The organism is Micromonospora sp. WMMD987 (assembly GCF_029581435.1).
GTDB classification, from domain to species: Bacteria; Actinomycetota; Actinomycetes; order Mycobacteriales; family Micromonosporaceae; genus Micromonospora; species Micromonospora rifamycinica.
Window position 1 is genome coordinate 4,257,570 of record NZ_CP120861.1, and the last position, 110,815, is coordinate 4,368,384.

Sequence of the window (110,815 nt, forward strand, 5' to 3'; positions counted from 1 at the left end):
ACCGCCCGGACGGGATGGTGGTGGGAACACCGGCCTACCTGGCCCCGGAGCAGTTCGACCGGCAGCCGGCCACCCCCGCCGCCGACATGTACGCCGTGGGGGTGCTGCTCTACTACTGCCTCACCGGACGGTTGCCGTACGCGGCGGGGACCACCGCCACCGAGTTGCTCGGGGCCCGCTGGCGGATCACCCCGGAGCCGTTGCCGCCGATCGCGGGGCTGCCGGCGGAGGTGGCCGACCTGTGCCAGCGCTGCCTCGACGACGACCCCGGCCGGCGGCCCAGCAGCCTGATGGCGGCGCTGGAGCTGGCGGAGGTGGTGGACGCCCGGGTCTACGTGCCGATGCTGGCCTCGGTGCCCCGGCCCCGGGCCGCGCCGGTGTCGCCGTGGACCGAGCGGGCCGCCGCCGAGGCGACCGAGGCGGTGGCGATGCACGACTGGACCCGTACCGGGCCGGGCTGACCGGGGGCGTCGGCGCGCACCGGCCCGACCCGGCGTTTCACCCGTTCGTGGCCGGGAATCCGGCCGGCGAGCGAGGGAGGAACGCGATGCCGGATCCGAGTTCCTGGTTGCACCAGGCCAGCGCGACCGCCACGGGCGGACACGTACGCACCGACGACGGCGGGCTCTCCACCGCGTTGGCGTCGCCGCTCGCGCCGCACTGCAGCGGGTTGACCCCGGAGCAACTGCTCGCCGCCGCCTTCGCCTCCTGCCTGCACCACGCGGCGGTCGAGGCGGCCGGGGAGATCACCGACGAGGCGCACACGGTGCAGGTGACCGCCGAGGCGACACTGGGGCGCGACGACGACGGCCGGTACCGGGCCGACGTGCACGCCAGCATCTCGTCGGTGGGGTTGAGCCGGGACCAGCTGGCCGAGCTGGTCGCCCATGCCGACCGGCTGTGGCCGTTCTCCAGCGACGACAACAGCCGGCACCGGCTGACGGTGAGCGCGGCCGAGAACGGCCGGCACTGAGCACCCGCCGCCCGGCCGGGACGGCCGGCCTGAGCACCCGCCGCCCGGCCGGGACGGCCGGCCTGAGCACCCGCCGTCCGGCCGGGACGGCCGGCCTGAGCACCCGCCGCCCGGCCGGGACGGTCCTCGACGGCACGGCCGGAGATCCCTGCGAGCTCTACGTCTTTTGTTCGCCTTCGCACCAGATATCCGCCGACCGGTGGTGAACTGGGGCACACGACACCGGTACCGACGGTGATCCGGGGGCGAAACCTCTCTAACCTCGGCGGGTGCACCCCGACCACACCACCGCGCCGCAGCCGCCCCGCCAGCACCCGGCCGGTCGTCCACACGAGACGACCCCGGGGGAACGACGGGTCGGCCGGCACCGGGCACCGGAGCCGCCCCGGCGCGGCGCGTTAGCCTCCGGTCCCGCCCGGCTCGCCCTTGCCGGTGGGGTCACCTGCTGCCTGGGGCTGGTCGCGTTCGCCGGGGTCCAGCGCGTCGACCGGCAGGAGCAACCCGTGCAGGAGGTGCTGGTCGACCGGGCCGCCGACGAGCAGCGGGCCTCCCGCTCACGGGAACGGACCGCCTCGCCACTGGCCGTCCCGGTCACCCCGACCCCGGCCGGTAGCCGCACCCCGGCCGCCCGGAAAGCCGCCCCGACGCCGAAGAAGCCGGTCCGGCCCCGCCCGGTCGCCGGGCTCACCCAGCTCCAGACGGACAACGCCAAGGTGATCGTCGACGTGGGCGTCGACCTGGGGGTGCCCCGCCGCGGCCTGATCGTCGCCGTCGCGACCGCCATGCAGGAGAGCAACCTGCGCAACCTCGCCAGTGACGTGCTGCCCGAGTCGTACGACCACCCGCACCAGGGCAGCGGATCGGACCACGACTCGCTCGGCCTGTTCCAGCAGCGCCCGAGCAGCGGCTGGGGCACCGTCGCCCAGTTGATGCGCCCCGCCTACGCGGCACGGGCCTTCTACTCGGCACTGGTCAGGATCCCCGGCTGGCCGGAACTCAGCGTCACCGCCGCCGCGCAGGCCGTCCAGGTCTCCGCCCACCCGGGCGCGTACGCGCGGCACGAGGAGCGCGCCACCACCGTGGTCGACGCGCTGACCTGAGCCGCCACGGCCGACCCACCCGGCCGGGCCGGGACCGGCCGGAAACCAGCGACCGGGCGACGCGGCGAGCCGTGGCCGGGCCGTCACGGGCGGCGGAACCGGGCGGTTCCGGCGACACGACGCCCGGCGCGTTCAGGCCACCCGGGTGCCCGGCTCCGGCCGGTCGACGGTCACCTCGTCGGTGCCGGTGGCCGGCCGGGTCGCCGGCACACCCCCGGCCGCCGCGGTGGGGGTGTCGACCGGCACCGGCTCGACGGTCAGCCCGCTCAGGAGATCGTCCGTCCGGTCCGCCCGGTGCCGGCGGGCGCGCAACGACGCCTCGAACTCCCGCCGGGCCTCGACCGCCTCGGCGTACACCCGTTCACGGAGGTGCCGGGCCTCCTCCCGGGCCGCCTCCAGCTCGCCGCGCGCCCGCGCCAGCAGGTCCGCCGCCGCACGACCGTCCGCCGGGCCGGCCACCGCCGCGTCGGCCCGCCGGCGGTCGACCATGGCCAGGAGCAGGGTGGCCTCCTGGCGGAGCTGGTCGCGGTCCCGCCCCGCGCCGGCGAGCACCTCCGCCCGCGCGGCGAGCCGGGTCAACCGGACTGCCAGCTCGTCCAGGCAGAAATCGACCTGCCGCTGGTCGTAACCGGAATCAACGACGGAGAACCTCATGCGTGTCGCCCCCCAGGAAGCTGGTACGTCTGTCCCCGCTCGATCCTCGCGGCAGCCGGCCCCCACCGAGGGAGTTCGAGAAAAATTCTCGGCAACTGAGGGTGACCGCCCCGGGCGAGACCCGGGGCGGTCCACGCGGTCAGGAACGCTTCGGCAGCACCACGACCCGGCCGAAGAACTCGTCGATCCGGCGCACCACGTCGTTGAAGTCGTCCAGGTCGATCGGCTTGGTGACGTAGGCGTTGGCCTGGAGGCTGTAGCTGCCCACGATGTCGGTGTCCGCGTTCGAGGTGGTCAGCACGACGATCGGGATGGTGCGCAGGTCCTCGTCCCGCTTGACCTCGCCCAGCACCTGGCGGCCGTCCATCCGTGGCATGTTCAGGTCGAGCAGGATGACGTCCGGGCGGCGGGCGTCGACGTGCCGGCCCTCCCGCCGCAGGAACTCCATCGCCTCCTGGCCGTCACCGACCACGTCGATGACCTTCGCGATCTCGGAGTCCGCCAGGGCTTCCTCGATCATCAGCACGTCACCCGGGTCGTCGTCGACCACCAGGATGCGGACGGGGTTCGTGGCGCCTCGGTCCATGGGTCCAACCTGTCTGTTGCGGCGATCGGGGGACGACGGTCTCGGTACCCCGCTGGCGGGCTGATCGAACGCGGCCGTCCGCGAGACGGCGGCGGCTCGTCACCCGCTGGCGGGGAAACTTAACCCATCACCGGGCGGACGACCATCGCGGGTCGACGGTATCCGGCTGGTAGCGCAACACGTCGGCCAGGCCGGTGATCCGCAGGACCCGGTCCACCCGGCCGGTCGCCCCGGACAGCCGCAACCAGCCGCCCCGGGCGACGGCCAGGTTGTCGCCGCGCACGAAGGCCGCGATGCCGGTGGAGTCACAGAAGGTCAGCTCGGTGAGGTCGAGCAGCAGGTGGCGCTCACCGGCGGCGGTCAGCCGGTCGATCTCGGCGTTGAGCGTCCCGGCCGCACCGAGGTCCAGCTCGCCGGCGAGCCGCAGGCACACACCGCTCCCCTCCCGCTCGGCGTGTGTGACGGTGAAGGTCAACGTCGTCCCTCTCGCTCACACCACAGGCAGACCCTTGCAGTGCAGCAAGTATACGTGGCGGGCTACGGGGGGCCTACGGCGACGCGTCAGCGCGGGACGGTGCCGGAGGCGACCGCCGTCGCCACACCGAGCGCCACGAACCGCCCCGCCCGGGGGAAGTCACGCAGGGCATGCCGGAGGTGGCCCAGCGTCGACGCGACCGCGGCCGCCGGCACCCCCCGACTGGTCAGCAGGGTCACCCACCAGTCCACGTAGTCGGTGAACAGCACCGGGTCGTCGACGTAGACGGCGGCAGCCAGGAAGTCCACCGCGTACCCGAGGTCACTGATCGTGGCGTCCCACTGGGCCGAGGTGTAGTCCACCACCGACGGCACCCGGGCGCGCAGGTCCGCCAGCGCCGAGTCGATCAGCTCGCCACGGCGCTTCACCAGGCTGGCGTACTCGTCGTCGGCCAGGTGGGACAGGTCCGCCGGGACCACCCGACGCAACGCCCGCTCGTCGGCGACCAGGTCGGCCGCGCCCGGCGCGTCCGGCGCCCAGGCGACCCCGAGCCGGCGGGCCCACCGACCGTCCACACCGAAGCCCCGCCCCCCGACCACCACCGGCACGTCCGAACGCTGGCACGCCTCGATCATCCGGTGCGCGTACGGCAGGCGCATCGGCAGGGCGCAGGCCAACGCCACCGCGTACGCGTCGTGCCGGTGCAGGTAGGACACCAGGTGGGCGGCCGGGACACTGGCCCCCAGGAAGGTCACCTGCCAGCCGCGCAACCGCAGCACCTCGGCGACCAGGCGGGGCGGCAGGGCGTGCCACTCGCCGTCCATGCAGGCCACCACGATCCGCCCCCGGGTGGGACGGGGATCGGCGTACGCGGTGACCGCGGCCACCACCCGCTCGCTGATGTGGGTCGCGGCGTGCTCCTGCGCCACGCTCCACTCGTTGCGGGCCCACCGCTCCCCCACCTCGCTCTGCGCCGGGGCCACCAGCTCGAGCAGCACCCGTTCCGCCGGGACACCGGCGTCGAGCAGCCCGGTCGCCACCTCGATCGCGCCGAACTCGTCGGCCTCCGCGAGGCGGGCCAGGAAGTCGGCCAGGGCGTGCGACGGGTCCGCAGTCGGCGCGTGGGACGGGTCGGCCGGGGCGGTCACGACGGTCCGGTCCTGTCGGTGGCCGGCTCCCCGCCGTCCTCGGCCGGCTCGGTCAGGGCCGGGACGGAGTGCAGGTGCCGCTGTGGACGGCCAGCCGGGCCGGTGGCCCGCAACGCGAGCACCGCGATGTCGTCGTGGTCGCCGTGCGCCAGCCAGTCGCCGGTGACCTGTTCGATCCGTTCGGCGAGCGCCGGGGCGGGCATCCGGTGACAGCCGGTGACCGCGCGCACCAACCGGTCCTGTCCGAACTGCTCGTCGCCGCGCCGACCGCCCCGCGCCTCGGTCACCCCGTCGCTGTAGAGCAGGCAGGTCTCCCCCGCCGCCAGTCGCACCGTGACCTCCCCGATCCGGGGATCGGGGACCACGCCGATCAGCATGCCGCTCAGCGGCACCGGCTCGACCTCCCCGGAGTTGCGCAGTACCAGCGGTGGCAGATGCCCACCGCCGGCCATGGTCAGCGACAGGCCCCCGTCGCGCTGCGGACGCACCACCCCGAGCACGATGGTCGCGAACCGACCCTGTCCATGCGCCTGGGTGGTCTCCAGCAGAGCGTCGTTGAGCAGCCGCAACAGCCGACCGGGGCGGGACTCGATGCGGTACAGGGCCTGCAGGCACTGGCGCAGCTGCCCGGTGAACACGGCGGCCTCCACCCCCTTGCCGGAGACGTCGCCGAGGAAGAACACCGAACCGCCGTCGGCCAGTCGGTGCGCGCCGTAGAAGTCCCCGCCGATCCGCAGGCTCGCCTGGGCCGGTCGGTACGCCGTCCCCCACTGCACGCCGTCCGCGTCGGCCGGCTCGACCGGCACCAGACTGGCCTGGAGGGTGTCGGCCACCTCGGTCTGGTTGCGGTAGAGGACCGCGGTGGTGAGGGCGGCACCGGCCCGCGCCGCGAAGGCCCGGACGAGGGCCACGTCGGCGTCGTCGTACCCACGGTTCCGTCGGGCCACCAGCAGCACCCCGGCCGGGGTGTCCCGGCCGGGCAGCGGGACCGCCCAGGCGGTCGACTCCCCGGCCGACACCCCCGGCAGCCAGCCGGCGTCGGCAGCCTGCTCGACCAGCCAGTCCACCGCGTGCGGTTCCACCCCGGACAGGCCCTCGGTGATCGCCGAGGGCAGCGCGGTGGCGGGCAGCACGCCGCTGTCCACCCTGGGCGAGTCGTCGTCGGCCCGGGTCGCCCGCCACCACCGGGCCCGCCCGGCCCGGGGGGCCAGCACCAGCACCGCCACCTCCGCCAGGGTGGGGACGCTCAGCCGCACCACCGCGGCGGCGGCCCGGTCGGGGTGCAGCGGGTTGCCCAGCTTCTCGCCGACCACCGCGAGGAAGGCGGACCGGGCCCGCTCGGCGAGCAGCGCGTCCGCGCGGGAGACGCTGTCGGTGACGTCCTCGACATAGAGGCAGCTACGGGATCCGGACAACGGCACCCGACGGATCCGCAGCCGCCGGCCCCGGTGGGCGACATCGCCCGGTTCGGCGTCGACCCCGGTCAGCACGGCCACCCCGGCGGCGGCCAGGTGGTGGCCGGGGGTCACCTCGGGCAGCAGCCGCTCGGCGACCGGACTGACGTGTCGGACCACGCCGTCGGCGTCGCAGACGATCAGGCCCTCACGGAAGTGCTCGACCACCTCGGACCAGGCGGGACCGGGCTCAGCGCGGTCCGGGGACAACGGCGGCAGCCCGCCGACGGTGCCGCCGGGCCGTGCCGCGGCCCGTCCGGTGCTCGACGTGGAGATCCGTCCGTCGCCCGGGTCGAAACCCCTGACGTCGGCAGCATTCACCAGCTGAGCCCCACTCCCCTTGTCGCCGTCCGCCCACCGCGGAGGTAGCACGTGTGTTCCGATTCCGTTCCCCCAGCCTACGCCGGAACGCGGGTACCGCCACCGCACGGCGGTCCCGCCCACGGATCACGCCTCCTGCGGACCCCCGGGGAGATTGTTACGATCCGGCAAAGTCCGGCCCGAGAGTCGGGTCCGGGGAAGGACGTACTGCGGTGACCCATGGAAGGAATCCCCAGGCTGCCCCGCTGACCATCTCGACCGACCAGTCGGACCCCCGGTCGCCGGTCATCGCGGTCGCCGGTGAGCTGACCTTCACCACCGCCGGGCCGCTGCGGACCGCGGTGGACCGGGCGTTGGACGGCCGGCCGGAGGTCCTCGTCCTGGACTTCACCGGACTGGTCTTCATCGACAGCACCGGACTGTCGGTCATCGTCCACGCCTGGCGCGAGGGCCAGCCGGCCGGGACGCTGATCCGGCTGCGGGGCACCCCCCGGTTCCTGACCACCATCCTCGACATGACCGGCGTCTCCGGGCTGCTGGCACGACCGTCACCGGCCCGGCCCGGCGTCGCGGCCCCGCAGCGCCCGACCGGCTCCGCCTGACCGCGGATCACCCGGGCGGTGGCCCCGCCCGGGTGATCCGCGCGGCACTGTGTACCCGGGCGTTTCCCGATCACCGGTTGCTGGGAACATGGAGGCATGCGTCCACCGCTGCTGTCGATCGAGGTGACCCGCCTCGATGCCGGCCACGCCCGGCTACGGCTGACCGGTGACCTCGACTTCGACACCGCGCCGGAGCTGGTCGACGCGGCGGCCGGGGTCCGTGCCGAAGGCTGCCCCGAGCTGACGATCGACCTCGACGGGGTCGGCCTGTGCGACTCGTCGGGCCTGAGCGCCTTCGTGGTGCTGAGCCAGGGCGGTGCCGGCACGGTCCGGTTGACCGGGGTCAACCACCGGCTCCGGCAGCTCCTCGACCGCACCGGCCTGACCGAGTTGCTGACCGTGGAGCAGCCCACGGTGCGCGCCGTCGAGAACGAGCGCGAGGTGGGCTGAGCCACCCCGCGCGTCCCGGGACCGGCTCAGGGTGCGGCTGCGGTGGGATACCGAGGGTGGTCACGCGGCCACCGCGGGTTGCCGTCGCGGTCCGGCCGACCGCAGGGCGGCGGGGGACGGCGGCTCCACGTCCTCCGGGGCACCGGAATCGGGGAGGTGGAACAGATACCGGACGAATCCCCCACCCGACTCGTTCTCCTCCGCGCCGGGCCACTGCCCGGCGCAGTCCATGCCCACCACCTCACGCCCCGAGCCGTCGGCCTCCTCCACCAGCGCCCAGAGACTCACCGGGTAGCAGCGGGTCACCTCGGGGCCGATCTGCCACCGCGAGTACCAGCCGGGACGAGCCGGGACGATCTCGACGATCCTCTTCATGACGACCTACCCTTCCGCGTGCCTCGGAAGACCTCCGGTCGACTCGATGATCTGCCCTCCACGGGTGAGCGCTCCTCACCCCCGGCGAGTGAAACGGGGGCACCGCGTACCCCCACCCCGCCGGCGCCGGGGGACGGCCCGCCCGGAGCCGCCCGGCCGGGCCTCCACCACCGGTTCCGGGCTACCGTGCCGGCATGGACCCTGCCGGCGCCCCACCCGCCGACGCCCCCGGCCGGACCGCCGCCGGGGAGGGCGACGACGACCGGTTGGAGCTGGTCGTCGACCCGGCCCGCCGGACCGGGCGCATCCTGCTCGCCGGGGGCGTCGCCCAGTCGTACGTCGACGTCACCGATCCGCGTCACCTGCACTTCGAGTACGTCCGTCGGATGGCCACCCTGGTCGATCTGGCGGCCCCCGCCGGCCGGCCGCTGGACGTGCTGCACCTGGGCGGCGGGGCGCTGACCCTGCCCCGGTACGTCGCGGCGACCCGCCCCGGATCGGCGCAGCGGGTCGTCGAACGGAACCCGGCCGTGGTCGCGCTGGTCGACCGGGAACTTCCCGCGCCACCACCCGGGGTGCGGGTCGAGATCGCCGACGCCCGGGAGGCGGTCGGCCGCACCCCCGACGGGGCGTACGACCTGGTGTTGGCCGACGTCTACCGGGGTGCCCGGATGCCGGCGCACGTGGCCGGCGTGGAGTTCGTCACCGAGGTGGCCCGGGTGCTGCGGCCGGGCGGCGGCTACCTGGTCAACGTCACCGACCTGCCGCCGCTGGTGTTCACCCGGGTCCAGGTGGCCACCCTGCGCGCGGTCCTGGCCGACGTCTGCCTGGTCGCCGACCGACGGATGCTGCGCGGCCGGCGGTACGGCAACGTGGTGCTGGCCGGCGGCAGCACGCCGGGACGGCTACCGGTGCGGCGGCTGGCCACCCGGGTCGCCGCCGACCGGGTGCCCGGCGCGGTGCTGCACGGGGCCACGCTGGATAGCTTCGTCGGCGGTGCCCGACCGGCCCGGAACGCCGACCTCACCGACTGACCGGCGGTCGCGGCAGCACATCGGGGCGCAGGCGGCCCGGATCCGACAGCCGACAGCCGACAGCCGACAGCGGATACCGATCATTTCCGGTCAGCGGTTGCGCACCGGCACCTCGGGTGAGGAACTCTCCAGCGGCACGGCGTTGGCCGGGACCAGGCCGAGTTGCGTCGCCGGCCGGGTCAGCGCGGCGTCCAGCACCCAGTCCGCGCTCACCCGCGCCCGGTTGCCGGGCATCGCCAACAGGTGGTAGCCGCGGGTCACCGCCTTGGCGGGCAGGCCGGACAGCGACACCTTCAGCGGGTTCGCCGCCGCGTCCCGGCCACCCAGGTCCACCACCCAGCCCAGGTCGTGGTGCTTGTACGGGCGGCGTCGACCCTGCCCGTAGGACGCGGCGATGTTCTGCGCCACGAGTTTGCCCTGCCGCTGCGCGTGCTGGGCGGTCATCGCACAGATCCCGCCCGGGCGGGTCAGGTCCGGCACGGCGGCGGCGTCCCCGCAGGCGTAGACCTCGGGGAACCCGGGGACGTTGAGGTACTCGTCGACCACCAGCCGGCCCTTCTCGGTGCGCAGGCCCAGCTCGGCCACGAACGGATCGGGGCGTACCCCGACACACCAGGCCAGCGTGCAGGTCGGCACGTACTCGCCGTCGGTGAGCCGCACCCCGTCGGCGGTGGCCTCGGCGACCGAGGTGCCCATCCGCACGTCGACCCCCCGGCGGCGCAGCACCCGGTCGGCGGTCCGCGACATCCGCTCGTCGAGTTCCGGCAGCACCCGGGGGGCCACGTCGAGCAGCATCCACCGGGGCCGGACCGTCAGCCGGGGCCGCTGCGCCCGCAGCGCGTCGGTGAAGAGCTGCCCGTGGGCGGCGACCTCGGTGCCGGTGTAGCCCGCGCCCACCACCACGAAGGTGGCGCGGGCCTGCTGCTCGGCGGGGTCCTCGGCCTGCTCGGCCAGCTCGATCTGGCGGACCACGTGGTCGTGCAGGTAGACCGCCTCGGGTAGGCCCCGGAAACCATGGGCGTACTCGGTCACCCCGGGGATGGGGAGCAGCTTGTTGACGCTGCCGACCGAGAGCACCAGCCGGTCGTACGCCAGTTGGCCCCGCTCCCCCTCCGGGTTGGTGAAGCCGACCCAGCGGTTGGCCAGGTCGACCCGGTCGGCCTCGCCGACGACCACCCGCACCCCGGGCAGGGTGCCGGTCAACGGCACCGAGATCCGGCTGGGCTCGACCACCCCGGCGGCCACCTCGGGCAGCAGCGGCAGGTAGAGGAAGTAGTCGGTCGAGTTGAGCAGCACGATCTCGGCCCGCCCACCGGCCAGCCGGCGCAACGTCTTCGCCGCGTGGTAACCGGCGAAACCGGCGCCCACGATCACCACACGAGGTTTCGTCATGTCCGCTCCCTTCCCGACGGCCAGCGCGACAAACGTGTCGCCACGCCCTCGTCCGCCGCCGGGCCGGAGCGGGGCGGCGGACGAGGGCGTGGCGGGCCATTTGATACATCAGTGACAAGCTCCCGACTGTCGTCACATCGCGTAGACGACACCGTTGCTTCGGGCACGCCGTCCACTCACGCTGAGTTCCTGTTCGACCACCACCGATCGGAGGAACAGATGAGAGTTCGCCGTGTCGTCGCCGTCGCACTGGCCGCCCTGGTGGCGGCCGTGGGGCTCGCGCCGACCACACCCGCCGCGGCGGCCACCGCGGACCGCTGGGGCTTCGCCTACGTCGACAACCCCGCCGTCACCAGCTGGACCGTGCTGGACACCACCCGGCAGTGGGGAACCTGGAAGACCGCCTTCCCGGCCGCCTGGGCCACCGGCGTCAAACTCGCGCCGGGCCGGTTCCAGGTGCGCTTCCCGCAGATCGGCGCCGGTGCGCGCGGGGTGCCGCACGTGACGCCGGTGGACCGGGCCGGGCACTACTGCACGGTGGTCCGCTGGTTCCAGTCGGGCGCCGACGAGATCGTCGACGTGCAGTGCTTCGCGCCGGGCGGCACCCGCGACGACAGCCGGTTCACCGTGCTGTGGACCGCCAGCTCCGGGGTGCTGCCGGCCGGCACCGCGCACGCCTACGTCCAGGGCGGCGTCAGCGGGCTGGTCCAGTCGTACGTGTCGACCGGTGCCGCCGCCGCGCTGGCCCCGCTGGGGGTCGGCCAGTGGTCGGTGAAGCTGCCCGGGGTCGGACTGGCCGGGGTGCTGGCCGGCAACGTGCAGGCCACCGCGATCCAGCCGAACGCCGGCCAACGCCGGTGCACGGTCGCCCGGTGGGGTGCCTCCGGCACCGACGTGCTGGTCTACGTGTTCTGCTTCGACCAGACCGGGGCTCCGGTGAACACCGACTTCACCCTCTCGTACCACCGGGGGCGGTCGGTGGTCGGGTCGCTGGCCCCGCCGACGTTCTTCGGTCACCTGGCCAGCGCGGCGGGCGGCCCCACCAACGACAACTCGCAGCTCGGCGTGGGCGTCAACACCATCGCGCCGCTCGCGCCCGCCGGCCGCTACCTGGTCACCTTCCCGCAGCTGGGCCAGAAGGAGACGCACGCCCAGGTCACCGCGCAGGGCCCCGGACCGAACTACTGCAACCTGACCCAACCCTGGTCGTACGCGGTGAACGCCCCGGTGGACGTGATCTGCTTCGACAACACCGGCAACCCCGCCCCCTACCAGGCGCTGGTCGCCTTCACCTCCCGGATCTGAACACGGGTGTCGACGCCCGCCGGGGTGACCGGCGGGCGTCGACGCGCCACGGCGGCGGGGCGGGCACGGCGGCGGGGCGGGGCGGGCGCGGCGGCGTCAGACGGGACGGGGGAACGGCTCCGCGGTGGGCAGCGCCACCTGGAGGTAGGTGACGCCACGCAGGTCCAGCCAGGCCCGGTCGGGCGCGCGGACCAGTCGCACCATCACCTCGGCGCAGGACGGGCAGCGCCCCACCAGACCGGGGGCGTGGGTGTAGACGCGCAGGTCGGCCATCGGGCCGGTCGCGCCGCACGACGCGCACCGCCCGGTCGCCGCGCTCAGGTCCACCGCGAACAGCTCGCGCAGCGGCCCGTCGAGCATGTTGCCGTCCAGGTAGGACATCTCGGTCATGGGGTTCTCCTTGCCGGTCAGCCGGTCGGTCCGAACCGCTCGGTGCGCACCCGCCGGGTCGGGTGGCCCAGCCCCACCAACAGGTCCGCGACGGTCTCCACGAAACCCGTCGGCCCGCAGACGTAGCAGAGCGGTTCCAGCTCCGCCGGCCACCCGTGGGTGTTCACGTCGGCCAGGCCGATCCGGTGCGGCTCGCCCCGCCACCCGTCGGGAGCCTGTCGGGTGTAGACGTGGGTCACGTCCAGCCCCGGGTCGTCGCGGTTGCGGGTCCGCAGCTCGTCGGCGTAGATGACATCCGTCGGCGTACGGACCGAGTAGATCAGCCGGAACGGCGCCCGGTTACCGGCGGCCCGGCGGGCGCGCACCATCGCCATCAGCGGCACCACCCCGGAACCGCCGGCGACCAGCAGCACCGGCGCGGTCTGTTCGGGCCGCCAGACGAACCAGCCGCCGACCGGACCGCGCACCTCCACCGGATCCCCCTCGGCCCAGGCGTCGGTCAGGTACGGCGACACCTCGCCGTCGGGCACCCGCTGCACCGTCAGCGCGATGCGGTCGCCGTCGGCCGGCCCGGCCAGCGAGTACGACCGGGCCGCCTGGTAGCCGTCGGGGGCGGTGAGCCGGACGTCGACGTGCTGCCCCGGCAGGTGCCCCGGCCAGCCGGGCACCGACAGGATGAGGGTCTGCGCGGTGGGGGTCTCGACCCGGCGCTCCACCAGCCGGGCCACCCGCCAGCCCAACGGCTTCGCCACCCGGCCACCCGTGGCGGCCGCGGTCACCTCAGTCGCCCTGGTAGCGCTGCTCGCGCCACGGGTCGCCGTAGTCGTGGTAGCCGGCGGTCTCCCAGAAACCGGGCTCGTCCTCGACGGTCAGCCGCAGGCCGCGTACCCACTTGGCCGACTTCCAGAAGTAGAGGTGCGGCACCAGCAGCCGGGCCGGGCCGCCGTGCTCGGCGGGCAGCGGCTCGCCGTCGTAGCCGTGCACCACCCAGGCCTGCCCGTCACGCAGGTCGTCCAGCGGCAGGTTGGTGGTGTAGCCGCCGTACGAATGCGCCTGGGCGTAGTCGGCGGCGGTGTCCACCCCGTCGAGCAGCACGTCCAACGAGACGCCCTGCCACCTGGTGCCGAACTTGGACCACCGGGTGACGCAGTGGATGTCCACCGTCGGGGTCTCCTGCGGGAGGTCCATCAGCTCCGCCCAGGACCAGCGGAACTCGTCGCCGGTCTCGGTGGCGAGGACGAACTCCCAGCGGTCCAGGGGAACCCTGGGGGTCGGCCCGGCGGACAGCACCGGGAAGTCCTCGGTCAGGTACTGCCCCGGCGGCAGGTCCGGGCCGGTCGACCGACGTCGGCCCTGGAAGCCTGGTGACACGATTCCCACCCGTCAGTCGTACCACCTCGGGGACGGGGGCGGGAGGGTTACCGCGGACCGGAACGCCCACGGCGGCGGTCCCGTCGCGGACCGCCGCCGCAAGCGTACCGTCAGTGCTTCCCGGTGACCGCCTCGGCGTCGCCGGGTTCCCGGTCGCGGGTGGCCCGCAGGCTGGTGAGGGTGACCACCACCAGCACCCCGATGATGACGCCGAGCGACGCGAGCGTCGGGATCTCCGGCACCCCCGACCAGATCCCGTGCGCCCAGTGCAGGCCGAGCTTCACGCCGATGAAGGCCAGGATGATCGCCAGGCCGTAGCTGAGGTGTACCAGGCGGCTCAGCGCGGCGTGCAGCACGAAGTACAACGCCCGTAGCCCGAGCAGCGCGAACGCGTTGGTGGCGAAGACCAGGTACGGGTCCTCGGTGATGCCGTAGACGGCGGGCACCGAGTCGACCGCGAAGACGATGTCGGTGGCGAGCACCGCGACCACCACCAGGGCGAACGGGGTCAGCGCCCGCCGGCCCTGCTGCCGGACCGTCATCCGGGTGCCGTGGTACTCGTCGACCACCGGCATGAACCGGCGCAGCAGCCGCACCGACCGCATCTTGTTGATGTCGATCTCCTGCTCGTGCCCGGAGAGGGCGTCGCGCAGCAGCTTGACCGCGGTGGCGATCAGGATGACGGCGAAGAGCAGGAAGGCGAAGTCGAGGGTCTGCAACGCCGCCGCCCCGATGGCGATGAAGACCGCGCGCAGCACCAGCGCCCCGGCGATGCCGTAGAGCAGCACCCGCTGGGCGAGCACCGCGGGCACCGCGAAGGCGGCCAGCAGCAGCATGAACACGAAGAGGTTGTCGACGGAGAGTGACTTCTCGACCAGGTAACCGGTCAGGTACTCGACACCCTGCTGGGAGCCGTACCGGGACCAGACCCAGCCGCCGAAGGCCAACGGCAGCGCGATGTAGAACGCCGACCAGCCCAGCGCCTCCCGGATCGACACCTCGTGCGGCCGGCGGGTGACCAGGAAGTCGAGCACCAGCAGGGCGAGCACCCCGACGATGGTCACCGCCCAGAGGGTCGGGGTACCCACCGACGACAACTCACCGGCAGCAAGATATGACAGATCGGTCATGGAGCCTCCTCGAACACCGTGCCATGTTCGAGGTCTCCTTCACCCACGATCCGCCGTGGGCAACCACCCGAGGCGGACCCGGGGCCCGCCGTACTGACCGGAATGGTTCGTGGGAAGTACTCCCCTCGTGCGGTCCAGGTTAGGCCAGGTCGGGAGCACCCGCCAAGTCAGGGCACCCGACTCGACGACATGGTTGCCCTGATCAACGGCTGTGCCGGCACCTCCGCCACCCGGTCCTCCCGGAGTGCTGCGGCACCCGGGCCGACCGCCGCCACCGTGTCGACGGGAGCCGGCCGGCCGCGACGACGGCGGGGGCCCGATCGGTCAGCCGCGACAGCGGCGGGAGCCCGATCGGCCGGCCGCGACAGCGGCAGAATCCCGACCGGTCAGCCGCGCCAGCGGCAGAATCCCGATCGGTCAGCCGCGAACCTCGCGGGTCGACCGCGACGGCGCTGGGAGCCGACGGGTCAGGCGCGACGGGACACGGTCACACCCGGGGTGAGCGCCGGCTCCACCAGATCCCGGTAGTCACGCGGCAACCGGGTCACCAGATCGTCGAACTCACCGCCGCTGACCGCCTCCCGGACCGTGACGAGGACCGCGCGCACCGCCTCCCGGGCGGCCGGCTCGGTCAGGTCACCCCGCTCCGCCACCCGGGCGACGAACTCGGCGGCACCGAACCGCTCGGCCGCCTCGGTGCCGGGACCCGGCCGCAGGGCCAGGCGCAGCGGCACCGGTAGCTGCGTCGCCAGGTCGAGCACGTCGCCACCGGTCAGCCGCTCGGCGAGGGTCGCCAGGGTCGCGTGCGTCACCATCACGGCCCGATCCGGGCCGGTGCGGACCCGCCGCGCCACCTGGTCGACGAAGGTGTCGTAGTCCATCGCGGGCTCCCTTCGAGCCTGGGCCGGTCGATCAGCCACCGGTCGCGCCGGGGCCGGTCGGTTACCCACCGGCACGACCCGGAAACGACGCACCGGTGGCTGACCGACCGGCACGGTCCGGAGACGACGCGCCCGACGGGTGGGGATTTTCCGCCGCCGATGACGCGTGACCGGCCACCGGACGGGTAACCGCCCGCCGGCCACGACGCCCCGACCACGCCCACTCGATCCCGGCTACGGATCAGGGGCGACCGGGGCGGCCCGGCCATCAGCCGCCCCGGGAGCGGTGCCGACCACGCGGAGCGAGGAGCGAGGAGGCTCACCTGATGACCAGTCGGAGCGACGTCCTGCGGTACCTGTCCGGCCTGGACTACCCCGCGGAGAAGGACGCCGTGGTGCGCCAGGCCGAACGGGAGGGCGCACCGCCGGACGTGCTGGGGGCGTTGCGGGCGTTGCCACCGGTGGACTACGCCAATGACGCCGAGGTGGCCCGCTCCGCCGCCGTCGACGCCGCCCCGGGGATCAGCGCGCCCCAACGGGCACACCAGGCGAGGAACAAGCGCCCCCGTCGGGTCTCCCAGCACCTCCGCAGCATCTGACCCCCGAACCCACCCTCCCCGTTGATCAACATGCTCCCCCTTCCCGTTGATCGAGAGGTTCCCGTCACCCACCGCGAGAGATCTGACGCGGACCTCTCGACCAACGGGGCATGCGGGGACGCGGGGGACGCGCGCGGAGAGTGCACAGCGGGCAGGGGCCGGGAAGGCGGGCGCCCCGGGTCGCGAACCGCGACCTGGGGCGCACGCGTGCCTGTTCACCGGCCAGCTGCCGGGTGGCCACCCGAACCGGGTGGGCATCGCTGCCACGATCAGCTTATGACACACCATCATCCGTCCGGCTGATTTCCGGCAATACTGTGGGCGAGCACACCACCCGCGCCACCTGCTCAGTCGTGCAGGTCACCCCGCCGGCCCCGGGCCTTCAACCGGACGCCGGGCATCGCCGGGGCGGGCAGCGGCGGGGCCGCGTCGTCGGCGACCGTGCCGAAGCGACGCCCGGCCATCCAGTCCTCCCGGGCGTTGGCCACCTCCTCGTGCGAGCGGCCGACGAAGTTCCACCACATGACGAGCGGCTCGTCGAACGGCTCACCGCCGAGCAGCATCAGCCGGCTGCCCGGGTCGGCGGCCACGGTCAGCCGGTCCCGCCCCGCCCCCAGGTAGAGCAGCGCACCGGGCTCCAGGGCCAGCCCGTCCACCCGGGCCCGGCCGGACACCGCCAACAGGGCGTACTCGAAACCGGACCGCAGCCGCAGTGTCGCCGGCGCCGGGCCGCGCGCCTCCAGCTGCGCGCCGAGCAGCGGGGTGTGCACCACCGCCGGGGACCTCTCACCGGCCAGCTCACCGACGAGCAGGGTGTGGTCCCAGTCGCCGTCGCGCCACCGGGGCAGGTCGGAATGGTGGGCGAAGTCGGCCGCGCCGGCCCGCGCCGGGTCGGGCAGCGCCACCCACAGTTGCACGCCGTGCATCACCGGCGGTCGGGTGACGGGTGAGCGTTCGGAATGGGCGATGCCGTGTCCGGAGGTCATCACGTTGAGCTGGCCGGGCCGGATCGGCTGGATGTTGCCGAGACTGTCCCGGTGCACGACCTCGCCGTCGAGCAGCCAGGTCACCGTCTGAAGGCCGGTGTGTGGATGCGGCGGCACCTCCATTCCCGGCCGCCGCGCGACGTCGTCCGGGCCGAAGTGGTCCACGAAGCACCACGCCCCGACCATCCGACGCACCCGCTGCGGCAGCAGCCGGCGCACCGTGGTGTAACGCCCCAGTGGCACGTCGTGGCCGGGCAGCAGCACGCTGCCCGGATCCTCGGGGACGACGCCGGGTGGTCGGGTCTGCGCCGGCAACGATTCGGTACGGTCCACCAGCCGACTCTATGCCCGCTCCCGCCGCGGCACCTCAGTCCTCGACGACGGTGACCGTGTTGGCACCGGCCACGAGGTCGAGGTAGAGCCGATCGGGCGACCGGTCCCAGTCCGCCGAGCCGACCGTGGCCCCCCGGGCCAACCCGTCCCGCCGGTCGCCGTACCAGACGACGCTGCCGGCGCCGGCGCTGGCCCGGATCCGGACCGGTGGGCCGTCGAGTGCCCGGACCACGAACTGGTTGACGCCGCCGGTCATCCGTACGGTGCGGGTACCCTTCGTCGGCGGTAGCCGCAGGTCGACCCGGGCCGCCCCGCCGATCAGCTCCACCCCGGACAGCCGTGCCGCGGACAGGTCGAGGACATGGTCGCTGACCCCGCCGATCAGCCGTAGCCGCCAGGTCACCCGCGAGTTGAGCACCACGTCGACGACACCCCGGCCGGGCTCGTCCCGCCGGGTCACCCGCAGTTGCACCCGGTCACCGGACACCTCGGGCCGGGGGGTCAGGCCCGCGTCGGCCGGGCTGCTGATCCGGTACAGGTCGGCACCGAGGTCGTCGGCGCGCAGCCGGAACGAGGTCACCCCGTCCATCAGCTCGAAGGTCGCCCGGCGCAACCCGCCGACCGGCGCGGTCGCGGCCCGCCCGCCGGCGGTCTCGGCGGCACCGGCGCCACCGGGTCCGACGCCCACCGTCACCGGCGGCGCGTCACTTCCCCCGGAGAAGACCACCCCCAGCCGGTCCGGGTTCGCCATGGTCACCACCACCGCGACCGCACCGAGCGCGACCACCAGCGCCGCGGCGGCGGCCAGCCACCGCGCCCCACGGGGCCACGGCGACCGGGGTGGCCGGTCGCCTGCCGGGTCGCCGGTCACCTCGGCCCCGACCGGGTCGCCGGTCACCTCGATCACCGGCTCGAAGACCGGTCGTTGTCCGCCCGCCGTCGGACGGTAACCCTGATCCGGCTCCGCCATCGTGCCTCCCCTGTCCGGTCCCCCACCCAGCACTACGTACGGGCAGCCGGAACGGATCACTCCACCCATGCCCGGCTCGGCCGCCGGCCCCGCTCAGTCGGTGTCCCGCCCCCAGACCCCGCCCCGGTAGACGGTCCCCCGGTACGGAGTACCCCCGTCCCGGTCCGACCGCTCCACGGGATCGACACCGGGCAGGGGTTCGGCGGCCGGGGCGTCGGCACGGGCGGCGCGGGCGGAGCGGGCGGCACGGATCCGGCTGACCACGAACCAGCCGGCGACGGCGACGCAGACCACGATCACGACCCGCTGGAACGACCCGACGTACTCCTCGACGACGTGCCAGTTGTCACCGAGGAGATAACCGGCCAGCACGAAGGTGGTGTTCCAGATGAGGCTGCCCAGCGTGGTGTAGAGCAGGAACGTCGGAACCGGCATCCGCTCCACCCCGGCCGGGACGGAGATGAGGCTGCGGAAGATCGGGATCATCCGTCCGAAGAACACCGCCTTGACCCCGTGCTTGAGGAACCACGCCTCGGTACGGTCCACGTCGCTCAGCTTCACCAGCGGCAGCCGGGCCGCCACCGCCCGCATCCGGTCGCGGCCCAGCGCCGCGCCGATGCCGTACAGCACCCAGGCACCGACCACGGACCCGAGGGTGGTCCAGAGGATCGCCCCGACCAGGCTGATCCGCCCCTGGGCGGCGGCGAAGCCGGCCAGCGGCAGGATCACCTCGCTCGGAATCGGCGGGAAGAGGTTCTCCAACGCCACCGCCAGCCCCGCGCCCGGCCCACCGAGCCGCTCCACCAGACCGGTGACGTAACCCACCGGCCCCTCGGACGACGGCTCGGCGGCGGACACGACCGTACGGGGACCGAGCGCCAGCGAGCGTGTGATCATCCGACAACGTTACGAGCCGGTCGACGAATCGACCACGGGACCGACCGGCCGCCCCGCGCCGGTTAGCGTGGACCCGTGCACGGACAGGTGACCCAGCTGTGGCGGTACCCGGTCAAGTCGATGCTGGGCGAACGGCTCACCGACACCACGGTGGACGGTCGCGGCGTGGCCGGTGACCGTCGGCTCGCCCTGCTGGACCGGGAGACCGGACGGGTCGGCAGCGCGAAGCGACCCCGGCCGTGGTCGGCACTGCTCGGTGTCCGGGCGACCGGCGACGCCCCCGGGCGGGTCCGCCTCACCCTCCCCGACGGTAGCGTCCACACCTGTCCCGACGCCCGTCTGGACGCCGCGCTGTCCCGGCTGCTCGGCCGGGCGGTCACGCTCACCGCCACCGTGCCCGCCGACGCCCTGCTGGACCGGGCCGACCCGGACGCGGTGCTGGCCGACGGACCCGACGCCGACGTCCCGGTGACCGGCAACCCGCTGGGCGGCGCCGCCCCGGCCGGCAGCCTGGTCGACTTCGCGCCGCTGCACCTGGTCACCACGGCCAGCCTGGACGCGCTCGGTCTGCCCCCGACGGCGGTGCCCCGCTACCGGCCCAACCTGGTCGTGTCCACCGACGCGACGGGTTTCGTGGAGAACGGGTGGGCGGGTCGGGAGCTGCGGATCGGCGCGGAGGTGGTGCTGCGGGTGCTGGCGCCGACGCCCCGGTGCGCGGTGCCCACCCTGGCGCACGGCGCGCTCCCCCGTGATCCGGAGGCGCTCCGGCGGCCCCTCCGACGCAACCGGGTGGTCCCGTTGCCCGGGATGGGGGCGCAGCCCTGCGTCGGGGCGTACGCGGTGGTGGTGCGGGGTGGCCGGGTCGCCACCGGGGACCGGGTCGAGCCGGTCTGACCGCCGGCCGGCGGCCCCGCCACGCCGGGCCCACCCGGCGCGACCGGAGGGCCGTCAGGGCTTGCGGGCGACGCCGCAGTACATGCTCACCTCGGCCGCCGTGGGACGGGGCTGCGGTTCGGCCGCGGCCCGCCACTCGGCCACCGAGACGAGGCCGGGCTCCACCAGGTCCAGGCCGTCGAAGAAGCGGGCGACGTCGTCCCGGCCACGAAGATTGATCATGCCGGGCGCGTTGCCGACCCGGGTCGCCTCCCGGGCCTCCTCGGCCACCTCGGGGGCGAGGTGGTCGAAGGTGGCGTGCGACGCGGCCAGGTAGCTGCCCGGCGGCAGCTCGGCGAGCAACCGGCGGACCACACCGTAGGGGTCGTCCGGGTCCGGCACGAAGTGCAGGATGGCCACCAGCATCAGGGCGACCGGCTGCCCCAGGTCGAGGGTGCGCCGCAGTTCGGGGTGGCGCAGGATCTTCTCTGGATCCCGCAGGTCGGCGTCGATGTAGGCGGTGGCGCCCTCCGCCGAACTGGTCAGCAACGCGCGGGCGTGGGCCAGCACGATCGGGTCGTTGTCGACGTAGACCACCCGGGACCGCGGTGCGACGGCCTGTGCCACCTCGTGGGTGTTGTTCGCCGTCGGGATGCCGGTGCCGATGTCCAGGAACTGCCGGACGCCCGCTTCCCGGGCGAGGTGGGCGACCGCACGTTGCAGGAACCGGCGGTTCTCCAGGGCGGCGGTACGGACGGTCGGGAAGGCCGCCGCCATCGCGTCCCCGGAGTCCCGGTCGGCCTGGAAGTTGTCCTTGCCACCGAGCCAGTAGTTGTACCGGCGGGCCGGGTGTGCGACCGAGGTGTCGATCCGGTCGCTGGGGTGCGGGGCGGCGCCCGTCGGGGCATCGGTGGTCACCGGGTCCTCCATGACTCCGTGCCATCCCGGGGCTGATGGCGTCCGTCCACTGTCTGCGGTTGCGGCCATCGTAGAGGTCGCCCGGGTACGGCCGGCCGGCCGGTGTGGCGGTTACTCCGGGTACAGCTCGTCGCGCAGCCGGGTGAGCACCTCCGGCGTGCGCTCCGGCGGGGTGGCCTCGACGCAGAGCCGTTCCATCGCCGCCGCGTAGTAGTCCAGGTCCTCCCGCTTGTCGAGGTAGAGCGCGCTGGTCAACTGCTCGATGTAGACGATGTCGGGCAGGTCGTCGTCGCCGAAGCGCAGGATGGTGAAGGCTCCGCCGGCCGCGGCGTGGCCGCCCGCGTCGAACGGGATGACCTGCAACCGGACGTGCGGCGAACGGGTCGCCTCGATCAGGGCGCTCAACTGCCCCCTCATCACCTGCCGACCGCCGATCGGCCGGCGCAGGGCGGCCTCGTCGATCACCGCCCAGAGCTGCGGCGGATCGGCGCGGTGCAGCAGCTGTTGGCGCTGCATGCGCAGCTCCACCCGGCGGTCCACCTCCTCCACCGCCGCCCCCCGGTGCCCGAGCAGGACCACCGCGCGGGCGTACTCCGGGGTCTGGAGCAGGCCGGGGACGAACTGCACCTCGTAGCTGCGGATCAACGCGGCGGCGGCCTCCAGGCCCAGGTAGGACTGGAACCAGCCGGGCAGCACGTCGCCGTAGCGGTGCCACCACCCGGGGCTGTTGGCGTCCCGGGCCAGTTTGAGCAGCGCGTCGCGCTCCTCGGCGGCGGTGACCCCGTAGAGGGTGAGCAGGTCGGAGACGTCACGTTCCTTGAACCCGACCCGGCCCAGCTCCATCCGGCTGATCTTCGACTCCGACGAACGGATCTCCCAGCCGGCGCCCTCACGCGTGACACCGCTGGCCTCCCGCAGCCGGCGCAGCTGTGCGCCGAGCAGCATCCGCAACACCGTGGGTCCGGTGGCCGGTCCCCCCTCGGCGGCAACCATCGTCACGTGCCCCGCCCCTCCGCACAATGCCCACAACCGGTAGTGATCCCAGGCCCCCGCCCGGCCGACGAGTAAGCATGCCATGGACCGACGGTGAGGTGAACATCCTCCGGACGAACACGGTCCCGTGGTCGGGACCGGCGAACACTAGCCGATCAGATGGTCGAAGTCACCATCGCGCGCCCCGAGGACGAACGCCGTTATCTCGTCCACCGTGTAGATCAGGGCCGGACCCTCGGGATGGCGCGAGTTGCGCATGGCGATGCCGGCGCCGCCGGGTAGCTCGGCCAACTCGACGCAGTTGCCGCTGGGGTTGCTCCGCCGGCTCTTCTCCCACCTCAGGGGGGGCAGCTGGGTGGTGGGGACGCCGTTCTCAGGCTGCTGCATGGATGTCTTTCTGTCGGGGTTCGGACCCGGTGTCGCGAGGGGATGGTCCAGGGCTGGAAGGGCTTCGCGACATCAGATTCGGCCGTGATGCACGTGCATCTGCTATTGCATCTGCATCGGACAGCGAGCATGATAACGCACGTGGGCGGTACTTATCCGTTCACTTTGGGTTACCGCCCCGGGGGCATTCACCTGGGGAAACGAGGGTCCGGAGCGGCACGACGGCCGCCGCCGCCCGGACCGTACGCCGACACCGCGAGGGAGGACCCGTGCCGGATCCGTTGACCGTCGCGTCCGGCGTCTCCGCAGCCGGGGCCCTGGTCTCGGTGTGGCAGCTACGCCGCCGGGCGCTACAGGCCGAGGCGGAACTGGAGCACCTCCAGGCCGAACTCGCCGCCGAACGGCACGCCGCCAGCCACGATCCGCTCACCGGGTTACCCAACCGGAGGGCCTTCTACCGGCTGGCCGCCACGCTGCTCACCGACGCCGGCGGGCAACCCCTCATCGCGGTGGTGCTCGACCTCAACGACTTCAAGCAGGTCAACGACCGGTACGGGCACGCCGCCGGCGACCAGGTGCTGATCAGCGTCGCCCAACGGCTGGCCGCCTTCGCCGGGGACAACCTGGTCGCCCGGCTCGGCGGGGACGAGTTCGCCGGCCTGCTGGCCAGCCCTTCGGTCGACCGGCGCTGGATCGACCACGCCACCCGGCGGCTGCGCGAGGCGCTGGCCGCCCCCATCCCGCTGGGGCCGTGCAGCGTCCGGGTCACCGCCTCGGTCGGGCTCGCCCCGGTCACCGGTCCCACCCAGCTCGCCGACGCGTTGTGCCGGGCCGACGCCGCGATGTACCGGGCGAAGGGCGTCACCAGCCGGCAGTCACCCCGGCAACTGCTCGACGCGGCCCGCCTCGCCGAGTGCTGAGATGCCCTTGCCGGCACCCGCGCCGCAACGCGCCGGCTCCGGCGCGAGAGGACGCGACGGGCCTTCCTCGACGGTCCCGGGCGGGAACCCTCGCGGGGGCGGCGGTCAGCGCCAGCCGTAGCCGGACCGCAGCGCCTGCCCCACCCGGTCGAACCGGGCCCGGTCCAGCACCGCGCCCTCCCGGCGGATACCGTCCTCCCGCATGGTGAGCACCCGGTCCAGGCGTACCCAACTGGGTCGGGCGTCGCGGTCCCAGTCCCCCGGACCCAGCCCCAGCCAGTGCCGCTGCCCGTCCCGCTCGCTCTGGCTGGAGAGCATCAGCCCGAACAGCGTGCGGCTGGACCGGCCGACCACCAGCACCGGGCGGTCCTTACCCTGCTTCGGGTCGTCCTCGTAGGGCACCCAGGTCCAGACGATCTCCCCCGGGTCGGCCTGCCCGTCCGGCTCCGGGGCGTACGACAGCTCCCGTCGTTGCAGGGCGCTGACCTGCCGCCGCCGGGCCGGCTGGGCCGGGATCGGGCCGGCGGTGCCGCTGCGCTGCGCGCCGACCGCGCCGGTCATCCGGCCGAGCCGGGTCGCCACGTTCCTCAACAGACCTGCCACGGCGGGCAGCGTACCGCCCCGGGTGCGGATCAGCCGCCGAGGGCGTCCGCCTTACCCAGCAGCACCGCCCGCTCACGGTCGTTGCGGCAGCACCGGGCGGCGGACTCCAGCTCGGCCCGCGCCTCGCCGTGCCGACCGAGCCGGGCGAGCAGCTCACCCCGCACGCTCGGCAGCAGGTAGGACCCGGCCAGGCGACCGGTGGCGGCCACCTGGTCCACCAGCGCCAACGCCGGCAGTGGCCCGTCGGCCATGGCCACCGCGACGGCCCGGTTCAGCTCGACGACCGGCGACGGGGCCACCCGGCCCAGGGCCTCGTAGAGGAGCACCACCCGGGTCCAGTCGGTCTGCTCCACCGACCCGGCTGCGGCGTGGCAGGCGGCGATGGCCGCCTGCAACCCGTACGGCCCGAGGCCCCGCCCCGACGTCGAGGCCCGCCCGAGCGCGGCCACGCCCCGGCGGATCGCCGAGCGGTCCCACCGACGCCGGTCCTGGTCCGCCAGCAGCACCGCCGCGCCGTCCGCGTCCACCCGGGCCGGGAACCGCGCGGCGGTCAGCTCGCACAGGGCGAGCAGGCCGTGCACCTCCGGCTCGGCGGGCAGCAGCGCGGCCAGCGTCCGGGTCAGCCGGATCGCCTCGTACGCCAGGTCGGGGCGGAGCAGGCGGTCACCGCTCGTCGCCGTCGACCCCTCGGTGAAGATCACGTAGAGCACGGTCAGGACCGCGCCGAGCCGCTCCCGTCGCTGGGCCGGTTCGGGGAGCGCGAACGGCACCTGCGCGGCGGCGATCGTCTTCTTGGCCCGGGTGATCCGCGCCTGGACCGTGGGCACCGGCACCAGGAGCGCCCGCGCGATCTCCGCGCTCGACAGGCCACCGACCACCCGCAGCGTCAGGGTCAACCGGGCCTCGGCCGAGAGCACCGGATGGCACGCCACGAACATCAGCGCCAGCACGTCGTCGTCGATCCGGTCGGGATCCCACGGCAGGTCACCGGAGGACGACCCGTCCGCGTCCCCGGCGAGCTGACCGGCGAGCACCGCGTACCGCTCGTCGCGCGCCGCCCGGCGACGGAAGGCGTCGACCGCGCGCCGCCGGGCGGTGGTGAGCAACCAGCCGACCGGATTCGCCGGCACGCCGTCGCGTGCCCAGCCGACCAGCGCCTCGGCCACCGCCTCCTGCGCGACGTCCTCGGCGAGCGCGAAGTCGCCGGTGTAGCGGGCCAACGCCCCGACGATCCGGGCGGACTCGATCCGCCAGAGCGCCTCGACGGCCCGCCGCGCCGACCCGGCGCTCGGCGGGCCGTCGCCGGCCACCGGGATCAGAGCTGGCCGGTCCGCTCGCGCCACGCCCGCTCCCTGATGATCCACTCGTTGTCCTGCGGAAACTCGTCGATGCCCGGCACCCGGCGGACCTCGCACTTGCTGCCGCTGACCGCCGGCATCCGCCGGGCCCACTCCACGGCCTCCTCCTTCGACGCCACGTCGATCAGGTAGAAGCCGCCGAACAGCTCCTTCGTCTCGCCGTAGGGACCGTCGGTGACGACCGGCGGGTCCGCGCTGTAGTCGACCACCACGCTCTGGGCCGGGTCCTCCAGGCCTTCGGCGGCCACCAGCACACCCGCCCGGATCAGCTCCTCGTTGAACCGCCCCATCGTCTCCAGCATCTCCTCGAAGGGCGTCTCCGTCATCGTGGCGAAGGACTCGTCCGTACCCCGCATGATCAGCATGTACTTGGCCATCTTCACTCCTCGCTACCGGGCCGCCGGTCGACCCGCTCACCCTCAGGTCGAACGGGAACCCGGCCGGATCGACACGACCCGCCCACCGGTTTCGGATCCGGCCGTGCGGCGGGCCAGCACCAGCGTGGTCCGCAGGTCGAGGGTGACCGTACCGCCGAAGCCGTCGACCGCCGCGCCGATCGCCGACAACACCCGCTCCCGCAGCTCCGGCGGGCGACGCAACTGCGGCGAGAAGGTGCCGACCAGCCGCTGGTACGCCGCCGTGTCCAGCGGCACCGCCCGGCGGAACGCCACCGTGCGCACGTCGGTGAAGAGCCCGCTGGCGGTGATGTCGGCGTGGAACCAGTCCTCCGGCTGGTCGTGGTGCGGCACCGGGTCGACCGACTCGAAGGCCGCCCGGATGGCTGCCGACCGGGCCGGGTCGACGTAGTCGTAGCGGTGGGCGAAGACGGCCAGGGTGCCGCCGGGGGACAACGCGTCGTGCGCCCGCCGGTTGCGGGTGGCCGGGTCGAGCCAGTGCCAGGCCAGCGCGCAGGCCAGCAGCGGCACCCCACCCGACGGCGGCGACCACCGTTCGAACCGGGTCACCGCCACCTCGACGTCGGGAAACCGGGCGGCCAGCACCGCCGCCATCCGGGCGTCGGGCTCGACACAGGTCACCCGGCCCGGGTCCGGCCGACCCGGAGCCGTCGCCCCGCCCGCCCGTGCGGCCCGTCCCGGGCCGGTCAGGTCCGACGGCGGGCCGGTCGGCGCGACCCGCACCGGGCCGCGCCGGCCCGACGGCGGGCCGGCAGGCGCGCTGCCGCCGTCCGCCGCGACGAGGCCGACCAGCAGGGCGGTGGCCAGCCCGGTACCCGCGCCGACCTCGACCAGCCGGGTGGGTGGCCCGCCGTGATAGGCGAGGATGGCCTCGGCGAGGGCGGCCGGGTATCCGGGCCGGATCTCGTCGTAGTCCGCCGCCACCTCACCGAAGAGCTCCACCATGATCGCCATCGTCGCACCGTCGCCGCCCGGACGGTGCCCCGTCGAGGGAGACCCGTGACCGACCTGCCCCGGGACCTGCCCGTGATCGAACGCACCGCCGTCCGGCTGGTCGTCCGCGACCGGGACGGCCTGATCCTGCTCTTCCACACCCGCGACCCGGAGCATCCACGGCTCGGCACCTGGTGGGAGCTGCCCGGTGGGGGTGTCGACCCGGGCGAGACGTACCCGCAGACCGCGCTGCGGGAACTACGGGAGGAGACCGGCTTCGTGGTCACCGCCGGGCAGCTCGGCCCGCCGACCTGGCGACGGCGGGCCAGCTTCATCCACCGACGGTTGCGGCACGTCCAGGACGAGGTGGTGCTGACGGTACGCCTCGACGCCGCCGCGCCGGACGTCGACGCCGCCGACCGGCTCGACTACGAGGTGGAGGACTACTTCGACTTCCGCTGGTGGACCGTCGACGAGATCGTCACCAGCACCGAACGCTTCTATCCCGGCCGGCTGCCCGGACTGCTCACCGCCTTCCTGGCCGGCGACCAGATCGACGAGCCGTTCGAACTCTGGTCCTGACCCCCGGGATGCCGGTGGCGCGGACGGTGGGCACAGTGGAGGACATGACGACCATCCCGTACGTCCCGTTGGCCCGGTACGCCGCCCGGCTGCACGCCGACATCGGCGACCGGCACCACGTCGCCTCCCCGCTCGGCGTCTGGCTGCTGCTGGCGCTGGCCGCGCCCGCCGCGACCGGCGCGGACCGGGCCGAGCTGGCCGACGTGCTCGGTGTCGACGCGGAGACCGCCGCCGCGACGGCCGCCGCGCTGCTGGACCGGCCGCACCCGCTGGTGGCGTCGGCCACCGCGGTCTGGCACCGCCCGGGGGCGGACAGCGGGAGGCTGGCCGGTTGGCGCGACGGCCTCCCGCGGGCCACCACCACCGGCCCGTTGCCCGACCAGGCGGGCCTGGACGCCTGGGCCCGCGAGCACACCCACGGGCTGGTCGACCGGTTCCCGCTGACCGTCTCCCCCCGGGTGCTGCTGGCGCTGGCCAGCGCCCTGGCCACCCGGATCTCCTGGGCCACCCCGTTCGACCTGGTGCCCGGCGCGGCGCTCGGCCCCGACCCGGACGCCCCCGACCACCCGGCCGACGACCCGGGGACGGACCGGGCCGGCGGTGACCCCGCAGCGGACCCGACGGGCGGTGACCCCGGGGCGGAGCGGCCCGGCGGCGGCCCCGGGCGACCCGCGGGGGACGACGGCGCGGGCAGGACGGGTCCGGCCTGGGCCGGGCGGCTTACCCGGGCGCTGCGCACCCCCGAACACGGGCACCGGGTCTGGATCGCGTCGACCGGGGCGGCCGGGGAGGTCGCCGTCCACGCCGCCCCGGCGGTGGAACGCGACGGGGCCGGTCTGGTGGTGCTCTCGATCGTCGCCGACCCGACGGTCTCGCCGGCGGACGTCCTCGCCGCCGGCTACGAACTGGCCGGCGCGGCGGTGGACGGGGAACCGGCCCGCCGGTCGCTGTTCGACCTCCCGCTCGGTGCGGGACCGCTCGGGACGCTGCGCGAGGAACGGGTCCGCACCTCGGCCCGGGACGGCCGGGAGGAGCGGCACCACGCGGTGCTGCCCTGCTGGTCCGCCCGGGACGAGCACGACCTGACCGCCACGGGGCCGGGTTTCCCGGCGGTGGCGCGGGCGCTGGGCGGGTTGCTCGGCACCGGGGTGGGCGTCGAGGCCCGCCAGGCGGCGGTGGCGCACTACGGCCGGTACGGCTTCGAGGCCGCCGCGGTGACCGGCGCGTTCGCCCTGGTCAGTTTTCCGCCGGAAGGTCTCCGACGGACCGCCGAGCTGCGCTTCGGCCACCCGTACGCGGTGCTGGCGGTGGCCACCGACCACCGCGACGGCGGGACGGGGCCGTGGCACGGGGTACCGGTCTTCTCGGCCTGGGTGGCCACGCCACGGGAACCGGCCGGGGCCGACCTCGCCGACCCGCCCGAGCCGGCCTGACCGGTCGGATCCCTCGTCGTGACCCGCGGCCCGCGCCGGCTCGGACGGGGGCCGAGGAACCCGGCCGGCGGCCGACGGCAGCGGACCGGACACACCCAGGGTCGAGTCCAGGTGACCCAGGGTGACCAGGCGCGTTCCGGCCCCAACCCGCCGCCTGCGGGGGCTGACGATGGCCGTCCGGGTCCGTAGCATCTCTCGGGTGTCCGCGTCGGCGCGGGCACCGGCCGGCGGCGTGCCCCCGCACGCCTGCCGGAGGGCGACGTTTCCGCGACGGGCAGAGAGGCCGGCGATGAGTCGAGCAGAGCAGGACACTGCGGCGGGCACCGAGGGTGAGGACTACACCCAACGGTTGCAACGCCTCGGTGGCGCACGCTGGAAGCAGGTGCTCGACGTGCAGGCGCCGTACCGGTGGAACCTCCAACGGCTCGGCCTGGGCCGGACCCTCGACGTCGGGTGCGGCCTCGGCCGCAACCTGGCCAACCTGGGCGAGGGCGCGGTCGGGGTGGACCACAACCCGACCTCGGTGGCGCACGCGCGGGCCGCCGGGCTGGAGGCGTACACCATCGAGGAGTTCCACCAGTCCCCGCACGCGCGGCCCGGCGCCTTCGACGCGCTGCTCGCCGCCCACCTGCTGGAGCACCTGCCCGCCGAGGCGGCCCTCGAGGTGATCTCCGGCTACCTGCCGTTCCTGCGCTCCGGCGGTACCGCGGTCTTCATCACCCCCCAGGAGCGGGGGTACGCCAGCGACGAGACCCACGTCCGGTTCGTCGGCTTCGACGAGGCCGCCCAGGCCGCCCGGGATCTCGGCATGACGGTGGTCAAGCAGTACTCCTTCCCGTTCCCCCGGTCGATGGGCAAGGTCTTCACCTACAACGAGTTCGTCACGGTGGCCCGGCTGCCCTGACCGTCGCCGGCACACCACCGGCCGACGCCTCCGGCGGCGCGCGCCGACGCCCGGGGTGTCCCGAGCGCCGTGTCACACCGGTCGGGCCGGCTACCGTGGCGACATGACCAACCCGACCCGGTGGGCGACCGAGACCGGCCCCGAACACTCGCAGTGGTACATCGCCCGGTTCCGTCAGCTCGCCGCCGAGGGGGCCGACCTGGACGGCGAGGCCCGGCTGGTCGACGCGGTGGTGGCCCCCCGCTCCCGCATCCTCGACGCCGGCTGCGGCACCGGGCGGGTGGGCGCCGCACTCGCCCGACGCGGGCACCTGGTGGTCGGGGTCGACGCCGATCCCGCCCTGGTCGAGGCGGCCCGGACCGACCACCCGGGGCCCCGGTGGCTGGTCGCCGACCTCGCCGAGCTGGATCTCGCCGGGGCCGGCGAGGCCGAGCCCTTCGACGCCGCCGTGCTCGCCGGCAACGTGATGGCTTTCGTCGCGCCCGGCACCGAGCCGACCGTGCTGGCCCGGATCGCCGGCCACCTGCGTCCCGACGGGGTGGCGCTGGTCGGCTTCGGCCTCGACCGGGGGTACCGGCTCGACCACTTCGACAGCGACGTTGCCGCCGCCGGCCTCCGGCTCGACCAGCGCTTCGCCACCTGGGACCTGCGCCCCTGGCGGGAGGAGGCGGACTTCGCCGTCAGCCTGCTGCGCCGCCCACCCGCCTGAACCCCCCACCCGACTGAACCCCCGGCCGGCACGATCCGGGCCGGTCAGGACGGGGCGGCGACCGACCGGGCGGCGACCGGGTCGAGAGGGCTGCCGGCGGGGACCAGGCTGACCAGGCCGGCCGGGAGCCGCACGGGTGTGACCCCCTGGTAGCCCAGCATCCCGAGGACCGCGGCGTCGGCGAGCACGTAGCGGCGGCCCAGGTCGGTGACCACCGACACCGCGCCACCGTCGGCGTCCGGCGCGGCCACCGACTCGACCACCGCACCCCGGCCCGGCTCGACCAGCACGTGGTCGACGCGGACCCCGCCCGCCCGGCCGACGGTACGGGCGGAAGCGGCGGGATCCGGTGCGGCCGTGCCGACCCGGACGTCCCGGACCACGGCGTCGTCGCCGATCCGGACGCAGAGCGCGCCACCGTCGGCACCGGCCAGCCGCGGCGGGGCCGGTGGCGGGGCGGTCGGCCCGGTCTGCACCAGGTCCGGCAGTTTGGGCAGTGCGGCGAACCGACCCAGGGTGATCGGCTCCGGTTCGTCCTGGCCGGTGCGGGCCATCAGCAGGGCCGCCTGGAGTTCGGTGATGCCGGCCAGGCCGTCCCGCCCGGCCACCGCGTACTGCCGGCCGCCCCCGGAGTTGCGGACCAGGTAGACCTCCCCGATCACCGCGCCGTCGACCCCGGTCGAGGGCTCACCCAGCCCGGCCAGCGCGGGCGGGGCCAGGTCGACACCCACCGGCAGGCTGTTGAGCAGTGCCGGGGCGGCGGGGACCGCGCGTTCCCGGGTGGTGGCCAGGGCCGCGAGCACCCGGGCGGTGTCCCGCACCAGATGCCGGCGTTGGTGCCAGATCAGGTAGAGGGTGCCGTCCGGATGCCGGGCCAGCACCGCCTCCTCGGCGAGCAGCCGCCCACCGGCCGCCTCCCGGCCGATCAGCAACGCCGAGCGGGGGACGGCCCTTGCCTCGTTGGTCGGCTCCCAGGAGCAGACCGTCCACGGCGCGGTGGAGAGCCGGCCCGGGGCCGGCAGGGAGTCCGGCGCGTCGGCGATGCCCAACGGCAGCCCGCGCGGCACCCCCTCGATGGATCGGCGGGACACCAGCACGGTCCGGGACCGGTCCGCCCCGACGATCAACAGCGCCGAGGCGTAGTTGAGCACCGGATGCAGCCGGCCGTCCCGGTAGACGAACCGGGCGCCGGACTCCTTCTCCACGATCACCGCGCCGGTGTCCCGCCAGCCCGACCCGCCCCCGGCGAACAGCCCGTACAGGGCGGAGCCCCCCAGGCCGATCGCCGCCACCAGGACGCTGGCCAGGCCCGCTCCGGCCAGCCGGCGAAACGGCGACCGGGCCGGGTCGGTCTCCCGCATGACCAGGGCGGCGACCGCCCGCTGCACGGTGAACTGGTAGGAGTGGAGCTGGTCCTGCCGCGACGGCATGGTGTCCCTTCCGCGAGTCCTCGGCGGACAGGATATGCGCTGCGTCGATGTCCCGTTGACCCTGAGTCGCCGAGACCGGCGGTCGTCCGGGTCGGCGCGGCGGGTCGCCCGACGGCGCAGCCCGCCGGGCCGCCGCGAGCCGACGCCGGGCCGAACCGGTCGTCCCGGTAGCATCCCGGCACGACGACGGTGGAAGGGTGGCCGGGTGGGCGCGCGATTCGAGGAACTGGCCTGGCGGGAGACCCCGATCGGCGCGATCAGTCTGCGGCGGCGGCGGGATCCCGCCCTCGACGTCGACGTGTACGAGGTCAAGCTCGACGACGAGTACCTGATGTCCAGCCTCTTCCCGGTCGCCGAGATCGAACTGGCCCGGCTGGGCCTGGCCCCGCTGGGCGACGAACCCCTCGACGTGGTGGTCGGCGGGCTCGGCCTCGGCTACACCGCCCGCACCGCCCTGGAGGACGCCCGGGTGCGCTCGGTGCTGGTGGTGGAGACGATCGAGGACGTCATCGACTGGCACCGCCGCCAACTGCTCCCCTTCGCCGCCGGCCTCGCCCCCGACCCGCGCACCCGGTTCGTCCGGGCGGACTTCTTCGCCGCCGTCGCCGACGGCACCGGCTTCGACCCGGACCAGCCCGGCCGCCGCTTCCACGCCGTGCTGCTCGACGTCGACCACTCCCCCCGGCACGTGCTGCACCCACGCCACGCCGCCTTCTACACCGCCGACGGCCTGCGCCGACTGGCCGACCTGCTGCTGCCCGACGGGGTCTTCGCGCTCTGGTCGGACGATCCGCCGGACGACGCGTTCGGCTCGGTCCTCGCCGAGGTGTTCCCGACCTGGCAGGCCCATGTCGTGACGTTCGCCAACCCGTTGACCGGGGGCGAGTCCGCCAACACGGTGTACGTCGCCCGGCGCTGACCCCCGCCGCCCGCCCGGCCCCGGGCCGCAGGCCGCTCCGCGACGTCGCCGGCTTCCCCGCCGTCACCTGACAACGCCGACCCGCCCGGCCCCGGAACCGGGCCACACCCGGCGGGTCGCCGGACCGGTCCGGCCGCGGAGGCATACCGCGGCACGGAACGGGAAGGCCGCCCGGTCGGTGCTGTCGGAGGAGGTCGAGATGCGGGCCATGCTCTTCGTCGTGGGTGTCGTCGGTGGCGCGCTCATCCTGCTCGGGCTGTTGTTGGAGGCGGTCCGCTGGCTGGTCGTCATCGGCCTGGTCGCGCTGCTCGTGGTGATCGTGCTGGCGTTCCTGCGCGGGCGGCAGTCGGTGCACCGGCACTCGGCGGGCCGCCGCTAGGCGGTCCTGCAGCGCCGGCGGTCGGGAGCCGCGTCCCCCAGCCAGCCCTGTGCGCCGGTGCCGACAGCAGCTCCCGGTCGCGTTTCGGACACCGCGTAACCCGGCTCGGGACTCGGGCGTCATACAGTCGTCGGGGATCGGCCACGTCGGGATTCCCGGCCCGTACGCCGTCCCACCCGCGCTCCCGGCCACCCCGGCCGACGGGCGCGACCGGGCCGGAGGCGGCCTCCCCCGCCCCACCTCCGATCGGAGCCACCATGATCCGTCACCGGGCACTCGCCGGAGCCACCGTCGGACTACTCGCCGCCGTCCTGGGCCTACCCGGTGCGGCCTTAGCCGGGCCACGCGGGACGGACACCCGGCTCTGCGCGATCCATCCGTTGCCGTTGCCGACCGGGGTGGCACTCGGCCGCGCCCAGGCGGTGGATCCGACCGGCCGCTTCGTCGCCGGGATCGGCAGCCGGGTCGTCGACGGGGTGTGGGAGCAGGTGCTGCTGCTGTGGCGGGGTGGCCGGGTCACCGCCGTCGACACCGCGCTGGCCGAGCAGGTGGTGGGCGTCAACGCGTCCGGCGTGGTGGTCGGCAACGCCTTCATCACCGCGAGACCGCAGCCCTGGCGCTACCAGGACGGTCGGCCGACCGACCTGGTCGTCCCGGGATCCGTCTCGGGCGCGTGGGTCACCGGCATCAACGGACGCGGCGACATCGTGGGGTTCGGCGCGGTGGAGGCCACCGAGAACGCGATCGTGCTGCGCTGGCCCGCGGACCGGCCCGGCGCGGTCGAGGTGGTCGACGTGCTGCCCGACGCGACCGCCACGGCGGTGCTGGACGACGGCACCATCCTCGGCTACGGCCGGGAGTCGCTCGGTGCGTCGTCGTACGTGGGTTGGATGCTCCGTCCCGACGGGCGGCTCACCCTGCTCACCATGCCCGGCCGGCGCAGTGCCTACGTGTCCGCGGCCCGGGGCGGCTGGGCGGTCGGCGGCGCGGGCGACGACGGGGAGGAGGGTTTCGCGCCGGTGCGGTGGGACCTGCGCACCGGCGCGACCACGATGCTCGACCCGACGGCGGGCTCGGTGGAGGGCGTGACCCCCGACGGGGTGGTGCTCGGCTCGTGGGCGGTGTGGCGCGACGGGCGGCTGACGCCGCTCCCTTCAGCCGACGACGTCAGCAGTCTCGGGTCCGAGGCGATCGCGGACAACGGTACGGTGGTCGGCTGGACCAACACCGGCCGGCTGACCCCGGCCCGCTGGACGGGCTGCTGACGGGCAGCCGGCCCGGCCTGCGCCCGGCGTCGCCGCCCGGCCGCGGGCCGTAGGGGCGGGCCATCGGGCGGGCCGCCCGATGGCTCGGTCCTGCGGGGTCAGACCCCGGAGGCCGCGAGGGCGGGCGACGGTCGCTCGTCGGTGCCGGGTCGGGCCACCGCCCGGTTGGGCAGCGACAGCCGGATGACCTTCCACCAGGCGGAGGCGACCTGCTTGGGCAGCGGACCGGTGGTGTACCTCAGGCCGTACCTGTCGAACAGCGCCCGCACCTGCGGGGCGATCTCCTGGTAGCGCTTGCTGGGCAGGTCGGGGAAGAGGTGGTGCTCGATCTGGAAGGACAGGTTGCCGGTCATGATGTGCATCAGCCGGCTGCCGCTGATGTTGGCCGAGCCGAGCATCTGCCGCAGGTACCACTCGCCCCGGGTCTCCCCCTCGATCGAGGTCTTGGCGAACGTCTCCACCCCGTTGGGGAAGTGCCCGCACATGATCACCGAGTGGCTCCACAGGTTGCGGAGCAGGTTCGCGGTGAAGGTGGCGGCCAGGGTGCTGAGGAAGGACGGACCGGACAGCAGCGGGTGGATGACGTAGTCCTTGAGCACCTGGCGGCGGATCTTCCGACCGACCGCGCGCAGCCGGGCCCGGAACTCGGGGGTCCTGTGCCGCCCCTTGCGCAGGTTACGGCCCAGCTCCAGGTCGTACGCGGCGATGCCGTACTCGAAGAAGCAGGCGTTGACGAAGTTCCACAGCGGCTGGCCGAGGTGCAGCGGGTACCACTTCTGGTCCTCGTCGACCCGCATGATGCCGTACCCGAGGTCGTTGTCCTTGCCGAGGACGTTGGTGTAGGTGTGGTGCAGCTGGTTGTGCGAGTGCTTCCACTGCTCGGCCGGCGAGACGTGGTCCCACTCCCAGGTGGTGGAGTGGATCTTCGGATCCCGCATGAAGTCGTACTGGCCGTGCAGGATGTTGTGGCCGATCTCCATGTTCTCCAGGATCTTGGCCACCGTGAGGCCGGCGGTGCCGATCACCCAGGCCGGGGGGAAGAGCGAGAAGAGCAGCACCGCCCGGCTGCCCATCTCCAGCGTCCGCTGGGTTTTGATCACCTTGCGGATGTACGTCGCGTCGCTCTCGCCCCGCTCGGCGAGCACCCGGTCCCGGATGGCGTCGAGTTCCTTGCCGAGCATCTCGATGTCCTCGGCGCTCAGGTGGGCGATCGGGTTGACGGGCTTGTGCTGGATGACGGTCACGTCCGGCCTCCTGGTCAGAGATCGATGTCGCAGGTACCGGCCGCCGCCGACACGCAGGTCTGGATGAGCACGCCGTCACCGGGAACGGCGGTGGTGACCTCGCCGGTGCGCAGGTCCCGCACCGCCCCCTGGCGCAGCGGCAGGACGCACCCGTAGCAGATGCCCATCCGGCAGCCGGACGGCATCAGCGCCCCGGCGGCCTCCCCGGCATCGAGGATCGGGGTGCCGCCGTCGGCGGCGAGGGTGACGCCGGACCGGGTGAAGGTGACGGTGCCGCCCTCGCCGGGGGCGACGACCGTCGGCCGGAACCGCTCGGTGTGCAGCCGGTCGGCGACGCCCGCCGCCGACCAGTGCTCCTGCACCGCGTCGAGCATCCCGACCGGGCCGCACGCCCAGGTCTGCCGGTCGAGGTGGTCGGGCACCAGGGTGGCCAGTTCGTCGACCCCGAGCAGGCCGTGCCGGTCGGTGTGCCGTTCGATCAGCCGGATCCCGCCCTGCCCGGCGAGCGCCCGCAGCCGCGCGCCGAACACCACGTCGTCGGGGGTCGGCGCGGAGTGCACCACGACCACGTCGGCCCGGGTGTGCGCCCCGGCGCGCAACATGCCCATCACCGGGGTGATGCCGCTGCCGGCGGTGAGGAACAGCACCCGGGCCGGGGCCGGGTCGGGCAGCACGAAGTCGCCGGTCGCCTGGTCGAGCTGGACGAGGGTGCCCACCCGGGTCCGGTGGACCAGGTGGTTGCTGACCCGGCCGTCCGGGATGGCCTTGACGGTGACGCTGATCAGGCCGTCGGGGTGGTCGGGGGCGGAGGTCACCGAGTAGGCCCGCCACTGCCGTACCCCGTCGACGTCGACGCCGAGGCGGACGTACTGGCCCGGGAGGTGGCCACGCCAGGCACGGCCGGGCCGGATGGTCAGGGTGGCCGCGTTCCGGGTCTCCGGGTCGACGGCGACGATCCGCCCCCGCAGGGCGGCCCCGGCGCGCAGCGGCGCGACCAGGTCGAGGTAGTCCTCCGGCAGCAACGGGGTGGTGACCGTCTCGGCCAGCCGGAGCAGCCGGTCCCGGACGGACGTCCTCGCCGGGGGACGCGGGACGATGGTGGTCATGACCCCAGAGTGCTCGCTCTTTCGCATAACATCTTGACCCAGGAGGGTGAATCGGAGGCGGTTTCTTGTTCGAAGGGAACAACATGTCGGAATCGGGGGCCGCCAGCCATCTGGGCGGCCGACTGGAACTCGACGCTCAGGTGGCCGAGCGGTTACGCGGTCGGCTGCCGATGGTGGCCGCGCACACCGTCACCACCATCACCGCCGAGGTGCCCGCCTACTCCGGCACCCTCACCGGCCAGATGCGCGAGAAGATCGAGAACGCGGTACGCATCGCCTTGGGCACCTTCCTCCAGCTCATCGAACGGGCCGGGGCGGCCGATCCGAGCACCCCGCTGAGCCGGGCGCTGGAGGCCGCGTACGCGCTGGGCGCCGGGGAGGCCCGGGTGGGCCGGAGCATGGACGCGCTGCTGGCCGCGTACCGGGTGGGGGCACGGGTGGCCTGGCGGGAGGTCTCCACCACCACGGTACGCAGCGGGCTCTCCGCCGAGACGGTGGCCGAGTTCGCCGAGCTGATGTTCGCCTACATCGACGAACTCTCCGCCGCCAGCGTCGCCGGGCACTCCGACGAGCTGGCCAACGTCGGCCGGGCCCGACGGCGGGACCTGGACCGGCTCACCCAGCAACTGCTCGCCGGTGAACCGGAGGAGGTGCTGCGGCGTAGCGCCGAGCGGGCCGAGTGGCCCCCGCCGCAGACGCTGACCGTCGCGGTGCTGCCCCGCAGCGGCCTGCGCGCGGTGCTCGCCGCCCTCAGTCCGCACACCCTGGAGAGCGGTGAGGAGCTGCCCGGGACGCGGTGGGCCGAGGAGGCGGCGCTGCTGCTCGTACCGGACATGCACGGGGGACGACGCCGGCAGCTCGCCGCGGTGCTGCACGGGCACCGCGCGGTCCTCGGGCCGGCCCGCCCCTGGATCGCGGTCGACCGGTCGTACCAGCGGGTGTTGAAGACGCTCGCCCTCGGGGTGGCGTCACCGGCGGACGGCCCGGCCCTGGACACCGAGCAGCACCTCGCCCGGCTGGTGCTGCACACCGATCCGGAGGCCCTGGCCGACCTGCGTACCCAGGTGCTCGCGCCGCTGGCCACCCTGGCCCCGGCGACCGCCGCGCGGCTGGCCGAGACGATGCGCTCCTGGCTGCTGCACCAGGGCCGCCGCGACGACGTCGCCGCCGACCTCTTCGTGCACCCGCAGACGGTCCGCTACCGGATGGGCCGGCTGCGCGAGCTGTACGGCGACCGGCTGCACGAGCCCGGCACCGTACTCGACCTGACCGTGGCGCTGGCCTTCCCGCCGCCCGACACCACGGACGACCACACCGACCGGTGACCGGCCGGCGGCCACACCCACCGGGGTCCGCCGCCGCCACCCCCGGGGAACGACCGCGCCGGCCCGCCCCGGGGAGAGGGCGGGCCGGCGGGAGGGGTCGGGTCAGTGCCGACGGCGGCCGTACGTGCCGGCCACGAGGGCGACACCGATGGCCGCGAAGGCCACCTGGATGAACAGCTCGATCCAGTCGATGCCGGCGGTCTCGTCGACGCCGAGCAGCGCGGCCACCAGGGTGCCGAGGATCGCGGCCACCACGCCGATGGCCAGGGTGAGCAGAATGGAGATCTTCTGCTTGCCCGGCACCACCAACCGGCCCAGCGCGCCGATGATCAGACCGATGATGATGGCGGTGAAGAAGCCCTGTACTTCCACGTCTGTCGTCCCTCCACGAGTCACTGTCGCCCTGGCTTGTGCCCGCGCCGGGCGGCCGGTGAAACGCGGAAGGGACGCTGCGGGCCGAATGTCACGCGACTGTCATGCGGCCGCGTGCCGACCGTCATCCCCGACGCCGGGCCGCTCCCCCGATGGTCCGGTCCAGCAGGTCGAACAGGGCCGTCCAGTGCCGCTCGGTGGCCCGCTCGTCGTACATCGCGCTGTCGGCCATCGTGAAACCGTGCGGTGCGCCGGCGTACACCTCGGAGCGGTACCTGACCCCGGCGGCGTCGAGCGCCCCCTCCAGCGCCGCGATGTGCTCACCGGTCATCGACTCGTCCCGGTCGGCGTGGGCGAAGTACAGCTCGCCGGTGACCGTGCCGACGCCCCGGTGCGGGCTGTCCGGCGCGTCGGTGACCACCCGGCCGGCGTGGAAGCTGGCCAGCGCCGCGATCCGGTCGGGGTGCGCCGCGATCGCGCGCAGCGCGTTGGTGCCGCCCATGCAGTACCCCACGATCCCCACCGGACCGGGCGTGACGTCGTCGCGGGCGGCGAGGTAGTCGAGGTAGGCCCCGGTGTCCCGGGCCACCAGCTCGGGGGTGAGCGCGGTGATCAGCGGCACGATCCGCCCGAACATCTCGCCGCGCCGCTGCGGGTCGGCCAGCTCGGTGAGGTCGAACCGCGGCACCCCGCCGGTCCGGTGGAACAGGTTCGGCACCAGCACCAGGTAGCCGCGCGCGGCGATCCGCCCGGCCATCTCGGCGAGCCGGGGCCGCAGCCCGAAGGCGTCCATGAAGAACAGTACCGCCGGGAACGGCCCGTCACCGTCCGGCCGGGCCAGGTACGCGTCGGCCGCGCCGTCGCTGGTCGGCACCTGCACCGTCGTCGGGTCCGCCATGGTGTCTCCTCACCCCGGGTGCCGGCGCACCCGTCGCGGGAACGCTACCCGGTGCCGGACCGGCCGGTGGACCGCGCGTGTCGTCCGGCGCAGCGGAGGAGGTACCCCGGGCGGGCGGACGGCGGGGCGTCGCTGTCACGGATCGGGGATCCCGTCGGTCGTCAGGGTGCGGGGCGGCGCGACCGCCAGGGACCGACAGGGAGAGTGGACCGACCATGAAGATCGTCGTCATCGGGGGCAGCGGACTCATCGGCAGCAGGCTGGTGGCGCTGCTCGACCGGCAGGGGCACCGGGCGGTGCCGGCCTCACCGCGTACCGGTGTCGACACGCTCACCGGGGTGGGGGTGGCCGAGGCGCTCGACGGCGCCGACGTCGTGGTGGACGTGTCGAACTCGCCGTCGTTCGAGGAGACGGCCGTGCTGAGGTTCTTCGAGACCTCCACCCGTACCCTGCTCGCGGCGGAGGCGAAGGCCGGCGTACGGCACCACGTGGCGCTGTCGATCGTCGGCGTCGACCGCATCCCGGACAGCGGGTACATGCGGGCCAAGGTGGCACAGGAGGCGTTGATCTCCGGGGCGGACGTCCCGTGGACGGTGGTCCGGGCCACCCAGTTCTTCGAGTTCGTGCCGGCCATCGTCGACGCGGCCGTGGTGGGCGACGAGGTACGCCTGCCACCGGCGCTGATCCAGCCGCTCGCCGCCGACGACGTGGTGACGGCGCTGGCCGGGATCGCCGTCGGCGTGCCGGTGGACGGGATCGTGGAACTGGCCGGTCCGCAGCGGTTCCGCCTGGACGAGCTGGGCCGGGAGACGCTGGCCGCCGCCGGTGATCCACGGCAGGTGGTCACCGACGGGCAGGGCCGCTACTTCGGGGCGCTGCTGGCGGAGAAGTCGCTGGTCCCGCTCGGCGACGACGCCCGTACCGGTGACACCCGGCTGGCCGACTGGCGGGGGCGCTGACCCTGCGCTCGGGGGCGTCGTCGGCCGGGGCCGGGGCCGCGTGGCGCACCGCCTACGGTAGGCACATGACGACCGGGTACGGGACCGCCGCCGACGACGGGCCGTCGACCGTCGCGGCGGCGGACCTGGCCGCGTTCCTCGACGTCCGGCCCCGGCTGTTCGGGTTGGCGTACCGGATGCTGGGCAGCGTCGTGGAGGCCGAGGACGTGGTGCAGGACGCGTGGTTGCGCTGGCAGGGCACCGACCGCAGCGTCGTGCGCAACCCGGCGGCCTTCCTGACCACCACGACCACCCGGCTGGCGGTGAACGCGGCCACCTCGGCGCGGGCCACCCGGGAGACGTACGTGGGGCCGTGGCTGCCCGAACCGGTGGACACCAGCGCCGATCCGACCCTCGGCGCGGAACGCGCGGCGGCGCTGGACGTCGCGGTGCTGCTGCTGTTGGAGCGGCTGGCCCCCGCCGAACGGGCCGCCTACGTGCTGCGCGAGGCGTTCGACTATCCGTACCGGGAGATCGCCGAACTGCTCGGCACGTCGGAGCCGAACGCCCGGCAGCTGGCCAGCCGGGCGCGGCGGCACCTCACCGTCGAGGGTTCCGCGCCCGCCCCGCCGGCCCGGCGGCGGCAGGTGGCCGAGGCGTTCCTCGCCGCGGCCCGCGACGGCGACCTGGCCACCCTGGAGCGGCTGCTCACCGCCGACGTGGTGGCCCGCGCCGACGGTGGTGGCCGGGTGCACGCGTCCCGCCGGGACGTGTGCGGGGTGGCCCGGGTGACGAACTTCCTGGACAACGTGCGGCGCAAGTACTGGCGGGGGACGACGATCGAGCTGATCGAGGTCAACGGCGGCCCGGGCCTGCTGGTCGCCACCGACCGCCCGGTCACCCTGATCACGCTGGACACCTCGGTGCGGGGCGTCGAACGGCTGCTGCTGGTGGTCAACCCGGACAAGCTGGGTCGCCTGCCGGCCCGGCGCTGACCGGCGATGTCGCCCACCGTTCACGGGACGCGGACTGGACCAAGACTTCGACTTGCATCTATACATATCGCAGGAGTCCGCATCTCACCCGGACGGAGCACCATGAACCGACGCCTGCGCGCCGCCACGACCATCCTCGTCGCGGCCCTCGCCACCACCGGCCCCGCCCACCCCGCGGTGGCCGCCGGCTACTCCGCCCCGCTGACCACCGCCGTGGCCGGCCTCGCCGTCGCCGCCGAGAACCGCACCGGTTACAGCCGGGACCTCTTCCCGCACTGGATCGACGCCGACGGCGACGGCTGCACCACCCGCAACGAGGTGCTGCTCGCCGAGGCGGTCAGCGCGCCCACCGTCACCGGCGCCTGCACGCTGACCGGCGGACGCTGGTACTCCTACTACGACGACGCCTACTGGACCGCCACCGGCGACCTCGACATCGACCACATGGTGCCGCTCGCCGAGGCGTGGGACTCCGGAGCACGCACCTGGAGCACCAGCCGCCGCCAGGCGTACGCCAACGACCTCGGCGACAGCCGGGCGCTGGCCGCCGTCACCGACAACGTCAACCAGGCCAAGAGCGACCAGGACCCGGCCGGCTGGCTGCCGCCGTACGCCGCCGCCCGGTGCCGGTACGTCACCGAGTGGGTCGCCGTCAAGATCCGCTGGCGGCTCACCGTCGACAGCGCCGAGAAGAGCGCCCTGACCGGCCTGGCCGGCGATTGCCCGAACGCCACCGTCTCGGTCACCTACGCCTACTGAGGGGCGGGGCGACGGGGCGGCTTCGGGCCGGACGACGCCGACGACGGGCCGGACGACGCCGCTGTCGGGCTGGTCGTCGCCGACGACGGGCACGAGCGTGGCGTACTCGCCGGGAGTGCCGGTCGGCACCCCGCCGTCCGCTCCTCGGGTCGGTCACACGTCGGTGATCCGCAGGCCCGCGTGCGCCCGGTAGCGCCGGTTGACCGAGATGAGGTTGGCGGTGAACGCCTCCACCTGGTGCGCGTTGCGCAGCCGTCCGCCGTAGACACCCCGGACGCCCGGGATCGTGGCGGCGAGTTCCCGGACCACGTCGGTGGCCTCGCGGTCGTCGCCGAGCACCAGCACGTCGGTGTCGACCGTGTCCAGGTCCGGGTCCTCCAGGAGTACGGCCGAGACGTGGTGGAACGCGGCCACCACCCGCGAACCGGTCAGGATCGCGGCGGCCTGCTGGGCGGCGGAACCCTCGTCGACGGCCAGGGCGTAGGCGCCCTGCTGATCGAAGCCGAGCGGGTTCACGCAGTCGACCACGATCTTCCCGGCCAGCACCGGGGCGAGCGCGGTGAGCAGCTCGGCGTGCCCGTCCCACGGCACGGCGACCAGCACGATGTCGCCCGCGGCGGCGGCCTCGGCATTCGAGCCGCCCCGGATCCGACCGGGCAGCGCGGCGGCCGTCCGCCCCGCCCGCTCGGCGTCCCGCGACCCCAGCACGACGTCCAGCCCGGCCGCGGCGAACCGCCGGGCCAGTCCCCGCCCCTGCGGCCCCGTCCCCCCGAGCACGCCGACCGTCCGGCCCCGCAGTCCGTCACTCACATCGATCTCCTTCTCATCTCGCCCCCACCCCGCCCCCTCACCTCCACCCCCGGGTCCGCCCCGATGATCAGGATGTTCAAGGGAAACGCCAGGATCGATCTTCAGAGTGGCGCGAACCTCATGATCACCGGGGCGGACCGACGGGGCCGGGAGCAGGTGGGGGGTGGGGGTCAGGGGTGGGGTTGGTAGAGGGTCAGGGGGTTGCCGGCGGGGTCGGTGACCAGGGCACGTCGTTCGTGCGGGCCGGTCACCGGGTCGGTGGCGGTGGCGCCGGCGGCGACCAGGCGGGCGAGGCAGGCGTCCAGGTCGTCGACCTGGATGCTGAGCACGGTGCGGCCGGCGACGGGTTGCTGGGTGGCGTCGGCCAGGCCCAGGGTCACCGTGCCGTCGGTGACGGCGGCGTACCGGTCGCCGTCGCGGAACCGCACGGTGAGCCCGAGCGCGGTGTAGAAGGCGAGCTGGACGTCCAGGTCGGCGGCGGGGACGATCACGTGACCGATCCTCATGGCCGGAACCTCGGCATCACCTCGCGGGCGAACCGCTCCACGATCTCCATGGACCGTTCGATCGGCAGGCCGAGCCACTGGGCGCGGAACACGAAGTGGTTGTAGCCGGCGTCGGCGAAGTCCCGGATCCTGGCGGCGATGTCGTCGGGCGAGCCGAAGAAGAGCGCCTTCTCCTTGATCGCGTCCCACTGCGACTCGAAGAAGTCCATGCCGTACTGGACGTACTCGCCGTAGGAGCGTTTCACCGCGTCACCGGCGACGGCGAACGCGGCGTCGGCGGAGTCGGCCACGCAGAGGTCGCGGTGGATCGGGAAGACCGCGTCCCGTTCGTCGAAGCCGGCGGCCCGCCGCTGCTCGCGGTAGTCGGCCAGGTTGCCGACGGCCCAGTTGCGGCGCACGTTGGACGGGGCCAGCCAGGGCAGCCCCTGCCGGGCGATCCGGGCGATGCCGGTCGGGCCGTTGGCGCCCACCCAGACCGGCGGGTGCGGCCGCTGCACCGGCAGCACGCTGCACCGCACCCCGTCCAGGGTGAAGTGCCTGCCCTGGTGGTGCACCGGCTCCCCGGTCCACAGCTGCTGCATCACCGAAAGCGACTCGTTCATCCGGGACACCCGGGTCCGCCGTTCGATGCCGAACGAGGCGAACTCGACGTCCCGGTAGCCGGAGCCGATGCCGAGGACGAACCGGCCGCCGGACATCTGGTCGATGGTGGCGATCTCCTCGGCCCAGTGCACCGGGTGGCCCAGCGGCAGGATGAGGATGCCGGTGCCGAGCTGCATCGTCCCGGAGTGGTCGACGAGCCGGCTCAGCAGCGGCAGCGGCTGCGGGGTGCGCAGCGACGACAGGTAGTGGTGGATGCCGAAGACCGAGTCGTAGCCCAGGTCCCTGACGTGCTGGACGTACTCGACGGTCTCACCGATGCGGCGGCCCAGGTCGTCGCCGGGGGCGTACTGGTGGTCGAGCAGGATGCCGAACTTCACGCCGGTCGCCTACTCTTCCCGCGAGCGGCTGTCGCTGAGCCGGAAGTACGGGGCGACCAGCCGGTCCCGGTCGGCCAGCGCCTGCCCGATGCCCTTCTCCCGGCGCTCCTTGAGGAAGTTCCAGTCGCCGTCGGCGAAGCTGACGTTGGTGGCCCAGCCGTGCCCGACCCAGCCGGTCATCGCCCCGAGCCCCTTGCCGCGCGCCTCCATCACCACCTGCATCATCGACTTGCCCATCATCAGCGAGTCCAGCGGCATCACCGCGATCGCGTCGGCGTAGTCGTCGACCCACTTCTGGAGTTCGTCGCGGGGTACGACCTTGGTGACCAGACCCTTGCGTTCGCCCTCCTCGGCGCCGATCGCCCGCATGGTGAGCATGACGTCCTTCATCGTGGTCAGGCCGACCTTCTCGATCCAGTGGTACATGTCCTGCGGGGCGGGGCCGAGGTACCGGAACGCCGGGTGGGTGAACCGGGCGTCCGGGGAGGCGATGACGATGTCGGCGGAGAGCGCGATCTGGAAGTGGCCGCCGTAGCAGTAGCCCTGCACCTGGCAGATGGTCGCCTTCAGCGACTCGATGATCGGCCGGGTGAAACCGGAGCTGAGCACGTTGCGGTCGGGCAGGATGCGCTGCCGCTGGGCGGGTCGCCGTCGGGACGCCTTGTCGGTGCCGGCCCGGTAGCCGATGTAGTGGCCGAGTTCGGCGGCGTCCGCGCCGGTGCCGAAGTGCTCCCCCTCCCCGGTGAACACGATGACCTTGACCCGGTCGTCGGTCTCGGCCTCCTTCACCAGGTCACCGACCCGTTCGAAGGCGGCCACCGGGATGGCGTTGAGCCGCTCGGGACGGTCAAAGGTGATCGTGGCGACGGCCCGTTCCTCGTCCACGTCGTACCGAACGTACTTCGCCAGGACCTCGGGGTCGACCTCCATGTTCTCGACATCCCACTGGTTCTCCAGCAGTTCGGCTTCGGTCTTCTTCACGGCGGGTTCCTTAGGTCAGGTGGTGGTACGGAAGGCGGGGATCACCTCGGTGGCGAACAGCCGCAGCGAGGCACGCAGCTTGTCGGTCGGCATGCCGAGCCACCCGGGCCGGAAGATCAGGTGGTCGAAACCCAGGTCCCGCAGGGCGGAGATCCGCTCGACGAGGAACTCGGGCGAGCCCAGCAGCAGGGTGTTGCGGACCAGGTCGTCGAACCGGTCCCGCTGCCAGCGCAGCGCCGGGTACTCGGCGTAGGTCGAGTACTCGACCCGGGCGTGCGGCAACGCCTCCGCGACGGCCTGTTCCGTGCTCGGCGCGCAGTACAGCTCGACGCCGACGGGCCGCTGCACCGTCGCCGGATCCCGGCCGTACTCGGCCAGCGCCTCGTTGTAGACGGCCAGGTGTTCGGGCAGGAAGCGACGGCTCGGGGAGTTGCCCGGCGCGTACCAGGCGTCGCCGAGCCGGGCGGCCCGACGGACGGCCTTCCTGCCACCGGCGCCGATCCAGATCGGCGGCCCGCCAGGGGTCAGCGGCGGGATGCCGATGGTGGCGTCGACCTGCGGATAGAACTCGCCGTCGTGGGTCACCGGCTTTCCGCTCCACAGCGCCCGGATCAGTCGCAGGCTCTCGTCGAAACGGCGGAACCGGGTCTCCGGGTCGACGCCGAAGGCGGCGAACTCGTTCTCCCGGTAGCCCGCCCCGACGCCGAGCACCACCCGTCCGCCGGAGAGGTGGTCCAGGGTGGCGAACTCCTCGGCGACGTGCACCGGATGGAACATCGGCAGCAGGAGGATCCCGGTGCCGAGCAGCATCTCCCCCGAACGCGGGATCAGGCTCGCCAGCATCGAGATCGGCTGCGGGGTGGCCAGGTTGGACTGGAAGTGGTTGATCGTCCAGACCGAGTCGTAGCCCAGCTCGGCGGCGAGTTCGACGGTGCCGAACAGGTCGTCGAGGTGCCTGCCGAGGTCGTCGCCGGGCGGGTACTGGTGCGACGCCATGATGCCGAACCTCATCGACCTTCGCCTCCCTGTGACAGGGCCGCCGTGCGGCTGATCCCGCCCGCCTCCGGCAGGGGGGCCGCTACGCGGCTGATCTCGCCCGCCTCCGGCAGGGGGGCCGCGGTGCGGCTGATCTTGCCGGTGGCGCTGCGTTCCAGGGCGGGCACGAACTCGATCCGCCGGGGGGCCTTGAAGTGGGCCAGCCGTTCCCGGGCGTACGCGACGAGCTGCCCGGCCAGGTCGGTGTCGGAGACCGCACCGTCGGCCGCCCGGACCACGAGCGCCACCGGGATCTCCCCCAGCCGGTCGTCCGGCCGGCCGAGCACCCGGACGTCCCGCACGAGCGGATGTCCGCGCAGTGCGTCCTCGATCTCCTCGGGCCAGACCTGGAAACCGCCGCACTTGATCATGTCCCGCTTGCGGCCCACCAGGAAGAGCACCCCGTCGGCGTCGACGTAGCCCATGTCACCGGTGTGCACCCAGCCGTCGCGGACCAGCTCGGCCGACGCCGCGACGTCGTCGACGTACCCTCTGGTCAACGCGGAGCGGACCACCACCTCGCCCTGCGCGCCGGACGGCAGCGCGGTGCCGGCGTCGTCGCGGATCTCCAGCTCGACGCCCGGGTAGACCCGGCCGGCGGAGCCCGGCTTCCACCGCCCGGTCTTCATGTCCCGACCCGTCCAGCCGGCGATGTGCCCGGCCTCGGTCGAGCCGTAGTTGACCAGGATCGGCACCCGGTAGCGCTGCTCGAACGCGCGCCGCACCGGCCAGGAGATCGCCTGCCCGGCCACCAGGACGGACCGGACCCCGGCGAACGGCAGGTCCCGCTCGGCGTGCACGATGTCGAAGACCATGGTGGGCAGCAGGAAGAGGTTGTCGAAACCGAACCGCCCCATCAGGTCGGCGAGCCGGTCGACGCCGAAGCGTTCCCAGACCACCGCCGGACGGCCGACGAAGTACGCGAACAGCAGCGCGTGCTGGCCGCCGCTGTGGAACAGCGGCAGGGCGATCAGGTTGGGGCGGGCGTCGTGGGCGGCGCTTCCCTCGGCCCCGGTGCCGGTGGTGACCCGGGCCAGCCGCAGCAGCGACTCCCGCGTCCCGCCGTGGGTGACGCTGACCGCCTTCGGCCGCCCGGTCGTGCCTCCGGTGAACAGGATGCAGGCCTCGGCCTCCGGCGCGACGTCGACCCCGGCGACCCGGATCTCCCGCCGCCACGGCAGCGTCGGCACGCCGGCCGGCGACGCCTCCGCGACGCAGCGGACCGGGACCGGGGCGGCGACGTCGCCCGCCCCGGTGTCGTCGTCGGCGGTGTCCGCACCGGCGTCCCGGGCGGCAGGGTCCACGGTGCCGCCCCCGGCGGCAGCGTCCACGGTGCCGCCCCCGGCGGCGAGAAACGCGGCGACCACGTCCGGGCGGCGGTCGTCGACCAGCAGCAGCCGGGGCGCGGTCTTCGCCACCGACTCGGCCAGTTCGGCGGCGTTGTAGAGGCTGCTGACGGTGACCGGCACCGCGCCGACCTTCCAGGCCCCGAAGAGCAGGAACACGATCTCGGGACCGTTGGTCAGGTAGCAGGCGACCCGGTCGCCGGGGCCGATCCCCTCGGCCCGCAGCGCGGCGGCGACGCCCCCGGCGAGCAGGTCGATCTGGTCGAAGGTCCACCACCGGCCGTCCTCGCCGTACAGGCCCGGCAGGTCGCCCCGGTCGGCCCGCCGCCCCTCCAGGACGCCGACCAGGTTGCCCGCACCCGCTGGGCCACCGGCGTCCACCGGGCGGCCCGCGTCCACCGGGCGGCCGGCGCTCACCGGGTCACCCCGGGCGCGGTCGTGGCGAGCCTCGGGATGACCTCCGCGCCGAAGCGGGCGAGCTGTTCCATCGCCTCCTGCTGGCTCGCGCCGACGAACTGGTGCCGCAGCGAGACCTCGGTGATGCCCAGCTCGGTCTCCCAGCGGCGCAGCTTGGCGACGATCTCGTCGGCCGAGCCGACCAGGCAGTCCTCGGCGAGGTACCGGTCGAGGTCGAGGGACTGCGCGTCGTCCCAGGACTTGTAGCCGGCGTACTGCCGTTCCAGGTGCGGGCGGACGGCCGCGACGGCCGCCGGGAAGCTGTCGCCGAGGTACGCCTCGCGGCTCATCGGGTACTCCCGCCGCAGGGGGAAGCCGCGCTCGGCCAGGTCGGCCCGGTAGATGCCGAGCAGTCGGGCCAGCTCGGCGTCGTCGCCCTTGGGGCCGATCAGCCAGGGGGCGTCCAGCCGGGCGGCGCGTCGGACGGCCGGTTCGGCGAACGCGCCGATCCACAGTGGTGGGCCGCCGGGCTGGACCGGGCGCAGCGCCAGGGACGCGCCGGGCACCTCGCCCCAGCTGCCGGCGACGTCGACCGTCTCGCCGTTCCACAGGGAGCGCAGGATCGGCACGTACTCGCGCAGTCGCCGCAGCCGGTCCTCCCAGGCGACGCCGAACGCGGTGGTCTCCCGGCGGCGGTAGCCGGCGCCGATGCCGACGGTCAGCCGGCCACCGCAGAGCACGTCGAGCGAGGCCAGTTCCTCGGCGAGCGCGACCGGGTTCAGCAGGGGGGCCAGCAGGACCCCGAATCCGAGCCGGACCCGGGAGGTGGCGTGGGCGAGGTAGCCGGCCAGCGGGATCGGCTGGACGAACGCCGACCGGGCCAGGTAGTGGTGGCCGAGGTAGACGGCGTGGAAGCCGGCCGCCTCGGCGGCGGCGGCCTGGGCCAGCACGCCGTCGACGCCCTCGGTGGCCGACGCCGACGGGTCGAACTGGGCGCTCAGGAAGCAGCTGATCTTCACCCGGCGACCGCCTCGGGAGTGGGCACGCTGGCGGCGACGCGCTGCTGGGCACGGAAGTGCGGGATGACCTTGTCGGCGAACTCCTCCATCGAGCGCAGCGCGGCCCTGCGGTCCAGCGACGGGATCCGCAGCCAGCCGATGTAGTGGTTGATGCCGAGCTGCTCGCGCAGCATCTCGATGGTGTCGATGACGCGCTGGGCGGAGCCGAAGTTGCCGCCGTGGGTGAGCGTCTGCTCCAGGGTCAGCAGTTCGATGTTCTTGGCGACGGCCGCGTAGTAGGCCCGTTCCTTGGCGATGGCGTCCTCCGAGCCGGGGATGACCTTGCCGACGGACTTGTAGTAGTTCATCGCCGCCTGGGCCGCCGCGCGCAGGCCCTCCTCGCCGTCGCCGCACCAGACCTGCTGCATGAAGGGCAGGTCGTAGGTGGAGATGTCGAAGCCGTTCTCCCGCATGCTCTGCCGGTAGAGGTCGAAGTTCTTCTGCATGATGCCCAACGGCGTGAAGTTCGGTGAGGTGATGATCGACTCGCCGGCCGCGCCCCGTTCCCGGAAGCTGTCCGGGGACACCGTGCCCTGGAGGATGGGCGGCCCGCCGGGCGTGTACGGCCTCGGGTAGGTGGTCACGTCGTCGTAGTGGAAGATCTCGCCGTGGTAGGAGAACCTCTCCTGTGACAGCGCCAGCCGGAGGATCTCCAGCGTCTCCTGGTAGCGCTGCTTGGACTCCTCCAGCGGGACGCCGAAGCCGGCGAACTCGGCGGGCTGGTAGCCGCGTCCGACGCCGATCGAGACCCGTCCGCCGCTGAGCACGTCGAGGGCGGCGATGTCCTCGGCCAGCCGGAGGGGATGGTGCAGCGGCAGCACCAGGACGGCGGTGCCGATGGTGATCTGCCGGGTCCGTTCGGCGACGGCCATGCCGAAGTTCACCGGGCTGCCGAGGATGCCGTACGTCGAGAAGTGGTGTTCGGCAAGCCAGATCGAGTCGAAGCCCAGCTCGTCGGCCAGCTGGATCTCGTCGAGGGTCTCCCGGAGCACCTGGTGGTCCGATGCGCCGTCGGCCACCGGGAACAGGTTCATGATTCCGAACTTCACGGCCTTCTCCTCATTTATTCCGACCAGACGGTATGTTACTGCCCGGGTTGCTGCCCGGCAAGACTTCCGCAGGTCAGCCGCGTGCTGCCAGACGTGACCGGATGCGCAGTTCCCCGGTCCGTCGGCGGTGCCACGAGCCCCGCCCGCACCGGGCGTCGAGCACGAACGCCCGGCGCAGGAACAGGTGCGGATCCGCCTCCATGGTGATGCCCATCCCGCCGTGGACCTGGATGCACCGCTCGGCGGCGAAGACCGCCGCCTGCCCGGCCGCCGCCTTGGCCGCGTGCACCTGGATCCCGGCGTCCGGACGACCGGTGTCGACCGCCCACGCCGCGTACAGGGTCAGGTCCCAGGCCGCCTTGCGGGCGGTGGCCGCCTCCGCGAGCGGGAACGCGACCCCCTGGAACTCGCCGATCACCCGACCGAACTGCCGCCGGGTCCGGGCCTGCTCGGCGGCCAGGTCCACCGCCCCCTGCGCCACCCCGCACAGCTCGGCCGCCACCACCAGCGCGGCCCGCAGCGGGCCGGCCCCGGCGGGCTGCGTCCGCTCGGGCGCGGCCACCGTCAGGTCCGCCAACGGCACCGACGGGTCCACCGACTGCCGCACGGTGACCCGGACCGGGTCGGCGAACCACACCCCGGCCGGGCCGAGCGCGACCACGCCGTCGGCCTGCGCCGCGTACGGCACCAGGGTCCGCACCAGCGGATCCGACGGCACCCGGTCGGCCCAGCCGGAGCCGCCCGGCACGTCGACCGCGCAGGTGAGCACCCGGCGACCGTCGAGCACCTCGTCCGGCAGTGGACCGGTACGTCGCTCGTCGCCGCAGAGCAGCTGGACGGCCGCCGCGTGCGCCGGGAACCGGCTCGGCACCAGCCGTTCGCCGAGCGCCTCGACGGCGACCAGCAGGTCGATCAGGCTCGACCCGATGCCTCCGGCCGACTCGGGCACCCCGAGCAGCCCGAAGTCGCGCAGCAGGGGTCCGTCCCCGGCCGGGGCCTGCCACCGGCCCGACAGCGCCGCGCGGGCGGTGCCCCGGTCGGCGTCCGCGAGCGCGCCCACGGTCCGGCCGATCTCCTGCTGCTCCTCGGTGAATGTCGCGCGCACGGGACCACTTCCGCTCAGCGTGAGCGGGGCAGGCTCAGCACCCGCTCCGCGAGAATCGACTTCTGGACTTCCTCGGTGCCGCCCTCGATGGTGTGGGCGCGGGCGCGCAGGTAACGGCGCATCCGGGCGGCCGCGCCGTCGCCGTCGACCAGCACCCCGCCGGCCTCGTCGAGCTGCACGGCGAGCCGGTTGGCGTTCTGCACCACCCGGGCCCACAGGCTCTTGAGCGCCGAGGTCTCCGGCCCCGGCACCCCGCCGGCCCGGCTCTCGCCGAGCATCCGCATCGACCCGATCCGGACCGCCTCGGCGTCACACTGCAACGCGCCCACCGCGTCGACGAACGCGCTGTCGTCGGCCACCCCCCGGTCGACCGCGACGTCGACCAGCCGGTCGACCGCCTGGCGGGCCCAGACCCACAGGTTCAGCGCCATGCTGCCGCGTTCGAACGCGAGGGTGGTGAGCGCGACGGTCCAGCCGTCGCCGACCCCGCCGAGCACGCCGTCGTCGGCGACGAACACGTCGTCGAGGAACATCTCGTTGAACTCGGTGTCCCCGTTGATCATCACCAGCGACCGGACAGTGAAACCGTCCATCGGCGCGAGGAAGTAGGTGATGCCCCGGTGCTTCGGCGCGGCGGCGTCGGTACGCGCCAGCAGCAGGCACTTCGACGCGTTGTGCGCGTTCGAGGTCCAGATCTTGGCCCCGTTGATCCGCCAGCCGCCGTCGACCCGGGTCGCCGCCGTGGTCAGGCTCGCCAGGTCCGAACCGGAGCCGGGCTCGCTGAAGCCCTGGCACCAGTATTCGTCGCCGCGCAGGATGCCGGGCAGGTGCCGGGCCTGCTGCTCCTGGGTGCCGTGCGCGATGATCGTCGGCCCGGCCAGCATCATGCCCACCCCGTTGAGCGGGTACGGCGCACCGCGGACCGCGGCCTCCTCGTTGAAGACGGCCTGGGCCAGCGCGTCCATCCCCCGGCCGCCGTGCGCCGCCGGCCAGGACAGCCCGGCCCAGTTGCCGGCGCAGAGCCGGTCCTGCCACACCCGGGACCAGTGCTCGCGCTCGTCCTGGGTCAGCTCCTCCTGGTCGGGCACGTCGGCCAGCGCCCCGTCGAGCCACCTGCCCACCTCGCGCCGGAACGCCAGATCGGTGTCGCTGTCAGCGAAGTCCATGCCCACCCCCCTGCGGGTCGTCGGTGTCGCCGGTCATGCGCCGGTCTCCCCGGCGGGCACGAGCCGGGCCTTGTAGAGCTTGCCGTTCGGGTCGCGGGGCAGCGCGTCGCGCACGACGTAGGACTGCGGACGCTTCGGCTTGGCCAGCCGCTCGGTGAGGTACCGGCGCAGCTGCGCGACGGCCGTGTCCGGGTCGGGTGCGGCGTCGGTGAGCACGACGTGCGCCTGGGGCACCTCGCCGAACTCCGGGTCGAGCACCCCGACGACGCCGACGTCGGCGACCCAGTCGTGGCCGATCAGCGCCGCCTCGATCTCGGCCGGGTAGACGTTGACCCCGCCGACCAGGATCAGTTCGGCCGCGCGGCCGGTGATGTAGAGGAAGCCGTCGGCGTCGACGTGGCCGACGTCCCAGACGGTCAGCAGGCCGTCGCGGCGCGCGCCGTCGGTCTTGCCGGGGTCGTTGTGGTACTCGATCCGGTCGTCGCCCTGGCGCATGTAGACGATGCCGGTCTGCCCGACGGGCACCTCGTTGCCCAGCTCGTCGAGGATGCGCAGGGTGGAGATCGAGGCCGGTCGACCGACCGTGCCCGGGTGGGCCAGCCACTCGTGGGGCCGCGCGACGGTGGTGCCGACCTCGGTCGAGCCGTAGTACTCGTAGACCACCGGGCCGAACCAGTCGAGGATGCGCTGCTTGACCTCGCGGGGGCAGGGCGCGGCGCCGTGCAGCACGTAGCGCAGCGAGGAGATGTCGTAGCCGGCGCGGACCGCCTCGGGCAGTTGCAGCAGTCGGTAGAAGTGGGTCGGCACCATGCTGGTCCCGGTGACCCGGCGCTGCTGGACCCGGCGCAGGAAGCCCTCCGGCGTCCAGCCGTCCATCAGCACCATGGTGCCGCCGGCGTGCAGCGCGCCCATCGCCGGGGTGATGTTGGCCGAGTGGTACATCGGTGCCGACACCAGCCAGGACGCGAACGCGTCGCGTTCCATGCCGAACTCGCGGAACAGCCAGACGTAGGTCAGCGCGCCGGTGTCCGCGTCGACGCCGCTGAGCGGGCGCTTGACCCCCTTCGGCCGGCCGGTGGTGCCCGAGGTGTACATCATCAGCGAACCGGCCGGGGTCTGCTCCGGGCTGGTCGCGGGCATCCCGGCGGTGAGCGCCGACAGCGGTCGGGCCCGGTCGGTGCCGGGCGTCCCGTCGACGAAGACCTGGATGCCGGGCACCGCCGCGGCGGCGTCCACCACGACGTCCTCGACCCGGGTGGAGCCGACCACCACCCGGGCTTCGCTGTCGGCGAGGACGTAGCCGACCTCGGGCGCGGTGAGGTGGTAGTTGAGGGTCACCAGGTAGAGCCCGGACTGCATCGCCGCGAGATAGAGCGCGACCAGGCCGGGGCTGTTGGTCATCACCGCCGCGACCGTGTCGCCGGGCCGCAGGCCCGCGTGCGTACGCAGTCCGTGCGAGAGCCGGTTCACCTCGGCGAACAGGTCACCGTACGAGATCCGCCGGTCGTCGGCGGTCACGATCGCGCACAGGTCCGGTTCCGCGGCTGCCCAGAGCCGGAACCCGGTCCGCTCCTCGCTCATCGGACTCCTTGAGCTAGATTCCGACCATCCGGTATGTTGGTGTCCCACAGTAAGGGAGCCGTCCGACGATGTCCAGACCCGTGAGCGACGCCCACGCCACCGCCTGGCGGACCCGTCAGGTGCCGGTCCCCGCCCAGGTCGTCGACGGTGTCTGGGCCGTCCCGGTGCCGCTGCACGGCAGCGCCCTGCGGTCCATCACCGTCTTCCTGATCACCACCGGCGACGGCCCGGTCCTCGTCGACGCCGGCTACGACCACCCGAGCTGCTGGGCGTCCTTCCAGCGGTCGGTGGCGTCCATCGGCCAGCGGGTCGACGCCGTCCGGGCGGTCCTGCTCACCCACAACCACCCGGACCACGTCGGTTTCGCCGACCGGGTACGCGCCGCCTCCGGAGCCCGGGTGGTGATGGGCCACGCCGACGACTTCACCACCATGCACCGACGGCGCGGCACCTTCCTCGAGCAGTTGCGCACCGCGCTCGACCTGACCGGCGCCCCGCCCGACGTCGTCGCCGCCATGTACGCCGACGCGGTCGCCGTCGCCGCGCACCCGGAGGACCTGCGGCTCGACACGGCGCTGACCGGCGAGACCGAGTTCCACTTCGGCGACGTCACCATCCGTGCCCTGCCCGCCCCCGGGCACACCTACGGGCACACCGTCTACCTCGACAGCCGGGGACTGGTCTTCACCGGCGACACCATGATGGCCGAGGGACCGACCCAGCTCGCCATCGTCAGCCGCCCCGCGGACGACCCGGCCGCCGACCTGTTCCGGACCCTGGCCCGCCTGCGCGACCTCGGGGCCACCATCGCCTGCCCGGCCCACCAGTTCCCCTACCGGGACGTCGCCGCCCGGGCCGAGGCGCTCGCGGCGTTCCACCACGACGAGGTGGCGACCGTCCGCGGCCTGACCGGCGACGGCGTCACCGCGTGGGACCTCGCCCGACGGATGCCCTGGAAGAAGCCGTGGGACGAGCTGGGTCGCGGCACCCGGCGGTTCGCCCTCGTGCACGCCCTGGCCCTGCTGCGCCACGTCACCGCCGATCGGTGACACCGGGGCGGCCCGCCCGGCGCGGCGTCAGTCGCGGCGGGCGTCGTCGTACGTCCAGTCCGGACGCAGCGTCGACCGCAGCTCCCGCAGGGACCGCTTGAGCACCTTCCCCGACGGGTTGGTGGGGAACTCCGGCACCAGGTAGATCTCCTTCGGCACCTTGAACCGCCCGAGCCGCTGCCGGGCGTGCCCCACCAGCGCCTCGGGCGTCAGGCCCGGCCGGGCGACCACGAAGGCGGCCGGCACCTCCTGCCACACCGGGTGCGGCGCGGCCACCACCGACGCGGCCAGCACCAGGGGATGGTCGGCCAACACGTTCTCGATCTCGGCACTGGACATGTTCTCCCCGCCGCTGCGGATCATGTCCTTGAGCCGGTCCCGGATGTAGAGGTAGCCGTCCGCGTCGAAACAGCCGATGTCGCCGGTGTGGAACCAGCCGTCCCGGAAAGCGGCGGCGGTCGCCACCGGATCGTCGAGGTAGCCGGGGCTGACCTTCGGCCCGCGCGCGACCACCTCGCCGTCCGCGCCGACCGGCACGTCCACACCGTCCGGGTCGACCACCCGGACCTGGACCCACGGCACCGGCAGGCCCACCGAGCCCTGCTTGGACTCCTGGTGCGCGGCGTCGAGGTAGGTCAGGCCGCTACACGTCTCGGTCAGGCCGTACCCCTCGATCAGCCGGGCGTTCGGGAACAGCCCCCGGGCCACGCCGAACAGCGCCGCCGTCACCTGGGAGAAGATCAGCCAGCGCACCGACGACAGGTCGGCGTCGACGGCGGCGGACTCCCGGCGGACCATGTCCAGCATGGTCGCCGCCACCACCATGCCGGTGATCCGTTCCGTCCCGATCGCCCGCAGCACCGCCGCCGGCACGAACCGGCGGTGCAGCACCATGGTGCCCCCGACGTGCCAGATGCCGTAGCCGGGCAGGTCGGTGCCGCCGACGTGGTACAGCGGCGCGACGTTGAGGATCCGGTCGGTCGGCCGCAACCCCAGCTCGACGATCTGGGCGTGCATGTTCATGTTCACGTTGCCGTGGGTGAGCAGCACCCCCTTGGGCAGGCTGGTGGTGCCGGAGGTGTAGACGATCCGTTGCAGGGCCGCGTCGTCGAGGGCGGCGTCGGCGACCCGCGCGCCCCGGTGCGCCGCGACGAGCGCCCGCACGTCGGTCCAGCCGTCGCCGATCGGTTCCAACGCGAACCGGCGCACCCCCGGCAGGTCGGCGAGCGCGGCGGTGGTGAGCGCCGCGAACTCCGGCACGGTGGCGACCGCTCCGACCCGCGCGTGCGCCAGCAGCCGGGCCAGCTCCCCCGCCGTCAACCGGTAGTTCAGCGGTACGAAGACCGCCCCGAGCTTCGCCAGCGCCAGCGAGAGGACGAGGAACTCGGGGACGTTGTCCGCCACGATCGCCACCCGGCTGTCCCGGCGTACCCCTTCGGCGACCAACCCGGCGGCCAGGGCGTTGACGTCGTCGTCGAGCTGCCGGTGGGTCCACCGGCGGTCCTCGAAGACCAACGCGTCGGCGTCGGCGAACCGGCGGGCGTTGCCGGCCAGCATCGCGGCGATGTTCGCGGTGCTCACCCGGACACCGCCGCCTCCCGCAGCGCCTGCTTCAGCACCTTGCCGGAGTCGTTGCGCGGCAACGAGGTCACCAGCTGCACGTCCCGGGGGACCTTGTAGCGGGCCAGCTCGGCCCGGCAGTGCGCCCGCAGCTCCTCGGCGGTGCCGGTCGCGCCGGGACGCAGCACGACGAACGCCTTCGGCACCTCGTCCCACCGCGGGTCCGGCACCCCGATCACGGCGACCTCGGCGACGTCGGGATGCCGGGCGAGCACCCGTTCCACCTCGGCGCTGGCGACGTTCTCCCCGCCGGACTTGATCAGGTCGGCCCGGCGGTCGACGAACCACAGGTAGCCGTCGGCGTCGATCCGCCCCACGTCGCCGGTGCGGAACCAGCCGTCGCGCCGGCTGAGCCGGTTGGCCTCGTCGTCGTTCCAGTACCCGGGCGAGACCTTCTCCCCCTGCACCACGATCTCCCCCTCGACGTCCGGGCCGACCGGCCGGAAGTGCTCGTCGACGATCCGGATCCGCACCCCGGGGAACGGTGCGCCGAGCGCGCCCAGCTTGCTCTGCTCGTGGGCCGCGTCGAGGTAGCAGACCCCGTTGCACAGCTCGGTCATCCCGAAGGTGTCGATCAGGCGGACGTGCGGGAGTCGCCTTTTCACCTCCTGGCGCACGCCCGGCGCGACCCCGGCGAAGAGCAGGTAGCGGAGCGTTGCGAGGTCCGGCGGGTCGTCCAGGTCGAGCAGGCCGAACAGGATCTGGGCGGCCAGCACCATACCGGTGACCCGTTCCCCGGCGGCGATCCGGGCGATGTCGGTCGGCTTGAACGTCGGGGTGAGCACCATCGTCGCGCCGGCCACGAACGTCGCCAGCCCCGGCGCCTCCAGCCCGCTGACGTGGAACAGCGGCGCGGAGACGAGGATCCGGTCGGCGGCGGTCAGCTCCAGTTCGAGTACCTGCGCGAAGTGGTTCGCGGTGAGGTTCCCGCAGGTGTGCACCACCCCCTTGGGGCGGGCCGTGGTGCCCGAGGTGTAGAGCAGCCGGTGCACGTCGGCGGGGCTCTTCTCCGCGTCGGCGACCCGGACCCCGGACGGCTGACCGGCCAGCAGGTCGGCCAGCCGGCGGGCGTCGCCGACGACGTGCTCCCCGGCGGCGACCAGCGTCCGCACCCCGGTCACGGCGGCCAGCCGCGCCACGTCGGCGGCGAAGTCGTCCTGGTAGATCAGGGCGCTGACGCCGGCCTGGTCGAGGACGTACGCCTGCTCGTTGACGTGCAGCCGCCAGTTCAGCGGCACCGAGACCGCGCCGAGCCGGCTCAGCGCCAGCAGCGCGACGACGTAGCCGGCGGTGTTGCGGCCCAGCACCCCGACCAGGTCGCCGTCGGCGATGCCGGCGTCGCGCAGGGCCGCGGCGTGCCGGTCCACGTCGGCGTCCAGCTCCGCGTACGTCCAGCGGGCGTCCCCGTCGACCAGGGCCTCGGCGTCGGCGCGGCGCAGCGCCTGCCGGCGCAGCGTCTCGGTGAAGTTGCTGCCGCCCATCAGTTCCCGCTCCCCCGCCGCCGGGCCAGGATCTCCTCCCGGGACGGCAGCGACACGAACTCCAGCAGGTTGCCGTCGAGGTCCCGGGCGGCGAACGCGGTGATGTACCCGTAGCCGTCCAGCAGCACCCGGTTCGGCGCGGACAGGCACTGCGCGCCCAGCTCGGTGAGCCGCCGGTGCAGCTCGTCCAGCTCGTCGCGCGGCACCTCGAAGCTGAGCAGGAAGGTGCCCAGCTCCAGGTGACCGGCGGTGGCGGTGCGGGTCGTCACCCCGTTCCACTCGATGAGTTCGAGCTGGCCGACCCGGCTGGGGCCCTGGAGGTACTGGACCCGGCCGGTGGTGCCGGCGGGCAACCCCAGCGACACCTCGATACCCGGCCCGCCGACATCGGTCCGCAGCGTCCGGCGGTAGCCCAGGGCGCGCTCGTAGAAGTCCGCGGCGCGGTCGACGTCGGAGACGGTCATCGCCACGTGGTGCACTTCGCTGACCGGCATGGTGCCTCGCTTCCTGTGGGGTTCGCGCCGGGTCAGGCGGACGGTCCGGCCGACCCGCCGAGAACCCGGTGGATCAGGGTGACCTCGTCGGCGCCGCTGTCCGGCACGATGAAGTCGTCGAGCCGGCAGATGTCGTCCACCGCGTCGAGGATGTCGTCGGGCGAGGCCGGCTCGGCACCGCCGTACCAGCCGGGGGTGACGCCCAGGAAGATCCGCCCGACCCGGCCCCCGCCGACGGTGAGGATGTGCCGGTTGAGCCGGCACTGCTCGGAGGCGAGGAAGGTCGCCACCGCCGCCACGTGCTGCGGGTCGAACCGGTCGGTCAGCTCGCCGAGCAGGTTCTCGGTCATCCGGGTCGCCGCGGTCGGCGCGATCGCGTTGACCAGGATCCCCCGCCGGGCGCCCTCCAGCGCGAGCACGTTCATCAGCCCGATCAGGCCGGTCTTGGCCGCACCGTAGTTGGCCTGGCCGAAGTTGCCGAACAGGCCGGACGACGAACTGGTCAGCACGATCCGGCCGTAGCCCTGGGCGACCAGGTGCGGCCAGGCGGGGCGCAGCACGTGGAACGCCCCGGCCAGGTGCACGTCGAGCACCGCGCTGACGTCCTCGTCGGACATCTTGGCCAGGGTCCGGTCCCGCAGGATGCCGGCGTTGTGGATGACCGCGTCGAGCCGGCCGTACGCGTCGATCGCCCGACCGACCAGGTCCGCGCCCCCGGCGGCGGTGGCCACCGAGTCGGTCGAGGCGACGGCGGTGCCGCCGGCCGAGCGGATCTCCGCGACGACCTGGTCGGCGGCACCGGAGGACCCCGAGCCGTCGACCGTCGCGCCGAGGTCGTTGACGACCACCGACGCGCCCCGTGCGGCGAGGGTCAGCGCGTGCGCCCGACCGATGCCGTTGCCCGCGCCGGTGACGACGACGACCCGGCCGTCGAGGGTGACCCGGGCGCTCATCGCTCGTTGCCCAAAACGGCCACGAACGCGACGCAGGAACCGGGTTGCCCGCCGAGGTTCTGGGCCACCGCCAGCCGGGCGTCGGGCACCTGCCGTGGACCGGCCTCCCCACGCAGCTGGGTGAAGCACTCGAACATCATCCGCAGCCCGGTCGCGCCGATCGGGTGGCCGAACGACTTGAGCCCGCCGTCGGTGTTGACCGGCAGCGCCCCGTCGGGGTCGTAGCGGCCGTCGAGGATGTCCCGCCACGCCGTGCCGCGGGCGGAGAAGCCGAGGTCCTCCATCAGCACCACCTCCGTCGGGGTGAAACAGTCGTGCACCTCGGCCAGCGAGATCTGCGCCGCCGGATCGGTCACCCCGGCCTGCGCGTACGCCTCGCGGGCGGCGGTGACCACCTCGGGGAAGCTGGTGAAGTCGTAGCCGTCGGCGGCCAGCCCGGACCCGGAGCCGGCGACGAAGCTCATCCCGCGCAGGTAGACCGGCCGGTCGGTGTACCGGTGGGCGTCCTCGGCCCGGACCAGGATCGCCGCCGCCGCGCCATCGGAGACGCCGGAACAGTCCATCACGCCGAGCTGCCCGGCGATCCGCGGCGACCGCTCCACCGTCTCGGCGGAGACGGCCCGGCGGAACTGGGCGCGGTCGTTGCGCGCCCCGTTGGCGTGGTTCTTCACCGCGACCCGCGTCATCGCGGCGCGCATCTCCCGCTCGTCGACCCCGTACGCCGCCTGGTAGGCGGGGGCGAGCAGGGAGAACCCGGCCGGCGCGGTCCAGTCCACGTCGGTGCCGTCCGCGGGTGGGAAGACCGCCGACAGACCGGAGTACGAGGAGTCCTTCAGCTTCTCCACCCCGGTCGCCATCACCATGTCGTACGCCCCGGAGGCGACCGCGAACGCCGCGTTGCGGAACGCCTCGGAACCGGTGGCGCAGTAGTTCTCCACCCGGGTCACCGGCTTGCCGACCAGCCGCAGCGGACGGGCCAGGGTCTGCCCGGACAGGCCCGAACCCTGGGTGCCGACCCAGAACGCGTCGACGTCGTCGAGGGTGACGTCGGTCAGCGACCCGACGCACTCCTGCACGGCGTCGACCAGCAGGTCGTCGGCGGAGGAGTTCCAGTGGTCCCGGAACGGGGTGCAGCCCATCGCGACGATCGCGACGTCGTGGGTGGTGCGTCTACTGGCCATCGGCGGTGTCCTTCCCTGGCGCGGCGTCCGCGGGTGCCGGGCGGAGCTTCCAGAAGTAGTTGTGGATCGAGTCGGTGGTCCAGAGCCGGCGGAAGACGGGGGTCATCGCCATCCCCACCGTCACGTCACCGGGTGCCACGTCGGTGGCGTACGCGCTGAGCCGGCCGCCGCCGTCCACGTCGGCGACGACGATCGCCACCTCCGGCTCCGGCATGGTCGTCAGGTGGTCCCGGGTCACCGAGACCACCCGGGCGGTGCGCTCCCGCAGCGACACCTTCCCGGTCGCGGTGCCCGCCCCGACGACGCCGCAGGACGCGCAGACCCGACCGGGTGGCGTGGTGACCCGGCCGCAGGCGTCGCACCGGCTGCCCTCCAGCCGGTACTTCCAGCCGGCCCGGCGGTGCATCGGCGGGGCCGCCGGGGCGGGGGCCGCCGGCCGGGCCGGACCCTGCACGTCGAGCAGTCCCCGCCAGCGCAGGTAGCGGCCGTAGCCGACGCGCTGCCGGGCGGCGAGCTGCGCGCGGACCGACGGGCCGCCCCGGGCGTCGCGGATCCCGTCGCCGACCCGCAGCACGAACGCGTCGGCGCCCTCGGTCGCCGACAGCAGCAGGATGGTCTGCCCCGGCTGCGCCTCGTCGAGGGCGGCGGCGAGCAGCAGTCCGGCGTGGGCGGCACCGGTGAAGCCGGTGACCCGTTCGACCGCCGCGTCCCGACCCGCGCCGCCAGACGCTTTGCGCAGCGCCGTCGCGCCGCCAGACGCTTTGCGCAGCGCCGTCGCGCCGCCAGACGCTTTGCGCAGCGCCGTCGCGCCGCCGAGCGCCTTGCGCAGCGCCGTCGCGGCGCGCGGGTTCGACGACGACACGACCACCTGGTCGACGGTGTCCAGGGACGCCTCGGCCAGCGCCCGGTGGGCGGTGTGCAGGCCGGCGGCGACCAGGATCTCGGCGGTGAACCGTTCGTCCCAGACCCGGTCGTGCCGTTCCCCGGGCAGCCGCCAGCGGTCCAGCACCTCGGCGGTGTGCCCGACCCGGGCGAGCAGCACGGCGGCCCGTCGGCCGCCGACGAACGCCGCGGCGGCGTCGCCCTGGGCCAGCTCGTCGGGGGCACCGGGGCGGGTGGTGCGCACGTCGGCCAGGGCCGCCGTGGCGACGCCCCGCAGGGCCAGGTCGAGGGCGGACGCCCCGGCCCGGTGGCCGCGCAGGTCGAGCGCGGTGACGCCGGGGTCGAGCCCCAGCGCCTCGTGCGCCACCCCGGCGGAGGTCTTCGCCTCGTACGGCGCGGTGGTGGTGGCCAGCAGCAGGTGCCGTCCGGCCGGGGTGCCGGCGGCGACGTGCCGCAGCGCCTCGACGGCCATGGTCACGGCGTCCTCGTCGTGGCCGGCGACGCTGCGGGCGGGGCCACCGGCGCGGGCCGGGACGCCCGGGTCGAGGCGGTTGTCGTCGAGCACGTACGCCGGGAGGTAGGCCGCGTAGGCGTCGATGCCGGGTTGCTCGGGCATGGGTCGCGGTTCTCCTTCAGCTCCACGAGGGGATGGCGGCGAGCAGGCGTCGGGTGTACTCCTGCCGCGGGTGGTCCAGCACGGTCAGGGCGTCGCCCTGTTCGACGACCCGCCCGCCGCTCATCACGGCGATCCGGTCGCACAGGTCGCTGGCGAGCATCAGGTCGTGGGTGACGAAGAGCAGGCCGATGCCGAGTTCGTCGACCAGGGTGCGGAACAGGTCGACGACCTTGGTCTGGGTGGTGACGTCCAGCGCGGTGGTGCACTCGTCGGCGATCACCAGTGCGGGGCGGGTGACGACGGCGAGCCCGATGGCGACCCGCTGCCGCAGGCCACCGGAGAGCTGGTGCGGATAGCTGGCCAGCACCCGGCCGGGATCGTCGATCCGCATCTGCGCCAGCACCTCCACCGAGCGCCGTTCGACCTCGGCCCGGGTGATGTCGCGGACGTGCCGGCGCAGCACCTCGGCGAGCTGGGTGCGGACCTTCATCAGCGGGTTCAACGACCGTGACGCGTCCTGGAACACCATGCCGACGGCGCTGCCCCGGACCCGGTCAGTCCGGTCGACGCCGGGGGCCACCACCTGCTCACCGGCGACCGCGACGGTGCCGTGGTCGACCCGGACGTTGCGGTCGAGCAGGCCGACGACGGCGCGGGCCAGGGTGGTCTTGCCACTGCCGGACTCGCCGACCACGCCGACGATCTGGCCACGGCGGATCTCCAGGTCGACGTCGTCGAGCAGGCGCAGGTCGTCGACGGCGAGCCGGGCGGTGATGGACAGCCCGGAGACTTCCAGCAGTGCGGTCATCGCCGCCTCTTCCGCGGGTCGTGGTGGGTGAGCAGGGCGTCGCCGAGCAGGTTCACCAGCAGCACCAGCGCGGTGATGGCGAGCCCGGGGAAGAAGGCGATCCACCAGGCCTGGCTCAGCTCGTCCTGACCGGAGGCGAGCATCGAGCCCCAGCTGTTCATCGGTGGCACCACGCCCAGGCCGAGGAAGCTCAGCGCGCTCTCCACCAGGATCGCGGTGCCGACCTGGAGGGTACCGAGGGCGACGATGGTGCCGGCGAGGTTGGGCAGGATGTGCCGGAACACGATCCGGGGCTCGGACGCGCCGGCCGCACGCAGGCCGACGACGAACTGGCGTTCCCGGATGGCCAGGGTGGCGGAGCGGGTGACCCGGGCGCACACCGCCCAGCCGGTGAGCGCCAGCACCAGGAACAGCACCGGTAGCGAGCTGCCCCGATTGGCGATGATGGCGAGGGCGACCAGGATGAACGGCAGGGCGAGCTGGGCGTCGATGAGGATCGAGATGACCCGGTCGACCCAGCCCCTGAAGTAGCCGGCCAGCAGGCCGAGCAGCGTGCCGGGGCCGATGGCGACGAGCGCGCCGACCAGGCCGATCACGATGGTCAGCCGACCGGCCGAGACGAACTGGGTGAGCAGGTCCTGGCCGAGCTTGTCGGTGCCGAGCGGGTGTGACCAGTCGCCGCCGGCCAGGAACGCGGGCGGCCGGCGGGTCGCGTCGAGGTCCTGGCCGGCGGCGGGCAGCAGCCCGGTCAGCGGCAGCACGAACACCGCGACGGCGGTCACCGCCAGCGGCAGGCCCAGCCAGAACACCGAGGTACGCGCCCGGCGACCGGCCCGGCGCGGGGGCGACACCGGGGCGGTGACCGGATCGAGTTCGAGTTGGCTCATGCTCACCGCACCCTCGGGTCGACGATCGAGTGCAGGACGTCCACGAGCAGGTTCAGCACGACGAAGACCAGCGCGCCGAACACGACGATCGCCTGCACCAGCGGGAAGTCGCGGAACTGGATGGCCTGCAACGCGAGCTGCCCGAGACCCGGCCAGGAGTAGACGTACTCGACGGCGACCGCGCCGGAGAGCAGGATGCCGGTCTGGAGCACCACGATCGTCAGGATCGGCATCATCGCGTTGGTGAAGGCGTGTCGCCACACCACCCGGCGGGTGCTGATGCCCCGGGCCCGGGCGGAGTCGATGTACGGCTCGGCCAGCGCGTCGCTCATCGAGGCCCGGGTGAGGCGGGCGATGTGCGCCATCGGGTAGACCGACATGGTGAGCGCGGGCAGGATCAGGTGCTTCGGGCTGCCGGACTGGCCGGCGGGCAGCCAGCCGAGCTTGACGGCGAACAGCACCACCAGCATCATCCCGAACCAGAACACCGGCACCGACTGGCCGAGCAGGGCCAGGGTGGAGGCCGCCCGGTCCCACCAGGTCCCCTCCCGGGTCGCCGCGAGCACCCCGAGCGGGATACCGACCAGCAGGGCGAGGGCCATGCCGGCACCGACCAGTTGCAGGGTGAACGGCAGCCGGTCGGCGATCATCGAGGTGTTCGACTGGTAGAACTGCAACGACTGGCCGAGGTCGCCGGTGAGGACGCCCCTGAGATAGTCGAGGTACTGGGCGGCGACGGGCAGGTCCAGGCCGAGCTGGTGGCGCAGCGCCTCGCGTTGCTCGGGCGGGGCCATCGGGCCGAGGATGGTGGCGGTCGGGTCGCCGGAGAGGCGGCCGAGCAGGAACGCCAGGCTGAGCGCGATGAGCAGCGAGGCGAACAGCGACGCGAGCCGGCCGCCGATGCGGCGTACGGTGCTGGCCTTCATCGGCGGGACCTCCATCGCGCGCCGGGCATCGCGGCGAGCAGTTCGCGGGTGTAGTCGTTCCCGGGGGTGTCGAAGACCCGGTCGCACGGTCCCGACTCGACGACCCGGCCCCGGTACATCACGTGCACGACGTCGCAGAGCGAGCGGACCACGGCCAGGTCGTGGCTGATCATCAGCAGCGCCGCGCCGGTGGTCGTCCGGATCTGCCGCAGCAGGGCCAGCACGTCGGCCTGGACGGAGACGTCCAGGCCGGAGGTCGGCTCGTCGGCGACGATGAGCCGGGGACGCATGAGCAGGGCGCGGGCGATGCAGACCCGCTGCGCCTGCCCTCCGGAGAGCTGGTGGGGGTAGCGGTCGAGCAGGTCCGGGGCGAGCCGGACCCGGCCGAGCAGGTCGGCGTCGCCGATCCAGGAGGTCCGTTCGGGTTGCAGCGTCCGCAGTTCCCGGAGCCCGGAGCGGACCGACTGGCGGGGGTCGAGCGAGCCGTGCGGGTCCTGGAAGACCACCTGCACCTCGGGGCGCAGCCGGCGCAACTGGGCACGGCTGATCGCCGAGAGCGGGTGGCCGAGCAGCCGGACGGCGCCCCGGCCGCGCGGACCCAACCCGGTGGCCGCCATGGCGAGCGTCGTCTTGCCGGAGCCGGACTCACCGACCACGGCGACGCTCTCACCGGCCGCGATGCGCAGCGACACCTGGTCGACGGCGCGGAAGAGCACGCCGCTGCCGCCGTCGCGGTGCTCCACGACGAGGTCGGTGACCTCCAGCACGGGGGTGTCCGACTCCGGGGTGCGGGGGTGCCGGGCAACCTCGCCCGGCACCCCCGTCTGCACTACCTCGGACATCGTCAGCGGGTCGTCTTCGTGAAGTCCACGGTGTTCAGCGGGCCGAACACCACGCCGGAGACGCCGGGGGCGGTCGCGTAGTTGAACACCTGCCGGTACAGCGGCACGTAGCAGTGCTTCTGGACCACGCCGATCGTGTTGAGCTGCTCGTAGAGCGGGGCGGCCTGCTGGGCGTCGTTCTGCTCCAGGGCCTGCTGGGCGAGCGTGTCGATCTGCGGGTCGGGGCAGTTGCCGGTGATCGACTTCGTCTTCATGAAGCCGCTGACGAAGTAGTCCGGCACCGCGACGTTCGGCACCCCGGCGAAGATCGACAGGCCGGGGACCTGGCGGCCGATGATCCGCTTGACCAGCGTGCCGTAGTCCAGCGGCACGTAGCTGACCTTGAAGCCGGCCTTCTCCAGGCTGCCGCCGACGGCCTGGGAGACCTCTTCGATGTTGGTGTACTGGGCCGCCGGATAGGTGATCTGGACGGTCGGGTTCGCCCCGCCGACGAGTTCCTTCGCCTTGGCGGCGTCGGCGGTGACGCTCTGCGTCGGCTGCTGACCGGGCCTGACGTTGAGCAGGCCGGCGTCGGAGACCGCCTGGCCGTCGAAGATGCCCTTGACGATGGCGTCCCGGTCGATGGCCAGGGCCGCCGCCTCGCGCAGTTTCGGGTCGTCGAACGGCGCCTTGGTGGAGTCGAGGAAGGCGATGATCTTCATGGCGGTCTCGGTGCTCACCACCTCCACCCCGGCGGACTTGGCCGCGCTCGCCTGGGCCGGGGGCAGGTCGAAGGACACGTCCACGCTCTTGCTCTGGATCAACGCGAGCCGCTGGGCGGCCTCGTTGGCCCAGGTGAAGGTGACGCCCTCGTTGGTCGCCTTGGTGCCCCAGTAGTCGGGGTTGCGCTTGACCGAGATGTCCCGTCCGGCGTTCGCCCCCGACCAGACGTACGGGCCGGTGCCGACGGGTGCGGCGGCGAAGCCCTCCGAGCCCTTCTCCTGGTAGTACTTCGGCGGCACCAGGTAGACGGTGGTGAGCAGGTCGGGGATGTCGTACTGCGGGGTCTTGGTCTTGACCACGACGGTGGTGGCGTCGGGCGCCTCGATCGCGGTGACGTTGCCGAAGTACGACTTGAGCTGCGAGGCCGGGTTGTCGCGGGTGAGGGTGATGGTGTTGGCCACCGCCTCCGCGTCGGCCTGCTCGCCGTTGCTGAAGCTGATCCCGGGCCGCACGGTGAACGTCCAGGTCGTCGGGTCGGTACGGGTCCAGCCCGTCAGCAGGCCGGTGTCGGCCGGCGCGAGGTCGCCACCGGTGTTGATCAGGGGTTCGAGCATGGTCGCCCAGACGATCTGGGCGGAGCGCGCGCCGACGATCGGGTCGAGGGTCGCCGGCTGGGCGGCGAGCAGCGCCCGGACGGGGGCGGTGCGGGACGAGCCGGTGGTGTCGGAGTCGGAGTCGGAGCCGCCGCACCCGGTGAGGCCGGCGCCCACGACGGTCAGCGCGGCGGCCAGTGCCCAGGAGCGCCGGGAGCGCAGGGATTTCATGATCATCGTGGTGTCCTTCACTGCGATGGACCCGTCATGTCTCCGCGTGAGGCGGCGGTGACGTTCGCCACAAAGTACCGACCAGCCGGTATCAAGTCAACGGGTCGACCGGGTATCCCGTTCATGACATTCACGTGACGCAGGGCCGCCGGCCAGCGGCGTTGTATTCATACCGACCGGTATGTATGATACCGCGGTGACCATCACCCTCACCCGTGGGCACGACGGCCGCCTCGCCCGGGTCCGCTACGACAACGCGGCGCGCGGCAACTGTTTCGACCTCCCCGCGCTGCACCACCTCGTCGACACCCTGGAAACCGCCGCCGCCGACGACAGCTGTGCGGTCATCCACCTCGACCTGGCCGGCAAGAACTTCTGCGCCGGCTGGGACACCTCCTCCTTCGCCGCGCTGGCCGACTCCACCCCGGAGGCGGTCGCCGCCGACCTGCGGGCCAGCGACGACGCGCTGCACCGGATCCGGCGGCTACCGGTCCCCGTCGTCGCCGGCGTCCGGGGCCGGATCATCGGGTTCGGTGCCGGCCTGCTCGGCGCCGTACACCTGCCGGTCGCCGCCATGAGCGCCCGGCTCTCCCTGCCGGAGGCGCGCTACGGCTTCGCCCCCGCCGGTGTCGGCCACACGATCGCCCGGTCGCTGCCCCGGCCGCACGCCTACCACCTGCTCACCAGCGCGGCGACCGCGACCGCCGGGCAACTGCTCGACTGGGGTCTGGTCGTCCGGGTGGTCGCCGACGGCGACCTCGACCGGGCGGTGGACCACCTCCTGGACACCCTGTTGGCCGTGCCGGGGTCCACCCTGCGGGCGGTGGTCGAGGTGGTCGAGTCGAGCCTGACCACCGGCACCGCCGACCGGGCGTACGCCATCTCCGCCCGCACGGTCGTCGCGGGCGCGGCAACCCGGGGAGCGGCCCGATGAGACGACGATTCCAACCCGGCGAAGCGGTCTGGGTGGAGCTGTGCACCGCCGCCCCGGAACAGGCGGAGACCTTCTACGCCGCGTTGCTCGGCTGGACGGTCCGCGCCGAACGCCTCGGTGCCACCACCTACCGGATGTGCAGCGTCGACGGGCGGGACGTCGCCGGGATCTCTGACGCCGCCGCCCTGCACGGCGACCGCCCCCGGGGCTGGCTCACCTACTTCGCCGTGGACGACGTCGCCGCCTCCGCGCGGCAGGCGGTGGCGCTCGGCGGCGAACTGGTCACCCCGCCGCGCTACCTGCCGGCGGCCGGCACCGGCGCGGCGGTCGTCGACCCGTTCGGCGCGGCCTTCGGCCTCTACCAGGGCGAGACCCGCGTCGGCGTCCAGACGGTCAACTCGGTCGGAGCGCTGTGCTGGAACGAACTGGACACCGGTGAGCCCGCCGAGGCGGTGGCCTACTACCGCGCCCTGTTCGGCTACACCGCCCAACAGCGCGACGACTCGCCGACGGCCCGCCCCTACACCGTCCTGACCCTCGGGGACCTCCCGGTCGCCGGGGTCCTCGAACTCGACAACGCCTGGCCGAACCTCATCCCCTCGACGTGGATCACCTACTTCACCGTCGCGTCCCTCGACGACGCGCTGGCCCGGGTGACCGCCCTCGGCGGGCTGCCGACCGTGGGGCCGGTGGACAGCCCGCACGGACGGCTGCACCTGGTGAAGGACCCGGGTGGCCACACCCTGTGCCTCATCCAGCTCGAAGCCGGGCTCCGCCCCGACCACCACTCCTGCGATCCGGCGGTGAACCGATGATGGCCGAGCCCCTGTTCGACTCCGCCGAGTTCCGCCAGGTCTGCGGGCACTTTCCCACCGGCGTGACCGCGGTGACGGCGGTGACCGCGGACGGCACCGTCGCCGCGTTGACCGTGAACTCGTTCACCTCGGTCTCGTTGGAACCGGCGAAGGTGCTGTTCTGCGTCACCAGCTTCTCGTCGAGCTTCCCGGTCCTGCTCGGGTCGGACCGGATCGCGATCCACATCCTCAGCCAGGACCAGCAGGACGTGGCCCGGCGGTTCGCCACCTCCGGACTGTCCGGGGCGCAACGGCTCGACGGGGTGTCCTGGGTGCCCGGCCTCGACGGTGTGCCGCTGCTGCCCGACACCCCGGCGATCCTCACCGGACGACGCGACCAGGTGATCACCAGCGGCGACCACGTGATCATCCTGGTCGACGTCGACCAGGTGCACCTGAAGCCGACGGACGTGCCGGCGCTGTCGTTCTACCGGGGACGGTTCGTCACGCCGTCCCGCACGGTGACCGAGTGAGCGCCGGCCGCCCGGCTCAGCCGTAGTAGCGGAACACGATCTCCGCCACGCAGCAGGGTTGCGACGTCTCGGCGAACTCCACCACCACCGAGGCCTTGGCCTGCACACCGGCGGCACCCTCCCCCACCGGGGCGATCGGCTTCGCCGCGACGAGGGTCGCGGTGCCCTGGATCTCGACACCCGGGGGCAACGGCCGGACGAAGCGGACCCGGTCCAGACCGTAGTTGACCCCCATGGAGAAGGTCCGCACCTCCAGGATGTCGGCGAGCAACCGGGGGACGAGGGCCAGGGTGAGGAACCCGTGCACCACGGTCGAGCCGAACGGCCCGGACCGGGCGAGCTCCACGTCGACGTGGATCCACTGGTGGTCCCCGGTGACGTCGGCGAACTGGTCGATCTGCTGCTGGGTCACCACCCGTGGGGCGCTGACGCCCAGCTCCGCACCGACCAGCTCCAGCAGGTCGTCCGGGGTGTCGATGGTGGTTCGTCGCAGGGCGCGCATCGGTGGGGCTCCGTTCCGGGTGGGTGGGTCCAGGGAGTCTGGTCCGGGGCGGCCCCGGGCGGGCGGTCCCGGTTCTCCCCATTCCGACTGGCGGGTATCTAACACCGGCCAGCGGGACACTTCAAGGAGGGATTCCATACCGACCAGATGGTATGCTGCCGCGACGCGTGGCGACGAGGGGGTTTTACGGTGTTCGACGTCTACCGGTTGCCTGAGGAGCACGACGCGGTCCGCGAGGCGGTTCGTGAGGTCTGTGCCGCGAAGGTGGCCCCGTACGCGGCTGAGGCCGACGAGTCCGGTGAGTTTCCCCGGGCGTCGTACGAGGCGCTGCGGGCGGCCGATTTCCACGCCCCGCACATCCCCGAGGAGTACGGCGGTGCGGGGGCGGACGCCCTGGCCACGGCGATCGTGATCGAGGAGGTGGCCCGCGCCTGCGCCTCGTCGTCGCTGATCCCGGCGGTGAACAAACTGGGCACGATGCCGCTGATCCTGGCGGGCTCGGAGGAGCTGAAGCGGCGGTACCTGACCCCGGTGGCCGCCGGGGAGGCGATGTTCTCGTACTGCCTCTCGGAGCCGGAGGCCGGCAGCGACGCGGCGTCGATGACGACCCGGGCGGTGCGTGACGGTGATCACTGGGTGCTCAACGGCGTCAAGCGGTGGATCACCAACGCCGGGGTGTCGGAGTTCTACACCGTGTTCGCGGTGACCGACCCGACGGCCCGCTCCCGGGGCATCTCGGCGTTCGTGGTGGAGAAGTCCGACCCCGGGGTCAGCTTCGGTGCCCCGGAGAAGAAGCTCGGCATCAAGGGCTCCCCGACCCGGGAGGTCTACCTCGACAACGTGCGGATTCCCGCCGACCGGATCATCGGTGAGCCGGGGACCGGTTTCGGCACCGCGATGCGGACCCTGGACCACACCCGGGTCACCATCGCCGCGCAGGCCGTCGGGATCGCCCAGGGCGCCCTGGACTACGCCAAGGGGTACGTGCGGGAGCGTCAGCAGTTCGGCAAGGCGGTGGCGGAGTTCCAGGGCATCCAGTTCATGCTCGCCGACATGGGCATGAAGCTGGAGGCGGCCCGCCAGTTGACCTACACCGCGGCCGGGAAGTCCGAGCGCGGCGATGCCGACCTGACCTACTTCGGGGCGGCGGCGAAGTGCTTCGCCTCCGACGCGGCGATGGAGATCACCACCGACGCCGTGCAGCTCCTCGGCGGGTACGGCTACACCCGTGACTACCCGGTCGAACGGATGATGCGCGACGCCAAGATCACCCAAATCTACGAAGGCACCAACCAGGTCCAACGCATCGTCATGGCCCGCCAGCTCCTCGCCGGCTGACGCTCCTCCGCCGGGCGGTCAGGCGGACAGGCCCTCCAGCACCATCGCGCTGAACTGGCGGGCCACCTCATCCACGCTGAGCGGACCACCCACGTTGAGCCACTGGTACGCCCAGGCGCACATCCCGACCAGCCCGAAGGTGGCGATGCGGGGGTCGACGTCCGGGCGGAACGCCCCCCGGGCCACCCCGTCGGCGACCATCCCGGCGAAGGCCGCCTCCACCAGGCCCCGCTTGCGGGTCACCTCGGCGAACAGGTCACCGGTGAGGTAGCGCCGCTCCTGGTAGAAGATCGTCACGTGCGCCCGGTACTCGGCCACGCTGGTCAGGCTGAACCGGATCAGCTCCCGTACCCGCACGGTCGGGTCGTCGCTGTCGGCCTCGATCTTCTGGATGGCGGCGAGTTGCGCCTCCAGGTACTCCTCCTGGATGTGCCGCAGCAGGTCGTCCTTGCTGGCGAAGTGGTGGTAGAAGGCACCCTTGGTGAGCTGCGCCTGGTCGGCGATCTCCTGCACCGAGGTGCGGTCGAAGCCACGCTGCTCGATCAGCCCCAGCGCACTCGTGATCAACGAGTTGCGGGTGTTCTCCGGGTCGTACCCGTCGGGCCAGCGTTGCCGGCGTCGGGTCGACTCCGGGCGGGACGTCGCACGCGCCATTGGTGGCCTCCTATCCCCTGTACAGCCACACAATGCTACCGTCCGGTCGGTAGGAACCGAAGAGAGCCACCCCGGTCAATCCGCCCGAGAATTGTCGCGCCCCGTCCGCCCGCCGGGGAACACCTCCGACGACGCGGGAAGGTGTCCGCCCGTCGACGACCCCGCACGGGCGGTACGCGGCAGCCGGCCTGATCCGCGTCCCCGGTGCGGCCCGCAACCGCAGCGCCGCCGGCCGCGGAGGACGGGGACCGGTGGCGCGGACCGGTTCAGCGCCGGGCGTCGCCCGACCGCCCCCGCCCGCCCCGGTGACCGACCCGCGGCGGGCGGACCACCGGGGACGTCACCGATCCGGGACGGAACTCCCGGGCCGCGCCGGCCACCAGCTCGTCGGAATCGTCGACGAGCAACCGCCGCAGGTGCGCCGGGACCAGCTCCGAGGTCGCTACCGCCATCCGTACCTGCACGGACCGGTCATCGACCAGACGGCGCAGGTCCGCCTCATCCAGCGCGACGGCGGCCACCAGCGCGGCACGGACGTCCGGCACGGGATCCCCGGCGAGCTCGCCGCGCTGGACGGCGGTGGTGCGCGGATTGCGGGCCAGCCCCTTGCGCACCCGGGCCGTGCGGTCGGCCAGCAGCGCGGTGATCACCTCGGGGTCGTGGGTGTGCGCGGCGAGCCGTTCCCGCACCTCGGGGGAGACGTCGCCGACCAGCCGCGCGGCCAGCTCGGGCTCCAGTTCCCGCGACTCGGCGAGCAGACCACGCAGTTCCTTGTCCGCGGTCTGGACCATCACCCGGCGTACCGACGTGTCGCAGGCCGGGTTGCCGGCGACCGCCCAGCGGACCCACCGGTCGGCGTCCCGGACCAGGCGCAGCAGGTTGGCGATCGAGGTCGACGGGTTCCTCGCCACCGCTTCCCGCACCTCACGGTCATGGTCGCGGGTCAGCGGTCGCAGCGCCTGGGCGGGCGCGTCGGGCCGGCTGGCGACCGCCCGGCGGACCACCGGCGACGGGTCGGCGGCCAGGTCGATCAGGGTCAGGTGGGTCGTGCCGGGAGCCTGGGCGAGGGCGAGCCGGGCCTCGACCCCGCCGTCCGTCGCCTGCTGCGCCACGGTGCCCGACCCACGGTGACGGTCGGTCCCGCCGACGTCCTGCTGCTCGCCCATGGGCGTCATCATGTCACGGGCCGCAGCGGCGACGCCCCGGCCGGCGGCCGGGCGCGGCCCCACGGTGGTGGGACAATCTGACGGGGTGAACGCCGAACAGCCCACCGACGACGTCCGCACCCCCCGGGCCCAGCTCGGGTCGAGCCCGCAGCACCTGCTGGCCACCCTGCTCGGTGAGTACCTCGACTCCGCGGACGCCGACCTGCCGTCGGCGGCGGTCATCGCCATGCTGCGGGAGTTCGGGATCACCGAACCGAGCGCCCGTGCCGCCCTGTCCCGGCTGGTCAAGCGTGGTCTCATCGCGGCCCGGGGTAACACCCGGCCGCCGGTCTACCACCTCACGCCCGCGGCGATCGCCCGGCACCGCTCCCGGATGCGGCACTTCCTGGACTTCGGCGCACGCCCACCGCACTGGACCGGGGACTGGGTGGTGGTCTCCTTCTCGGTTCCCAGCTCCGGCCAGGCCACCCGGCACGCGGTGCGCCGGGCGCTGACCGGCCACGGTTTCGTGGGCCTCTACGACAGCGTGTGGATCCGGCCGGGCAGCCACGCCGGACCGGTACGGGAGGAGCTGACGGCACTGCTGCACGCCGTCGAGGGGGCGCGCTGGTCGGTGCTGCACGCCCGGTTCGACGAGGAGTCCGGCCCGCACGGCCCGGCCGCCGCGTACGACCTGACCGGCCTCGCCGCCGGCTACACGGCCTTCGTCGCGCGCTACGCGCCGTTGCGGGCGGCCGCCCGCCGGGGCTCGGTCGACCCGGCCACGGCGCTGGTGGCGCGCACCTCCGCGATGGACTCCTGGCGGCGGTTCGCCGACACCGACCCGGACCTGCCCGCCCACCTGCTACCCCAGCCCTGGCCCCGCCAACAGGCCCGGGAGACCTTCCTGGACGTCCACGGCGCGCTCGGCGCGCTCGCCCGCGCCCGGCTGATCGAGGTGGCCGCCCCGCACTGGCCGGCCGCGGCCGGCTGGATCACCCACTTCGACGCCACCACCGGTCCGGAACCGGCCGGCGGCCCGCCCGGAGTCCCACGCCGTACCGACTGACCGGCACGGACGGGTGTCGGACCCGGCCCGCCAGCCGGGCAAGACATTGACACTTTTCGTTACCACAGTGATAGTAACTGCATACCGCGACCGCCTGTGGGACTGCGGCCGGCGGTCGACGCGTCCCCGTCGGCCCGCCCCGCCGCCGGCGCTGACCACCCTGGTCGGGCCCGGCGGCAGACCCGCCACCGCAGGGGGTGCCACCGCCGACACCCGCAGGAGGGTGCATGCCACTCAGATCGAAGCTCTACGCCGGCCTGACGGCCGCGCTCGTGCCGGCAGCCGCCGTGCTGATGACCCTCGGCGCGACGCCGGCCGACGCCGCGGTCGGCGGCTCGGGGCCCTATCCCGCCGACTACGAGACCTCGGCCAGCCTGCCCAACCACACCATCTTCCGACCCCAGACGCTGCCGACCGAGCGGCTGCCGATCCTCGTCTGGGGCAACGGCGGCTGCTCGGCCAACGGACTCTCGCAGGGCAACTTCCTGCGCGAGATCGCCTCGCACGGCTTCCTGGCCATCGCCAACGGCGGGCCGAACGCCTCCGGCTCCACCAACTCGCAGATGCTCACCCAGTCCATCGACTGGGCCGTGGCCGAGAACTCCCGTCAGGGCAGCAAGTACTACAACCGGATCGACACCGGCAAGGTCGCCGTCGCCGGCTTCTCCTGCGGCGGCCTGGAGGCGTACGCCGTCTCCAACGATCCCCGGGTGACCACCACCGGGATCTTCAGCAGCGGCCTGCTCAACGACGCCGACGACTACCAGCTCCGGCGGCTCACCAAGCCGATCGCCTACTTCGTCGGTGGCCCCAGCGACATCGCCTACCCGAACGCCATCGACGACTGGGGCAAGCTGCCGGCCGGGCTGCCCGCCTTCATGGGCAACCTCAACGTCGGGCACGGCGGCACCTACGACCAGCCCAACGGCGGGGAGTTCGGCCGGGTGGCGGTGCTCTACCTCAAGTGGCGGCTCAAGGGCGACACCACCGCCGGCAGCAACTTCGTCGGCGCCAACTGCGGGCTGTGCCGCACCCAGTGGACCGTCCAGCAGAAGAACCTGACGCTCGGCGACCCGCCGCCGACCACGCCACCGCCGACCACGCCGCCACCCACCACGCCACCGCCGACCACTCCCCCGCCCACCACACCGCCACCCACCACGCCCCCGCCCGGCGGCAACGGTGGCTGCACCGCGGTCTACGCGGTGCAGGACCAGTGGAACGGCGGGTTCGTCGCCAACGTCAGCGTCACCGCGGGAACCAGCGCCCTCACCGGCTGGCGGGTCACCCTGAACCTGCCGAGTGGAGCGTCGGTCACCTCGCTGTGGAACGGCGTCGGCAGCGGCACCAGCGGCAGCGTCACCGTCACGAACCAGAGCTACAACGGACGGCTGGCCGCCGGACAGGCCACCAGTTTCGGCTTCCAGGGCACCGGGACCGGTGCCGGAGCCACCGCCACCTGCACCGGAAGCTGAACGACCACCCGAGGAGGCAGACGGATGGTCCGCGGCGGGCCGGTACCGGGTACCGGCCCGCCGTCGGGTGTTCTAGGGTGCCGCCATGACGAGCGCACCCCGGGAGGCGGAGACCCGCATCGGGCCGGTCGGCGCCGTCCTCTGCCGGCTGGTCTTCCTGGCCATCTGCCTGCCCGGGCCGGCCCTGCTCGCCGCCGACCTGCTGGGCGACCTGCCGGTGTCGACCGGGGAGCGCTGTGGCCTGCTCGCCGGTGGGGTGTTCACCGCCGTCGTCGGGGTCGGCTTCGGCATCTTCGGCTGGCGGGTGGTCGACCGGTCCCGCCGCGACGCCCGCCAGCTCGACGCCACCGGGGTCGCCGCGACGGCCGAGATCCTCACCGTGGCGCACCACCTCGGCGGCGAGGACCCGGGGCTCCTGCTCCACCTGCGGATCCACGGACCCGGGTTCGCCGCCTTCGACGTGGACGCCGTCCGGCCCGACGACCCGGCGCTCGTGCCGGGCGCGCTGCTGAGCGCCGTCGTGGACCCGGCGGACCGGCTCTACCGGGTGGGGTGACGGCGCTCCGGCCGGCTCAGGCCGCGCCCCGCAGGTCCTCCTCGATCCGCCGCGCCGTGGCCAGCAGCGGTGGCAGCAGCTCCCGCCGGATCAGCTCGAAGGAGCCCCGGCTGGCGTGGGCGGACAGGTTCACCGCCGCGACCACCGTGCCGTCCTCGCCGTGGATCGGCGCGGCCAGCGAGCGCAGACCCTCCTCCAGCTCCTGGTCCACGATGGCGTAGCCCTGGCCGGCGATCCTCGTCAGGACGGCCCGCAACCTGGCCGGGTCGGTGACGGTACGCCGGGTCAACGGCCGCAGCGACGCGGTGGCGAGGTAGTCGTCCAACCAGTCCGCCGGCTGCGCGGCCAGCAGCACCCGTCCCATCGAGGTGGCGTACGCGGGGAACCGGGTGCCGACGTTGATCCCCACCGTCATGATCCGCTTGGTGGGCACCCGGGCGACGTAGACCACCTCGTCGCCGTCGAGCACCGACACCGAACAGGACTCCTGCACCTGCGCGACCAGGGCCTCCATGTGCCGCTGCGCGATCTCGGGCAGGCCGAGGCCCGACAGGTACGCGTAGCCGAGGGCGAGGATCCGCGCCCGCAGTGAGAACAACCGGCCGTCGGTGTGCACGTAACCCAACTCGACCAGGGTGAGCAGGAACCGGCGGGCGGCGGCCCGGGTCAGCCCGGTCCGCCGGGCCACCTCGCTCAGCGTGAGCCGCGGGTGTTCGGCGTCGAAGGCCCGGATCACCGCGAGTCCGCGCTCCAGCGACTGCACGAAGTCCGGCGACCGCGCCGCCTCCCCGCCCACGCTCACCCCGCCTCCCGCCGCAGGACCTCCCGGGCCACCCGGAACGCCCGGTTCGCCGCCGGTACGCCAGCGTAGACGCCGACCTGGAGGAGCACCTCCGCCACCTCCTGCGGGCTCAGCCCGTTACCCAGCGCGGCCCGCACGTGCATCGCCAACTCCTCGTCGTGGTGCAGGGTGGCCAGCACCGCGAGGGTGACGCAGCTCCGGGTACGCCGGTCGAGGCCCGGCCGGCTCCACACCTCCCCCCACGCGTAGCGGGTGATGAAGTCCTGGAAGTCGGCGGTGAACTCGTCGGTGCCGGCGACCGCGCGGTCGACGTGCGCGTCACCGAGCACCTGCCGGCGTACCGTCATGCCGGCCTCGTGCCGCTCGTGGTCGTTCATCGGTCACCCGGTTCCTCGAAGTGCTCCCGCAGCAGGCGGCCCACCGGCCCGGCCTGCTCGACGTTGGCCAGGTGCGCCGCCGCGTCGAGGACGACCAGCCGCGCACCGGGGATGCCGCCGGCGATCTCCCGGGCGTGCGCCACCGGGGTCGCGGGATCCTCCGCGCCCGCGACGACCAGCGTCGGCGTGCCGATCCGGCCCAGGTCGGGGCGGAGGTCCATGGCGGCGATCGCCTCGCAACAGGCGGCGTAGCCGGCGGCGGGCGTCGCGGTCAGCAGATCCCGGCATCCGGCCACCACGTCGGGGCGGGCCGCCGCGAACGCCGGGGTGAACCAGCGGGCCACCACCGCGTCGGCGATCGTCGACAGGCCACCGGCGCGGACCGTCGCCGCCCGCTCCCGCCACGGGGCGGGCGGGTGGAGCCACGCCGAGGTACACAGCAGCGCCAGCCGCCGCACCCGGTCGGGCGCGTGCGCGGCGAGCCACATCCCGACCATTCCGCCGAGGGACAGCCCGGCGTAGTGCACCCACGGCACCGCGAGGTCGTCCAGCGTCCGCAGCACCTCCCGACCCAGCAGTTCCAGGGTGTACGGCCCGTCCGGCACCGCCGAGCGGCCGTGACCCAGGTGGTCGTACCGGATGACCCGGAACCGTTCGGCGAGCACCGGGACCTGGGGTGCCCACATCGCGCCGGTGGTGCCGAGGGAACTGCCGAGCAGCAGCACCGGCGCGGCGGCCGGACCGTCGACGGTGAGGTGCAGCCGGGAGGTCACCCGTCCGTGCCCCGGACGGCGGCCAGCGCCCGGTCGACGAGCGGACCGGCCGACCCGAGCCACCGGGCCGGGTCGAGCGCCGCGTCGAGCTGCGCCTCGGACAGGTGGGCGCGGATCTCGGGGTCGGCGAGCAGCGCGGCCCGGAACGAGGGTGCGGCGGCGGCGCGGGTGACCAGGTCGTGCGCGGTGCTGCGCCCGACGGCGGGGGCCAGCCGGGCGGCGACGGCCTCGGCGAGCACGAGCCCGCCGGTCGCGTCGAGGTTCGCCCGCATCCGGTCCGGACGGACCTGCAACCCGGCCAGTAGCCGGGCGCACCGGCCGACCGCACCGCCGGTCAGGTGCAGCAGTTCACGCAGCGGCTCCCACTCGGCGTGCCAGCCGCCGGCGGACCGCTCGTGTTCCTGCACCGCCGCGCCGAACAGGGTGGCGACCAGGCCGGGACCGCGGCGCACCGCGGCCCCGATCAGGATCGAGTCCACCGGGTTGCGCTTGTGCGGCATGGCCGAGGAGCCGCCCCGGCCGGTGCCCCCCTCGGCGACCTCGCCGATCTCGGTCTGGGCGAGCAGCCCGACGTCGAGCGCGACCTTGCCGGTCGCCGCGAGTGCCCCGCCGAGGGCGGCGGTCAGGTCGAGGCGGGGCTGCCGGCAGGTGTGCCAGGGCAGCGGGCTCGCGGGGAGCCCGAGGTGGGCCGCGAACCGCTCGGCGACCTGCGGACCGGCCGGGCCGAACGCGGCCAGGGTGCCGACCGCGCCGCCGAGTTGGGCGGGCTGCCCGCCGGCCGCGTGCCGGAGCCGCTCCCGGCCCTGCGCCAGGCCGGTCGCCCACCCGGCGGCCTTGAGCCCGAAGGTGGTGGGTGCCGCCTGCTGCCCGAGGGTCCGGCCGACCAGCACGGTGTCCCGGTGGGTGGCGGCGAGCCGGGCGGCGGCGTCGACGGCGGCGTCCAAGTGGCGCAGCAGCGGACCGAGCGCCCGCACCGCCACCAGGCTCAGCGCGGTGTCCAGGATGTCCTGGCTGGTCGCCCCGAGGTGCACCCACGGCCGGGCCGGGGCGGGCACGGCGGCGGTCAACTCCCGGACCAGCGGGACGACCGGATTCCCGGCGGCGTCGGCGGCCCGGCCGAGGGTCACCGGGTCGTACCGCCCGGGGCGGCACCGGGCGACGATCGCGTCGGCCGCCGACCCGGGCAGCACGCCGGCGTCCGCCCCGGCCCTGGCCAGCGCGGCCTCCCCGTCGAGCAGCGCCCGCAACAGGGCCGGGTCGCCCAGCTCCGCGTCCACGTCCGGGATGCCGGAGAGGCCGGAGAGCAGGCCGTCAGACGGCGAAGAAGACGGTCTCACGGTCACCCTGGAGACGGATGTCGAAGCGGAACCCGTCCGGTGCGGCGGTGGCCAGCAGCGTGGCACGCCGGTCGGCGCCGACACTGCGCAGCACCGGGTCGGCGGCGTTGGCCGTCGGCTCGTCGGGGAAGTAGAGCCGGGTGACCAGGCGGTGCAGCAGCCCCCGGCCGAGGATCGACAGGTTCAGGTGCGGGGCCTCGGTGCCGCCGTCCGGGGCGGGCAGCGCCCCCGGCCTGACGGTCAGCAGCCGGTACCGCCCCTGCTCGTCGGTCTCGCTGCGGCCGAACCCCCGGAATCCGGCGAGGACGGGCGGCCGGGCGCCGCGCGGGTCGTCCGGATGGTCGAACCGGCCGTCCGGGTCGGCCTGCCAGCTCTCCACCAGCGCGTCGACGACCGGTGTTCCGGTACCGTCGACGATCCGGCCCCGGATCCACAACGCCCCCGGGGTGCCCTCGGGGACGACGTACGGCCCGTCGGGCCAGTGCAGGCCGATGCTCAGGTACGGCCCCACCGTCTGCGCCGGGGTGACGCCCAGCCGTTCACTCATCGTCGTCCCCGTCCTCGAAGGGGGTGCCCTCCCGGCCCCGCAGCACGATGTCGAAGCCGTACGCCAGCGCCCACTGCGGCACCGTGCCGGCGTGGTCGTAGCGGGCGACCAACCGTTGCCGGGCGTCCGGGTCGCGGATCGCGTGGAGCACCGGATCCTGGAAGAAGAGCGGGTCACCGGGGAAGTACATCTGGGTGACCAGCCGTTGGGTGAACGCCCGGCCGAAGAGGGAGAAGTGGATGTGCGCCGGCCGCCAGGCGTTGTCGTGGTTGCGCCAGGGATACGCGCCGGGCCGTACGGTGACGAACCGGTAGCGCCCCCGGTCGTCGGTGAGGGTCCGGCCCACCCCGTCGAAGTGCGGGTCCAGCGGGGCCGGCCAGGTGTCGCCGGCGTGGCGGTAGCGGCCGGCGGCGTTGGCCTGCCAGATCTCGACCAGGGTGTGCGGCACCGGGCGGCCGTCGCCGTCGCGGACCCGGCCGTGCACGATGATCCGCTGCCCCTGCGGCGGGCCGTCGTGCTGGCGGGTCAGGTCGTGGTCGAGGTCGCCGAGTCGTCCCTCGCCCAGCAGCGGCCCGGTGACCTCGGTCAGCCGCTGCGGCAGGTGGACCGGCGGCTGCCGCGGCGCCCGTGCCACGGTCGACCGGTAGCCGGGACTGAGCAGCGGTGGGTGGGTGTCGACGTCGTCGCGCCGGTACGCCGGCAGCGCCGGCACAACGCCGGCCTCCCCGGTCATCGTCCCTCCCGTGTGGTCGTCGCCAACGCCCGTAGCACCGCCAGCTCGTGCGGCGTCGGCGGGTCACCGGTGGTCAGCGGCTCGGCCACGGCGAGGTCCCAGCCGGTGGCCGCCCGCGCCCGTTCCCGGGTCACCCCGGGATGCAGCCGGGTCAGGGTCAGCTCGCGGCTCACCGGATCGGGTTCGAGCACGCCCAGGTCGGTGATGACCAGGCGGGGGCCGCCGCCGCGCAGGCCGAGCCGTTCCCGGTCGCCCGGCCCCGCCCCGTAGCCGACGGAGGTGACGAAGTCGACCCGCTCGACGAAGGTCCGGAGGTTCTGCCGGACGATCACCACCACCTCGCCGCAGGAGGCGGCGATCTCCGGTGCGCCACCCGCGCCGGGCAGCCGCACCCGCGGCGCGGCGTAGTCGCCGCCGACCACCGTGGTGTTGAGGTTGCCGTACCGGTCGAGCTGCGCCGCGCCGAGGAAGCCCACGTCGATCCGACCGGGCTGGAGCCAGTAGTTGAACACCTCGGGCACCGACACCACCGCGTCGGCGGTGTCGGCGAGGATGCCGTCGCCGATGGACAGCGGCAGCCGGTCCGGCTTCGCGCCGAGGCAGCCGGACTCGTAGACCAGCGCCAGGTGCGGGGCGTGGGTCGCCCGGGCGAGGTTCGCCGCCGTGCTGGGCAACCCGATCCCGACGAAACAGGCGGTGCCGTCGCGCAGTTGCCGGGCGGCGGCGACGGTCATCATCTCGTCGGCGGTCCAGTCCGTCATCGCGTCCGCCCCGCTCACGTCGCCGCCCCGGCCCGGTGCACGTGCTCGTCGAGCCAGGCCCGGAAGGTGTCGCGGTGCCGGCTGACAGCGTCCCACGCCCGGTAGAAGTCGTTGTCCCGCACCGAGTAGCCCTGCGCGTAGGAGGGGTGCGCGCCGCCGGGCACCTCGGCGACGGCGGTGACCGCCCAGCCGGGCAGCACGACCTGGCCGGGCACCGGGGTCAGCTCATCCACGATCTCCTCCACGGTGACCAGCGACCGGTGCGCCGCGAGCACCGCCTCCTTCTGCACCCCGGTGATGCCCCAGAGCTGCACGTTGCCGGCCCGGTCGGCGCGCTGCGCGTGCACCACCGTCACGTCCGGGCGCAGGGCCGCCACGGCGGTGAGGGTCTCCCCGGTGAAGGGGCAGCTGACGGAGCGGACGTTGGCCGTGTGCCGGGGCAGGTCGGTGCCGGTGTAGCCGCGCAGCACGGCGAACGGCAACCCGGACGCCCCGGCCAGGTAGCGGTTCGCCATCCCGGCGTGGCTGTGCTCCTCCAGTTCCAGCGGACGCGGCCAGCCCTGCTGCACGGCGTCGCGGAAGCGGTGCAGCGACCCCACCCCCGGGTTGCCGCCCCAGGAGAAGACCAGGCGGCGGGCGCACCCGGCCCCGATGAGCTGGTCGTAGACCACGTCGGGGGTCATCCGGACCAGGGTGAGTTCCCGCCGTCGCTGACGGATGACCTCGTGACCGGCGGCGAACGGGATGAGGTGGGTGAACCCCTCCAGGGCCACCACGTCGCCGTCGTGGACCAGCTCCGCCACACCGTCGGCGAGCGAGACGAGCCGCGCCATCAGCCTCTCCCGCCTGCCGCGAACCGGGCATCGCCGGCTGTTCGACATGCGGACCGCCGTACTCATGTCGAACGTACGACGGACAGCGACGTACGTCAACGCGTTGACGGCGGCCGGACCGCGTGCCACCGTTCACAAGGAGAACAGCCGTTCGTCCTGCGAACACCACGGGACACACTGCGGACGGCGTCCGGAACCTCCCGGGAGGACCCCCGCACGCTCCCGGGTGGACCGGTGACACCCGGGGGACGAGGAGGTCTCGGATGCGTACCCAGGTCGGCATCGTCGGCGCCGGGCCGGCGGGGCTCATGCTCTCGCACCTGCTGCACCGGCAGGGCATCGAGTCGGTGGTGCTGGAGAGCCGCAGCCGCGGCCACGTCGAGCACCGGGTCCGGGCCGGCGTCCTCGAACAGGGGTCGGTCGACCTGCTCTGCCGCACCGGCCTCGGCGAGCGGCTGCGCCGGGAGGGACTGCGGCACGAGGGCATCGAGCTGCGCTTCGCCGGTGAGTCGCACCGGGTGCCGATGACCGAGCTGACCGGCCGGGCGATCACCGTCTACGGCCAGCAGGAGGTGGTCAAGGACCTGATCGCGGCCCGGCTCGCGGCCGGCGGCACGCTCCTGTTCGACGCCGACGTGGTCCGGCTGACCGGGCTCGACTCCGACGCCCCGGTCGTCCACTACCGACGCGACGGGCGCGCGGAGGAGCTGCGTTGCGACTTCGTGGCCGGCTGCGACGGGTTCCACGGGGTGAGCCGGGGCGCGGTGCCCGAGGGGGTGCTGACCGCCTACGAACGGGCGTACCCCTTCGCCTGGCTGGGTGTGCTGGCCGCCGCCGCACCGGCGGTGGAGGAACTCGTCTACGCCCACCACGACCGGGGTTTCGCCCTCTACAGCATGCGCTCACCGGAGATCTCCCGGCTCTACCTCCAGGTCGCGGCGGACGAGGACATCGCCGACTGGCCGGACGCGCGGATCTGGGCGGAGCTGCGGACCCGGCTGGAGACGGTGCCGGGCTGGTCGCTCACCGAGGGGCCGGTGCTGGAGAAGTCCGTCACCCCGATGCGCAGCTTCGTGGTGGAGCCGATGCAGTGGGAGCGGCTGTACCTGGCCGGCGACGCGGTGCACATCGTCCCGCCGACCGGCGCGAAGGGCATGAACCTGGCGCTGGCCGACGTCGCGCTGCTCGGCGAGGCGTTCGCCGCCTGGTACGGCCACGGGCGGACCGACCTGCTGGCGGGCTACTCGGCCACCGCGCTGCGCCGGGTCTGGCGGGCGCAGCACTTCTCCTGGTGGATGACGTCCATGCTGCACCGGCTGGCGGCCGACGACCCGTACGAGGCGAAGGTGCAGACCGCCACCCTGCGGTACGTCGCCACCTCCCGGGCCTACGCGACCAGCCTGGCCGAGAACTACGTGGGCCTCGCCGAGGTCTGACCACGTCGGACCGGCCCGGACGGGGGCGCGGCCACCCGGTGGTCGTCGCCCCCGCCCACCGCCGTCCAGGTACGGACCGGAGCGACGCCACCGCGACGCAGCGTCGTTCAACTCATTCATGACGGGCGTCAGAAATTATTGACTTTCGATGCCGGGGTGGCCGACCATGGCCGCACGGCGGCGTGCGTCCCCACGCCGCGACCGGTCGAACCGGTCTCCCGCAGTACCGAGGCGTCCCGCCGACTTCCGACGCACCCCACCACCCCGCCCAGGAAGGGCCTCGTCAATGAAGAAGGTCATGGCTCTCGGGCTGATCGCCGTCACCGCGATCGCCCTCACCGGATGTACCGACTCCGACGCGTCCGCCCCGTCCCCGCAGACCTCGGGTGACCTGCGCAAGGTCCGGGTCGCGGCGCTGCCCATCACCGAGACCGCCGCGCTGTGGGGTGGCATCAGGGCGGGCATCTTCGCCGAACGTGGGCTCCAGGTCGAGGTGCTGCCCGCCCAGGGCGGCGCACAGGCCATCCCGGCGCTGATGAACGGCGACATCGACTTCGCCATCGGTCAGCCCTTCGGCCCCTTCCGGGCCGACCTGCAGAAGCTCGGCGTCGTCATCATCGGCAACTACGCCTCCTCGTACGCCGACGGCGACGACATCAACGCCGTGGTGGCCTCGGCGAAGTCGGGCATCAGGCGACCGGCCGACCTGGCGGGCAAACGGGTCGCGGTCAACAGCCTGGGCGCGGCCGGCGACGTCACGATCATGGCGGCGGTGGAGAAGGACGGCGGCGACCCCCGGCGGATCAAGTTCGTGGAGGTGGCCTTCCCGGACGCGCCGGCCCAGCTCGCGGCGGGCAACATCGACGCCGCCTGGGTGCCGGAGCCCTTCGTCACCCAGCTGAAGAGCCGGGGCGACACCTTCGTCGTCGCGCCCTACCAGGCGGTCGTGCCCGGCCTGGCCACCCTCACCACGATCACCACCACCGAACGCACCGACAAGGACGCCGCACTGGTCGAGGACTTCTCGGCCGCGATGAAGAAGACCCTGGAGTGGGCCCGCGACCCGGCCAACGAGACGGCCGTCCGGCAGGCCATCAAGGACAACCTGCAACTGCCGCCGCCGGTGGCGGAATCGGTCCGGCTACCGGCGTTCGGTTGGGACGTCGACCGGGCCAGCCTGCAGAAGCTCGCCGAACTCGCGCAGAAGTACCGGGTGCTCGACCGGCAGCCCGACCTCGACCGCCTCGTCCACCAGCAGTAGCCGGCGGGCCGCCCGCCCGACCCGGGCGGGCGGCGTCGTCCGCGCCACCACGGAGGTGACATGCGCGTGCCCCCCACCCGACGCCTGCGCACGGCACGCAGGGCGCTGCTGGGCGGCCTCGGCCTGGCCGGCTTCCTCGTCTGCTGGCAGGCGGTCCCCACGCTGGGCCTGGTCGACCCGCAGTACCTGCCCCGGGTGACCGACGTGCTCGCCCGGCTGGCCGAGCAGCTCGTCGACCTCGCGTTCTGGCGGCGGCTGGGCAGCACCATGACGTCCTGGGCGATCGGGGTGACGGTGGCCACGGTCGCCGCCGTCGTCCTCGGCACGGTCGTCGGGCTGGTGCCGTTCCTGCGGCGGGCCACCCACACGATGGTGGAGTTCCTACGCCCCATCCCGTCGGTCGCCCTGATCCCGCTCGCCGTGCTGATGTTCGGCATCCAGCGCCAGGCCGCCCTGGTGATCATCGTCTACGCGTCGTTCTGGCAGGTGTTCGTGCAGGTGATCTACGGGGTCGCCGACGTCGACGCGGTAGCCCGGGACACCGCCCGCAGTTTCGGCCTGCGCCGTCGCGAGCGGTTGACCCACCTCGTCCTGCCGACCACCCTGCCGTACCTGATGACCGGACTGCGGCTCGCGGCGGCGGTGGCGCTCATCCTGGCCGTCACCGCGGAGATGGTGATCGGCAACCCCGGCCTCGGCCGCATGATCGAGCTGTCCCGGTCCGCCGGGGACGCCGTCGGCCTGTACGCCCTGGTCGTGGTCACCGGCCTGCTCGGGCTGGCGGTGAACCTGGTCTTCCGGTTCGTCGAGCGGCGGACGCTGTCCTGGCACCAGTCGGTACGGGGCGAGGAGACGCCGTGACCGTGGACGGACCCGCCCGCACACGACCCCGGCGCGGGACCGCCGGCCGCCTGGCGGCGGGCCTGCTGCACGCGCTCGGGCTGCCACTGCTGCTCCTGGTGCTCTGGGGCCTGGTGGCGACGAGGACGACGAGCCGGTTCTTCCCCGACCCGGTGACCATCGCCGACGCCTTCGTCGACACCTGGATCGGACCGGCGTTCGCCGAGGACGTGCTGCCGAGCCTCGCCCGGCTCGCCCTCGGCCTGGGCGCGTCGATCGTGCTCGGCACCGCCGCCGGCACCGTCATCGGCCTGACCCGCTGGCTGCGCGAACTGCTCGAACCCCTGCTGGAGTTCCTCCGGGCCATCCCGCCGCCGGTGCTGATCCCGGTGATGATGCTCCTGCTCGGCATCACCGGCACCATGAAGGTCGTGGTCATCGTCTCCGGCGCGGTCTGGCCGATCCTGTTGAACACGATCGAGGGGGTCCGGGCCACGGACAGCGTCATGACGGAGACCGCGCGGTCGTTCCGGGTCACCTGGTGGGAACGGTTGTGGTTCCTGGTGCTCCCGGCCGCCAGCCCACGGATCATGGCCGGGGTCCGGCAGGCCCTCTCGGTCGGGCTCATCCTGATGGTCATCTCCGAGATGTTCGCCTCGTCGGCCGGGCTCGGCTACCGGATCGCCTACTTCCAGCGCAACTACCTGGTGGCCGAGATGTGGAGCGGCATCCTGCTGCTCGGGCTGGTCGGTGTGCTGCTCGCGGTGGTGTTCGGTCTCGTCGAACGGCGCGTCCTGCGCTGGTACCACGGAATCAGGGAGGTCAACCGTGTCTGACCGGCGCACCCTGCTGCGGGTGGAGCACCTGCGCAAGGTCTACCAGTCCCCGACCGGCGACGTCGAGGCGATCGGGGACCTCAGCTTCACCATGGACGCCGGTGAGCTGGTCTGCATCGTCGGGCCGTCCGGTTGCGGCAAGACCACCCTGCTGAAGTGCCTCGCCGGTCTGCTGCGGCCCACCGCCGGGGTGGTCGAGATGCACGGTGCGCCGGTGACCGGCCCCAGCCCCGCCATGGCGGTGGTGTTCCAGGAGTACGGGCGCAGCCTCTACCCGTGGCTGACGGTACGCGGAAACGTCGAGCTGCCGCTGCGGCACCGGAAGCTCTCCCGCGCCGCGCGCGGCACGCTGGTCGCCGACGCGCTGGACGCGGTGGGCCTGGGGCACGCGGCGCGCAGTCACCCGTGGCAGCTCTCCGGCGGGATGCAGCAGCGGGTGGCGATCGCCCGGGCCATCGCCTACCAGCCCGAGGTCCTGATCATGGACGAGCCGTTCGCCGCCGTCGACGCGCAGACCCGGGCCGACCTGGAGGATCTGGTCCGCGAACTGCACGCCCGCCGGGAGATGTCGATCCTGTTCGTCACGCACGACATCGACGAGTCGGTGTACCTGGGCCAGCGGGTGCTCGTGCTGTCCCACGCCCCGACCCGGATCCGCCAGGACCTGACGGTCGACCTGCCGCCGGAGCGCGATCAGATCACCACCCGCGCCCTGCCCCGCTTCACCGAGCTGCGCACGCGCGTCTACGGCGAGATCCAGCGGGCCAAGCGCGGGCAGCCGGCGGACCGGTCCGCGCCGTGAGCGACGCCCGGACGACGAACGCACCGAAGGGGACGGCCGTGGGTCGGCGTCAACCCAAGCAGCTCCTGCTCGCCTTCTTCGGCGAGCACGTGGTCGACGACGCCACCGGGCCGATCCGGGCGAGTGTCCTGATCACCGTGCTGGAGGGGGCGGGGGTCGCCGCACCGGCGACCCGGGCCACCCTCGACCGGCTCGTACGCAGCGGCGTCCTCGCCCGGGGCCGCAGCGGCCGGGAGACCCTGTTCGCGCTGACCGAGCACGGGACGGCCGTGCTGCGCGAGGCGACCCACCGGGTACGCGGGCCACGGCCGTTCGACCCGCAGGGCGGCGGCTGGACGCTGGTCACCTTCTCGATCCCGGAGGACCACCGCAGGCTGCGGCACCGGCTGCGGTCCACCCTCACCTGGGAGGGCTTCGCGCCGATCCGCGACGGGCTCTGGCTGGCGCCCGGCGAGGTCGACCTGGCCGGGTCGTTGGGGCCGCTGCGGCAGGATCTCGCACCGCACGCCGTGGTCGCCTTCCACGCCCGCGAACTCCCCGGCTTCCCGATCGGCGAGAGCGTCCGCGCCGCCTGGGACATCGAGGCGATCCGCCGCGAGCACCTGGCGTTCATCGCGCGGTGGGAGGACCCGGCCGCGACGGCCACGGCGACGAGCGCCCTCACCGTACGGACGATGCTGGTGGCGGACTGGCTCGCCCTGCTGCGGGCCGACCCCCGGCTGCCGGCGGAGTTCATGGGCGCGCAGTGGCCGGCCGCCCGGTCGGTGGAGACCTACCGCCGGGCGCACCGCCGGCTGGCCGAGGCGTCGACGGCGGAGTTCGCCGCGCTCGTCGCGGCCCGGCCGGCGGTCAGCCGGCGAACCGCGCCCGCAGCTCCGCCTTCCGCACCTTCCCCGACGCGGTCCGCGGCAGCTCGTCCACGATGACCACGTTCTTCGGCAGCTTGTAGCGGGCGATCCTGCCGTCGAGGTGCGCGCGCACGGCGTCGGTGTTCACGGTCGCCCCCTCCCGGACGGTCACCACCGCCCACGGCACCTCACCCCAGCGGTCGTCCGGTACCCCGATGACGGCCGCCGAGACCACCCCGTCGATCTCGCCGAGCAGCAGTTCGAGTTCGGCCGGGTAGATGTTCTCGCCACCCGAGATGATCATGTCCTTGAGCCGGCCGGTGACGTAGAGGCAGCCGTCGGCGTCCAGGTGGCCCAGGTCGCCGGAGCGGAACCACCCGTCGGCCGTGAACGCCTCGGCGGTCGCCGCCGGCAGACCGTGGTAGCCGGGAAAGACGTTGGGACCGGCCACCTCGATCTCGCCGATCTGCCCGGCCGGCAGCACGGCACCGGTCGGGCCGGTGACCCGCACGTCGGTGAAGAAGTGCGGCAGACCGACGCTGCCCTGCTTGGCCCGGGTCAACGCGGGCGGCAACGCGGTGGCGCCCGGCGACGCCTCGGTCATCCCGTACCCCTGCGAGAAGGACAGGCCCCGCGCCTCGTACGCGTCCAGGATGCGGGTCGGCACCGCCGAACCGCCGCAGGTCAGCTTGGCCAGCGTCGACAGGTCGGTCGAGGCCCAGGCGGGATGGTCGGCCAGCAACTGGTAGGTGGTCGGCACGCCGCTGAGCATGGTGACGCCGTGCCGGGCGATCTGCGCGAGTGCCCGCCCCGGCTCGAAGCCCCGCTCGAGGACCATCGTGGCGCCCTTGAGGATGACCGGCAGGGCGCCCATCCCCAGCGAGGCGACGTGGAACAGCGGCGAGATCATCAGCGCCACGTCGGTCGAGACGACGTCGTAGTCGACCACGCAGTTGAGCGCGACCCAGGTGAGGTTGCCGTGGGTCAGCACCGCTCCCTTGGCCCGGCCGGTCGTGCCCGAGGTGTAGACGATCGCCGCCGGCTCCTCCAGGCCCGGGTCGGCCCGACCGGTGCGCTCCGGGTCGGCCTCCCGCGCCAGCGGGGCCAGCCCCGGCCGGTCCGGGGTGCCCTCGCCGGTGACCACGACGTGCCGGAGCCGGGCGGCCGGCAGGGCGGTGGCCACCGCCGCCGCGAGCTGCGGGTCGTGGATCAGCACCCGGGCGGCGCAGTCGGCCAGGACGTGGGCGATCTCGGGGGGCGCCAGCCGGGTGTTCACCGGCACGAAGACCGCACCGAGTCGCGCCGCCGCGAACATCACCTCCAGGAACTCCGGGCTGTTCTCGCCCAGGTAGGCCACGGTGTCGCCGGCACCGACACCGAGGTCCCGCAGCACCGCGCCGACGCGGTCCACCGCGTCGGCGAACCGGGCGTACGTGACGGTGGACCCCTCGCCGTGGATGAGGGCGACCCGGTCCGGGGACGTGAGCCGGCGCTTGGCCACCCACGCGCCGATCCCGTGCTGGTGCATCAGCAGCCTCCTGGTGGTGGTGTGCGCGGCCGGACCGGACGCCCCCGCGGGGTTCAGGCGTGGAAGCGGTACAACCCCCGCGCGACGACCGCCGGCTTGGCCCCGCCCTCGATCTCGATGGTCTGGTCGACGGTGAGCTGGTAGCCGTCGCGCACCTCGGTCACCTCGACGACGGTGGCTCGCATCCGTACCCGCGCCCCGACCACCACCGGCGCGGGGAAGCGCACCCGGTCGAGGCCGTAGTTCACCTTCGTGGACACGCCCTTGACCTCCAGCAGCTCGGTCCAGAACGGCACGGCCAGGGACAGCGTGAGGAAGCCGTGGGCGATCGGTGCGCCGAACGGCCCGGCCGTCGCCCGCTCGGGGTCGACGTGGATCCACTGGTGGTCGTCGGTGGCGTCGGCGAACAGGTTCACCTGGTCCTGGGTGACCGTCCGGTACCCGGTGTGCCCCAGATCGGTGCCGGCGAGGTCGGCGAGCTGGTCGTAGGTGATGGTCGTGGTCATGGTGCTTCCTCTCGTCGTTCCCCGGCGAGGCCCAGCAGCCGGACCGCGTTGTCCTTGAGGATGCCGGGGAGCACGTCCGGCCTGAGGTCGGTGGTGGTGACGTCGCGCAGCCACCGGTCGGGGGTGAGCAGCGGGTAGTCGGTGCCGAAGAGCACCCGGTGCCGCAGCACCGAGTTGGCGTGCCGCACCAGCTCGGCCGGGAAGTACTTCGGGCTCCAGCCGGACAGGTCGATCCAGGTGTTGGGCTTGTGGGTGGCCACCGACAGCGCCTCGTCCTGCCAGGGCACCGACGGATGGGCCATGACGATCTGGAGGTCGGGGAAGTCGGCCGCGACCGGGTCGAGCAGCATCGGGTTGGACAGGCCGAGCCGCAGGCCGTGACCGCCGGGGGTGCCCGCGCCGATGCCGGTCTGCCCGGTGTGGAAGATCGCCGGCAGTCCGGCCCGCTCGATCAGGCCCCACAGCGGGGCGTACTCGTCGCGGCCGGGGTCGAAGCCCTGGACGGTGGGGTGGAACTTGAAGCCGCGTACCCCCTCCTCGGTGATCAGCCGGTCGGCCAGTTCGAGGGCCGCGTCACCGGTGCGCGGGTCGACCGACCCGAAGGGGATGAGCACGTCGGCGTGCTCGGCGGCGGCGCGGGCGACGTCGACGCTGGACAGCGGCGGGTGCTTCAGCTGGGTGCCCGCGTCCACGGTGAAGACGACGGCGGCCATGCCGCGCTCGCGGTAGTACCGGGCCACCGCGTCGACCGCCGGGCGGGGTCCGTCCGTCCGGAAGTACCTCGACGCCGCCGCCACCAACGGTTCGGGCAGTGAGGTGTGACCGTGGTCGTCGACCTCGATGTGTACGTGCATGTCGATCGCCGTGACGGTGGCCAGGTCGATCGCGGGCTGGTACATCGGCGGCAGCCTCCGTCGGGCGGGTCCGTGGTCCGGCGGGCCGGGGGTCGGTTCGCGGGCCGGGTGGGTCAGGGGGTGGCCGGCTGGAACTGGGCGGGCAGCTCCGGGAAGCGTTCGCCGACGCTCTGCGCCGCCCCGGCGAACGTCGCCGGCCAGGCCTGCACCAGCGCGTCGTAGGTCCAGCCGCCCTCCCGGTAGGCGGTCACCGCCGCCTCCGGATGGGTCCAGATCTGGAGCCGGTCACCACCGACCCCGATCACCTGCCCGGTCACCTGGGCCGCCGCGTCCGAGCCGAGGAAGGCGACCAGCCCGGCGACGTCCGCGGCGGTGCCGAAGCCGAGGTCGTGCCGGAAGAACGCCGGCATCGGCTCGCCGTCCGCCTCGGCGCGTACCGCCGCGGCGAAGTAGGGGACGGTGGCGGTCATCGCGGTGGCGGCGACCGGGACGACCGTGTTGGCGGTGATGCCGGCCCGTTTCAGCTCCAGCGCCCAGGTGCGGACCATGCCGACGATGCCCGCCTTGGCCGCCGCGTAGTTGGTCTGGCCGAAGGTGCCGCGCTGGCCGGTGGGCGAGCCGATGCAGATGATCCGGCCGCCCCCGCCGGCCTGCCGCATGTGCCGCACCGCCTCGCGCACCGTGGTGAAGGTGCCGCGCAGGTGCACGTTGACCACGGTGTCGAAGTCGTCGTCGCTCATCTTCCACAGCACCGTGTCGCGCAGTACGCCGGCGTTGGTGACCAGGATGTCCAACCGCCCGAAGTGCTCCACCGCGGCGCTGACGAGTGCCTCCGCCGTCGCGGTCGGGCCGACCGGGGCGGTCACCGCGACGGCCCGGCCACCGGATGCTTCGATCGCCGCCACGGCCCCGGCGGTGGCCTCGGCGTCGACGTCGTTGACCACGACGGCCGCGCCGCGCCGCGCCAACTCCTGGGCGTAGGCGAGACCGAGCCCCCGCCCGGATCCGGTGACGATGGCGACTTTGCCGTCCAGTGACATGGGCACTCCCTTTCGTCGATGCGATCTGAGCACGGACCGTTGAGAATGTCAATTATTCAGGTTGCTTGCTACCATCGCGCCATGTCCCCTGTCGACAGGACCCGGTCGACCGGACGCGACCGGCTCCGGGACAGCGTGCTCGCCGGGGACCTGAGCTTCCTGCTGGCCCGCGCCAACGCCCTGGCCCTCGCGGCGGCGAACGCCGCCCTCGCCGAACACGGGTTGAAGGCGCGCTCCTACTCGGTGCTCGCCCTGGCCGCCGACGACGTCCGCCCGACCCAGCGGGAGCTCGCCGAGTTCCTGCGGCTCGACCCCAGCCAGGTCGTCGCTCTCATCGACGGGCTGGCCCAGCGGGCCCTGGTCGAGCGCCGGGCCGACCCCGCCGACCGCCGGGCCAACGTCCTGGTCGCCACCGACGCCGGCCGGGAACTGTTCGCCCGCGCCCAGGACAGCGTCCGTGCCGTGGGGCTCGGCTCGCTGCCCGCCGTGACGCCCCGCGAACACGAGCGGCTCGCCCGGCTGCTGCGGCTGCTCGCCTTCCCCGACTGACACCGGCCGGGACGGCACAGCGGTCACCGCGCCCCGCCGCTCAGCGGTACGCGCCGCCCAGCGCCCGGGAGAGCACCCGGCCCGCCGCCTGGACCAGCGGGGCCAGCGCCACCGGATCCGCCCGGTCGTGGGCGACCACCAGCGAGACCGCCGCCACCACCCCTTCCGGCCCGCGGATCGGTGCGGCCACCGACAGGGCGTCCATGGTGACCTGCCGGTCGCTGACCGCGTACCCGACCCGGCGCACCTCGGCGAGACAGCGCCGCAACCGGGCCGGGTCGGTGAGGGTCAGCGCGGTGTACCGTTCCAGCGGCGCGGCCAGCACCTGCTCCTGGACCCCGGCCGGCGCGTGGGCGAGCAGGACCAGCCCGACACCGGTGGCGTGCAACGCGAAGCGGCCACCCACCCTGGTGAGCACGGGCACCGCGTGCCGCCCGGCGATGCGTTCGATGAAGACGAGTTCGAGGTCCTGCCGGACGGCGAGCTGGACGTTCTCGTGGGTCACCTCGTACAGGTCCTCCAGCACCGGCAGGGCCACCTCCCGCAGCCCCAGGCCCCGCGGCGCGAGTGAGCCCACCTCCCACAGCCGCAGACCGATCCGGTACCGCCCGTCGTCGCCGCGCTCCAGCGCCCCCCAGGCGAGCAGTTCGGCGACCCGGCGGTGCACGGTGGACAGCGGCAACCCGGTGCGCCGGGCCAGCTCGCTCAGCGTCAGCGCCGGCCCGGCCGGGGTGAACGCGTCGAGCAGCGCCAGCACCCTGCTGGTCACCGACCGTCCCGGCTGCCCGCGCACCCCGCCATCCTCCCCGCCGCCGACGGCGGCTCACAGCTCCAGTACCAGCCGGGGCGTACGCGCCCGGGAGACACAGATCAGCATGACGTCCCCGGCGGCCCGTTCCGCCGCGCCGAGCAGGCTGTCACGGTGCTCCGGCACCCCGGCCAGCACCGGGGTCTCGCAGGTGCCGCAGGTGCCCTGCCGGCACGACGACAGCACCGGCACGCCGGCCTCCTCGACGGCCCGCAGGATCGAGGTGCCCGGGGGCACGGTCACCGTCCGCCCGGACAGCGCGAGTTCGACCTCGATCGTCGCCGCCGGTCCGCCGCCGTCACGCGGGGCGAACCGCTCGACGTGCAGGCAGCCGGGCGGCCACTCACGACAGTGCTCCTCCACCGCCGTGACCAGGGATTCCGGGCCGCAGCAGTAGACCGTGCCGACGGCGGGCCCGGCCAGCACGGTGGCCAGGTCCAGCAGCCCGGTCTCGTCCTGCGGGTACAGGCGCACCCGGTCGCCGTACCGCTGCCGCAGGCCGGTGGCGAAGGCCATGGTGGCCCGGCTGCGTCCGCCGTACACCAGTCGCCAGTCGGCGCCGGTGGCGTCGGCGGCGGCCACCATCGGCCGGATCGGGGTGATGCCGATGCCTCCGGCGACGAAGAGGTAGCGCCGGGCCGCGACCAGCGGGAAGGTGTTGCGGGGACCGTACACCCGGACGGCGGCGCCGACGGTGAGCCGCTCGTGGGCCAGCCGGGAGCCCCCGCGCCCGTCCGGTTCACGTTGCACGGCTATCCGCAGCATGGTCCGCTCCCCCGGGTCGCCGCACAGGGAGTACTGACGGACCAGCCCCGGCCCCAGCTCCAGGTCGACGTGTGCGCCCGGGGTCCAGCCGGGCAGCTCACCGCCGTCCGGACGGCCCAGGGTGAACGCCACCACCTCCGCCGCCACCCGGTCACGGGCCACCACCGTCAGGTCCAGCCCGGCCGCCGCCGGTCCGGTCCCCGCCGCCCCGGTCACGAGCGCACCGCCGCCGGTGCCGCCGCCGGTGCCGCTGCCGGTGCCGGTGCCCGTGCCGGTGCCGGTGCCGGTGCCGGTGCCGTCGGAGGCTGGTGGTCGCGTGGGTGGCCGAGCAGCCACTTCCACAGCTCGACCGGCTCGACTTCGACCCGCTCCGCGCCGCAGTGGCAGACCCCGCGCAGCGTGTCGGTGCCCGGCAACCAGTGGATCCGGTGGATCCGGCCACCGGCGGACGCCCCGGCCGGGGTGGTCACCGGGGCGCTCCCACCGTCGGGGACCCGACCATCCGGGCCAGCAACCGCCGGGCGGCCAGGCCACCGGTGTCGATGTTGATGCTCAGTTCCCGGTACCCGTCCGGCTCGGCGGCGATCACCCGCTCCAGGATGTTGAGCGCCGCCACGTCCTGCATGACCACGGTGTGGTTGCTCTGGTGCAGGTACTCGCTGACCGACTCGTCGTCGATCGCGAAGTCACGCGCCACCGCCCAGAAGTCGTACGTGGTGTGCGCGGTCGACGGGGTGATGGCGTACACGATCTCGGCGTGGAAGGCCTCGCTGTCCGGGCCCTCGGCGGGTGGCAGCACCCCCTGCGGCGCGATCCGGCTGTGCAGCAGGTACAGGCAGGGCGGGTGGTACTCGATGTCCTGCCAGCGGGTGATCCGGCCCCGGATCCCGGTCGAGCGGGCGTAGAACGGCGGGCACTCGGCGTCGTCCATGTGCCGGCTGACGTAGACGATGGCCCGGTCCTCGTCCACCTCGGTGGTGATCGGGGTGTCCGCCACCTCCGGCGTGCCGATGTGACCACCGTGCAGGTAGGTCTCGTGCGACAGGTCCAGCAGGTTGTCGACCAGCAGGCCGTAGCGCGCGTCCAGCGGGGCCATCCCGCGGACCACCGCGTACCGGGGGTCGACCAGCCACGGCGCGCGGGGGATGGTGGCCGGGTCGGCCCGGTCCCGGTCGCCGATCCAGACCCAGACGAAGGAGTCCTGCTCCACCACGGGATAGGCCGCGACCCGCGCGGTGCGCGGGATCCGCTGCTGACCGGGTACGAGGACACACGCGCCGGTCGGGTCGTAGGTGAAGCCGTGGTAGCCGCAGACGACCCGGTCGCCGTCGAGCCGGCTCTGCGACAACGGGTAACGCCGGTGCACACAACGGTCGGCGAGCACCACCGCCTGCCCCGCCCCGGTGCGGTACAGCACCAGCGGCTCGTCGAGCACCGTGCGGGCGAGCAGTCCCCGGCCGACCTCGTCGCTGTGGGCCGCCACGTACCACTGGTCCCGGGCGAACACCATCCGACGACCTCCCTCTCTGACGAATGTCGATGTCACGGCATCGTCCCGCGCGGCGTGGCCGGCGGGGACGGCGTCTTTCACTGGGTGGAAGGCCGACAGTCCGACCGTCCCGACGGAGCAACCGATACCGAGATTGGTCAGATGTCTAGTGGTTCCCACTGCTCGACACGGGTGCCCCGGGCAACCGCAATGTGCCTGGAGCGGGAATTGCAGGCATTGACGTTGACCACTGGAAACTCTAACGTCTGATGTATCGATGTTGGGCGGGTCGTCCTCCACGCACGACGCCCACCACCCGTCCCGCCCCAGCAGGCGCGCGGACCACGGCCGGGGAACGGAGAGACCCAATGAACCACAGACAGCTGCTGAGCGCGGGGCTGGCGGTGCTGCTCGGCGCGACGGCCACCCTCGCCGCCGGCTGCGGTGACCGGGGCGGCGACTCGGCCTCCCCGGGCGGCGGTCGGGCGCTCATCGGGGTCGACTATCCGCGCTCGGACACCGACTTCTGGAACTCCTACATCAGGTACGTGCCGCAGTCCGCCGACGAACTCGGGGTCGACCTCAAGACCACCAACTCGCAGAACGACATCGCGAACCTCATCTCGAACGCCCAGACCTTCATGAGCCAGGGCGTCAAGGGGGTGGTGATGGCCCCGCAGGACACCGCCGCCGTCGCGCCGACGCTGAGCCAACTGGAGAGCCGCAGGATCCCGGTGGTCACCATCGACACCCGCCCCGACACCGGCACCGTGTTCATGGTGGTCCGCGCCGACAACCGCGCCTACGGCACCAAGGCCTGTCAGTTCCTGGGCAGCAAGCTCGGCGGCCGGGGCAAGGTCGTCATGCTCCAGGGCGGCCTGGACTCGATCAACGGACGGGACCGCACCGAGGCGTTCAACGAGTGCATGGGCAAGGAGTTCCCCGGCATCAAGGTGTTCGGTGAGGCGACCGACTGGAAGGCCGACGTGGCGGCGTCGAAGTTGCAGACCCGGTTCGCCTCCGACCCGGACGTCAAGGGCATCTACATGCAGTCCTCGTTCGCCCTGTCGGGCACCCTGCAGATCCTCAAGCAGCGCGGCCTCCAGGTGCCGCCGACCGACCCGAAGCACGTCTTCGTCGTCTCCAACGACGGCATCCCCGAGGAGCTGAAGAACATCGGCGACGGCCTGATCGACGCCACCGTCAGCCAGCCCGCGGACCTCTACGCCAGGTACGGGCTGGAGTACGCCAAGGCGGCGATCGAGGGCAGGACGTTCCAGCCCGGGCCCACCGAGCACGGCAGCACCATCATCCGGGTACGCGAGGGCCTGCTCGAGGACCAGCTCCCCGCACCGCTGGTGACGCTGGACGGCGCACCGGTCGGCGGCCAGCCCACGGTGAAGTTCGACGACGCGTCGCTGTGGGGTCGTCAGGGATGAGTGCCGCCGCGCCCCGTCCGGACGGCGGGCCGGTCGGCGACGACCCGCCGGTCGTCGAGGCCGTGGAGATCACCAAACGGTTCGGGTCCACCCTCGCCCTGTCCCGGGCGGAGATCTCCGTCCGCCGCGGTGAGGCGCACGCCCTGGTGGGGCGCAACGGCGCCGGCAAGTCGACGCTGGTGAGCATCCTCACCGGGTTGCAGGCCGCCGACGGCGGGGCGGTGGCCTTCGCCGGGCGACCGGCGCCCCCGCTGGGCGACCGCGACGCCTGGCGGCAGCGGGTGGCGTGCGTCTACCAGAAGTCGACGATCATCCCGACCCTCACCGTGGCGGAGAACCTGTTCCTCCACCGGCACGCGCGCTCCCGCAGCGGTCTGATCCGCTGGTCGCGGCTGCGTCGGGAGGCCGAACAGCTGCTGGCGGACTGGTCGGTCGACGTCGACGTCCGCCAGCCGGCCTCGGCGCTCTCGGTCGAGCAGCGGCAGTTCGTGGAGATCGCCCGCGCGTTGTCCTTCGGCGCGCGGTTCATCGTCCTCGACGAACCGACCGCCCAGCTCGACGCGGCGGGCATCAACCGCCTGTTCACCCGGATCCGGGACCTGCGGGCGCACGGCGTGACGTTCCTGTTCATCAGCCACCACCTCCAGGAGATCTACGACCTGTGCGACCGGGTCACGGTCTTCCGCGACGCCCGGCACATCGTCACCGCCCCGGTCGCCGCGTTGAGCCGGCAGGCGCTGGTCGCCGCGATGACCGGGGAGGACGTCACGATGCCGGTGGCCGTCCACCGACCGCCGAGCGCCGACGCTGCGGTGCTGCTCTCGGTACGCGACCTGGTCACCTCGTCCGGTGCCGAACTGTCCCTGGAGGTACGGGCCGGCGAGGTCGTCGGCCTGGCCGGCAGCGGGGGCAGCGGCAAGGTCGAGGCCGCCGAGGCGATCGTCGGTCTCGCCCGCCCGGCCGGCGGCACGGTCACCCTCGCCGGCCGCGTGCTGCGTCCGGGCAGTGTGCCCGACGCCCTCGCCGCCGGTGTCGGGCTGGTGCCGCAGGACCGGCACCGGGAGGGTCTGGTGCCGTCCCTGTCCATCGCGGAGAACGTCACGATGACGGTGCCGCAGCGGGTCGGGCGGTACGGCCTCATCTCGTCGGCCCGCCGCGACGCCCTGGCCGGGCGGACGATCGCCGACCTGACGATCAAGGCGGCCGGACCGCAGGTACCGGTTTCCGACCTGTCCGGCGGCAACCAGCAGAAGGTCGTCATGGGCCGGGCGCTGGCCAACGACCCGCGGTTGCTGGTGCTCGTCACGCCCACCGCCGGGGTCGACGTGCGCTCCAAGCAGACCCTGCTCGGGGTCGTCGAGGACGTACGGCGGCGGGGTGCGGCGGTGCTGGTGGTCAGCGACGAACTCGACGACCTGCGCATCTGCGACCGGGTGCTGGTGATGTTCCAGGGCCGGGTCGTCGGCGAGCTGGCCCACGGCTGGAGCGACAACGATCTGGTAGCCGCCATGGAAGGGGTGGACCTCCACCATGTCTGAGACGCTGTCCACCGGGAAGGCGTCGCCACCGGCGTCGCCACCGACCCGCCCGCCGTCGCGGCACCTGGCCCTCGCCCGACTGCGCGACCTGGCGCTGGTGCCGGCGATCGTCGCGGTGGCGATCGTCGGATGGATCATCAGCCCGGTCTTCCTCAGCGGCGACAACGTCGTCAACGTGCTACAGAGCATGTCGGAGATCGCCATCCTGGTGCTGGCCCAGACCATCGTGCTGATCACCGGCAAGATGGACCTGTCGCTGGAGTCCACCTTCGGGCTCGCCCCGGGCATCGCCGCCTGGCTGGTCGTCGACCCCGCGCTCACCCGGGGGCTGGGGCTCGGCCTGCTCCCGGACGCCTGGGCGGTGCCGGTGGTGCTGCTCGTCGGCGCCCTGGTCGGGGCGTTCAACGGGCTGCTCATCGTCCGGTTCGGCCTCAACGGCTTCATCGTGACGTTGGGCATGCTGATCATCCTGCGGGGCCTGCTCACCGGCATCTCCGGCGGGCAGACCTTCTTCGCGCTGCCCGGGTCGATGACGTATCTCGGCTCCACCAGCTGGTTCGGGATACCGGCCTCGATCTGGGTGTCGCTGCTGCTGTTCGCCGCCGGGATCGTGGTCCTCGGCTACACCAGGGCGGGCCGGGCGCTGTACGCCATCGGCGGCAACGTCGACGCGGCCCGCGCCGCGGGCATCCGTACCGACCGGGTGCTGTGGACCGCGCTCGTCGTGGCCAGTGTGCTCGCCGCCCTGGCCGGGCTGCTGATCAGCGGCCGGCTGGCGGCGGTGCCGGCGGCCCAGGGCGACGGCGCGATCTTCCAGGTCTTCGCGGCGGCGGTGATCGGCGGCGTCAGCCTCAACGGCGGCAAGGGCAGCGTCTTCGGCGCCTTCACCGGCGTCCTGCTGCTTTTCATGATCATCAACGTGCTGACCCTGGCCGGGGTGCCCGCGCAGTGGACGAACTTCCTCAACGGCGCGGTCATCCTGGTCGCCCTGGTGGTGTCCCGCATCACCGGCGGCCGGGCACAGACCTGAACCGGCGCGGTCCGTCGGCCGGACCCGCGAGCCACGCCCACGAGACGGGCAGCAGACCGACAACCGTTCCCACCCAGGACCAGGAGTCCCGTTGACTGAGCGCATCTCGTCGGTAGAGACGATCGACGTACGCTTCCCCACCTCCGTCCACCGTGACGGGTCGGACGCGATGAACCCGTTCCCCGACTACTCCGCCGCCTACGTCGTCCTGCGGACCTCGGCGGGCGCACAGGGGCACGGCCTGGTCTTCACCGTGGGCCGCGGCACCGAGATCCAGGTGGCCGCCGTCCGGTCGCTCGCCACGATGGTGGTCGGCCAGCCGGTCGACGCACTGACCGCCGACCCGGGCGCGCTCGCGCGGCGGCTGGTCGGCGACAGTCAGATCCGCTGGCTGGGTCCGGAGAAGGGGGTCGTGCACATGGCCGCCGGCGGCCTGGTCAACGCCGTGTGGGACCTCGCGGCCCGACGGTCGGGCAAGCCGCTGTGGAAGCTGCTGGCCGACCTCACCCCGGAACAGCTGGTCGGCCAGGTCGATTTCCGCTACCTGCGCGACGCGCTCACCGAGGACGACGCGCTCGCCCTGCTGCGCCGGGCCGGTGATGGCCGGGCCGACCGCGAGCGGCGGCTGCGGGCCGAGGGCTATCCGGCCTACACCACCACCCCGGGCTGGCTGGGCTACGACGACGAGAAACTGGCCCGGCTCTGCGTGGAGGCGGTGCGGGACGGCTACCGGCTGATCAAGCTGAAGGTGGGCGGGAACCTCGCCGACGACGTCCGCCGGATGGGCATCGCGCGGCGGGCCGTCGGGCCGGAGATCCGTCTCGCCGTCGACGCCAACCAGATCTGGGGGGTACCCGACGCGATCCGGTGGATGCGCGAACTCGCCGTGTTCGACCCGTACTGGATCGAGGAGCCGACGTCGCCGGACGACGTGCTCGGACATGCCGCCGTCCGCCGGGCACTGGCCCCGATCCGGGTGGCGACCGGCGAGCACGTGCACAACGCGGTGATGTTCAAACAACTGCTCCAGGCCGACGCGGTCGACGTGGTGCAGATCGACGCCTGCCGGGTCGCCGGGGTCAACGAGAACCTGGCGGTCCTGCTGCTCGCCGCGCACTTCGGGGTGCCGGTCTGTCCGCACGCCGGTGGGGTCGGGCTGTGCGAGCTGGTGCAGCATCTGGCGATGTTCGACTTCGTGGCGCTCAGCGGCAGCACCGACGACCGGGCCATCGAGTACGTCGACCACCTGCACGAGCACTTCGTCGACCCGGCCCGGGTCAGCGGTGGGCGGTACCTGGCCCCCACCGCCCCGGGGATGAGCGCGGAGATCCTGCCGGCGTCCCTGGCCGCCTTCCGCTTCCCGGACGGCCCACAGTGGGCGGCGGCACCGGCGGCGGCGGGGGTGTCGACCGCATGATCATCGACGCGCACCACCACCTGTGGCGGCCGGAGCGCGGCTACACCTGGCTCGACGCTCCCGAACTGGCGACGATCCGCCGGCCGTTCAGCCCGGCGGACCTGACCGCCGAGCTGACCGCCGTCGGCGTGACCGGCACCGTGCTGGTCGAGGGTGGCCGCTGCCATCGGGACGAGGCCGCCGAGTTCCTCGGCTACGCCGCCGACACCGCACCGATCCTCGCCGTGGTGGCCTGGCTCGACGTCGCGGCCGACGACGTGTCCGCCACGCTCACGGCGTACCGCCGGTCGCGCGGCGGTGAGTTCCTGGTCGGGGTGCGGTCACAGGTCCAGGGGGAGGCGGACCCCGACTACCTGGACCGGGCCGAGGTCCGTCGAGGCCTGGCCGAGATCGCCGCTGCCGGGCTCACCTTCGACCTGGTGATCCGGGCCGACCAGCTCCCTGCGGCGGCCCGCGCGGCCCAGGCGGTGCCGCAGCTCCGGTTCGTCCTCGACCACCTGGGCAAACCCCGGATCGACCAGGGTACGGCGGGCCTGCGGAGCTGGCACGGTCCGCTGGCCGCGTTCGCCGCCAACCCCAACGTCACCGCCAAGCTGTCCGGCCTGGTCACCGAGGCCGGACCGGACTGGTCGGCGGAACAGCTGCGGCCATTCGTCGAGGTGGCGGTCAGGGAGTTCGGCGCGGACCGGCTGATGTTCGGCTCCGACTGGCCGGTCTGCCTGCTCAGGTCGGACTACGCGGGAGTGCTGGGGGCGTTGACGGCGGCGCTGCCCCCGCTGTCGGACCGGGACCGGGCCGACATCCTGGCCGGCACCGCCGTACGCACCTACGACCTGGCCCGGCGGCTGCTCCCGACCCGGCCCGGGTGATCCGGACACCGGCGGCTCAGGCGTCGGCCGCCTTGGCGGCGAGCACGGTGCGCAGCCACGCCTCGGAGGTGTTGACGTGGATCAGCGCACTCGCCTGGGCGAGCAGTTGGTCGCGGGACCGCAGCGCGAGGTAGATCGCGTGGTGTTCGTCGATCGTCTGGTGGGCCGAGTTGCCCTCGATCAGCCCCCGCCACACCCGGGCCCGCAGGGTACGGCTGGACAGGCCGTCGAGCAGCGAGGTGAGGGTCTCGTTGCCGGTGGTCGCCACGACGGTGTGGTGGAAGGCCGCGTCGAAGCCGATCAGCTTCTCCGCGTCGTCGGCCGCCGCCCGCATCTCGGCCAGGATGTGCCGGAGTTCGTCGAGCCTGGCCTCGGTCATCCGAAGCGCCGCCAGGCCGGTCGCCATCGGCTCCAGCATCCGGCGCACCTCCATGACCTCCAGCAGGGTGTCGTCGCGCAGCAGCTCCACCGCGACACCCAGGCCCTCCAGCAGCAGCCGGGGGGCGAGGCTGGTGACGTACGTCCCGTCGCCGCGTCGTACGTCGAGCACCCGGGCCGACTCGAGTACCTTGACCGCCTCCCGGACGCCGCTGCGGGACAACCCCATCTGCGCGGCCAACTGCGGCTCGGGAGGCAGACGCGCGCCGGGCGGCAGCTCACCGCTGGAGATCATGCTCCGGATTCTGGCGATCGCGTCGTCGGTCAGTGCCATCCACGTCCCCCTCTGGCCGACCCGTCGAGCCCCGTCAGGACAGTTCCACCGGCTGGGGCGGGTCTCACCAATATAGAGAACACCGGCAGGTTCCTCCGCCGCCGACGTCGGGGGCGGGTGGTGCGGGCCGCTCCCCCGTCCGGGCCGGGATCCGGCACCGCTCGGCAGGTCGGCGACCGGACGGGCCGGCGGTGCGCGGGCCGGCCGGTGGGGGCGGGGTCGGTCCGGGGCGGGTGTGGGGCGGGCGCCGCCCCGCGGCGGAGTGCGGGACACGCGGATCGACGCTCCTGACCTGTCCTGGACGGGCGGCCCGCGCCCGTCCAGGACAGGTGGTGTTCAGGAGGCGGTGCAGACCGGGGTCAGGCCGCTGGCGGCCCCGGTTCCCTGGAAGCCGAACTCGGTGTACTGGCCGGCGTTGACCGAGCCGTTGTAGTTGACGTTGCTGAACTGCACGCTGCCACTGGTGCCGGTGCGGTTGGCGTTCCACACGCTGGTCACCGCGGCGCCGGAGGGCAGGGTGAGCTGGACGTTCCACCCGCTGATCGGCGAGCTGCCGGCGGTGACCCGCACGGTGGCGACGAAGCCCCCGGTCCACGAGTTCAGCGAGACCGTGGCCGTGCAGCCGGTGGCCGGCGGGGGCGTGGTCGGCGGCGGCGTGGTGGGCGGCGGCGTGGTCGGCGGGGGCGTGGTCGGCGGGGGCGTGGTCGGCGGGGGCGTGGTCGGCGGCGGGGTCGTCGGCGGGGGCGTGGTGGTGGGCGGCGGGGTGGTGGTGCCGCGGCCCTTGTTCAGCTCGTCGAGCACGGCGTAGTACGCCGACTTCTTCTGGTAGTTGCCGTTGCCGCCGGTGAACAGCAGGCCCCGCTCCGAGGAGCGCCACGACTCGCTGTCGGAGATGCCCCAGACGGTGATGCCGGTGCACTTCGCGACGTTCAGGCAGGCCCGGACGACCTTGCGGTAGTTCTCCGCCTGCCCGGCGCCGATGTCGTTGTTGCTCAGGTCGTCGTCGATGTCCACCTCGGAGAGGTGCACCTCGACGCCGAGGTCGGCGAAGCGCTGGATGTTGGCCTGGAGGTCATTGGTGATGATGCTGTTCGGGTTGTCGTTGAAGTGCGACTGGAACCCGACGCAGTCGATGTACTGCCGGTAGTTGCGGACGATGTCGTACAGCGCGTTGGCTTTGCGGTTCGGGCCACCGCCCTTGACGGTCAGCCCCTCGACGTCGTAGTCGTTGATGCAGAGCTTGGTGGAGTAGCCACCGGCCTGCACGACCTGCTTGGCCCGGATGAACGAGTCCCGGATGACGTCGGTGTCGCCGGCGTCGAAGTAGTCACCGTCGCCGTTGGCGTCCCGGTTCATGGTGTGCGGCCACTGGTTGCGGCGGCGGCCGGTGTTGTTGTCCTCCAGCGCCTCGTTGACCACGTCCCAGTAGGCGATCTTGCTGCCCCACCGGTTGATGGCGTTGCCGATGAAGTTGTTCAGGGTGCCCTGGCTCGCGCCCTGCAACGCCCCGGCCTGCGAGTGCCACACCAGCGTGTGCCCCCGGACCACCATGTTGTTGCTCTGGGCGTGGTTGACCAGTTGGTCCGCGCCGCTGGTGTTCTGCAGACCGCCGCTGGACGTGGCGATCCGGTCCGGCTTCATGTCGTTCTCGGGGGTCAGCTGGCCGAACTCCTGGGCGAGGATCGGGTACAGCCGGTTGGGCGAGGACGCGGTGCCGAAGAACAGCCCGGCCTTGGCCGCCGCGGCCCGCAGCGTCGTTTCCGCGGCGGCGGCCGGGGCGGTGGACTGGATCGTCACCGCACCGCCGACCAGCAACAACACCGCCGCCGGTAGGGCCAACCGGCCGGCTCTCCTGCGCTGCCTCAGGCTGCTACTCACGGGGCCTCCCTGCTATCCGGTGCCAACAATCGATGCACATGTATTCCTATCGAAGGGTCAGTATCGATACCGGTCGGCCACACTGTCAACAACTTTCGGAAATGTTCCGGAAAACTCCCGGACCGCCGGGGAACACGTTTGCGCAGGTGGGAAGCGGGGGATCCGGCACTGCCCGGACAGGGCCGACGCATGACGGACGAGCACACCGATCGCCCAGGTCACCGACGTCGAAACATTCGAAAGGCCCGGCACCCCGGGACCGGCCGTACGACGGCACCGCGCCGCCCCCGTCGCGGGACGGCGGGGATACTCGGCCGATGACGTGGAAGGTCGTGCTGGGCATCGGCCTCGCGCTCGCCACCTCCTGGGTGGCACTGACGATCGGCCTGCTCCTGGTGCGACCCAGGGGATCCCTGCTCGCCGAGGCGATCCGGATCCTGCCCGACCTGCTGCGGACGCTGCGCCGCCTGGCCGCCGACCCCGACCTGCCGACCGGCGTACGGGTACGGCTCTCCCTGCTGATCGCCTACCTGGCCAGCCCGGTCGACCTGATCCCCGACGTGATCCCCCTGCTCGGCTACGCCGACGACGCCATCGTGGTGGTCGCCGTGCTGCGCTCCGTGGTCCGCCGCGCCGGCATCGACGCCGTCCACCGGCACTGGCCGGGCAGCCCGGACGGCTTCGCCGCCGTGTGCCGGCTCGCCGGCATCCACCGCACCCCGCCCCCCTGACCCGGACCGGCTACCGACCCGACCCGCTCCGCCGGATCCGGTCGGCCCCGGCGGCGGTCGGACCCCCCGCAGCGGCACCGCCCTCCCCCGCCCACCGGCCCGGTCGGGGTTTCGCCGGTGGCCGTCCCCGGGTAGCGCAGGGACCGTGAACCGCGATCTCGTGACGGCCCTGCTGGCGGTCTGGGAGCTGCCCGGGTTCCGCAGTGGAGTGCACCACCTCGTCGATCTCGACGAGGTGGCGGTGCTGCTGGCCCGGTTGGCCGCCCCCGGGCGCGACCACGGGGTGGAGCGCGCCCTGCTCGGCCTGGTGCGGTCCGGCCTGGACAGCACCGAGATCCGGGAGGCGGTACTGCTGGTGCTGGAACGCGACGAGGTGCGCCGTCCGCTCGTCGCGGCGGTCGGGGTGTCGCTGGCCAGCCGGCCGGGTCAGGCCGCCGCCATCGCCTCGGCGGCCGAGGATCCCGAGGTACGGCGCGCGGTGCGGGCGGTGCTGGACAACGCCCGGGTGCGCGGGCTGGTCTGGCAGGCGGTGGAGCGGCAGGTCGACGACGACCGGGGCGGGCTGGTGCGCCGGGCGGTGGTGCTGTTCGTCCGGCACCCGAGCGTCCCCCGCCTCACCTGGGCGCTGCGCCGCCACGGTGTACTGCGCGAGCTACGCCGCCCGTCCGGCCGCCGGGAACCCGACTGAGCGCCGTCCCGGCCGGCCCCGTGCCGCACGGCCGCCGGGGAGCCGTCGACACCGACGGGTCGGGACGGGCCGGTCGACCCGTCCCGACCCGGGCCTCAGCGGGCCGCCCCGGCGGGCCGGCGGGTCGGCCCGAGGTGCCGGGCGTACGCGCCAGTGGTGAAGAAGGCGGGCAGGTCCTCGACGAGGGCGGTGTCCTCGACGATCCGCGCCGCCCGGCCGGCCCGCTCCCGGTCGAGGTCGCCGCGTCCGGCGACCAGGGCCGCCAGCTCCTCGGCGAGGACCGACCGGACCAGGTCCCCGGTCACGCAGCCGCCGTCGGCCAGCGGGGTGCCGTGGTGCAGCCACTGCCAGAGCTGGCAACGGGCGATCTCGGCGGTCGCCGCGTCCTCCATCAGGTTTCCCAGCGCCACCGCGCCGGTGCCACCGAGCCAGGCGTCCACGTAGCGGACGGCGACGGCGACGTTGGCCCGCAACCCGGCGACGGTGACCCGGCCCGGGGTCTTGTCGACGGCGAGCAGGTCGGCGGCGGTGACGCCGACGTCGTCGCGCAGCCGGTCGAGCTGGTGGGGGCGGTCACCCAGCACCGCGTCGAACTCCTCCCGGCAGGTGTCGACCAGGCCGGGATGGGCCACCCAGGAGCCGTCGAACCCGTCGCCGGCCTCCCGCCGCTTGTCCGCCCGCACCCGGCCGAGGGCCACCTCGTTGACCTGCGGATCCCGGTTCGGGACGAACGCGGCCATCCCGCCGATGGCGTGCGCCCCCCGCCGGTGGCAGGTGGCCACCAGCAACTCGGTGTACGCCCGCATGAACGGCACCGTCATGGTGACCTCGGAGCGGTCCGGCAGGACGAAGTCGGCCCACTGCCCGAAGTTCTTGATCACGCTGAAGATGTAGTCCCACCGGCCGGCGTTCAGCCCCGCCGAGTGTTCCCGCAGCTCGTAGAGGATCTCCTCCATCTCGAAGGCGGCGGTGATCGTCTCGATCAGCGTGGTGGCCCGGATGGTGCCCCGGGGTAGACCGAGCCGCCGCTGGGCGAAGACGAAGACGTCGTTCCACAGCCGCGCCTCCCGGTGGCTCTCCAGTTTCGGCAGGTAGAAGTACGGCCCGGAGCCCGCGTCGAGCTGCCGGCGGGCACAGTGGAACAGGTAGAGGCCGAAGTCGACCAGGCTGGCCGAGATCGGCCGCCCGTCCACCACGACGCCCTTCTCCACCAGGTGCCAGCCGCGTGGCCGGACGACGATGGTGGCCAGCTCCGTGCCGAGGGCGTACCGCTTGCCACGCGGGTCGGTGAAGTCGATCCGCCGGTCCAGGGCGTCGATCAGGTTGAGCTGGCCGGAGACGACGTTGTGCCAGGTCGGGGCGGTGGCGTCCTCGAAGTCGGCGAGCCACACCCGGGCGCCGGAATTGAGCGCGTTGACGGTCATCCTGCGGTCGGGCGGCCCGGTGATCTCGACCCGACGGTCGACCAGACCGGGTGCCGGCGGAGCCACCCGCCAGTCCGGATCGGCGCGGATCGCGGCGGTCTCCGGCAGGAAGTCGGGGAACTGGCCGGTGGCGTACCGGTCCCGTCGGGCCCGGCGGGTGTCCAGCAGGGCAACCCGGCGGGCGGCGAACTCGCTGTCCAGCGCCACCAGGAACTCCAGCGCGTCGGGGGTGAGGACCTCGTCGAAGCGGTCGGCCAGCGGGCCGATGATCTCGTACCTCATGCGAACTGCTCCTCCTCGGTGGAGCCGCGCAGGGCGGTGGTCTCGGCGGCCGGGTTGAGCACGGTGCTGATCAGGTCGAAGTAGCCGGTGCCGACCTCGCGTTGGTGCCTGACGGCGGTGTAGCCGGCCGGCTCGGCGGCGAACTCCCGCTCCTGCAACGCCACGTAGGCGGACATGCCGTCGGTGGCGTAGCCCCGGGCCAGGTCGAACATCGAGTAGTTGAGGGCGTGGAAGCCGGCCAGGGTGATGAACTGGAACCGGTAGCCCAGGTGGCCGAGTTCCCGCTGGAACTTCGCGATGGTCGAGTCGTCGAGGTGCCTGCGCCAGTTGAACGACGGCGAGCAGTTGTAGGCGAGGAGCTGGTCCGGGTACTCGGCCTTGATCGCCTCGGCGAAGCGGCGGGCCACCTCCAGGTCGGGGGTGGAGGTCTCCATCCAGAGCAGGTCGGCGTGCGGCGCGTAGGCCAGGCCCCGGGCGATACACGGCTCGACGCCGTTGCGCACCCGGTAGAACCCCTCGGCGGTGCGCTCGCCGGTGACGTACGGCCGGTCCCGCTCGTCGACGTCGGTGGTGAGCAGCGTGGCGGCCTGCGCGTCGGTGCGGGCGATCACCACCGACGGCACCCCGGCCACGTCGGCGGCCAGCCGGGCCGCCTCCAGGGTACGGATGTGCGCCCCGGTGGGGACGAGCACCTTGCCGCCCAGGTGGCCACACTTCTTCTCGGCGGCGAGCTGGTCCTCCCAGTGCACGCCCGCCGCGCCGGCGGCGATCATGGCGGTCATCAGCTCGTAGGCGTTGAGCGGGCCGCCGAAGCCGGCCTCGGCGTCGGCGACGATCGGCGCGAGCCAGTCGGTGCCGCCGTCGTCGCCCTCGGCGGTGGTGATCTGGCCGGCGCGTAGCAGCGCGTTGTTGATCCGGCGCACCACGGCGGGCACCGAGTTCGCCGGGTAGAGGCTCTGGTCGGGGTAGGTGTGCCCGGCGAGGTTGGCGTCCGCGGCCACCTGCCAGCCGGAGAGGTAGATGGCCTTGAGCCCGGCCCGGACCATCTGCACGGCCTGGTTGCCGGTGAGCGCGCCCAGGGCGTGGACGTAGTCCTCGGTGTGCAGCGACCGCCACAGCCGTTCCGCCCCGCGGCGGGCCAGGGTGTGCTCCTCCTGGACGGCCCCGCGCAGCCGGACCACGTCCTCGGCACGGTAGCTGCGGCGCACTCCCCGCCAGCGCGGATCGGTCTCCCACTCGGTACGCAACCGCTCCACGGCGTTCTGCATGATGTCGTCTCCTCGATGTCGTGACGCCGGCGCCGGACCGGCGTGCCGTCCGGTGGTGCGGCGGGTCGCCCGGCCGGCGTGTCACCCACGGTCACACGGTGTCCGCAGCCGGGTCGAGGGACGGAACGAGCCAAGTTCTGAGAAGTTCACGCCCACTTTTGCGAAGGTGCGAACAGGTATATTCGCACTCTGCCAAGGGTGGTCTGGGCTGCGGAAAGAGCGACAGGAGGTGGTCGTGGTGAGCAAGACCTTCGCGGGAGCCCGACTGCGCCGGATGCGCGAGGACCGTGCCCTGAGCCAGTCCCGGCTGGCCCGGCTGCTCAACATCTCGCCCAGCTACCTCAACCAGATCGAGCACGACACCCGGCCGCTGACCGTGCCGGTGCTGATGCGGATCACCGAGGTGTTCGGCGTCGACCCGACCGTGTTCGCCCCCCGGGACACCCCACGGCTGGTCGCCGGGTTACGCGAGGCGCTGCCGGGGCGGCCGGGCGTCGCCGACCTCACCGAACTCGCCACCCGGCTGCCCGAGGTCGCCGAGGCCGTCCTCGACCTGCACCGCCGCTACCGGCAGGCCGACGAGCAGCTCGCCGAGCTGCTCGGTGACCGGGAGACGGTCGGCCGCAGCCCGCACGACCGGGTGACCGAGTTCTTCTACCGCCGGCAGAACTACGTGCCCGACCTGGACGAGGCGGCGGAACGGCTGGCCGCCACCGTCGGACTACGCCGCGGCGAGATCCGCTCCGGCCTGCAGGACCGGCTCGCCCGACGGCACGGGGTGCAGGTCCGCCACGACGACGCCACCCTGCTCGGCGACGAGCTGCACCGCTACCGCCCGCAGACCCGCACCCTGCACCTGTCGACGTCGCTGCGGGCCGGGCAGGAGGCGATGCGGATGGCCGCGCAGATCGCCCTGCTGGAGTACGCCGACGTGATCGACGAGATCGTGGAGGAGGAACGGTTCGACGACCCGCAGACCCAGATCCTCACCCGGGTCGGTCTGGCCAACTACTTCGCCGCCGCGCTGATCCTGCCCTACGAGCCGTTCCTGGCGGCGGCGGAACAGCGCCGGTACGACATCGACCTGCTCACCCAGCACTTCACCATGGGCTGGGAGACGGTCTGCCACCGGCTCAGCACGTTGCAACGACCCCGGGCGCGTGGGGTGCCGTTCTCCTTCGTCCGGGTCGACCGGGCCGGCAACCTGTCCAAACGCCAGTCCGCCACCGGTTTCCCGTTCTCGCTCACCGGCGGCACCTGTCCGCTGTGGAACGTCTACGAGGCGTTCAGCGCGCCCGGCCGGGTGGTGGTGCAGGTCGCCGCGATGCCCGACGGGCAGCGCTACCTGTGGATCGCCCGCACCATCACCCGGCACCACGGCGGCTACAACCAGCCGGGCAAGGTCTACGCGATCGGGCTGGGCTGCGAGACCCGGCACGCCGACCGGCTGG

General features: G+C 73.5%; 116 protein-coding genes (2 of these 116 only partly in view). 44 read left to right on the top strand and 72 right to left on the bottom strand.

Features of this window, described 5'->3' with window-relative positions; genetic code table 11:
- The 3 genes from O7612_RS18005 to O7612_RS18015 all read left to right on the top strand — a co-directional run.
- A protein-coding gene (locus O7612_RS18005; RefSeq protein WP_282265739.1) for a serine/threonine-protein kinase crosses the window boundary here: on the top strand, positions 1 to 461 show its 3' portion. Its footprint begins 490 nt before the window's first position; only the last 461 of its 951 coding nucleotides appear in the window; its start codon lies off the left edge, out of view; its stop codon occupies positions 459 to 461.
- A gap of 86 nt (positions 462 to 547) precedes the next feature.
- Positions 548 to 973, top strand: coding sequence for an OsmC family protein (locus O7612_RS18010; protein ID WP_282265741.1), 426 nt, complete (start codon positions 548 to 550; stop codon positions 971 to 973).
- Between the two features lie 269 nt (positions 974 to 1,242).
- A complete protein-coding gene (locus O7612_RS18015) occupies positions 1,243 to 2,073 on the top strand; it encodes a hypothetical protein (protein ID WP_282265742.1) in 831 nt (276 codons plus the stop codon).
- A 132-nt stretch (positions 2,074 to 2,205) separates the two neighbouring features.
- Here O7612_RS18015 and O7612_RS18020 read toward each other — a convergent pair whose 3' ends face one another.
- The 5 genes from O7612_RS18020 to O7612_RS18040 all read right to left on the bottom strand — a co-directional run bounded on the left by O7612_RS18020 (position 2,206) and on the right by O7612_RS18040 (position 6,711).
- Positions 2,206 to 2,727, bottom strand: a complete 522-nt coding sequence (locus O7612_RS18020; protein ID WP_282265743.1) for an ATPase — start codon at positions 2,725 to 2,727, stop codon at positions 2,206 to 2,208.
- A gap of 139 nt (positions 2,728 to 2,866) precedes the next feature.
- Complete coding sequence (locus O7612_RS18025; RefSeq protein ID WP_067312804.1) at positions 2,867 to 3,313, bottom strand: response regulator; 447 nt, start codon at positions 3,311 to 3,313, stop codon at positions 2,867 to 2,869.
- Between the two features lie 127 nt (positions 3,314 to 3,440).
- Positions 3,441 to 3,788, bottom strand: coding sequence for an STAS domain-containing protein (locus O7612_RS18030; RefSeq protein ID WP_282265744.1), 348 nt, complete (start codon positions 3,786 to 3,788; stop codon positions 3,441 to 3,443).
- An 86-nt stretch (positions 3,789 to 3,874) separates the two neighbouring features.
- Positions 3,875 to 4,936 (bottom strand): cobalamin-dependent protein, encoded by a 1,062-nt coding sequence (locus O7612_RS18035; RefSeq protein ID WP_282265745.1) that lies wholly within the window; start codon positions 4,934 to 4,936, stop codon positions 3,875 to 3,877.
- Positions 4,933 to 6,711 (bottom strand): PP2C family protein-serine/threonine phosphatase, encoded by a 1,779-nt coding sequence (locus O7612_RS18040; RefSeq protein ID WP_282265746.1) that lies wholly within the window; start codon positions 6,709 to 6,711, stop codon positions 4,933 to 4,935. Before O7612_RS18040 ends, O7612_RS18035 begins: the two co-directional genes overlap by 4 nt.
- 212 nt (positions 6,712 to 6,923) lie before the next feature.
- Here O7612_RS18040 and O7612_RS18045 point away from each other — a divergent pair, with 212 nt between their 5' ends.
- Together O7612_RS18045 and O7612_RS18050 are read left to right on the top strand one after the other, a co-directional pair.
- Positions 6,924 to 7,313, top strand: a complete 390-nt coding sequence (locus O7612_RS18045) for an STAS domain-containing protein (protein ID WP_282265747.1) — start codon at positions 6,924 to 6,926, stop codon at positions 7,311 to 7,313.
- A 96-nt stretch (positions 7,314 to 7,409) separates the two neighbouring features.
- A complete protein-coding gene (locus tag O7612_RS18050) occupies positions 7,410 to 7,763 on the top strand; it encodes an STAS domain-containing protein (protein ID WP_282265748.1) in 354 nt (117 codons plus the stop codon).
- A gap of 60 nt (positions 7,764 to 7,823) precedes the next feature.
- Here the strand turns inward: O7612_RS18050 and O7612_RS18055 are convergent, their stop codons facing one another.
- Positions 7,824 to 8,138 (bottom strand): hypothetical protein, encoded by a 315-nt coding sequence (locus O7612_RS18055; protein WP_282265749.1) that lies wholly within the window; start codon positions 8,136 to 8,138, stop codon positions 7,824 to 7,826.
- Positions 8,139 to 8,332: 194 nt separating this feature from the next.
- Here O7612_RS18055 and O7612_RS18060 point away from each other — a divergent pair, with 194 nt between their 5' ends.
- Entirely contained in the window at positions 8,333 to 9,172 is an 840-nt protein-coding gene (locus tag O7612_RS18060) for a fused MFS/spermidine synthase (protein ID WP_282265750.1), read from the top strand.
- A gap of 90 nt (positions 9,173 to 9,262) precedes the next feature.
- Here the strand turns inward: O7612_RS18060 and O7612_RS18065 are convergent, their stop codons facing one another.
- Positions 9,263 to 10,564, bottom strand: coding sequence for an NAD(P)/FAD-dependent oxidoreductase (locus tag O7612_RS18065; protein ID WP_282265751.1), 1,302 nt, complete (start codon positions 10,562 to 10,564; stop codon positions 9,263 to 9,265).
- Positions 10,565 to 10,783: 219 nt separating this feature from the next.
- Here O7612_RS18065 and O7612_RS18070 point away from each other — a divergent pair, with 219 nt between their 5' ends.
- Positions 10,784 to 11,869 (top strand): hypothetical protein, encoded by a 1,086-nt coding sequence (locus O7612_RS18070; RefSeq protein ID WP_282265752.1) that lies wholly within the window; start codon positions 10,784 to 10,786, stop codon positions 11,867 to 11,869.
- 96 nt (positions 11,870 to 11,965) lie between these two features.
- On the opposite strand, the gene O7612_RS18075 is transcribed toward O7612_RS18070, so the two are convergent.
- From O7612_RS18075 to O7612_RS18095, 5 genes are all read right to left on the bottom strand, one after another.
- Positions 11,966 to 12,259: a DUF6510 family protein gene (locus O7612_RS18075; protein ID WP_282265753.1), complete on the bottom strand. Its 294-nt coding sequence runs from the start codon at positions 12,257 to 12,259 to the stop codon at positions 11,966 to 11,968.
- Positions 12,260 to 12,276: 17 nt separating this feature from the next.
- Entirely contained in the window at positions 12,277 to 13,038 is a 762-nt protein-coding gene (locus tag O7612_RS18080; protein ID WP_282265754.1) for a ferredoxin reductase, read from the bottom strand.
- Between the two features lies 1 nt (position 13,039).
- Positions 13,040 to 13,639: a sulfite oxidase-like oxidoreductase gene (locus O7612_RS18085; RefSeq protein WP_348774236.1), complete on the bottom strand. Its 600-nt coding sequence runs from the start codon at positions 13,637 to 13,639 to the stop codon at positions 13,040 to 13,042.
- A gap of 101 nt (positions 13,640 to 13,740) precedes the next feature.
- A complete protein-coding gene (locus tag O7612_RS18090; RefSeq protein WP_282265756.1) occupies positions 13,741 to 14,760 on the bottom strand; it encodes a TerC/Alx family metal homeostasis membrane protein in 1,020 nt (339 codons plus the stop codon).
- A 467-nt stretch (positions 14,761 to 15,227) separates the two neighbouring features.
- Positions 15,228 to 15,641, bottom strand: coding sequence for a DUF2267 domain-containing protein (locus O7612_RS18095; RefSeq protein ID WP_282265757.1), 414 nt, complete (start codon positions 15,639 to 15,641; stop codon positions 15,228 to 15,230).
- A 326-nt stretch (positions 15,642 to 15,967) separates the two neighbouring features.
- Here O7612_RS18095 and O7612_RS18100 point away from each other — a divergent pair, with 326 nt between their 5' ends.
- Complete coding sequence (locus O7612_RS18100; RefSeq protein WP_282265758.1) at positions 15,968 to 16,240, top strand: DUF2795 domain-containing protein; 273 nt, start codon at positions 15,968 to 15,970, stop codon at positions 16,238 to 16,240.
- Between the two features lie 347 nt (positions 16,241 to 16,587).
- On the opposite strand, the gene O7612_RS18105 is transcribed toward O7612_RS18100, so the two are convergent.
- From O7612_RS18105 to O7612_RS18115, 3 genes are all read right to left on the bottom strand, one after another.
- Complete coding sequence (locus O7612_RS18105) at positions 16,588 to 17,559, bottom strand: pirin family protein (RefSeq protein WP_282265759.1); 972 nt, start codon at positions 17,557 to 17,559, stop codon at positions 16,588 to 16,590.
- A 34-nt stretch (positions 17,560 to 17,593) separates the two neighbouring features.
- Positions 17,594 to 18,529, bottom strand: a complete 936-nt coding sequence (locus tag O7612_RS18110) for a hypothetical protein (protein ID WP_282265760.1) — start codon at positions 18,527 to 18,529, stop codon at positions 17,594 to 17,596.
- 93 nt (positions 18,530 to 18,622) lie between these two features.
- Complete coding sequence (locus O7612_RS18115; protein ID WP_282265761.1) at positions 18,623 to 19,426, bottom strand: DedA family protein; 804 nt, start codon at positions 19,424 to 19,426, stop codon at positions 18,623 to 18,625.
- Positions 19,427 to 19,501: 75 nt separating this feature from the next.
- On the opposite strand from O7612_RS18115, the gene O7612_RS18120 reads away from it, so the two are divergent.
- Positions 19,502 to 20,320: an MOSC N-terminal beta barrel domain-containing protein gene (locus tag O7612_RS18120; protein ID WP_282265763.1), complete on the top strand. Its 819-nt coding sequence runs from the start codon at positions 19,502 to 19,504 to the stop codon at positions 20,318 to 20,320.
- A 54-nt stretch (positions 20,321 to 20,374) separates the two neighbouring features.
- Here O7612_RS18120 and O7612_RS18125 read toward each other — a convergent pair whose 3' ends face one another.
- The 3 genes from O7612_RS18125 to O7612_RS18135 form a co-directional block, all read right to left on the bottom strand.
- Positions 20,375 to 21,229, bottom strand: coding sequence for an SAM-dependent methyltransferase (locus O7612_RS18125; protein WP_282265765.1), 855 nt, complete (start codon positions 21,227 to 21,229; stop codon positions 20,375 to 20,377).
- Positions 21,230 to 21,328: 99 nt separating this feature from the next.
- Positions 21,329 to 22,216 carry a helix-turn-helix transcriptional regulator gene (locus tag O7612_RS18130; RefSeq protein ID WP_282265767.1) on the bottom strand — a complete coding sequence of 296 codons (888 nt, stop codon included), beginning with the start codon at positions 22,214 to 22,216 and terminating at the stop codon, positions 21,329 to 21,331.
- Positions 22,217 to 22,357: 141 nt separating this feature from the next.
- The gene (locus O7612_RS18135; RefSeq protein ID WP_282265768.1) at positions 22,358 to 22,597 is read right to left on the bottom strand and encodes a DUF397 domain-containing protein; all 240 of its coding nucleotides are present in this window, start codon (positions 22,595 to 22,597) and stop codon (positions 22,358 to 22,360) included.
- A gap of 269 nt (positions 22,598 to 22,866) precedes the next feature.
- Between O7612_RS18135 and O7612_RS18140 the strand changes: the two genes are divergently transcribed.
- Positions 22,867 to 23,517, top strand: a complete 651-nt coding sequence (locus O7612_RS18140; RefSeq protein ID WP_282265769.1) for a GGDEF domain-containing protein — start codon at positions 22,867 to 22,869, stop codon at positions 23,515 to 23,517.
- 105 nt (positions 23,518 to 23,622) lie between these two features.
- On the opposite strand, the gene O7612_RS18145 is transcribed toward O7612_RS18140, so the two are convergent.
- The 4 genes from O7612_RS18145 to O7612_RS18160 are packed head-to-tail and all read right to left on the bottom strand — an operon-like array spanning position 23,623 to position 26,848.
- Complete coding sequence (locus O7612_RS18145; RefSeq protein ID WP_282265770.1) at positions 23,623 to 24,120, bottom strand: type II toxin-antitoxin system PemK/MazF family toxin; 498 nt, start codon at positions 24,118 to 24,120, stop codon at positions 23,623 to 23,625.
- A 29-nt stretch (positions 24,121 to 24,149) separates the two neighbouring features.
- On the bottom strand, positions 24,150 to 25,463 hold the full coding sequence (locus tag O7612_RS18150) for a DUF6596 domain-containing protein (RefSeq protein WP_282265772.1): 1,314 nt from the start codon (positions 25,461 to 25,463) through the stop codon (positions 24,150 to 24,152).
- A complete protein-coding gene (locus O7612_RS18155) occupies positions 25,436 to 25,855 on the bottom strand; it encodes a YciI family protein (protein ID WP_282265773.1) in 420 nt (139 codons plus the stop codon). The genes O7612_RS18150 and O7612_RS18155 overlap by 28 nt, the downstream gene beginning before the upstream one ends.
- 42 nt (positions 25,856 to 25,897) lie before the next feature.
- Complete coding sequence (locus tag O7612_RS18160; RefSeq protein WP_282265774.1) at positions 25,898 to 26,848, bottom strand: class I SAM-dependent methyltransferase; 951 nt, start codon at positions 26,846 to 26,848, stop codon at positions 25,898 to 25,900.
- 45 nt (positions 26,849 to 26,893) lie between these two features.
- Between O7612_RS18160 and O7612_RS18165 the strand changes: the two genes are divergently transcribed.
- The 4 genes from O7612_RS18165 to O7612_RS18180 all read left to right on the top strand — a co-directional run bounded on the left by O7612_RS18165 (position 26,894) and on the right by O7612_RS18180 (position 30,455).
- Positions 26,894 to 27,409: an NUDIX domain-containing protein gene (locus tag O7612_RS18165; RefSeq protein WP_282265775.1), complete on the top strand. Its 516-nt coding sequence runs from the start codon at positions 26,894 to 26,896 to the stop codon at positions 27,407 to 27,409.
- A 44-nt stretch (positions 27,410 to 27,453) separates the two neighbouring features.
- Positions 27,454 to 28,842, top strand: a complete 1,389-nt coding sequence (locus O7612_RS18170; protein WP_282265776.1) for a hypothetical protein — start codon at positions 27,454 to 27,456, stop codon at positions 28,840 to 28,842.
- Positions 28,843 to 29,131: 289 nt separating this feature from the next.
- On the top strand, positions 29,132 to 29,746 hold the full coding sequence (locus O7612_RS18175) for a class I SAM-dependent methyltransferase (RefSeq protein WP_067309299.1): 615 nt from the start codon (positions 29,132 to 29,134) through the stop codon (positions 29,744 to 29,746).
- A gap of 103 nt (positions 29,747 to 29,849) precedes the next feature.
- Positions 29,850 to 30,455 carry a class I SAM-dependent methyltransferase gene (locus tag O7612_RS18180; protein ID WP_282265779.1) on the top strand — a complete coding sequence of 202 codons (606 nt, stop codon included), beginning with the start codon at positions 29,850 to 29,852 and terminating at the stop codon, positions 30,453 to 30,455.
- 44 nt (positions 30,456 to 30,499) lie between these two features.
- Here O7612_RS18180 and eccB read toward each other — a convergent pair whose 3' ends face one another.
- Positions 30,500 to 31,885, bottom strand: a complete 1,386-nt coding sequence (eccB, locus tag O7612_RS18185) for a type VII secretion protein EccB (RefSeq protein WP_282265781.1) — start codon at positions 31,883 to 31,885, stop codon at positions 30,500 to 30,502.
- 205 nt (positions 31,886 to 32,090) lie between these two features.
- On the opposite strand from eccB, the gene O7612_RS18190 reads away from it, so the two are divergent.
- The 3 genes from O7612_RS18190 (at position 32,091) to O7612_RS18200 (ending at position 34,448) form a co-directional block, all read left to right on the top strand.
- The gene (locus O7612_RS18190; protein ID WP_282265784.1) at positions 32,091 to 32,804 is read left to right on the top strand and encodes a spermidine synthase; all 714 of its coding nucleotides are present in this window, start codon (positions 32,091 to 32,093) and stop codon (positions 32,802 to 32,804) included.
- Positions 32,805 to 33,003: 199 nt separating this feature from the next.
- Positions 33,004 to 33,183, top strand: a complete 180-nt coding sequence (locus O7612_RS18195) for a hypothetical protein (RefSeq protein WP_282265786.1) — start codon at positions 33,004 to 33,006, stop codon at positions 33,181 to 33,183.
- Between the two features lie 257 nt (positions 33,184 to 33,440).
- Positions 33,441 to 34,448 (top strand): hypothetical protein, encoded by a 1,008-nt coding sequence (locus O7612_RS18200; protein ID WP_282265788.1) that lies wholly within the window; start codon positions 33,441 to 33,443, stop codon positions 34,446 to 34,448.
- Positions 34,449 to 34,546: 98 nt separating this feature from the next.
- Here O7612_RS18200 and O7612_RS18205 read toward each other — a convergent pair whose 3' ends face one another.
- Together O7612_RS18205 and O7612_RS18210 are read right to left on the bottom strand one after the other, a co-directional pair.
- The gene (locus O7612_RS18205; RefSeq protein WP_282265790.1) at positions 34,547 to 35,692 is read right to left on the bottom strand and encodes an acyl-CoA desaturase; all 1,146 of its coding nucleotides are present in this window, start codon (positions 35,690 to 35,692) and stop codon (positions 34,547 to 34,549) included.
- A 14-nt stretch (positions 35,693 to 35,706) separates the two neighbouring features.
- The gene (locus tag O7612_RS18210) at positions 35,707 to 36,798 is read right to left on the bottom strand and encodes a ferredoxin reductase (protein WP_282265792.1); all 1,092 of its coding nucleotides are present in this window, start codon (positions 36,796 to 36,798) and stop codon (positions 35,707 to 35,709) included.
- Positions 36,799 to 36,881: 83 nt separating this feature from the next.
- Between O7612_RS18210 and O7612_RS18215 the strand changes: the two genes are divergently transcribed.
- The gene (locus O7612_RS18215) at positions 36,882 to 38,123 is read left to right on the top strand and encodes a helix-turn-helix domain-containing protein (RefSeq protein WP_282265794.1); all 1,242 of its coding nucleotides are present in this window, start codon (positions 36,882 to 36,884) and stop codon (positions 38,121 to 38,123) included.
- A gap of 102 nt (positions 38,124 to 38,225) precedes the next feature.
- On the opposite strand, the gene O7612_RS18220 is transcribed toward O7612_RS18215, so the two are convergent.
- Positions 38,226 to 38,495 carry a GlsB/YeaQ/YmgE family stress response membrane protein gene (locus O7612_RS18220; protein WP_282265796.1) on the bottom strand — a complete coding sequence of 90 codons (270 nt, stop codon included), beginning with the start codon at positions 38,493 to 38,495 and terminating at the stop codon, positions 38,226 to 38,228.
- A 124-nt stretch (positions 38,496 to 38,619) separates the two neighbouring features.
- Positions 38,620 to 39,393: a dienelactone hydrolase family protein gene (locus O7612_RS18225; protein WP_282265797.1), complete on the bottom strand. Its 774-nt coding sequence runs from the start codon at positions 39,391 to 39,393 to the stop codon at positions 38,620 to 38,622.
- 215 nt (positions 39,394 to 39,608) lie between these two features.
- On the opposite strand from O7612_RS18225, the gene O7612_RS18230 reads away from it, so the two are divergent.
- The 3 genes from O7612_RS18230 (at position 39,609) to O7612_RS18240 (ending at position 42,085) form a co-directional block, all read left to right on the top strand.
- Positions 39,609 to 40,352: an SDR family oxidoreductase gene (locus O7612_RS18230; protein ID WP_282265798.1), complete on the top strand. Its 744-nt coding sequence runs from the start codon at positions 39,609 to 39,611 to the stop codon at positions 40,350 to 40,352.
- Between the two features lie 65 nt (positions 40,353 to 40,417).
- Entirely contained in the window at positions 40,418 to 41,326 is a 909-nt protein-coding gene (gene sigJ / locus O7612_RS18235; protein WP_282265799.1) for an RNA polymerase sigma factor SigJ, read from the top strand.
- Positions 41,327 to 41,428: 102 nt separating this feature from the next.
- Positions 41,429 to 42,085: an HNH endonuclease family protein gene (locus O7612_RS18240; protein ID WP_282265801.1), complete on the top strand. Its 657-nt coding sequence runs from the start codon at positions 41,429 to 41,431 to the stop codon at positions 42,083 to 42,085.
- Positions 42,086 to 42,238: 153 nt separating this feature from the next.
- On the opposite strand, the gene npdG is transcribed toward O7612_RS18240, so the two are convergent.
- The 11 genes from npdG to O7612_RS18295 all read right to left on the bottom strand — a co-directional run bounded on the left by npdG (position 42,239) and on the right by O7612_RS18295 (position 54,098).
- Positions 42,239 to 42,901 (bottom strand): NADPH-dependent F420 reductase, encoded by a 663-nt coding sequence (gene npdG / locus O7612_RS18245; RefSeq protein ID WP_282273951.1) that lies wholly within the window; start codon positions 42,899 to 42,901, stop codon positions 42,239 to 42,241.
- A 164-nt stretch (positions 42,902 to 43,065) separates the two neighbouring features.
- Positions 43,066 to 43,401: a VOC family protein gene (locus O7612_RS18250; RefSeq protein ID WP_282265803.1), complete on the bottom strand. Its 336-nt coding sequence runs from the start codon at positions 43,399 to 43,401 to the stop codon at positions 43,066 to 43,068.
- Positions 43,398 to 44,381 (bottom strand): LLM class flavin-dependent oxidoreductase, encoded by a 984-nt coding sequence (locus O7612_RS18255; RefSeq protein ID WP_282265805.1) that lies wholly within the window; start codon positions 44,379 to 44,381, stop codon positions 43,398 to 43,400. The genes O7612_RS18250 and O7612_RS18255 overlap by 4 nt, the downstream gene beginning before the upstream one ends.
- A 9-nt stretch (positions 44,382 to 44,390) precedes the next feature.
- The gene (locus O7612_RS18260) at positions 44,391 to 45,362 is read right to left on the bottom strand and encodes an enoyl-CoA hydratase/isomerase family protein (protein ID WP_282265807.1); all 972 of its coding nucleotides are present in this window, start codon (positions 45,360 to 45,362) and stop codon (positions 44,391 to 44,393) included.
- 15 nt (positions 45,363 to 45,377) lie between these two features.
- Positions 45,378 to 46,373, bottom strand: coding sequence for an LLM class flavin-dependent oxidoreductase (locus tag O7612_RS18265; protein ID WP_282265809.1), 996 nt, complete (start codon positions 46,371 to 46,373; stop codon positions 45,378 to 45,380).
- A complete protein-coding gene (locus O7612_RS18270; protein ID WP_282265811.1) occupies positions 46,370 to 48,160 on the bottom strand; it encodes a class I adenylate-forming enzyme family protein in 1,791 nt (596 codons plus the stop codon). The genes O7612_RS18265 and O7612_RS18270 overlap by 4 nt, the downstream gene beginning before the upstream one ends.
- On the bottom strand, positions 48,157 to 49,158 hold the full coding sequence (locus O7612_RS18275; RefSeq protein ID WP_282265813.1) for an LLM class flavin-dependent oxidoreductase: 1,002 nt from the start codon (positions 49,156 to 49,158) through the stop codon (positions 48,157 to 48,159). The genes O7612_RS18270 and O7612_RS18275 overlap by 4 nt, the downstream gene beginning before the upstream one ends.
- Positions 49,155 to 50,246, bottom strand: a complete 1,092-nt coding sequence (locus O7612_RS18280) for an LLM class flavin-dependent oxidoreductase (RefSeq protein WP_282265816.1) — start codon at positions 50,244 to 50,246, stop codon at positions 49,155 to 49,157. Before O7612_RS18280 ends, O7612_RS18275 begins: the two co-directional genes overlap by 4 nt.
- Positions 50,247 to 50,319: 73 nt before the next feature.
- Positions 50,320 to 51,351: an acyl-CoA dehydrogenase gene (locus tag O7612_RS18285; RefSeq protein WP_282265819.1), complete on the bottom strand. Its 1,032-nt coding sequence runs from the start codon at positions 51,349 to 51,351 to the stop codon at positions 50,320 to 50,322.
- A 14-nt stretch (positions 51,352 to 51,365) separates the two neighbouring features.
- Positions 51,366 to 52,517, bottom strand: coding sequence for an acyl-CoA dehydrogenase family protein (locus O7612_RS18290; RefSeq protein ID WP_282265821.1), 1,152 nt, complete (start codon positions 52,515 to 52,517; stop codon positions 51,366 to 51,368).
- 33 nt (positions 52,518 to 52,550) lie between these two features.
- Positions 52,551 to 54,098 (bottom strand): AMP-binding protein, encoded by a 1,548-nt coding sequence (locus O7612_RS18295; RefSeq protein ID WP_282265823.1) that lies wholly within the window; start codon positions 54,096 to 54,098, stop codon positions 52,551 to 52,553.
- Positions 54,099 to 54,166: 68 nt separating this feature from the next.
- Between O7612_RS18295 and O7612_RS18300 the strand changes: the two genes are divergently transcribed.
- A complete protein-coding gene (locus tag O7612_RS18300) occupies positions 54,167 to 55,147 on the top strand; it encodes an MBL fold metallo-hydrolase (RefSeq protein WP_282265825.1) in 981 nt (326 codons plus the stop codon).
- Between the two features lie 27 nt (positions 55,148 to 55,174).
- Here the strand turns inward: O7612_RS18300 and O7612_RS18305 are convergent, their stop codons facing one another.
- The 11 genes from O7612_RS18305 to O7612_RS18355 are packed head-to-tail and all read right to left on the bottom strand — an operon-like array spanning position 55,175 to position 67,369.
- Positions 55,175 to 56,728: an AMP-binding protein gene (locus O7612_RS18305; protein ID WP_282265827.1), complete on the bottom strand. Its 1,554-nt coding sequence runs from the start codon at positions 56,726 to 56,728 to the stop codon at positions 55,175 to 55,177.
- Entirely contained in the window at positions 56,725 to 58,248 is a 1,524-nt protein-coding gene (locus O7612_RS18310) for an AMP-binding protein (RefSeq protein WP_282265829.1), read from the bottom strand. Before O7612_RS18310 ends, O7612_RS18305 begins: the two co-directional genes overlap by 4 nt.
- Positions 58,248 to 58,742, bottom strand: coding sequence for a VOC family protein (locus O7612_RS18315; protein ID WP_282265831.1), 495 nt, complete (start codon positions 58,740 to 58,742; stop codon positions 58,248 to 58,250). The genes O7612_RS18310 and O7612_RS18315 overlap by 1 nt, the downstream gene beginning before the upstream one ends.
- 32 nt (positions 58,743 to 58,774) lie before the next feature.
- A complete protein-coding gene (locus O7612_RS18320) occupies positions 58,775 to 59,695 on the bottom strand; it encodes an SDR family NAD(P)-dependent oxidoreductase (RefSeq protein WP_282265833.1) in 921 nt (306 codons plus the stop codon).
- Entirely contained in the window at positions 59,692 to 60,876 is a 1,185-nt protein-coding gene (locus O7612_RS18325) for an acetyl-CoA acetyltransferase (RefSeq protein WP_282265835.1), read from the bottom strand. Before O7612_RS18325 ends, O7612_RS18320 begins: the two co-directional genes overlap by 4 nt.
- Positions 60,866 to 62,374 (bottom strand): zinc ribbon domain-containing protein, encoded by a 1,509-nt coding sequence (locus O7612_RS18330; RefSeq protein ID WP_282265838.1) that lies wholly within the window; start codon positions 62,372 to 62,374, stop codon positions 60,866 to 60,868. Before O7612_RS18330 ends, O7612_RS18325 begins: the two co-directional genes overlap by 11 nt.
- A gap of 16 nt (positions 62,375 to 62,390) precedes the next feature.
- Positions 62,391 to 63,182, bottom strand: a complete 792-nt coding sequence (locus tag O7612_RS18335) for an ABC transporter ATP-binding protein (RefSeq protein WP_282265840.1) — start codon at positions 63,180 to 63,182, stop codon at positions 62,391 to 62,393.
- Positions 63,179 to 64,069, bottom strand: a complete 891-nt coding sequence (locus O7612_RS18340; protein ID WP_282265841.1) for an ABC transporter permease — start codon at positions 64,067 to 64,069, stop codon at positions 63,179 to 63,181. The genes O7612_RS18335 and O7612_RS18340 overlap by 4 nt, the downstream gene beginning before the upstream one ends.
- Positions 64,070 to 64,071: 2 nt before the next feature.
- A complete protein-coding gene (locus tag O7612_RS18345) occupies positions 64,072 to 64,995 on the bottom strand; it encodes an ABC transporter permease (protein ID WP_282265843.1) in 924 nt (307 codons plus the stop codon).
- On the bottom strand, positions 64,992 to 65,837 hold the full coding sequence (locus O7612_RS18350; RefSeq protein WP_282265848.1) for an ABC transporter ATP-binding protein: 846 nt from the start codon (positions 65,835 to 65,837) through the stop codon (positions 64,992 to 64,994). The genes O7612_RS18345 and O7612_RS18350 overlap by 4 nt, the downstream gene beginning before the upstream one ends.
- 2 nt (positions 65,838 to 65,839) lie before the next feature.
- Entirely contained in the window at positions 65,840 to 67,369 is a 1,530-nt protein-coding gene (locus O7612_RS18355; RefSeq protein WP_282265850.1) for an ABC transporter substrate-binding protein, read from the bottom strand.
- A gap of 190 nt (positions 67,370 to 67,559) precedes the next feature.
- On the opposite strand from O7612_RS18355, the gene O7612_RS18360 reads away from it, so the two are divergent.
- Genes O7612_RS18360 through O7612_RS18370 form a run of 3 tightly spaced genes read left to right on the top strand, consistent with a single transcriptional unit; the run spans position 67,560 to position 69,624 of the window.
- Positions 67,560 to 68,297: an enoyl-CoA hydratase/isomerase family protein gene (locus O7612_RS18360; protein ID WP_282265852.1), complete on the top strand. Its 738-nt coding sequence runs from the start codon at positions 67,560 to 67,562 to the stop codon at positions 68,295 to 68,297.
- Positions 68,294 to 69,112: a VOC family protein gene (locus O7612_RS18365; RefSeq protein ID WP_282265854.1), complete on the top strand. Its 819-nt coding sequence runs from the start codon at positions 68,294 to 68,296 to the stop codon at positions 69,110 to 69,112. Before O7612_RS18360 ends, O7612_RS18365 begins: the two co-directional genes overlap by 4 nt.
- Positions 69,109 to 69,624 (top strand): flavin reductase family protein, encoded by a 516-nt coding sequence (locus tag O7612_RS18370; protein ID WP_282265856.1) that lies wholly within the window; start codon positions 69,109 to 69,111, stop codon positions 69,622 to 69,624. The genes O7612_RS18365 and O7612_RS18370 overlap by 4 nt, the downstream gene beginning before the upstream one ends.
- 16 nt (positions 69,625 to 69,640) lie before the next feature.
- On the opposite strand, the gene O7612_RS18375 is transcribed toward O7612_RS18370, so the two are convergent.
- Positions 69,641 to 70,126: a MaoC family dehydratase gene (locus O7612_RS18375; protein ID WP_282265858.1), complete on the bottom strand. Its 486-nt coding sequence runs from the start codon at positions 70,124 to 70,126 to the stop codon at positions 69,641 to 69,643.
- A gap of 147 nt (positions 70,127 to 70,273) precedes the next feature.
- On the opposite strand from O7612_RS18375, the gene O7612_RS18380 reads away from it, so the two are divergent.
- Complete coding sequence (locus O7612_RS18380) at positions 70,274 to 71,464, top strand: acyl-CoA dehydrogenase family protein (protein WP_282265860.1); 1,191 nt, start codon at positions 70,274 to 70,276, stop codon at positions 71,462 to 71,464.
- Between the two features lie 18 nt (positions 71,465 to 71,482).
- Here the strand turns inward: O7612_RS18380 and O7612_RS18385 are convergent, their stop codons facing one another.
- Both O7612_RS18385 and O7612_RS18390 read right to left on the bottom strand, forming a co-directional pair.
- Positions 71,483 to 72,118: a TetR/AcrR family transcriptional regulator gene (locus tag O7612_RS18385; RefSeq protein ID WP_067313893.1), complete on the bottom strand. Its 636-nt coding sequence runs from the start codon at positions 72,116 to 72,118 to the stop codon at positions 71,483 to 71,485.
- 266 nt (positions 72,119 to 72,384) lie between these two features.
- Positions 72,385 to 73,284, bottom strand: coding sequence for a DUF2336 domain-containing protein (locus O7612_RS18390; RefSeq protein WP_282265862.1), 900 nt, complete (start codon positions 73,282 to 73,284; stop codon positions 72,385 to 72,387).
- Positions 73,285 to 73,369: 85 nt separating this feature from the next.
- On the opposite strand from O7612_RS18390, the gene O7612_RS18395 reads away from it, so the two are divergent.
- The 3 genes from O7612_RS18395 (at position 73,370) to O7612_RS18405 (ending at position 76,363) form a co-directional block, all read left to right on the top strand.
- Entirely contained in the window at positions 73,370 to 74,332 is a 963-nt protein-coding gene (locus O7612_RS18395; protein WP_282265863.1) for a PaaX family transcriptional regulator C-terminal domain-containing protein, read from the top strand.
- Positions 74,333 to 74,559: 227 nt separating this feature from the next.
- Positions 74,560 to 75,807 (top strand): cellulose binding domain-containing protein, encoded by a 1,248-nt coding sequence (locus O7612_RS18400; protein ID WP_282265865.1) that lies wholly within the window; start codon positions 74,560 to 74,562, stop codon positions 75,805 to 75,807.
- An 85-nt stretch (positions 75,808 to 75,892) separates the two neighbouring features.
- Complete coding sequence (locus tag O7612_RS18405) at positions 75,893 to 76,363, top strand: hypothetical protein (protein WP_282265867.1); 471 nt, start codon at positions 75,893 to 75,895, stop codon at positions 76,361 to 76,363.
- A 16-nt stretch (positions 76,364 to 76,379) separates the two neighbouring features.
- Here the strand turns inward: O7612_RS18405 and O7612_RS18410 are convergent, their stop codons facing one another.
- From O7612_RS18410 to O7612_RS18445, 8 genes are read right to left on the bottom strand one after another with little or no spacing between them, the layout of a single operon-like run.
- The gene (locus O7612_RS18410) at positions 76,380 to 77,165 is read right to left on the bottom strand and encodes an IclR family transcriptional regulator C-terminal domain-containing protein (protein WP_067313906.1); all 786 of its coding nucleotides are present in this window, start codon (positions 77,163 to 77,165) and stop codon (positions 76,380 to 76,382) included.
- Positions 77,162 to 77,542, bottom strand: coding sequence for a 4-carboxymuconolactone decarboxylase (gene pcaC, locus O7612_RS18415; protein ID WP_282265869.1), 381 nt, complete (start codon positions 77,540 to 77,542; stop codon positions 77,162 to 77,164). The genes O7612_RS18410 and pcaC overlap by 4 nt, the downstream gene beginning before the upstream one ends.
- Entirely contained in the window at positions 77,539 to 78,315 is a 777-nt protein-coding gene (gene pcaD / locus O7612_RS18420) for a 3-oxoadipate enol-lactonase (protein ID WP_282265872.1), read from the bottom strand. The genes pcaC and pcaD overlap by 4 nt, the downstream gene beginning before the upstream one ends.
- Positions 78,312 to 79,658 carry a 3-carboxy-cis,cis-muconate cycloisomerase gene (gene pcaB, locus O7612_RS18425; protein WP_282265874.1) on the bottom strand — a complete coding sequence of 449 codons (1,347 nt, stop codon included), beginning with the start codon at positions 79,656 to 79,658 and terminating at the stop codon, positions 78,312 to 78,314. Before pcaB ends, pcaD begins: the two co-directional genes overlap by 4 nt.
- Entirely contained in the window at positions 79,627 to 80,199 is a 573-nt protein-coding gene (gene pcaG, locus O7612_RS18430; RefSeq protein ID WP_282265876.1) for a protocatechuate 3,4-dioxygenase subunit alpha, read from the bottom strand. The genes pcaB and pcaG overlap by 32 nt, the downstream gene beginning before the upstream one ends.
- Positions 80,192 to 80,932: a protocatechuate 3,4-dioxygenase subunit beta gene (pcaH, locus tag O7612_RS18435; RefSeq protein WP_282265878.1), complete on the bottom strand. Its 741-nt coding sequence runs from the start codon at positions 80,930 to 80,932 to the stop codon at positions 80,192 to 80,194. The genes pcaG and pcaH overlap by 8 nt, the downstream gene beginning before the upstream one ends.
- Positions 80,929 to 81,693 (bottom strand): CoA-transferase, encoded by a 765-nt coding sequence (locus tag O7612_RS18440; protein ID WP_282265880.1) that lies wholly within the window; start codon positions 81,691 to 81,693, stop codon positions 80,929 to 80,931. The genes pcaH and O7612_RS18440 overlap by 4 nt, the downstream gene beginning before the upstream one ends.
- 14 nt (positions 81,694 to 81,707) lie before the next feature.
- A complete protein-coding gene (locus O7612_RS18445; RefSeq protein WP_282265883.1) occupies positions 81,708 to 82,526 on the bottom strand; it encodes a CoA-transferase in 819 nt (272 codons plus the stop codon).
- Between the two features lie 263 nt (positions 82,527 to 82,789).
- Here O7612_RS18445 and O7612_RS18450 point away from each other — a divergent pair, with 263 nt between their 5' ends.
- From O7612_RS18450 to O7612_RS18475, 6 genes are all read left to right on the top strand, one after another.
- Positions 82,790 to 83,962 (top strand): 4-hydroxybenzoate 3-monooxygenase, encoded by a 1,173-nt coding sequence (locus tag O7612_RS18450; RefSeq protein ID WP_282265884.1) that lies wholly within the window; start codon positions 82,790 to 82,792, stop codon positions 83,960 to 83,962.
- A 286-nt stretch (positions 83,963 to 84,248) separates the two neighbouring features.
- Positions 84,249 to 85,223 (top strand): ABC transporter substrate-binding protein, encoded by a 975-nt coding sequence (locus O7612_RS18455; RefSeq protein WP_282265885.1) that lies wholly within the window; start codon positions 84,249 to 84,251, stop codon positions 85,221 to 85,223.
- Between the two features lie 60 nt (positions 85,224 to 85,283).
- Positions 85,284 to 86,084, top strand: coding sequence for an ABC transporter permease subunit (locus O7612_RS18460; RefSeq protein ID WP_282265886.1), 801 nt, complete (start codon positions 85,284 to 85,286; stop codon positions 86,082 to 86,084).
- The gene (locus tag O7612_RS18465; protein WP_282265887.1) at positions 86,081 to 86,899 is read left to right on the top strand and encodes an ABC transporter permease; all 819 of its coding nucleotides are present in this window, start codon (positions 86,081 to 86,083) and stop codon (positions 86,897 to 86,899) included. Before O7612_RS18460 ends, O7612_RS18465 begins: the two co-directional genes overlap by 4 nt.
- Positions 86,892 to 87,701, top strand: a complete 810-nt coding sequence (locus O7612_RS18470; protein WP_282265889.1) for an ABC transporter ATP-binding protein — start codon at positions 86,892 to 86,894, stop codon at positions 87,699 to 87,701. Before O7612_RS18465 ends, O7612_RS18470 begins: the two co-directional genes overlap by 8 nt.
- Positions 87,702 to 87,739: 38 nt before the next feature.
- The gene (locus O7612_RS18475; protein ID WP_282265891.1) at positions 87,740 to 88,627 is read left to right on the top strand and encodes a PaaX family transcriptional regulator C-terminal domain-containing protein; all 888 of its coding nucleotides are present in this window, start codon (positions 87,740 to 87,742) and stop codon (positions 88,625 to 88,627) included.
- Here the strand turns inward: O7612_RS18475 and O7612_RS18480 are convergent.
- The 4 genes from O7612_RS18480 to O7612_RS18495 form a co-directional block, all read right to left on the bottom strand.
- Complete coding sequence (locus tag O7612_RS18480) at positions 88,551 to 90,077, bottom strand: long-chain fatty acid--CoA ligase (protein WP_282265893.1); 1,527 nt, start codon at positions 90,075 to 90,077, stop codon at positions 88,551 to 88,553. The genes O7612_RS18475 and O7612_RS18480 overlap by 77 nt on opposite strands.
- Positions 90,078 to 90,130: 53 nt before the next feature.
- Positions 90,131 to 90,583, bottom strand: coding sequence for a MaoC family dehydratase (locus O7612_RS18485; protein ID WP_282265895.1), 453 nt, complete (start codon positions 90,581 to 90,583; stop codon positions 90,131 to 90,133).
- Positions 90,580 to 91,482: an amidohydrolase family protein gene (locus O7612_RS18490; RefSeq protein ID WP_282265897.1), complete on the bottom strand. Its 903-nt coding sequence runs from the start codon at positions 91,480 to 91,482 to the stop codon at positions 90,580 to 90,582. The genes O7612_RS18485 and O7612_RS18490 overlap by 4 nt, the downstream gene beginning before the upstream one ends.
- Positions 91,483 to 91,550: 68 nt before the next feature.
- On the bottom strand, positions 91,551 to 92,477 hold the full coding sequence (locus tag O7612_RS18495; RefSeq protein WP_282265899.1) for an SDR family NAD(P)-dependent oxidoreductase: 927 nt from the start codon (positions 92,475 to 92,477) through the stop codon (positions 91,551 to 91,553).
- Positions 92,478 to 92,558: 81 nt separating this feature from the next.
- Between O7612_RS18495 and O7612_RS18500 the strand changes: the two genes are divergently transcribed.
- Positions 92,559 to 93,026 carry a MarR family winged helix-turn-helix transcriptional regulator gene (locus tag O7612_RS18500; RefSeq protein WP_067312204.1) on the top strand — a complete coding sequence of 156 codons (468 nt, stop codon included), beginning with the start codon at positions 92,559 to 92,561 and terminating at the stop codon, positions 93,024 to 93,026.
- Between the two features lie 40 nt (positions 93,027 to 93,066).
- Here O7612_RS18500 and O7612_RS18505 read toward each other — a convergent pair whose 3' ends face one another.
- Genes O7612_RS18505 through O7612_RS18520 form a run of 4 tightly spaced genes read right to left on the bottom strand, consistent with a single transcriptional unit; the run spans position 93,067 to position 96,109 of the window.
- A complete protein-coding gene (locus O7612_RS18505) occupies positions 93,067 to 93,795 on the bottom strand; it encodes an IclR family transcriptional regulator (protein ID WP_282265903.1) in 729 nt (242 codons plus the stop codon).
- A 54-nt stretch (positions 93,796 to 93,849) separates the two neighbouring features.
- Positions 93,850 to 94,815: a PDR/VanB family oxidoreductase gene (locus O7612_RS18510; RefSeq protein ID WP_282265905.1), complete on the bottom strand. Its 966-nt coding sequence runs from the start codon at positions 94,813 to 94,815 to the stop codon at positions 93,850 to 93,852.
- Complete coding sequence (locus O7612_RS18515; RefSeq protein WP_282265908.1) at positions 94,812 to 95,069, bottom strand: hypothetical protein; 258 nt, start codon at positions 95,067 to 95,069, stop codon at positions 94,812 to 94,814. The genes O7612_RS18510 and O7612_RS18515 overlap by 4 nt, the downstream gene beginning before the upstream one ends.
- Positions 95,066 to 96,109: an aromatic ring-hydroxylating dioxygenase subunit alpha gene (locus O7612_RS18520; RefSeq protein WP_282265910.1), complete on the bottom strand. Its 1,044-nt coding sequence runs from the start codon at positions 96,107 to 96,109 to the stop codon at positions 95,066 to 95,068. Before O7612_RS18520 ends, O7612_RS18515 begins: the two co-directional genes overlap by 4 nt.
- Positions 96,110 to 96,456: 347 nt before the next feature.
- Between O7612_RS18520 and O7612_RS18525 the strand changes: the two genes are divergently transcribed.
- The 5 genes from O7612_RS18525 to O7612_RS18545 all read left to right on the top strand — a co-directional run bounded on the left by O7612_RS18525 (position 96,457) and on the right by O7612_RS18545 (position 102,381).
- Positions 96,457 to 97,527 (top strand): sugar ABC transporter substrate-binding protein, encoded by a 1,071-nt coding sequence (locus O7612_RS18525; protein WP_282265912.1) that lies wholly within the window; start codon positions 96,457 to 96,459, stop codon positions 97,525 to 97,527.
- Positions 97,524 to 99,065: a sugar ABC transporter ATP-binding protein gene (locus O7612_RS18530; RefSeq protein ID WP_282265914.1), complete on the top strand. Its 1,542-nt coding sequence runs from the start codon at positions 97,524 to 97,526 to the stop codon at positions 99,063 to 99,065. The genes O7612_RS18525 and O7612_RS18530 overlap by 4 nt, the downstream gene beginning before the upstream one ends.
- A complete protein-coding gene (locus O7612_RS18535) occupies positions 99,058 to 100,095 on the top strand; it encodes an ABC transporter permease (protein WP_282265915.1) in 1,038 nt (345 codons plus the stop codon). Before O7612_RS18530 ends, O7612_RS18535 begins: the two co-directional genes overlap by 8 nt.
- 91 nt (positions 100,096 to 100,186) lie before the next feature.
- A complete protein-coding gene (locus O7612_RS18540) occupies positions 100,187 to 101,512 on the top strand; it encodes an enolase C-terminal domain-like protein (protein WP_282265916.1) in 1,326 nt (441 codons plus the stop codon).
- A complete protein-coding gene (locus tag O7612_RS18545; protein WP_282265918.1) occupies positions 101,509 to 102,381 on the top strand; it encodes an amidohydrolase family protein in 873 nt (290 codons plus the stop codon). Before O7612_RS18540 ends, O7612_RS18545 begins: the two co-directional genes overlap by 4 nt.
- 16 nt (positions 102,382 to 102,397) lie before the next feature.
- Here O7612_RS18545 and O7612_RS18550 read toward each other — a convergent pair whose 3' ends face one another.
- Positions 102,398 to 103,093 (bottom strand): FadR/GntR family transcriptional regulator, encoded by a 696-nt coding sequence (locus O7612_RS18550; RefSeq protein ID WP_282265921.1) that lies wholly within the window; start codon positions 103,091 to 103,093, stop codon positions 102,398 to 102,400.
- Positions 103,094 to 103,429: 336 nt separating this feature from the next.
- Positions 103,430 to 104,971: an endo-1,4-beta-xylanase gene (locus tag O7612_RS18555; protein ID WP_282265923.1), complete on the bottom strand. Its 1,542-nt coding sequence runs from the start codon at positions 104,969 to 104,971 to the stop codon at positions 103,430 to 103,432.
- A gap of 317 nt (positions 104,972 to 105,288) precedes the next feature.
- Between O7612_RS18555 and O7612_RS18560 the strand changes: the two genes are divergently transcribed.
- Together O7612_RS18560 and O7612_RS18565 are read left to right on the top strand one after the other, a co-directional pair.
- The gene (locus O7612_RS18560) at positions 105,289 to 105,702 is read left to right on the top strand and encodes a DUF1232 domain-containing protein (RefSeq protein WP_282265925.1); all 414 of its coding nucleotides are present in this window, start codon (positions 105,289 to 105,291) and stop codon (positions 105,700 to 105,702) included.
- Between the two features lie 145 nt (positions 105,703 to 105,847).
- Entirely contained in the window at positions 105,848 to 106,390 is a 543-nt protein-coding gene (locus O7612_RS18565) for a hypothetical protein (RefSeq protein ID WP_282265927.1), read from the top strand.
- Positions 106,391 to 106,485: 95 nt separating this feature from the next.
- Here the strand turns inward: O7612_RS18565 and aceB are convergent, their stop codons facing one another.
- Positions 106,486 to 108,096: a malate synthase A gene (gene aceB, locus O7612_RS18570; RefSeq protein ID WP_282265929.1), complete on the bottom strand. Its 1,611-nt coding sequence runs from the start codon at positions 108,094 to 108,096 to the stop codon at positions 106,486 to 106,488.
- Positions 108,093 to 109,364 (bottom strand): isocitrate lyase, encoded by a 1,272-nt coding sequence (aceA, locus tag O7612_RS18575; protein ID WP_282265931.1) that lies wholly within the window; start codon positions 109,362 to 109,364, stop codon positions 108,093 to 108,095. Before aceA ends, aceB begins: the two co-directional genes overlap by 4 nt.
- Before the next feature lie 238 nt (positions 109,365 to 109,602).
- On the opposite strand from aceA, the gene O7612_RS18580 reads away from it, so the two are divergent.
- Positions 109,603 to 110,815, top strand: partial view of a short-chain fatty acyl-CoA regulator family protein gene (locus tag O7612_RS18580; protein ID WP_282265933.1) — the 5' portion only. The gene runs 173 nt beyond the window's last position; 1,213 of the gene's 1,386 nt are visible here — the first part of the coding sequence; it begins with the start codon at positions 109,603 to 109,605; its stop codon lies beyond the right edge, outside the window.

Coding starts and splice junctions, on each gene's coding strand:
- O7612_RS18010 (WP_282265741.1), top strand. CDS start 548: ATGCCGGATCCGAGTTCCTGGTTGCACCAGGCCAGCGCGACCGCCACG.
- O7612_RS18020 (WP_282265743.1), bottom strand. CDS start 2,727: ATGAGGTTCTCCGTCGTTGATTCCGGTTACGACCAGCGGCAGGTCGAT.
- O7612_RS18025 (WP_067312804.1), bottom strand. CDS start 3,313: ATGGACCGAGGCGCCACGAACCCCGTCCGCATCCTGGTGGTCGACGAC.
- O7612_RS18050 (WP_282265748.1), top strand. CDS start 7,410: ATGCGTCCACCGCTGCTGTCGATCGAGGTGACCCGCCTCGATGCCGGC.
- O7612_RS18055 (WP_282265749.1), bottom strand. CDS start 8,138: ATGAAGAGGATCGTCGAGATCGTCCCGGCTCGTCCCGGCTGGTACTCG.
- O7612_RS18060 (WP_282265750.1), top strand. CDS start 8,333: ATGGACCCTGCCGGCGCCCCACCCGCCGACGCCCCCGGCCGGACCGCC.
- O7612_RS18065 (WP_282265751.1), bottom strand. CDS start 10,564: ATGACGAAACCTCGTGTGGTGATCGTGGGCGCCGGTTTCGCCGGTTAC.
- O7612_RS18070 (WP_282265752.1), top strand. CDS start 10,784: ATGAGAGTTCGCCGTGTCGTCGCCGTCGCACTGGCCGCCCTGGTGGCG.
- O7612_RS18075 (WP_282265753.1), bottom strand. CDS start 12,259: ATGACCGAGATGTCCTACCTGGACGGCAACATGCTCGACGGGCCGCTG.
- O7612_RS18090 (WP_282265756.1), bottom strand. CDS start 14,760: ATGACCGATCTGTCATATCTTGCTGCCGGTGAGTTGTCGTCGGTGGGT.
- O7612_RS18095 (WP_282265757.1), bottom strand. CDS start 15,641: ATGGACTACGACACCTTCGTCGACCAGGTGGCGCGGCGGGTCCGCACC.
- O7612_RS18100 (WP_282265758.1), top strand. CDS start 15,968: ATGACCAGTCGGAGCGACGTCCTGCGGTACCTGTCCGGCCTGGACTAC.
- O7612_RS18110 (WP_282265760.1), bottom strand. CDS start 18,529: ATGGCGGAGCCGGATCAGGGTTACCGTCCGACGGCGGGCGGACAACGA.
- O7612_RS18115 (WP_282265761.1), bottom strand. CDS start 19,426: ATGATCACACGCTCGCTGGCGCTCGGTCCCCGTACGGTCGTGTCCGCC.
- O7612_RS18125 (WP_282265765.1), bottom strand. CDS start 21,229: ATGGAGGACCCGGTGACCACCGATGCCCCGACGGGCGCCGCCCCGCAC.
- O7612_RS18135 (WP_282265768.1), bottom strand. CDS start 22,597: ATGCAGCAGCCTGAGAACGGCGTCCCCACCACCCAGCTGCCCCCCCTG.
- O7612_RS18155 (WP_282265773.1), bottom strand. CDS start 25,855: ATGGCCAAGTACATGCTGATCATGCGGGGTACGGACGAGTCCTTCGCC.
- O7612_RS18160 (WP_282265774.1), bottom strand. CDS start 26,848: ATGGCGATCATGGTGGAGCTCTTCGGTGAGGTGGCGGCGGACTACGAC.
- O7612_RS18170 (WP_282265776.1), top strand. CDS start 27,454: ATGACGACCATCCCGTACGTCCCGTTGGCCCGGTACGCCGCCCGGCTG.
- O7612_RS18175 (WP_067309299.1), top strand. CDS start 29,132: ATGAGTCGAGCAGAGCAGGACACTGCGGCGGGCACCGAGGGTGAGGAC.
- O7612_RS18180 (WP_282265779.1), top strand. CDS start 29,850: ATGACCAACCCGACCCGGTGGGCGACCGAGACCGGCCCCGAACACTCG.
- eccB (WP_282265781.1), bottom strand. CDS start 31,885: ATGCCGTCGCGGCAGGACCAGCTCCACTCCTACCAGTTCACCGTGCAG.
- O7612_RS18195 (WP_282265786.1), top strand. CDS start 33,004: ATGCGGGCCATGCTCTTCGTCGTGGGTGTCGTCGGTGGCGCGCTCATC.
- O7612_RS18200 (WP_282265788.1), top strand. CDS start 33,441: ATGATCCGTCACCGGGCACTCGCCGGAGCCACCGTCGGACTACTCGCC.
- O7612_RS18210 (WP_282265792.1), bottom strand. CDS start 36,798: ATGACCACCATCGTCCCGCGTCCCCCGGCGAGGACGTCCGTCCGGGAC.
- O7612_RS18215 (WP_282265794.1), top strand. CDS start 36,882: ATGTCGGAATCGGGGGCCGCCAGCCATCTGGGCGGCCGACTGGAACTC.
- O7612_RS18225 (WP_282265797.1), bottom strand. CDS start 39,393: ATGGCGGACCCGACGACGGTGCAGGTGCCGACCAGCGACGGCGCGGCC.
- O7612_RS18230 (WP_282265798.1), top strand. CDS start 39,609: ATGAAGATCGTCGTCATCGGGGGCAGCGGACTCATCGGCAGCAGGCTG.
- sigJ (WP_282265799.1), top strand. CDS start 40,418: ATGACGACCGGGTACGGGACCGCCGCCGACGACGGGCCGTCGACCGTC.
- O7612_RS18240 (WP_282265801.1), top strand. CDS start 41,429: ATGAACCGACGCCTGCGCGCCGCCACGACCATCCTCGTCGCGGCCCTC.
- O7612_RS18250 (WP_282265803.1), bottom strand. CDS start 43,401: ATGAGGATCGGTCACGTGATCGTCCCCGCCGCCGACCTGGACGTCCAG.
- O7612_RS18265 (WP_282265809.1), bottom strand. CDS start 46,373: ATGAGGTTCGGCATCATGGCGTCGCACCAGTACCCGCCCGGCGACGAC.
- O7612_RS18290 (WP_282265821.1), bottom strand. CDS start 52,517: ATGGACTTCGCTGACAGCGACACCGATCTGGCGTTCCGGCGCGAGGTG.
- O7612_RS18295 (WP_282265823.1), bottom strand. CDS start 54,098: ATGAGCGAGGAGCGGACCGGGTTCCGGCTCTGGGCAGCCGCGGAACCG.
- O7612_RS18300 (WP_282265825.1), top strand. CDS start 54,167: ATGTCCAGACCCGTGAGCGACGCCCACGCCACCGCCTGGCGGACCCGT.
- O7612_RS18310 (WP_282265829.1), bottom strand. CDS start 58,248: ATGGGCGGCAGCAACTTCACCGAGACGCTGCGCCGGCAGGCGCTGCGC.
- O7612_RS18315 (WP_282265831.1), bottom strand. CDS start 58,742: ATGCCGGTCAGCGAAGTGCACCACGTGGCGATGACCGTCTCCGACGTC.
- O7612_RS18320 (WP_282265833.1), bottom strand. CDS start 59,695: ATGAGCGCCCGGGTCACCCTCGACGGCCGGGTCGTCGTCGTCACCGGC.
- O7612_RS18325 (WP_282265835.1), bottom strand. CDS start 60,876: ATGGCCAGTAGACGCACCACCCACGACGTCGCGATCGTCGCGATGGGC.
- O7612_RS18330 (WP_282265838.1), bottom strand. CDS start 62,374: ATGCCCGAGCAACCCGGCATCGACGCCTACGCGGCCTACCTCCCGGCG.
- O7612_RS18335 (WP_282265840.1), bottom strand. CDS start 63,182: ATGACCGCACTGCTGGAAGTCTCCGGGCTGTCCATCACCGCCCGGCTC.
- O7612_RS18340 (WP_282265841.1), bottom strand. CDS start 64,069: ATGAGCCAACTCGAACTCGATCCGGTCACCGCCCCGGTGTCGCCCCCG.
- O7612_RS18345 (WP_282265843.1), bottom strand. CDS start 64,995: ATGAAGGCCAGCACCGTACGCCGCATCGGCGGCCGGCTCGCGTCGCTG.
- O7612_RS18350 (WP_282265848.1), bottom strand. CDS start 65,837: ATGTCCGAGGTAGTGCAGACGGGGGTGCCGGGCGAGGTTGCCCGGCAC.
- O7612_RS18355 (WP_282265850.1), bottom strand. CDS start 67,369: ATGATCATGAAATCCCTGCGCTCCCGGCGCTCCTGGGCACTGGCCGCC.
- O7612_RS18365 (WP_282265854.1), top strand. CDS start 68,294: ATGAGACGACGATTCCAACCCGGCGAAGCGGTCTGGGTGGAGCTGTGC.
- O7612_RS18370 (WP_282265856.1), top strand. CDS start 69,109: ATGATGGCCGAGCCCCTGTTCGACTCCGCCGAGTTCCGCCAGGTCTGC.
- O7612_RS18375 (WP_282265858.1), bottom strand. CDS start 70,126: ATGCGCGCCCTGCGACGAACCACCATCGACACCCCGGACGACCTGCTG.
- O7612_RS18380 (WP_282265860.1), top strand. CDS start 70,274: ATGGTATGCTGCCGCGACGCGTGGCGACGAGGGGGTTTTACGGTGTTC.
- O7612_RS18385 (WP_067313893.1), bottom strand. CDS start 72,118: ATGGCGCGTGCGACGTCCCGCCCGGAGTCGACCCGACGCCGGCAACGC.
- O7612_RS18390 (WP_282265862.1), bottom strand. CDS start 73,284: ATGGGCGAGCAGCAGGACGTCGGCGGGACCGACCGTCACCGTGGGTCG.
- O7612_RS18400 (WP_282265865.1), top strand. CDS start 74,560: ATGCCACTCAGATCGAAGCTCTACGCCGGCCTGACGGCCGCGCTCGTG.
- O7612_RS18405 (WP_282265867.1), top strand. CDS start 75,893: ATGACGAGCGCACCCCGGGAGGCGGAGACCCGCATCGGGCCGGTCGGC.
- pcaC (WP_282265869.1), bottom strand. CDS start 77,542: ATGAACGACCACGAGCGGCACGAGGCCGGCATGACGGTACGCCGGCAG.
- pcaG (WP_282265876.1), bottom strand. CDS start 80,199: ATGAGTGAACGGCTGGGCGTCACCCCGGCGCAGACGGTGGGGCCGTAC.
- pcaH (WP_282265878.1), bottom strand. CDS start 80,932: ATGACCGGGGAGGCCGGCGTTGTGCCGGCGCTGCCGGCGTACCGGCGC.
- O7612_RS18440 (WP_282265880.1), bottom strand. CDS start 81,693: ATGACGGACTGGACCGCCGACGAGATGATGACCGTCGCCGCCGCCCGG.
- O7612_RS18445 (WP_282265883.1), bottom strand. CDS start 82,526: ATGGCGCGGCTCGTCTCGCTCGCCGACGGTGTGGCGGAGCTGGTCCAC.
- O7612_RS18450 (WP_282265884.1), top strand. CDS start 82,790: ATGCGTACCCAGGTCGGCATCGTCGGCGCCGGGCCGGCGGGGCTCATG.
- O7612_RS18455 (WP_282265885.1), top strand. CDS start 84,249: ATGAAGAAGGTCATGGCTCTCGGGCTGATCGCCGTCACCGCGATCGCC.
- O7612_RS18460 (WP_282265886.1), top strand. CDS start 85,284: ATGCGCGTGCCCCCCACCCGACGCCTGCGCACGGCACGCAGGGCGCTG.
- O7612_RS18480 (WP_282265893.1), bottom strand. CDS start 90,077: ATGCACCAGCACGGGATCGGCGCGTGGGTGGCCAAGCGCCGGCTCACG.
- O7612_RS18485 (WP_282265895.1), bottom strand. CDS start 90,583: ATGACCACGACCATCACCTACGACCAGCTCGCCGACCTCGCCGGCACC.
- O7612_RS18490 (WP_282265897.1), bottom strand. CDS start 91,482: ATGTACCAGCCCGCGATCGACCTGGCCACCGTCACGGCGATCGACATG.
- O7612_RS18495 (WP_282265899.1), bottom strand. CDS start 92,477: ATGTCACTGGACGGCAAAGTCGCCATCGTCACCGGATCCGGGCGGGGG.
- O7612_RS18500 (WP_067312204.1), top strand. CDS start 92,559: ATGTCCCCTGTCGACAGGACCCGGTCGACCGGACGCGACCGGCTCCGG.
- O7612_RS18520 (WP_282265910.1), bottom strand. CDS start 96,109: ATGGTGTTCGCCCGGGACCAGTGGTACGTGGCGGCCCACAGCGACGAG.
- O7612_RS18525 (WP_282265912.1), top strand. CDS start 96,457: ATGAACCACAGACAGCTGCTGAGCGCGGGGCTGGCGGTGCTGCTCGGC.
- O7612_RS18530 (WP_282265914.1), top strand. CDS start 97,524: ATGAGTGCCGCCGCGCCCCGTCCGGACGGCGGGCCGGTCGGCGACGAC.
- O7612_RS18535 (WP_282265915.1), top strand. CDS start 99,058: ATGTCTGAGACGCTGTCCACCGGGAAGGCGTCGCCACCGGCGTCGCCA.
- O7612_RS18545 (WP_282265918.1), top strand. CDS start 101,509: ATGATCATCGACGCGCACCACCACCTGTGGCGGCCGGAGCGCGGCTAC.
- O7612_RS18550 (WP_282265921.1), bottom strand. CDS start 103,093: ATGGCACTGACCGACGACGCGATCGCCAGAATCCGGAGCATGATCTCC.
- O7612_RS18560 (WP_282265925.1), top strand. CDS start 105,289: ATGACGTGGAAGGTCGTGCTGGGCATCGGCCTCGCGCTCGCCACCTCC.
- aceB (WP_282265929.1), bottom strand. CDS start 108,096: ATGAGGTACGAGATCATCGGCCCGCTGGCCGACCGCTTCGACGAGGTC.
- aceA (WP_282265931.1), bottom strand. CDS start 109,364: ATGCAGAACGCCGTGGAGCGGTTGCGTACCGAGTGGGAGACCGATCCG.